Origin of the sequence: Streptococcus sp. V728 (genome assembly GCF_052077995.1) — a bacterium.
Taxonomy (GTDB): Bacteria; Bacillota; Bacilli; order Lactobacillales; family Streptococcaceae; genus Streptococcus; species Streptococcus infantis_B.
Genome location: NZ_JBQJJH010000001.1, coordinates 1 through 115343 on the forward strand (window position 1 = coordinate 1; position 115343 = coordinate 115343).

At 41.4% G+C, this 115343-nt stretch carries 103 protein-coding genes, 17 tRNA genes, 1 rRNA gene, 3 pseudogenes and 2 other annotated features (1 of these 126 running past the window's edge); of the genes and pseudogenes, 111 read left to right on the top strand and 13 right to left on the bottom strand.

Annotated features, from left to right (window positions below):
• The first annotated feature begins 10 nt into the window (after positions 1–10).
• The 27 genes and pseudogenes from rrf (at position 11) to ACTO1Y_RS00135 (ending at position 10293) form a co-directional block, all read left to right on the top strand.
• Positions 11–126, top strand: a 5S ribosomal RNA gene (gene rrf, locus ACTO1Y_RS00005).
• Between the two features lie 4 nt (positions 127–130).
• A tRNA-Val gene (locus ACTO1Y_RS00010) sits at positions 131–203 on the top strand.
• 2 nt (positions 204–205) lie between these two features.
• A tRNA-Asp gene (locus tag ACTO1Y_RS00015) sits at positions 206–278 on the top strand.
• 18 nt (positions 279–296) lie between these two features.
• Positions 297–369 (top strand) — tRNA-Lys (locus ACTO1Y_RS00020).
• Positions 370–374: 5 nt separating this feature from the next.
• Positions 375–456 (top strand) — tRNA-Leu (locus tag ACTO1Y_RS00025).
• A gap of 12 nt (positions 457–468) precedes the next feature.
• Positions 469–541, top strand: a tRNA-Thr gene (locus ACTO1Y_RS00030).
• 27 nt (positions 542–568) lie between these two features.
• Positions 569–640 (top strand) — tRNA-Gly (locus tag ACTO1Y_RS00035).
• Positions 641–647: 7 nt separating this feature from the next.
• Positions 648–733 (top strand) — tRNA-Leu (locus ACTO1Y_RS00040).
• Between the two features lie 11 nt (positions 734–744).
• Positions 745–818, top strand: a tRNA-Arg gene (locus ACTO1Y_RS00045).
• Between the two features lie 14 nt (positions 819–832).
• Positions 833–906, top strand: a tRNA-Pro gene (locus ACTO1Y_RS00050).
• A gap of 5 nt (positions 907–911) precedes the next feature.
• A tRNA-Met gene (locus tag ACTO1Y_RS00055) sits at positions 912–985 on the top strand.
• A 13-nt stretch (positions 986–998) separates the two neighbouring features.
• Positions 999–1072: transfer RNA gene (locus ACTO1Y_RS00060), tRNA-Ile, on the top strand.
• Positions 1073–1082: 10 nt separating this feature from the next.
• A tRNA-Ser gene (locus ACTO1Y_RS00065) sits at positions 1083–1172 on the top strand.
• Between the two features lie 10 nt (positions 1173–1182).
• A tRNA-Met gene (locus tag ACTO1Y_RS00070) sits at positions 1183–1256 on the top strand.
• Between the two features lie 4 nt (positions 1257–1260).
• A tRNA-Phe gene (locus tag ACTO1Y_RS00075) sits at positions 1261–1333 on the top strand.
• An 18-nt stretch (positions 1334–1351) separates the two neighbouring features.
• Positions 1352–1422, top strand: a tRNA-Gly gene (locus tag ACTO1Y_RS00080).
• Between the two features lie 32 nt (positions 1423–1454).
• A tRNA-Ile gene (locus tag ACTO1Y_RS00085) sits at positions 1455–1528 on the top strand.
• 6 nt (positions 1529–1534) lie between these two features.
• Positions 1535–1622: transfer RNA gene (locus ACTO1Y_RS00090), tRNA-Ser, on the top strand.
• 535 nt (positions 1623–2157) lie between these two features.
• Positions 2158–3291: a DUF4767 domain-containing protein gene (locus ACTO1Y_RS00095; protein ID WP_441347901.1), complete on the top strand. Its 1134-nt coding sequence runs from the start codon at positions 2158–2160 to the stop codon at positions 3289–3291.
• Between the two features lie 134 nt (positions 3292–3425).
• Positions 3426–3875 (top strand): MarR family winged helix-turn-helix transcriptional regulator, encoded by a 450-nt coding sequence (locus ACTO1Y_RS00100; RefSeq protein WP_441347902.1) that lies wholly within the window; start codon positions 3426–3428, stop codon positions 3873–3875.
• A gap of 18 nt (positions 3876–3893) precedes the next feature.
• A pseudogene (locus ACTO1Y_RS00105) lies at positions 3894–4748 on the top strand (SDR family oxidoreductase).
• Positions 4741–5469, top strand: coding sequence for an ABC transporter ATP-binding protein (locus ACTO1Y_RS00110; RefSeq protein WP_441347903.1), 729 nt, complete (start codon positions 4741–4743; stop codon positions 5467–5469). The pseudogene ACTO1Y_RS00105 and the gene ACTO1Y_RS00110 overlap by 8 nt, the downstream one beginning before the upstream one ends.
• Positions 5462–6982, top strand: a complete 1521-nt coding sequence (locus ACTO1Y_RS00115; protein ID WP_441347904.1) for an ABC transporter permease/substrate-binding protein — start codon at positions 5462–5464, stop codon at positions 6980–6982. Before ACTO1Y_RS00110 ends, ACTO1Y_RS00115 begins: the two co-directional genes overlap by 8 nt.
• 318 nt (positions 6983–7300) lie before the next feature.
• Positions 7301–7903 (top strand): ECF transporter S component, encoded by a 603-nt coding sequence (locus ACTO1Y_RS00120; RefSeq protein WP_441347905.1) that lies wholly within the window; start codon positions 7301–7303, stop codon positions 7901–7903.
• Entirely contained in the window at positions 7903–8694 is a 792-nt protein-coding gene (locus tag ACTO1Y_RS00125; RefSeq protein WP_441348053.1) for an energy-coupling factor transporter transmembrane component T, read from the top strand. The genes ACTO1Y_RS00120 and ACTO1Y_RS00125 overlap by 1 nt, the downstream gene beginning before the upstream one ends.
• Complete coding sequence (locus tag ACTO1Y_RS00130) at positions 8670–9506, top strand: ABC transporter ATP-binding protein (protein ID WP_441347906.1); 837 nt, start codon at positions 8670–8672, stop codon at positions 9504–9506. The genes ACTO1Y_RS00125 and ACTO1Y_RS00130 overlap by 25 nt, the downstream gene beginning before the upstream one ends.
• Complete coding sequence (locus ACTO1Y_RS00135) at positions 9493–10293, top strand: energy-coupling factor ABC transporter ATP-binding protein (RefSeq protein ID WP_049527185.1); 801 nt, start codon at positions 9493–9495, stop codon at positions 10291–10293. Before ACTO1Y_RS00130 ends, ACTO1Y_RS00135 begins: the two co-directional genes overlap by 14 nt.
• A gap of 130 nt (positions 10294–10423) precedes the next feature.
• On the opposite strand, the pseudogene ACTO1Y_RS00140 reads toward ACTO1Y_RS00135, so the two are convergent.
• The 3 genes and pseudogenes from ACTO1Y_RS00140 to ACTO1Y_RS00150 form a co-directional block, all read right to left on the bottom strand.
• Positions 10424–11527: pseudogene (locus tag ACTO1Y_RS00140) on the bottom strand (transposase); the annotation flags it as partial.
• Between the two features lie 307 nt (positions 11528–11834).
• A pseudogene (locus ACTO1Y_RS00145) lies at positions 11835–12308 on the bottom strand (HXXEE domain-containing protein).
• A gap of 31 nt (positions 12309–12339) precedes the next feature.
• Positions 12340–12879, bottom strand: a complete 540-nt coding sequence (locus ACTO1Y_RS00150) for a TetR/AcrR family transcriptional regulator (RefSeq protein WP_235083366.1) — start codon at positions 12877–12879, stop codon at positions 12340–12342.
• A gap of 133 nt (positions 12880–13012) precedes the next feature.
• Between ACTO1Y_RS00150 and ACTO1Y_RS00155 the strand changes: the two genes are divergently transcribed.
• The 3 genes from ACTO1Y_RS00155 (at position 13013) to ACTO1Y_RS00165 (ending at position 16064) form a co-directional block, all read left to right on the top strand.
• The gene (locus ACTO1Y_RS00155) at positions 13013–13903 is read left to right on the top strand and encodes a cation diffusion facilitator family transporter (protein WP_441347907.1); all 891 of its coding nucleotides are present in this window, start codon (positions 13013–13015) and stop codon (positions 13901–13903) included.
• A gap of 151 nt (positions 13904–14054) precedes the next feature.
• On the top strand, positions 14055–14897 hold the full coding sequence (locus ACTO1Y_RS00160; RefSeq protein WP_441347908.1) for an aldo/keto reductase: 843 nt from the start codon (positions 14055–14057) through the stop codon (positions 14895–14897).
• A 126-nt stretch (positions 14898–15023) separates the two neighbouring features.
• The gene (locus tag ACTO1Y_RS00165) at positions 15024–16064 is read left to right on the top strand and encodes a zinc-binding dehydrogenase (protein ID WP_441347909.1); all 1041 of its coding nucleotides are present in this window, start codon (positions 15024–15026) and stop codon (positions 16062–16064) included.
• A gap of 63 nt (positions 16065–16127) precedes the next feature.
• Here the strand turns inward: ACTO1Y_RS00165 and ACTO1Y_RS00170 are convergent, their stop codons facing one another.
• On the bottom strand, positions 16128–17129 hold the full coding sequence (locus ACTO1Y_RS00170; RefSeq protein WP_441347910.1) for a LacI family DNA-binding transcriptional regulator: 1002 nt from the start codon (positions 17127–17129) through the stop codon (positions 16128–16130).
• 168 nt (positions 17130–17297) lie between these two features.
• Here ACTO1Y_RS00170 and ACTO1Y_RS00175 point away from each other — a divergent pair, with 168 nt between their 5' ends.
• The 3 genes from ACTO1Y_RS00175 (at position 17298) to ACTO1Y_RS00185 (ending at position 20449) form a co-directional block, all read left to right on the top strand.
• Positions 17298–18476 carry a galactokinase gene (locus tag ACTO1Y_RS00175; RefSeq protein ID WP_441347911.1) on the top strand — a complete coding sequence of 393 codons (1179 nt, stop codon included), beginning with the start codon at positions 17298–17300 and terminating at the stop codon, positions 18474–18476.
• A gap of 18 nt (positions 18477–18494) precedes the next feature.
• Positions 18495–19973, top strand: a complete 1479-nt coding sequence (locus tag ACTO1Y_RS00180; protein WP_441347912.1) for a UDP-glucose--hexose-1-phosphate uridylyltransferase — start codon at positions 18495–18497, stop codon at positions 19971–19973.
• 71 nt (positions 19974–20044) lie between these two features.
• Positions 20045–20449: a PaaI family thioesterase gene (locus tag ACTO1Y_RS00185; RefSeq protein WP_006149914.1), complete on the top strand. Its 405-nt coding sequence runs from the start codon at positions 20045–20047 to the stop codon at positions 20447–20449.
• A 65-nt stretch (positions 20450–20514) separates the two neighbouring features.
• Here the strand turns inward: ACTO1Y_RS00185 and ACTO1Y_RS00190 are convergent, their stop codons facing one another.
• Both ACTO1Y_RS00190 and ACTO1Y_RS00195 read right to left on the bottom strand, forming a co-directional pair.
• A complete protein-coding gene (locus ACTO1Y_RS00190) occupies positions 20515–20901 on the bottom strand; it encodes a bleomycin resistance protein (RefSeq protein WP_441347913.1) in 387 nt (128 codons plus the stop codon).
• Between the two features lie 11 nt (positions 20902–20912).
• Positions 20913–21740, bottom strand: a complete 828-nt coding sequence (locus ACTO1Y_RS00195) for an exodeoxyribonuclease III (RefSeq protein WP_441347914.1) — start codon at positions 21738–21740, stop codon at positions 20913–20915.
• Between the two features lie 262 nt (positions 21741–22002).
• On the opposite strand from ACTO1Y_RS00195, the gene ACTO1Y_RS00200 reads away from it, so the two are divergent.
• From ACTO1Y_RS00200 to trpA, 12 genes are all read left to right on the top strand, one after another.
• Positions 22003–23748: an ABC transporter ATP-binding protein gene (locus tag ACTO1Y_RS00200; RefSeq protein ID WP_441347915.1), complete on the top strand. Its 1746-nt coding sequence runs from the start codon at positions 22003–22005 to the stop codon at positions 23746–23748.
• A complete protein-coding gene (locus ACTO1Y_RS00205) occupies positions 23738–25480 on the top strand; it encodes an ABC transporter ATP-binding protein (protein ID WP_441347916.1) in 1743 nt (580 codons plus the stop codon). Before ACTO1Y_RS00200 ends, ACTO1Y_RS00205 begins: the two co-directional genes overlap by 11 nt.
• 105 nt (positions 25481–25585) lie before the next feature.
• Positions 25586–26278 (top strand): sugar transferase, encoded by a 693-nt coding sequence (locus tag ACTO1Y_RS00210; RefSeq protein WP_441347917.1) that lies wholly within the window; start codon positions 25586–25588, stop codon positions 26276–26278.
• A 40-nt stretch (positions 26279–26318) separates the two neighbouring features.
• Positions 26319–27545, top strand: coding sequence for a DegT/DnrJ/EryC1/StrS family aminotransferase (locus ACTO1Y_RS00215; protein WP_441347918.1), 1227 nt, complete (start codon positions 26319–26321; stop codon positions 27543–27545).
• Positions 27546–27611: 66 nt separating this feature from the next.
• Positions 27612–27836, top strand: a binding site (T-box leader).
• A 63-nt stretch (positions 27837–27899) separates the two neighbouring features.
• Positions 27900–29078, top strand: coding sequence for a tryptophan synthase subunit beta (trpB, locus tag ACTO1Y_RS00220; protein WP_016465474.1), 1179 nt, complete (start codon positions 27900–27902; stop codon positions 29076–29078).
• Positions 29075–29300: a binding site (T-box leader), on the top strand. It overlaps the preceding gene by 4 nt.
• Before the next feature lie 314 nt (positions 29301–29614).
• A complete protein-coding gene (gene trpE, locus ACTO1Y_RS00225) occupies positions 29615–30976 on the top strand; it encodes an anthranilate synthase component I (RefSeq protein ID WP_441347919.1) in 1362 nt (453 codons plus the stop codon).
• Positions 30973–31539, top strand: a complete 567-nt coding sequence (locus ACTO1Y_RS00230; protein WP_000601917.1) for an aminodeoxychorismate/anthranilate synthase component II — start codon at positions 30973–30975, stop codon at positions 31537–31539. The genes trpE and ACTO1Y_RS00230 overlap by 4 nt, the downstream gene beginning before the upstream one ends.
• Before the next feature lie 10 nt (positions 31540–31549).
• Positions 31550–32554 carry an anthranilate phosphoribosyltransferase gene (gene trpD / locus ACTO1Y_RS00235; protein ID WP_441347920.1) on the top strand — a complete coding sequence of 335 codons (1005 nt, stop codon included), beginning with the start codon at positions 31550–31552 and terminating at the stop codon, positions 32552–32554.
• Positions 32551–33318, top strand: coding sequence for an indole-3-glycerol phosphate synthase TrpC (trpC, locus tag ACTO1Y_RS00240; RefSeq protein WP_441347921.1), 768 nt, complete (start codon positions 32551–32553; stop codon positions 33316–33318). Before trpD ends, trpC begins: the two co-directional genes overlap by 4 nt.
• A complete protein-coding gene (locus tag ACTO1Y_RS00245; protein ID WP_441347922.1) occupies positions 33305–33904 on the top strand; it encodes a phosphoribosylanthranilate isomerase in 600 nt (199 codons plus the stop codon). Before trpC ends, ACTO1Y_RS00245 begins: the two co-directional genes overlap by 14 nt.
• A complete protein-coding gene (gene trpB, locus ACTO1Y_RS00250; RefSeq protein WP_441347923.1) occupies positions 33882–35105 on the top strand; it encodes a tryptophan synthase subunit beta in 1224 nt (407 codons plus the stop codon). Before ACTO1Y_RS00245 ends, trpB (ACTO1Y_RS00250) begins: the two co-directional genes overlap by 23 nt.
• Complete coding sequence (gene trpA, locus ACTO1Y_RS00255) at positions 35098–35880, top strand: tryptophan synthase subunit alpha (RefSeq protein WP_441347924.1); 783 nt, start codon at positions 35098–35100, stop codon at positions 35878–35880. Before trpB (ACTO1Y_RS00250) ends, trpA begins: the two co-directional genes overlap by 8 nt.
• Here the strand turns inward: trpA and ACTO1Y_RS00260 are convergent.
• The gene (locus tag ACTO1Y_RS00260) at positions 35849–36511 is read right to left on the bottom strand and encodes a prepilin peptidase (RefSeq protein ID WP_441347925.1); all 663 of its coding nucleotides are present in this window, start codon (positions 36509–36511) and stop codon (positions 35849–35851) included. The two genes, trpA and ACTO1Y_RS00260, sit on opposite strands and share 32 nt — an antisense overlap.
• Positions 36512–36581: 70 nt before the next feature.
• Here ACTO1Y_RS00260 and ACTO1Y_RS00265 point away from each other — a divergent pair, with 70 nt between their 5' ends.
• The 7 genes from ACTO1Y_RS00265 (at position 36582) to ACTO1Y_RS00295 (ending at position 40089) form a co-directional block, all read left to right on the top strand.
• The gene (locus ACTO1Y_RS00265; RefSeq protein ID WP_441348054.1) at positions 36582–37037 is read left to right on the top strand and encodes a GNAT family N-acetyltransferase; all 456 of its coding nucleotides are present in this window, start codon (positions 36582–36584) and stop codon (positions 37035–37037) included.
• Positions 37038–37122: 85 nt separating this feature from the next.
• Entirely contained in the window at positions 37123–37872 is a 750-nt protein-coding gene (truA, locus tag ACTO1Y_RS00270; RefSeq protein WP_441347926.1) for a tRNA pseudouridine(38-40) synthase TruA, read from the top strand.
• Positions 37862–38635 (top strand): bifunctional hydroxymethylpyrimidine kinase/phosphomethylpyrimidine kinase, encoded by a 774-nt coding sequence (locus ACTO1Y_RS00275; RefSeq protein WP_441347927.1) that lies wholly within the window; start codon positions 37862–37864, stop codon positions 38633–38635. The genes truA and ACTO1Y_RS00275 overlap by 11 nt, the downstream gene beginning before the upstream one ends.
• Complete coding sequence (locus ACTO1Y_RS00280) at positions 38613–39074, top strand: ECF transporter S component (protein WP_441347928.1); 462 nt, start codon at positions 38613–38615, stop codon at positions 39072–39074. The genes ACTO1Y_RS00275 and ACTO1Y_RS00280 overlap by 23 nt, the downstream gene beginning before the upstream one ends.
• A 68-nt stretch (positions 39075–39142) precedes the next feature.
• On the top strand, positions 39143–39367 hold the full coding sequence (locus ACTO1Y_RS00285) for a YqgQ family protein (RefSeq protein ID WP_441347929.1): 225 nt from the start codon (positions 39143–39145) through the stop codon (positions 39365–39367).
• A gap of 5 nt (positions 39368–39372) precedes the next feature.
• The gene (locus ACTO1Y_RS00290; RefSeq protein ID WP_006149793.1) at positions 39373–39753 is read left to right on the top strand and encodes a rhodanese-like domain-containing protein; all 381 of its coding nucleotides are present in this window, start codon (positions 39373–39375) and stop codon (positions 39751–39753) included.
• A gap of 90 nt (positions 39754–39843) precedes the next feature.
• Entirely contained in the window at positions 39844–40089 is a 246-nt protein-coding gene (locus ACTO1Y_RS00295; RefSeq protein WP_441347930.1) for a hypothetical protein, read from the top strand.
• A gap of 34 nt (positions 40090–40123) precedes the next feature.
• On the opposite strand, the gene ACTO1Y_RS00300 is transcribed toward ACTO1Y_RS00295, so the two are convergent.
• Positions 40124–40849 carry a 16S rRNA pseudouridine(516) synthase gene (locus ACTO1Y_RS00300; protein WP_441347931.1) on the bottom strand — a complete coding sequence of 242 codons (726 nt, stop codon included), beginning with the start codon at positions 40847–40849 and terminating at the stop codon, positions 40124–40126.
• 159 nt (positions 40850–41008) lie between these two features.
• Between ACTO1Y_RS00300 and typA the strand changes: the two genes are divergently transcribed.
• Both typA and ACTO1Y_RS00310 read left to right on the top strand, forming a co-directional pair.
• The gene (gene typA / locus ACTO1Y_RS00305; RefSeq protein WP_441347932.1) at positions 41009–42850 is read left to right on the top strand and encodes a translational GTPase TypA; all 1842 of its coding nucleotides are present in this window, start codon (positions 41009–41011) and stop codon (positions 42848–42850) included.
• A 19-nt stretch (positions 42851–42869) separates the two neighbouring features.
• Positions 42870–43124, top strand: coding sequence for a DUF3165 family protein (locus ACTO1Y_RS00310; protein ID WP_006149866.1), 255 nt, complete (start codon positions 42870–42872; stop codon positions 43122–43124).
• A 54-nt stretch (positions 43125–43178) separates the two neighbouring features.
• On the opposite strand, the gene ACTO1Y_RS00315 is transcribed toward ACTO1Y_RS00310, so the two are convergent.
• Complete coding sequence (locus ACTO1Y_RS00315; RefSeq protein WP_441347933.1) at positions 43179–44147, bottom strand: aromatic acid exporter family protein; 969 nt, start codon at positions 44145–44147, stop codon at positions 43179–43181.
• 229 nt (positions 44148–44376) lie between these two features.
• Between ACTO1Y_RS00315 and ACTO1Y_RS00320 the strand changes: the two genes are divergently transcribed.
• The 22 genes from ACTO1Y_RS00320 (at position 44377) to ACTO1Y_RS00425 (ending at position 65972) form a co-directional block, all read left to right on the top strand.
• Positions 44377–44943, top strand: a complete 567-nt coding sequence (locus ACTO1Y_RS00320; protein ID WP_441347934.1) for a mechanosensitive ion channel family protein — start codon at positions 44377–44379, stop codon at positions 44941–44943.
• Positions 44944–44994: 51 nt separating this feature from the next.
• Entirely contained in the window at positions 44995–45900 is a 906-nt protein-coding gene (locus tag ACTO1Y_RS00325; protein ID WP_441347935.1) for a magnesium transporter CorA family protein, read from the top strand.
• 16 nt (positions 45901–45916) lie between these two features.
• Positions 45917–46444: a YqeG family HAD IIIA-type phosphatase gene (locus ACTO1Y_RS00330; protein ID WP_074324806.1), complete on the top strand. Its 528-nt coding sequence runs from the start codon at positions 45917–45919 to the stop codon at positions 46442–46444.
• A 2-nt stretch (positions 46445–46446) separates the two neighbouring features.
• Positions 46447–47553 carry a ribosome biogenesis GTPase YqeH gene (yqeH, locus tag ACTO1Y_RS00335; protein WP_441347936.1) on the top strand — a complete coding sequence of 369 codons (1107 nt, stop codon included), beginning with the start codon at positions 46447–46449 and terminating at the stop codon, positions 47551–47553.
• A gap of 213 nt (positions 47554–47766) precedes the next feature.
• A complete protein-coding gene (gene yhbY / locus ACTO1Y_RS00340) occupies positions 47767–48078 on the top strand; it encodes a ribosome assembly RNA-binding protein YhbY (RefSeq protein WP_000060171.1) in 312 nt (103 codons plus the stop codon).
• 50 nt (positions 48079–48128) lie between these two features.
• Complete coding sequence (locus tag ACTO1Y_RS00345; RefSeq protein ID WP_441347937.1) at positions 48129–48758, top strand: nicotinate-nucleotide adenylyltransferase; 630 nt, start codon at positions 48129–48131, stop codon at positions 48756–48758.
• Positions 48758–49351 (top strand): bis(5'-nucleosyl)-tetraphosphatase (symmetrical) YqeK, encoded by a 594-nt coding sequence (gene yqeK / locus ACTO1Y_RS00350; RefSeq protein ID WP_441347938.1) that lies wholly within the window; start codon positions 48758–48760, stop codon positions 49349–49351. The genes ACTO1Y_RS00345 and yqeK overlap by 1 nt, the downstream gene beginning before the upstream one ends.
• Positions 49352–49705, top strand: a complete 354-nt coding sequence (gene rsfS, locus ACTO1Y_RS00355) for a ribosome silencing factor (protein WP_441347939.1) — start codon at positions 49352–49354, stop codon at positions 49703–49705.
• A gap of 207 nt (positions 49706–49912) precedes the next feature.
• The gene (locus ACTO1Y_RS00360; protein ID WP_025173248.1) at positions 49913–50653 is read left to right on the top strand and encodes a class I SAM-dependent DNA methyltransferase; all 741 of its coding nucleotides are present in this window, start codon (positions 49913–49915) and stop codon (positions 50651–50653) included.
• 9 nt (positions 50654–50662) lie between these two features.
• Positions 50663–51760, top strand: coding sequence for a nucleotidyltransferase (locus ACTO1Y_RS00365; RefSeq protein WP_441347940.1), 1098 nt, complete (start codon positions 50663–50665; stop codon positions 51758–51760).
• Positions 51761–51977: 217 nt separating this feature from the next.
• Positions 51978–53591, top strand: coding sequence for a ribonuclease Y (locus tag ACTO1Y_RS00370; protein WP_441347941.1), 1614 nt, complete (start codon positions 51978–51980; stop codon positions 53589–53591).
• 135 nt (positions 53592–53726) lie between these two features.
• Entirely contained in the window at positions 53727–54353 is a 627-nt protein-coding gene (gene gmk / locus ACTO1Y_RS00375; RefSeq protein WP_441347942.1) for a guanylate kinase, read from the top strand.
• Between the two features lie 26 nt (positions 54354–54379).
• Positions 54380–54694 carry a DNA-directed RNA polymerase subunit omega gene (gene rpoZ / locus ACTO1Y_RS00380; RefSeq protein ID WP_441347943.1) on the top strand — a complete coding sequence of 105 codons (315 nt, stop codon included), beginning with the start codon at positions 54380–54382 and terminating at the stop codon, positions 54692–54694.
• 84 nt (positions 54695–54778) lie between these two features.
• Positions 54779–57175: a primosomal protein N' gene (locus ACTO1Y_RS00385; protein ID WP_441347944.1), complete on the top strand. Its 2397-nt coding sequence runs from the start codon at positions 54779–54781 to the stop codon at positions 57173–57175.
• A 12-nt stretch (positions 57176–57187) separates the two neighbouring features.
• Complete coding sequence (fmt, locus tag ACTO1Y_RS00390) at positions 57188–58123, top strand: methionyl-tRNA formyltransferase (RefSeq protein ID WP_441347945.1); 936 nt, start codon at positions 57188–57190, stop codon at positions 58121–58123.
• Positions 58116–59429 (top strand): 16S rRNA (cytosine(967)-C(5))-methyltransferase RsmB, encoded by a 1314-nt coding sequence (gene rsmB, locus ACTO1Y_RS00395; RefSeq protein ID WP_441347946.1) that lies wholly within the window; start codon positions 58116–58118, stop codon positions 59427–59429. The genes fmt and rsmB overlap by 8 nt, the downstream gene beginning before the upstream one ends.
• 15 nt (positions 59430–59444) lie before the next feature.
• Complete coding sequence (locus ACTO1Y_RS00400; RefSeq protein WP_441347947.1) at positions 59445–60182, top strand: Stp1/IreP family PP2C-type Ser/Thr phosphatase; 738 nt, start codon at positions 59445–59447, stop codon at positions 60180–60182.
• Positions 60179–62053, top strand: coding sequence for a Stk1 family PASTA domain-containing Ser/Thr kinase (pknB, locus tag ACTO1Y_RS00405; RefSeq protein WP_441347948.1), 1875 nt, complete (start codon positions 60179–60181; stop codon positions 62051–62053). Before ACTO1Y_RS00400 ends, pknB begins: the two co-directional genes overlap by 4 nt.
• Positions 62054–62140: 87 nt before the next feature.
• Positions 62141–62899 (top strand): threonine/serine exporter family protein, encoded by a 759-nt coding sequence (locus ACTO1Y_RS00410; RefSeq protein WP_441347949.1) that lies wholly within the window; start codon positions 62141–62143, stop codon positions 62897–62899.
• Between the two features lies 1 nt (position 62900).
• Entirely contained in the window at positions 62901–63350 is a 450-nt protein-coding gene (locus tag ACTO1Y_RS00415) for a threonine/serine exporter family protein (RefSeq protein WP_441347950.1), read from the top strand.
• A 175-nt stretch (positions 63351–63525) separates the two neighbouring features.
• Positions 63526–64698, top strand: a complete 1173-nt coding sequence (locus ACTO1Y_RS00420; RefSeq protein ID WP_441347951.1) for a hydroxymethylglutaryl-CoA synthase — start codon at positions 63526–63528, stop codon at positions 64696–64698.
• A complete protein-coding gene (locus ACTO1Y_RS00425; protein ID WP_441347952.1) occupies positions 64698–65972 on the top strand; it encodes a hydroxymethylglutaryl-CoA reductase, degradative in 1275 nt (424 codons plus the stop codon). Before ACTO1Y_RS00420 ends, ACTO1Y_RS00425 begins: the two co-directional genes overlap by 1 nt.
• A gap of 150 nt (positions 65973–66122) precedes the next feature.
• Here ACTO1Y_RS00425 and ACTO1Y_RS00430 read toward each other — a convergent pair whose 3' ends face one another.
• Together ACTO1Y_RS00430 and ACTO1Y_RS00435 are read right to left on the bottom strand one after the other, a co-directional pair.
• Positions 66123–67088: a LacI family DNA-binding transcriptional regulator gene (locus ACTO1Y_RS00430; protein WP_441347953.1), complete on the bottom strand. Its 966-nt coding sequence runs from the start codon at positions 67086–67088 to the stop codon at positions 66123–66125.
• Positions 67069–68523 carry a sucrose-6-phosphate hydrolase gene (locus ACTO1Y_RS00435; RefSeq protein ID WP_441347954.1) on the bottom strand — a complete coding sequence of 485 codons (1455 nt, stop codon included), beginning with the start codon at positions 68521–68523 and terminating at the stop codon, positions 67069–67071. The genes ACTO1Y_RS00430 and ACTO1Y_RS00435 overlap by 20 nt, the downstream gene beginning before the upstream one ends.
• Before the next feature lie 364 nt (positions 68524–68887).
• Here ACTO1Y_RS00435 and ACTO1Y_RS00440 point away from each other — a divergent pair, with 364 nt between their 5' ends.
• Both ACTO1Y_RS00440 and scrK read left to right on the top strand, forming a co-directional pair.
• Positions 68888–70783: a sucrose-specific PTS transporter subunit IIBC gene (locus ACTO1Y_RS00440; protein ID WP_441347955.1), complete on the top strand. Its 1896-nt coding sequence runs from the start codon at positions 68888–68890 to the stop codon at positions 70781–70783.
• Between the two features lie 140 nt (positions 70784–70923).
• Positions 70924–71811 carry a fructokinase ScrK gene (scrK, locus tag ACTO1Y_RS00445; protein WP_006153462.1) on the top strand — a complete coding sequence of 296 codons (888 nt, stop codon included), beginning with the start codon at positions 70924–70926 and terminating at the stop codon, positions 71809–71811.
• A gap of 41 nt (positions 71812–71852) precedes the next feature.
• On the opposite strand, the gene ACTO1Y_RS00450 is transcribed toward scrK, so the two are convergent.
• Positions 71853–73043, bottom strand: coding sequence for a cation diffusion facilitator family transporter (locus tag ACTO1Y_RS00450; RefSeq protein ID WP_441347956.1), 1191 nt, complete (start codon positions 73041–73043; stop codon positions 71853–71855).
• 270 nt (positions 73044–73313) lie between these two features.
• Here ACTO1Y_RS00450 and ACTO1Y_RS00455 point away from each other — a divergent pair, with 270 nt between their 5' ends.
• The 13 genes from ACTO1Y_RS00455 to ACTO1Y_RS00515 all read left to right on the top strand — a co-directional run bounded on the left by ACTO1Y_RS00455 (position 73314) and on the right by ACTO1Y_RS00515 (position 89784).
• Entirely contained in the window at positions 73314–75998 is a 2685-nt protein-coding gene (locus ACTO1Y_RS00455) for a cation-translocating P-type ATPase (RefSeq protein WP_441347957.1), read from the top strand.
• Positions 75999–76104: 106 nt separating this feature from the next.
• Positions 76105–76515, top strand: coding sequence for a peptide deformylase (locus ACTO1Y_RS00460; protein WP_441347958.1), 411 nt, complete (start codon positions 76105–76107; stop codon positions 76513–76515).
• A gap of 45 nt (positions 76516–76560) precedes the next feature.
• Positions 76561–77283, top strand: a complete 723-nt coding sequence (yaaA, locus tag ACTO1Y_RS00465) for a peroxide stress protein YaaA (protein ID WP_441347959.1) — start codon at positions 76561–76563, stop codon at positions 77281–77283.
• A gap of 139 nt (positions 77284–77422) precedes the next feature.
• Positions 77423–78709, top strand: coding sequence for a homoserine dehydrogenase (locus ACTO1Y_RS00470; RefSeq protein ID WP_254726873.1), 1287 nt, complete (start codon positions 77423–77425; stop codon positions 78707–78709).
• A gap of 1 nt (position 78710) precedes the next feature.
• Positions 78711–79580: a homoserine kinase gene (gene thrB, locus ACTO1Y_RS00475; RefSeq protein ID WP_441347960.1), complete on the top strand. Its 870-nt coding sequence runs from the start codon at positions 78711–78713 to the stop codon at positions 79578–79580.
• Positions 79581–79704: 124 nt separating this feature from the next.
• The gene (gene msrB, locus ACTO1Y_RS00480; RefSeq protein WP_441347961.1) at positions 79705–80643 is read left to right on the top strand and encodes a peptide-methionine (R)-S-oxide reductase MsrB; all 939 of its coding nucleotides are present in this window, start codon (positions 79705–79707) and stop codon (positions 80641–80643) included.
• 50 nt (positions 80644–80693) lie between these two features.
• Positions 80694–82418, top strand: a complete 1725-nt coding sequence (locus ACTO1Y_RS00485) for an ABC transporter ATP-binding protein (protein ID WP_441347962.1) — start codon at positions 80694–80696, stop codon at positions 82416–82418.
• 1 nt (position 82419) lies between these two features.
• The gene (locus ACTO1Y_RS00490) at positions 82420–84168 is read left to right on the top strand and encodes an ABC transporter ATP-binding protein (protein ID WP_441347963.1); all 1749 of its coding nucleotides are present in this window, start codon (positions 82420–82422) and stop codon (positions 84166–84168) included.
• Between the two features lie 119 nt (positions 84169–84287).
• The gene (locus ACTO1Y_RS00495; protein WP_441347964.1) at positions 84288–85547 is read left to right on the top strand and encodes a TRZ/ATZ family protein; all 1260 of its coding nucleotides are present in this window, start codon (positions 84288–84290) and stop codon (positions 85545–85547) included.
• A 180-nt stretch (positions 85548–85727) separates the two neighbouring features.
• Positions 85728–86823 (top strand): peptide chain release factor 2 gene (gene prfB / locus ACTO1Y_RS00500; protein ID WP_100249482.1). Its coding sequence is split into 2 segments (ribosomal slippage): positions 85728–85799 and positions 85801–86823, totalling 1095 coding nucleotides; the frame shifts between segments, so codons are not numbered across the junction.
• 15 nt (positions 86824–86838) lie between these two features.
• Positions 86839–87531: a cell division ATP-binding protein FtsE gene (gene ftsE, locus ACTO1Y_RS00505; protein ID WP_004251332.1), complete on the top strand. Its 693-nt coding sequence runs from the start codon at positions 86839–86841 to the stop codon at positions 87529–87531.
• Positions 87524–88450 carry a permease-like cell division protein FtsX gene (ftsX, locus tag ACTO1Y_RS00510; protein WP_223332616.1) on the top strand — a complete coding sequence of 309 codons (927 nt, stop codon included), beginning with the start codon at positions 87524–87526 and terminating at the stop codon, positions 88448–88450. The genes ftsE and ftsX overlap by 8 nt, the downstream gene beginning before the upstream one ends.
• Before the next feature lie 179 nt (positions 88451–88629).
• Entirely contained in the window at positions 88630–89784 is a 1155-nt protein-coding gene (locus tag ACTO1Y_RS00515) for an MFS transporter (RefSeq protein WP_441347965.1), read from the top strand.
• A gap of 41 nt (positions 89785–89825) precedes the next feature.
• Here ACTO1Y_RS00515 and ACTO1Y_RS00520 read toward each other — a convergent pair whose 3' ends face one another.
• On the bottom strand, positions 89826–90446 hold the full coding sequence (locus tag ACTO1Y_RS00520) for a TVP38/TMEM64 family protein (RefSeq protein WP_441347966.1): 621 nt from the start codon (positions 90444–90446) through the stop codon (positions 89826–89828).
• Positions 90447–90601: 155 nt separating this feature from the next.
• On the opposite strand from ACTO1Y_RS00520, the gene ACTO1Y_RS00525 reads away from it, so the two are divergent.
• The 20 genes from ACTO1Y_RS00525 to ACTO1Y_RS00620 all read left to right on the top strand — a co-directional run.
• Positions 90602–93592, top strand: coding sequence for a type I restriction endonuclease subunit R (locus tag ACTO1Y_RS00525; RefSeq protein WP_441347967.1), 2991 nt, complete (start codon positions 90602–90604; stop codon positions 93590–93592).
• A 33-nt stretch (positions 93593–93625) separates the two neighbouring features.
• Positions 93626–94630, top strand: a complete 1005-nt coding sequence (locus ACTO1Y_RS00530) for an SIR2 family protein (RefSeq protein WP_441347968.1) — start codon at positions 93626–93628, stop codon at positions 94628–94630.
• On the top strand, positions 94627–96483 hold the full coding sequence (locus ACTO1Y_RS00535) for an ATP-binding protein (RefSeq protein ID WP_441347969.1): 1857 nt from the start codon (positions 94627–94629) through the stop codon (positions 96481–96483). The genes ACTO1Y_RS00530 and ACTO1Y_RS00535 overlap by 4 nt, the downstream gene beginning before the upstream one ends.
• A gap of 109 nt (positions 96484–96592) precedes the next feature.
• Positions 96593–97810 carry a restriction endonuclease subunit S gene (locus ACTO1Y_RS00540; protein WP_441347970.1) on the top strand — a complete coding sequence of 406 codons (1218 nt, stop codon included), beginning with the start codon at positions 96593–96595 and terminating at the stop codon, positions 97808–97810.
• Positions 97811–97819: 9 nt separating this feature from the next.
• Positions 97820–99685 carry a DUF4435 domain-containing protein gene (locus ACTO1Y_RS00545; RefSeq protein WP_441347971.1) on the top strand — a complete coding sequence of 622 codons (1866 nt, stop codon included), beginning with the start codon at positions 97820–97822 and terminating at the stop codon, positions 99683–99685.
• Positions 99686–99720: 35 nt separating this feature from the next.
• The gene (locus tag ACTO1Y_RS00550) at positions 99721–101322 is read left to right on the top strand and encodes a type I restriction-modification system subunit M (protein ID WP_441347972.1); all 1602 of its coding nucleotides are present in this window, start codon (positions 99721–99723) and stop codon (positions 101320–101322) included.
• Positions 101323–101403: 81 nt separating this feature from the next.
• Positions 101404–101808, top strand: coding sequence for a YbgA family protein (locus ACTO1Y_RS00555; RefSeq protein WP_441347973.1), 405 nt, complete (start codon positions 101404–101406; stop codon positions 101806–101808).
• Positions 101792–102157, top strand: coding sequence for a TIGR02328 family protein (locus tag ACTO1Y_RS00560; RefSeq protein ID WP_441347974.1), 366 nt, complete (start codon positions 101792–101794; stop codon positions 102155–102157). The genes ACTO1Y_RS00555 and ACTO1Y_RS00560 overlap by 17 nt, the downstream gene beginning before the upstream one ends.
• Positions 102158–102312: 155 nt before the next feature.
• Positions 102313–102678, top strand: a complete 366-nt coding sequence (locus tag ACTO1Y_RS00565; protein WP_000556946.1) for a type II toxin-antitoxin system RelE/ParE family toxin — start codon at positions 102313–102315, stop codon at positions 102676–102678.
• Positions 102668–102961, top strand: coding sequence for a helix-turn-helix domain-containing protein (locus tag ACTO1Y_RS00570; protein WP_316107546.1), 294 nt, complete (start codon positions 102668–102670; stop codon positions 102959–102961). Before ACTO1Y_RS00565 ends, ACTO1Y_RS00570 begins: the two co-directional genes overlap by 11 nt.
• A 352-nt stretch (positions 102962–103313) precedes the next feature.
• Complete coding sequence (metE, locus tag ACTO1Y_RS00575; protein ID WP_441347975.1) at positions 103314–105563, top strand: 5-methyltetrahydropteroyltriglutamate--homocysteine S-methyltransferase; 2250 nt, start codon at positions 103314–103316, stop codon at positions 105561–105563.
• 62 nt (positions 105564–105625) lie between these two features.
• The gene (gene metF / locus ACTO1Y_RS00580) at positions 105626–106486 is read left to right on the top strand and encodes a methylenetetrahydrofolate reductase [NAD(P)H] (RefSeq protein WP_441347976.1); all 861 of its coding nucleotides are present in this window, start codon (positions 105626–105628) and stop codon (positions 106484–106486) included.
• A gap of 341 nt (positions 106487–106827) precedes the next feature.
• A complete protein-coding gene (pnp, locus tag ACTO1Y_RS00585) occupies positions 106828–109050 on the top strand; it encodes a polyribonucleotide nucleotidyltransferase (protein ID WP_441347977.1) in 2223 nt (740 codons plus the stop codon).
• A 14-nt stretch (positions 109051–109064) separates the two neighbouring features.
• The gene (gene cysE, locus ACTO1Y_RS00590; RefSeq protein ID WP_441347978.1) at positions 109065–109682 is read left to right on the top strand and encodes a serine O-acetyltransferase; all 618 of its coding nucleotides are present in this window, start codon (positions 109065–109067) and stop codon (positions 109680–109682) included.
• Positions 109683–109716: 34 nt separating this feature from the next.
• The gene (locus ACTO1Y_RS00595; RefSeq protein ID WP_441347979.1) at positions 109717–110478 is read left to right on the top strand and encodes a nucleoside phosphorylase; all 762 of its coding nucleotides are present in this window, start codon (positions 109717–109719) and stop codon (positions 110476–110478) included.
• Positions 110479–110521: 43 nt separating this feature from the next.
• A complete protein-coding gene (gene cysS, locus ACTO1Y_RS00600; protein ID WP_441347980.1) occupies positions 110522–111865 on the top strand; it encodes a cysteine--tRNA ligase in 1344 nt (447 codons plus the stop codon).
• Positions 111858–112244: a Mini-ribonuclease 3 gene (locus ACTO1Y_RS00605; RefSeq protein WP_178894720.1), complete on the top strand. Its 387-nt coding sequence runs from the start codon at positions 111858–111860 to the stop codon at positions 112242–112244. The genes cysS and ACTO1Y_RS00605 overlap by 8 nt, the downstream gene beginning before the upstream one ends.
• A gap of 2 nt (positions 112245–112246) precedes the next feature.
• Positions 112247–113116 (top strand): helix-turn-helix domain-containing protein, encoded by an 870-nt coding sequence (locus ACTO1Y_RS00610; protein ID WP_441347981.1) that lies wholly within the window; start codon positions 112247–112249, stop codon positions 113114–113116.
• Positions 113117–113228: 112 nt separating this feature from the next.
• On the top strand, positions 113229–114359 hold the full coding sequence (locus tag ACTO1Y_RS00615) for an ABC transporter ATP-binding protein (protein WP_178894722.1): 1131 nt from the start codon (positions 113229–113231) through the stop codon (positions 114357–114359).
• A gap of 127 nt (positions 114360–114486) precedes the next feature.
• Positions 114487–115343, top strand: partial view of a RelA/SpoT family protein gene (locus tag ACTO1Y_RS00620; protein WP_254726909.1) — the start only. The gene runs 1360 nt beyond the window's last position; the window shows 857 of its 2217 coding nt (coding positions 1–857); its start codon is at positions 114487–114489; its stop codon lies off the right edge, out of view.

The following is a 115343-nucleotide window of genomic DNA, read 5'->3' on the forward strand; positions in this document are numbered from 1 at the left end:
TTACTCAGAGTTAAGTGACGATAGCCTAGGAGATACACCTGTACCCATGCCGAACACAGAAGTTAAGCCCTAGAACGCCGGAAGTAGTTGGGGGTTGCCCCCTGTGAGATATGGAAGTCGCTTAGCTCGAGGGAGTTTAGCTCAGCTGGGAGAGCATCTGCCTTACAAGCAGAGGGTCAGCGGTTCGATCCCGTTAACTCCCATAGGTCCCGTAGTGTAGCGGTTATCACGTCGCCCTGTCACGGCGAAGATCGCGGGTTCGATTCCCGTCGGGACCGTAATAACGAAAGTTATTTGACTCGTTAGCTCAGTTGGTAGAGCAATTGACTTTTAATCAATGGGTCACTGGTTCGAGCCCAGTACGGGTCATATTTGCGGGTTTGGCGGAATTGGCAGACGCACCAGATTTAGGATCTGGCGCTTAACGGCGTGGGGGTTCAAGTCCCTTAACCCGCATAATAGAAATCAGCCGGCTTAGCTCAGTTGGTAGAGCATCTGATTTGTAATCAGAGGGTCGCGTGTTCAAGTCATGTAGCCGGCATTTTTTTTAGGTTAAAGCAGAGTCGATGCGAACGTAGTTCAGTGGTAGAACACCACCTTGCCAAGGTGGGGGTCGCGGGTTCGAATCCCGTCGTTCGCTTAGAGAGGCCGGGGTGGCGGAACTGGCAGACGCACAGGACTTAAAATCCTGCGATTGGTAACGATCGTACCGGTTCGATTCCGGTCCTCGGCATATAATGATGAGCACCCTTAGCTCAACTGGATAGAGTACCTGACTACGAATCAGGCGGTTAGAGGTTCGACTCCTCTAGGGTGCATTAAACATTTAATTCGGGAAGTAGCTCAGCTTGGTAGAGTACTTGGTTTGGGACCAAGGTGTCGCAGGTTCGAATCCTGTCTTCCCGATTGATGGCGGTGTAGCTCAGCTGGCTAGAGCGTCCGGTTCATACCCGGGAGGTCGGGGGTTCGATCCCCTTCGCCGCTATAATGATCTTGTTGGACCTTTAGCTCAGCTGGTTAGAGCTCTCGGCTCATAACCGAGTGGTCGTAGGTTCAAGTCCTACAAGGTCCATTGAAATGATGGAGGATTACCCAAGTCCGGCTGAAGGGAACGGTCTTGAAAACCGTCAGGCGTGTAAAAGCGTGCGTGGGTTCGAATCCCACATCCTCCTTTATTATTAACGCGGGATGGAGCAGCTCGGTAGCTCGTCGGGCTCATAACCCGAAGGTCGTAGGTTCAAATCCTGCTCCCGCAATATTGGCTCGGTAGCTCAGTTGGTAGAGCAATGGATTGAAGCTCCATGTGTCGGCGGTTCGATTCCGTCTCGCGCCATTTTTTATTAAGTATCATGCGGGTGTAGTTTAGTGGTAAAACTACAGCCTTCCAAGCTGTTGTCGCGAGTTCGATTCTCGTCACCCGCTTTGAACTTTGTTCAAGTACCAAGTTTTTACTTGGGCGCGTAGCTCAGGTGGTTAGAGCGCACGCCTGATAAGCGTGAGGTCGGTGGTTCGAGTCCACTCGTGCCCATTAATAGGAGAATTACTCAAGAGGCTGAAGAGGACGGTTTGCTAAATCGTTAGGTCGGGTAACCGGCGCAAGGGTTCGAATCCCTTATTCTCCGTAATTAGAGCTTGTTGGCTCTTTTTTTGTGTCTTTAATTATCAAATTTTCCTTCTTTGACGACTGTGGTTGAGTGATGAATTCTTACTATCTGGAGCGAAACAAAATGGTTTGCTCTTTTTGTTTTCAAATTTAGGGAGATTCTAGGTTTAATTTTATTAAAGTCACGGAGTATAAAAGTATCTTTTAATGATTTCGTGGCTTTTTCCTAGCTTTTATCTTTCATTTATATTTTATTCTTTCAATGCGTTAATGGTCTTTTCTTTAATTTTCTGTAAGCTTTTATAATAATTTAACTCTATTATTGGTTAGCTTTAAATAATGGTTTAATCTTTTTTGTTATACGTCCTATAGGATTTCTCTACAATATATTTAGCTATATAATATTTATTGAAGGTGTATCGAATATAAGAATTATTGAACATATTTACTTAGTATTTGTATATATAAGATTTCGTTATCTTACCGCAACTCTCAAATATTTGATATAATGTAAGCAAAGCTATGGTCACCATTAATTTTATGAGGAGATTTTTATGGGTAATAGAAGTATAGTAGGAAGTCTGTTTATTCTTATATTTTGTTTTTTTACAGTTGGTTGTAGTAATCAAAATTCTGAGCTTTCTAGTAAAGATATTAGTTTATCTACTTCAATTACTAGTAACGAGATAAAGTCTGGGGAGTCTAAGAAAGATTATAAAGGTTTGTACAAGTCAGTTTTTGATGATTACCAAAAGATATTTTCTACTTCTCAAGATCCAACTGCAATTTCAAATCTTTATCAAAGTTTAAAAGCTACTGAACGTCCTATCAATAGTTGGTCTCTTGAAAATGCCATGAATCGTTCAGATGATATGAGTTATTCCTTTGTTGATTTAAATGATGATGGCGTCGAGGAGTTACTTATAGCAGATCTTAATTTAAGTGGAAAATACTTTTTGACTGGGGTGTATTCTTTACAAGAAGGTAAACCTGTTCTCTTAGCAGAAGGTTTTGCTGCAGGACATGGTGGATCTAGGAATGCGGCAATTATTTATCAAGGTGGGGAGATTCTTGAATTAAGTTGGTCGTCAGGAACTGGTAAAGGTTATGGAACTCTTTATAAGTTAAATGAAAAGCAAAAGGGGGCTAGTAAACTTCAGGAAAAAGAATTTCAAATAGAATCTAATTATATTGGATCTAATTTTGGAAAAATTGAATCTGATCAAATTGATCTAAGAGGTTTTGATTGGCAGAAATTTGAAAACTCTACTAGTACGACCATTTCGGGAGAAAAGCAAAAAGCTCCTTGGAATGCCAATAAATCTGCTAAATTAGAAGCTTTTATTAAAGGCTGGGGAGAAAGACTTGGTCAACCTAATTACAAAAAAGGAATTGCTGGTGGAGATGTCGGTGCTGATAATCTCTATACCTTTGGTGATGGGCCGAGTGAAAAAATAAATGCGGAATACTCGGATAATGGTTTAGGAACTGCTAAGTATCGCATCGTAGAGCGCTATAGTAACTGGGATAAATTTCCAGATGTTCATAGCTATTACTTTGCGATTACTAACACAGGAGAAGCGATTGTTTTTCATTCTCCAACAACAAATGGTGGAATCATGTACTTAAAACCGACAGAAAATACAGAGATCCAAGGAGAGTTTAAACGTTTGGTGGAAGAAGAGTAAAAGAAAAAGAGTTTAGCTTGGCTAAACTCTTTTTTTTTTAAAAGTTAATATTTCGATATCGAAATAGTTGACAGATGTAATTCAGGGTGTTACAATAATTCAAAAGGTTCGATATAGAACAAAAAGGAGACAAAATGGACAAGATGTTAGGAGGCTATCAAGCTCTACAGATTCGATTGTTAAATGGGCGTATCTTTCAAAAACTCTTGAGCAAGGAACCAGATGCTCAATACAGAAGTGAGCAAGGGAAAATTCTAACGATTTTGTGGAAGCAAGAGTTGGGATGCGCTACTGCGACAGATATCGCTCTTGCGACGGGTCTAGCTAATAATACATTGACCAGTATGGTTAAGAAATTGGAAGAACAAGGCTTGGTCACTATTCAACCTTGCACGCAGGATAAAAGGAAAAAATATATCTCTTTGACAGACCTCGGTTGGGCGCAAAAAGAAATTGGAGACCGTGTCAGTAAAGAACTGGGAGAGATTTTCTACCAAGGCTTTTCAGATCAAGAAATCCGAGAATTTGAAGCTTATCAAGCGCGTATAATCGCAAATCTAAAAGCTAAAGAAAATGAAATCTAGGGAAAGGAAGTAACAGTTATGATCGGAATTACAGGTGTAACAGGAAAATTAGGCTCATATGTAGCGGATCTTGTCGATCAGCAAGGAATTGCTTCTATCCATCTGGCAAGAAGCCCAGAGCGTGCAAAAGTCTAAGCGTCAGCGGAAATTCGTAAGATGGTGTATGCCAATACTCCAAAAGTAGTTGAGGCCTTAAAGGGTATCGATACCTTGTTGATGGTCTCTGCTAGGGAAAATCCAGAGCGTGTAAAGGAGCACAAGGAGTTTTTAGATGCTGCAAAACTAGCAGGGGTGCAGCATATTGTTTATACCTCCTTTTATGGGGCAGATGAGAAGGCAACTTTTACCTTGTCTCGAGATCATGCACAGACGGAAGCCTATATCAAGGAGTTAGGGTTCACCTACACTTTTTTGAGAGATAATTTTTACTTGGACTTTCTGATTGATATGGCGCTTTAAAATGGAGAGATTCGTGGTCCGGCTGGCAGTGGCCTTGTGTCAGCTGTTGTTCGTAAGGATACATCTAAGGTTGCAGCAGAAATTCTTTTAAATCCTAAGGAGTGGGAAAATCAAAGCTTGAATCTGACAGGGCCAGAGGATCTTTCCATGGAAAAAATCGTAGTGCTTCTCTCAAAGGAGACCAGTAAGACCATCGCGTATGTGGATGAATCAGTAGAAGAAGCCTATGAGTCACGGAAAAAATGGCCAGCACAAACATGGGAGTACGATTCCTGGGTCAGCACCTATACAGCGATTAAAGCTGGTGAACAAGCTGGGGTTTCTACAGATGTCGAAAAAGTTCTAAGGCATCCAGCAAGCAGCCTTTTGGATATTCTTAGAGATAGAAAACTTATTGAGGAAAAACATGATTGAATATAAACACGTAGCCTTGCGCTACACGGATAAAAACATTTTAAAAGATGTCAATCTCCGAATTAAAAATGGAGAATTTATGGTGCTAGTGGGTCCTTCAGGATCTGGAAAGACCACTATGATTAAGATGATTAACCGTCTTTTAGAGCCGACAGATGGCAATATCTATATGGATGGGAAACGCATCAAAGACTATGACGAACGGGAATTACGTCTCAGTACCGGCTATGTCCTTCAAGCCATTGCCCTCTTTCCTAACTTGACCGTTGCGGAAAATATTGCTCTCATTCCTGAAATGAAGGGATGGAGCAAAGAGCAAATTGCTTCTAAAACAGAAGAACTCTTGGATAAGGTGGGGCTCCCTGCTGCAGAGTATGCAAAGCGCATGCCTAGCGAGTTATCTGGTGGGGAGCAACAGCGGATTGGCATTGTACGGGCCATCATTGGGGAACCAAAAATTCTATTGATGGACGAACCTTTTTCAGCCTTGGATGCCATCTCTCGCAAGCAGTTGCAGGCTCTTACAAAAGATTTACATAAAGAATTAGGCATGACGACCATTTTCGTAACACATGATACGGATGAGGCCTTAAAATTAGGGGATCGAATTGCAGTTTTACAAGATGGAGAAATTAGTCAGGTCGCAGAACCTGAAACAATTTTACAAGCGCCTGCGACAGACTTTGTAGCAAATTTGTTTGGAGGTAGCCTTCATGTCTAATTTGATTTCAACATTTCAAGAACGTTTTGGAGAATGGTTAACCGCTCTTGGGCAACACTTACAATTGTCTCTTTTGACCTTATTGGTTGCTATTTTTCTGACGATTCCACTGGCGGTTTATCTAAATAGCCACAAAAAAGCGGCGAACTGGGTGCTACAAGTTGCGGGTATCTTCCAGACCATACCCTCAATGGCTTTATTGGGTCTCTTTATTCCTTTCATGGGAATTGGAACCTTACCAGCTCTTACAGCCCTTGTTATTTACGCTATTTTCCCGATTTTAGAAAATACGATTACAGCCTTGAACGGCATTGATCCTAGTCTTGAGGAGGCAGGGATTGCTTTTGGAATGACCAAGTGGGAGCGACTCAAGAAGTTTGAAATTCCACTTGCCATGCCTGTCATTGTATCGGGGGTTCGTACAGCAACCGTTATGATTATTGGGACAGCAACTCTAGCCGCTCTTGTTGGAGCTGGAGGATTGGGCTCCTTTATCCTTTTGGGAATTGATCGTCGGAATGCTAGTCTCATTTTAATCGGTGCAATCTCATCAGCTATTTTGGCCATTCTCTTTAATGTTGTTCTCAAATGGTTGGAAAAGGCAAAGTTGCGTACAATTGTTGCAGTCTTTGCTGTTATGGTGCTTGGTTTGGGAGCTAGTTATGCTCCAAGCATGATTCCAAATAAAGAGAAAGAAAATCTGGTTATAGCTGGGAAGTTGGGACCTGAACCTGAGATTCTCATGAATATGTACAAGCTTCTCATTGAGGAAAATACGGATATGACGGTGACGGTCAAGCCTAACTTTGGGAAGACAGATTTCCTTTATCAAGCGCTGAAAAAGGGTGATATCGATATCTATCCAGAATTTTCTGGAACAGTGACAGAGAGTCTCCTCCAACCATCTCCACAAATAGGGCATGACCCGGAAAAGGTTTACGAGGTGGCTCGTGATGGCATTGCCAAACAGGATCAACTAGCCTTTCTTAAACCCATGGCTTATCAAAATACTTATGCTATAGCAGTTCCCAAAAAAATTGCGCAAGAATATGGGCTTAAGACGATTTCAGACTTGAAAAAAGTAGAAGGACAGCTCAAGGCAGGATTCACTCTGGAGTTTAACGACCGTGAGGATGGAAACAAGGGCTTGCAGTCTGTTTATGGATTGAAACTCAATGTAGCCACTATGGAACCAGCTCTTCGCTACCAAGCCATCCAGTCAGGTGACATCCAAATTACAGATGCTTACTCAACAGATGCTGAAATTGCTCGTTATGATTTAGTGGTTTTGGAGGATGATAAACAACTCTTCCCTCCTTATCAAGGTGCTCCACTCATGAAAGCTGAATTACTCGAAAAACATCCTGAGTTGGAAGATGTTCTTAATAAACTAGCTGGAAAAATCACCGAGAGCCAGATGAGTCAGATGAACTATCAAGTCGGAGTAGAAGGCAAGTCTGCAGAACAAGTAGCCAAGGAATTTCTGCAAGAACAAGGTTTGTTGAAGAAATAACTTGAAAATGCTGAACTCAACTCCATTAAACGACTATATAGAAGAATGCTCAGATAATTTTATCTGGGCTTTTTTGATGTTAGAGTTACTGAATGTCATTAAAAATGGAAAGGAAGAGAAAATTTTACTGTAAATACACTTGACTATTCACAAAATAGGTGTATAATGTGTTGTGAACTACTTAATAAATAAGGATTTCTAGCTCATGTCGACTAAGGATGGAAATCTTGTGTATAGACAGTTCAGTAGATATATAATAGAGCGTTGCGTCCGAAAGTCATTCCTGACACGGCTCTTTAAAAACAAAAGGAGAAGATTATGAAAACAAAACCGATTCATCGTACCAGTATGTGGAAATTTAAGTTAAATGCTGCCACCATGACTTTGATTCCCGCTGCCGTAGGGATTAACTATGTTGCCAAAGCCTTGGCGGAGGGGTTAAAGTTGCCCGTTTGGCTGGGGTCTTTGGGAACCTTTCTTGCCAGCATGTTGGCTGGGCCGGTTGCCGGTGCCATCAGTGGTTTCATCAATAACGTGATCTATGGGCTGACCTTATCGCCAATTTCAACCGTGTATGCGATTACCAGCATCGGAATTGGGATTGCTGTCGGAGTTTTGCACGCCAATGGGTGGTTCTCGTCAGCGCGACGAGTATTTGTTTCTGCTATTATTATTGCCATCGTTTCAGCTGTCATTTCAACGCCATTCAACGTCATCTTTTGGGGTGGTCAGACCGGTATCGCTTGGGGTGACTCATTGTTTGCGGTAATGGTCGCCAATCATGTACCAGTGTGGCTGGCCTCATTTATCGATGAGTTTGTCTTGGATATTTTGGATAAAGTCTGCGTGGCCTACCTGGCATTCTTCATCTATCGTCAGCTGCCGAAGCGGATGGTGCACTTCTTTAGCGATGATAAATGATGACTGATCAAACATTGATTTCTGGAGCGCCACGGGTCAAGCTCAAGTGGTACCAGGTGATCGATCCGATTACTAAGCTCTTGTTCATCTTGGACATGACGTTGTTGAGCTTTGCCAGTATGAATTTATTGCTTCAGGCCGGATTAATTCTTGTCGCAACACTGCTATTGTTATTTTCCAAATTGAGTTCTACCATCTTTAAGGCGCTGGGATTCAGCCTGTTTCTGATTTGCACCATGCTGATCATCCAGGGGTTATTTTACAGTCGGAATCAAAATGTGCTGTTTTCTGTGCTTGGGGTGTCGTTCTACAAAGAAGGCCTGATTTACGCCACCACTCTGGGTTGTCGAGTATTGGTGATTATTTTGACCAGTGGCTTTTTTATGGTGACCACGAGTATTTCAGAAAACGCGGCCTATTTGGAACTGTCCGGATTGTCTTATAAAACCGTCTACGTTCTGATGTCGGTGTGTTATATTTTACCGGAAATGATGCGCAATATGCGGAAAATCCAGCAGGCACAAAAAGTTCGCGGAACCAATCCGCAAAAAACGTTGATTCAGAAATTAAAGTCAGTCCTGCCGGTTCTAATTCCATTGGTGATTAAGACCTTGGATCAATCGATGACGCGGTCGATTTCTCTCCAACTGAGAGGTTTTGATAATCTCAACCGGACTGTCAGAACCACCCAGCGCGTGTATCGCCTGTCGCGGACGCTGCACATTGGTCTGACTGGATTGGCAATTTTATTGATCGGGTGGAAGATATGGACGAAGATAAACGGATTGTAATTGAAAATTTGACCACCCGTTATCCGGGTACTGAGCAACCACAACTGCGTCAGATTAACGCGGAGGTTCATACCGGCCAGGTGGTTGGGATTATCGGGAATAGCCACTCCGGCAAATCGACTTTGTGCCATGTGCTAGCAGGGGTCATTCCCAAAATTGTGTCTGCTGAGATTGAGGGCGACTGGCACATGTTTGGCCAGCGAGTGTCCGACAATTGGCCAGTTTATAATGCCATGAATGGAGTTGTACTGCAAAATCCAGCTGGTCAACTAAGCGGGTTGGCAGACACGGTTGCCGATGAAATCGCCTTTGACTTGATTAATCAGGGAATGGCTGAAGGACTGATTCAAAAACGGGTTGAAGAAGTTGCCACGCAAATGGGGCTGATTGAACAGCTGAATTTGCGTCCCGAGAGCCTTTCCGGTGGTCAGATCCAGCGGTTGGCAATTGCCACGGCGATTGTGGCTAATCCGGCTGTTTTGATTATGGATGATCCGACCAGTCAGATGGATCCCCTTGGCCGTCGACAATTTTTCCAATGGCTGGCCCAAGTCAAAGAGACGACTGTCTTCATTGTCACCAGTGAAATTGACGATTTGTGCGAAGTCGCCGACGTTGTGTGGGTGCTGCACGAGGGTCAAATGGTAGCCCAGGGTAGGCCGGGTGAGGTGTTTAATCATTTGGCAGCTGACTGGCAGATTCCAGCCCCGACAATCCAGCAACTTGCTCAAAAAATGGATTGGCACTTGGCTGATGGCCGGTATCCGGTGAATGACGCTGATCTGAAGGAGGTTCGTTATGCCCACAATTGAACTGAACCACCTGACGTTCACTTATCCGGAACGGTCCTTTAGCTTGGATGTTGAAGACAAACACTTCGCCGATCCGATGGTGGCGATTGTCGGCCAAAATGGTGCCGGCAAATCAACGCTCTTCAAATTGTTGACGGGCTTGCTGACACCACAAACCGGTGTGATTAAGATCGATGGAGAAAATTTTAATGATCTTAAACCAGTCGAAAAGTTACTGAAGGTTGGGATTACTTTTCAGAATCCTGACGATCAGCTTTTCAACCCGACCGTTCAACGAGAGGTGGAGTGGAGTGTCGCGCAGGTCATGGATGACCACGACACGATTACGAGGCGGGCTTTAGCGGCTCTAAAAAGAGTTGGCTTGGATGATAAAACAGCTGAAAGTCCATATGACCTGTCATTGTCGGAACGCAAGCTGTTGAGCGTTGCCACAGTTTTGGCAGTGGATCCGGCGATTTATTTATTTGATGAGCCGATGATGTCGCTTGATTGGGAAAGCCGGCGCAAGTTGACCGCAATTTTCCATCAGTTGGCTGATTCGGGTCACCAAGTTGTGACCATCACCCATGACATGGATTGGGTCGCCGCCGAGTTTGAGTCGGTGTATGTTATGGAACACGGGAAGTTTGGCTTCGCCGGAAGTCCACGGGAATTGTTCAGCGATCACGAACTTGTCCAGCGAGTGGGATTACTACCACCGCGGATTATGGACATAGCGGAGTCGCTGGGTGATTCACAGACATATTTATCGGTTAATGATTATTGCCAGAAAAATCGAGATGTATAGAAAAAGTCACCTCTGCGGGTTTTCCAGGTTGAAGGATTAACTTCAGCTTCTGGCAAAAACTCACATGGGTGACTTTTGTGTTTAATAGGTTCTTTGTCAACTGTAGTGGGTGACGAAAAGCTAACATCTTGAGAGGACCGGATAGGTCCTCTTTTTATGTATGTTCAGAGTGATGAAAACACGCTTCCTAAAGTTAATAAAGTTTCTAAAACCGAACCCCAACCGTTTGACGTCTTTGATCAACTTGTTAGTCGCTTCAAGTTTTGCGTTTGAATAGTCCGTTTCTAGGGCTTTTTTGATGTATTTGCTTGTGTCTAAGAAAAGTCCTAAAGACAGTTTGAAAGTAGTGATTGACCTTGCTCCTATTTTCCTCTATCAGCTCAAAGAACTCATCTACTCTCTTCTCCTGAAAGTGAAAAAGCAAGAGCTGATAAAGTGTATAGTAGTCGGTAAGCTCTTCTGAAAAGTCTAGTGTCTTCTCAATGATTTCATGTGGACTTAATGTTTGACGGAAAGTCTTTGAATAAAAAGAGTTGAGAGATAGTTTACGGCTGTCCTTTTGGAAGAGTCTGCGTGCTAGTGGGATATAAGCTCCAGACATATCCATTGTGATAAACTGCACCTTTTGGCGAGCTTTTAATGGATACTTCAAAAAGTAGTTTCGTATAGTAGTTTGGCGGCGATTATCAGGGATGGTAATGAGTTGGTTGGTCTCATAGTTTTGAGCAACAAAAGCCAATTCCCCTTTCTTGAACCCAAACTCATCCCAGGACATAACAGCAGGGAGTTTGTCATAATGTTCCTTGAAAGTAAACTGATCAAGCTTACGATAGACAGTGGACGTCGACACGCGAAGTCTTCTGGCAATATCCGTTAATGACACCTTATCAGTTAGGAGTTGTGCAACCTTTTGTCGGACTAGATTGGAGATTTGGCAGTTTTTCTCAACGATTGATGTCTCAGCTACCGTGACTCGTTTACAACTTTTACACTGAAACCGACGTTTCTTCAGACGTAGTAGTGTAGGCGTTCCAGCTTGTTCGAGAAGAGGGATCTTAGAGGTTTTTTGAAAGTCATATTTGATCATCTTTCCATGGCAATGAGGACATAATGGTGCAGGGGAATCGAGTTTTGCTTGAATCTCGATATGGGTGTCAGTTTCAAAAATAAGTGAAATCTTGATATTTTGGTCTTTAATTCCGATTAATTCTGTGGTATTCTTAATAGGTCTCATAAGTTCTTCTTAATGGTAGTTTCGTCGCTTTTCATTATAGTTCTTATGGGACTTTTTGTCTGCATTCAAAAAGCTCTATAATCTCTACAGTGGTTTTACCCACTACAGAAATTATAGAGCCAATAAATCCAGTTCCTAAGTTTTTTTTTGCCTTTTATCATAGCTGATAACGCTGCAACAAGATGAATAAGGACAAAAGCAAGCGCTAAAAAGACTGTGATGATGCTAAAGATGGGATAAAGTGACATAGATGTTTCCTTTCTAGGATAAATAAAGTAAATGCCCGTGATAGTGTAAAGACCTTTACTTACCTTAGTTTGAGATTCTTCTTATGAAGAATCATAAATGAAACTATAAGATTTACAAGGAAAAGTGATAAGGTAATGAAAGAGTATCAATAAAGATTGATGGGTACGTTATTTTTGAGACAGAATAGAGAAAATAAACTCGTAAAAATGCCAGTTAACAATCCAGGCACATATTTTCGAATGACAATTGTCTGAATAAGATGTCCGAACACATGATAGATATAAGCGATTACAATGGTTGTGTAAATGGTATAGTTGTTAAATTGGTAACTAAGATAAAGTGTTATCAGTAGAAGTAGAAGTTGCTCCATGACAATGACATTGAAAGCAAAAGGGGTGTATAAATTGAAAATTTGTTTATATGGAATTTGTAATGATATTTTTTTGACAAAAGATGGCATCCATATGATTTCTTCCAGTTCATGAAGCATGAATAAACTCGGAAATAGGAAATAAAATTGTAGGGTAGTCATTAAAGCTGGTCCTTTCTAAATAACATGATATTTATTTAGAGCTAGCATTCAGTATCTCCAAATAAAACTGGACCACTTTCTGCTCGTTATAAGATTTCCCATTTTTCAACCACCAGCTGATTGTTTCAATGAAGTGGCTGACGACCAGGTGCTTGAGATAGGAGTGAGGAATGTTGGGGTGTGCTTGAATCAGTTCGTCTGCTAACATGGGATAGACGTCATGTTCTAGTTCTTTTCGCAGTTGCCGGATAAAATAATCGTTTTTGGAGAGCAAGAGGCTGCTTACATGGTCTTGATTTTTCTTGAAGTGCTGAAAGATATGAGCCAAGTAGTCTTGTGGAGAGAGGTGTTCATCACGCTCAAAGAGATGGTGAAAGAGCTTTTGGCAGAGCTCATCCAGTAGTAACTCCTTGCTCTCATAATGGCTGTAAAAGGTGGAACGCCCTACATCAGCAAGGTCAATAATCTCCTGAACCGTGATGGCCTCATAATCTTTTTGGTTAAGTAACTGTAAAAAAGCAGCATAGATAGCTTTTCGAGTCTTGGTAATGCGACGATCTTGAGTACTCATATGGATAATTTGAACAAATTGTTCAGTAACTTATAAACTGAACAGAGTGCTTCTATCCTTTCTTTTTGGTGTGAGAGATAATACTAGTAAAGAGAATAATCATACTACTATTATACCAAAGGAGAATAAAAAAATGAGTTCAAAACGTGCTGTTTGGCTGTCTTTTTTCTTAAATTTGAGTTATGCTATTGTCGAGTTTATCGCTGGTGGAGTATTTGGCTCTAGTGCTGTGCTGGCTGACTCTGTCCATGACTTAGGAGATGCGGTTGCAATTGGGGTATCAGCCGTTCTAGAAACAATCTCCAATCGTGAAGAGGATAGTCAGTATACCTTGGGTTACAAACGATTTAGTCTTCTAGGAGCTTTGATAACGGCTGTGATTTTGATGACAGGATCAGTTTTCGTCATTTTGGAAAATACAACAAAACTATTTAATCCCCAACCTGTCAATGATGAGGGTATCCTCTGGCTAGGAATCATTGCAGTTACTATAAATGTGCTAGCGAGCTTAGTGGTTCGTAAAGGAAAAACAAAGAACGAGTCTATTCTTAGCCTGCATTTTCTGGAAGACACCCTTGGTTGGGTCGCAGTCATTCTGATGGCCATTATTCTCCGATTTACGGATTGGTATATCTTAGATCCTCTCTTGTCGCTGGTCATTTCCTTCTTTATCTTGTCAAAAGCCATTCCACGTTTTTGGTCTACGCTGAAAATTTTCTTAGATGCTGTACCAGAAGGAGTAGATATCGAGCAAGTCAGGAGTGATTTGGAGCAATTGGAGTATGTGGCCAGTGTGAATCAGCTTAATCTTTGGACTATGGATGGTTTGGAAAAAAATGCTATTGTCCATGTTTGTCTGGAGCAGGTCAAGCATATGGAGGTCTGTAAAGAATCTATCCGAGACTTGCTCAAAGAGAGGGGCTTTCAAAATGTCACTATTGAGGTGGATAGTAGTCCGATTAGTCATGCTCATCATAAACGACATGTTGATGAGTTGAAATCTTTAGATAGACATAGGCATTAAAGGAAGTGGAGAAAAATTTGATGTTCCTTTTCTTCATTAAGTACGAAGAATTGCTGTCGTTTTTCCTTCTGTAAAAGCTATTTTCATTTGCTAGTATACAAATCTTTTAAATGAGTGTAAACTAAAAGTAATAAAAGAAGTAGGGGAAAATATGTATTACAAAACCTTAAACAACAATGTTAAAATGCCACAATTAGGATTTGGAGTATTTCAGACACCAGTAGATGAAACAAAGCGAGTAGTTCTTGATGCTATCGAGGTTGGATATCGTTCTTTTGATACCGCTCAAATCTATGGCAATGAAGCAGGTGTGGGGGAAGCTATCTTGGAATCGGGTCTTTCACGTGAAGAATTCTTCATTACGACAAAGATTTGGATTTCGAATGCTGGCTATGAAAAGGCCAAGGCTTCGATCGAAGAATCCTTGAAAAAACTTCAAACAGATTATATTGATCTTTTGTTGGTTCACCAACCTTTCGGTGATTACTATGGCACATACAGAGCTATGGAAGAAGCCTATAAGGCAGGGCAGGTCCGTGCCATTGGCGTTTCCAATTTTTCACCAAATCGCTTTATTGATCTTCAGTATTTTGTGGAGATCAAGCCAGCTATCAATCAGATAGAAACCCATGTATTCTATCAACAAAAAGAAGCCAAAAAGTATTTGGAGAAGTATAATTGTCAAATTGAATCTTGGGGGCCCTTTGCTGAAGGGAAAAATGATTTCTTCAATACTCCCCTCTTGAAGGAGATTGGAGAAAAACATGGCAAATCCGTAGCTCAAGTAGCCCTACGTTTCTTACTCCAAAGTAACGTGGTTGTCATTCCTAAGTCTGTTCGTAAAGAACGGATGCAAGAGAATTTTGATATTTTTGACTTTGAGTTAACAGAAGATGAAATGAAGAGCATAGAAGAATTGGACCAAGGAAGTACACTCTTTCATAATCATCAAGAACCAGAAACAGCAGAAAGATTTTTATCTTTTTTAAGCTAGTCTAATTCTATAATAATTAGATAGTGGGGTACTCGATAAAAAGCCTCCTTAGAAAGATTTTCCTCTTACAAAATGGGCTATAAAAGTGTATACTAGAATTAGTAAGAAACAGAGAGGATTGTTTTTATGAAATCAGCAGTTTATAGTAAAGCAGGAGAGATTGGTCTTGTTGAAGTGGAGCGTCCACAAATTAAGGAAGCAGATGATGTTATTATCCGTATCGTGAGAACTTGTGTCTGTGGTACGGACTTATGGACATATCGTAATCCTAATATAAAAGAAGGCCGTTTGAACAGTGGTCATGAAGCTATCGGAATTGTCGAAGAAATTGGAGAGGCTATTACGACAGTGAAACCAGGGGATTTTGTCATTGCTCCATTTACACATGGTTGTGGGGAATGTGATGCCTGTCATGATGGCTTTGATGGAACTTGTGATCGTCATTTGGGTAATAGCAACTGGTCTACTGGTGTTCAAGCAGAGTACATTCGTTTCCATTATGCGAATTGGTCCCTAGTCAAAATTCCTGGGCAACCTTCTGACTATACAGAGGCTATGCTCAAATCTTTCTTAAGTCTAGCAGATGTTATGCCAACAGGTTACCATGCAGCGCGTGTGGCTAATGTGCAAAAAGGTGACAAGGTGGTCGTTATCGGGGATGGTGCTGTGGGTCAATGTGCGGTTATCGCAGCCAAAATGCGTGGTGCATCGCAAATCGTCCTCATGAGTCGCCACCAAGACCGTCAACAGATGGCCTTGGAGTCAGGTGCGACAGCTGTTGTAGCTGAGCGTGGTGAAGAAGGGATTGCCAAGGTCCGTGAAATCCTTGGCGGCGGAGCAGATGCTGCTCTTGAATGTGTGGGTACAGAAGCAGCTGTTGAGCAGGCCCTTGGAGTCCTCCATAATGGCGGGCGCATGGGATTTGTCGGTGTGCCTCACTACAATAACCGTGCCCTTGGTTCAACCTTTGCCCAAAATATCTCAGTGGCAGGTGGAGCAGCCTCAGTTACTACTTATGACAAACAAGTTTTGTTAAAAGCAGTTCTTGACGGTGATATCAATCCAGGACGTGTCTTTACTAATAGTTACAGCTTGGATGAGATTAATCAGGCTTACAAAGATATGGATGAACGCAAGTCTATTAAGTCTATAATTGTGATGGAATAAAAAAGAAAATCCTAATAGAGTATGGAAATCTCTATTAGGATTTTTTATGTTCAGCTATTGTGCTTAATGCAAGGTACTTTCTCTTAAAGTTAGTTTGGTTCCTAGCATGGTCAGACTTGGGATTTTACGGCCGTGAAGGACTTCTCTGTTCAGGATATCCATTCCTGTGCGTCCCATTTCTTCGGTGTAAACTGTGATACTAGAAAGTGGTGGGAACACTTGCTTGGTTAGAATGGTATCATTAAAGGAAATAATACTGACGCGCTCTGGTATGCTGATGCTGGCTTCTTGAAGGGCGCGAAGGGCACCAATGGCCAAGCTATCACTGGCTGCAAAAAAGGCTTGTGGAAGTTTATCTCCTAATTTCTCGATAGCCTCTTTCATTAAGTCGTATCCAGATTGGGCAGTAAATAGACCTTGAAAAATGAATTTCTCTTTATAGATTCCTTTTTCTTGCGTATAAGATTTGAAGTAATCTAAACGTTTATCTGCGATGACTTCTTCTTGGTCAGTAGTAGTTTCAAGACCGGATAAGATACCAATCTTTTTAAGTCCGTGGTCTGTAAAGTAATCAACCACCTGTCTAACAGCATTATTAAAATCTGTAATGACACAGGTATGACCAAGGGCAATTGTATCACTATCTAAAAATACTAGGGGTTTGTGATATTCTTCAAATGATGCAATCTGTGCTTGGCTGAATTTCCCAATACAGAGAATCCCAATGACTTCTTCACTGAGCGTAAAAGGCTGGTCATTAAAATAGCGCAGAATGTCATAATCTAATTCTTGGGCTCTATTTTCAATTCCTAGTCGAATCTGGTAGTAGTAGAGATCTTCCAACTCTCCTTGTTCACTGACCCACTGAATGATAGCAATCTTCTGTTTGAGTTTATGACTTTCGCCAGTTTTGAGATGTTTGGTATAGCCTAGTTCTTCGGCGACAGTTAAAATACGATGTCGGGTTTCTTCTGTGACAGATAGACTCTGATCGCGATTGAGGACACGGGATACAGTTGCGATCGAGACAGAGGCTAACTGAGCAATATCTTTGAGTGTAGCCATAATTCCCCTCCTTTTTAGGTTATTATAGCATATTTTTCTTCCTTTTTACTCATAGTTTAGTAAAATATCGGTAAAAATATTGACCTAAGCAAAACCCTTGGGTACAATAGAAGAAAACGATTACAGGATAAACTTTTTTACCTAATATTTCGTAAAAGGAGAATTCATATGACACAACATCTTACTGCTGAAGCACTTCGCAAGGATTTCCTTGCTGTTTTTGGTCAAGAAGCAGACCAAACCTTTTTCTCACCAGGCCGCATCAACTTGATTGGGGAACATACTGACTATAACGGTGGTCATGTTTTTCCAGCAGCTATCTCACTAGGAACTTATGGAGCTGCTCGTAAGCGTGATGACCAAGTCTTGCGTTTCTACTCAGCAAACTTTGAGGACAAAGGCATCATCGAAGTGCCTCTAGCTAACCTTAAGTTTGAGAAAGAGCACAACTGGACCAACTATCCAAAAGGTGTCCTTCATTTCTTGCAAGAAGCAGGTCATGTGATTGATAAAGGGTTTGATTTCTATGTCTTTGGGAATATCCCAAATGGAGCTGGTTTGTCATCTTCAGCATCTTTGGAGCTTTTGACAGGTGTCGTAGCAGAATACCTCTTTGACCTAAAATTGGATCGTCTAGACTTAGTTAAAATCGGAAAACTAACTGAGAATAACTTTATCGGTGTTAACTCTGGTATCATGGACCAATTTGCCATCGGTATGGGGGCTGACCAACGTGCTATTTACCTAGATACTAATACTCTAGAATATGACTTGGTTCCTCTTGATTTGAAGGACAATGTTGTTGTTGTCATGAATACCAATAAGCGCCGTGAACTAGCAGATTCTAAATATAATGAACGCCGTGCTGAATGTGAAAAGGCTGTGGAAGAGCTTCAAGTGGCCTTGGATATCCAAACCTTGGGTGAATTAGATGAATGGGCTTTTGACGAGTACAGCTACCTGATCAAAGAGGAAAATCGTTTGAAACGTGCTCGCCATGCCGTTCTTGAAAATCAACGGACCCTTAAAGCGCAAGCAGCACTTCAAGCGGGAGATTTGGACAAGTTTGGTCGTTTGATGAATTCGTCTCACGTTTCTTTGGAACATGACTACGAAGTGACTGGTTTGGAATTGGATACCCTTGTTCATACAGCTTGGGCTCAAGAAGGTGTACTCGGTGCTCGTATGACAGGAGCAGGTTTTGGTGGTTGTGCCATTGCCCTGGTTCAAAAAGATGCGGTTGAGGCCTTTAAAGAAGCTGTTGGCAAACACTATGAAGAAATCATTGGCTATGCTCCAAGCTTCTATATCGCTGAAGTGGCAGGTGGAACTCGCGTTCTTGAATAGTCAGAAGGAGGTTATCTAGTGACCTTAGTAGAAAAATTTGTGACCAAAGTCATTACAGAAAGTAGCTTTGAAGAGTTGGATCGTATCTATCTGACCAATCGTGTTTTAGCATTGGTGGGAGATGGGGTTCTTGAAGTCAAGACTGACCAAGATAACTTGATTGACCTTAAAGATCAGCTTGTTGAGGAATCCGTTCGATTAGGGACGATTGAAGATAGTCTGGCTGCGCGTGAAATTTTCGGTGCTGAACTTATGGACTTGGTAACGCCTTGTCCAAGTCAGGTTAATCGAGACTTTTGGACGACTTATGCCCAGTCACCAGAGCAGGCGATTGCGGACTTCTACCAACTCAGTCAGAAGAATGACTACATCAAACTAAAGGCCATCGCAAAGAATATTGCTTATCGTGTTCCGTCTGACTACGGTGAACTCGAGATTACTATCAATCTATCTAAACCTGAAAAGGATCCAAAGGAGATTGCGGCAGCCAAGTTGGTCAAGTCGAGCAACTATCCTCAATGTCAGCTTTGTATGGAAAACGAAGGCTATCATGGTCGTGTCAATCATCCAGCTAGAAGCAATCATCGCATCATTCGTTTTGATATTTCTGGGCAGGAGTGGGGCTTCCAATATTCTCCCTATGCGTACTTTAATGAGCACTGTATTTTCCTAGACAGTCAACACCGTCCTATGGCTATCAGTCGCCAAAGTTTGGAGCGTTTGTTAGCAATCGTAGAGCAGTTCCCAGGCTATTTTGCAGGCTCGAATGCGGACCTACCAATTGTTGGTGGTTCAATCTTGACCCATGATCATTACCAAGGTGGGCGACATGTCTTCCCAATGGAAGTGGCTCCTTTACAGAAAAGCTTTACCTTTGAAGGTTTTGAATCTGTCAAAGCAGGAATTGTTCAGTGGCCTATGTCTGTGATTCGATTGACCTCAGATTCTAAAGACGATTTGACCAATCTTGCTGAGAAAATCTTACTTTCTTGGCGTCAATACTCAGATCCAAGTGTTCAGGTCTTGGCGGAAAGTAATGGAACACCGCATCACACTATCACACCGATTGCGCGTAAAAGAGATGGGCAGTTTGAATTAGATTTGGTCTTGCGAGACAACCAGACATCTCCAGAGCATCCAGATGGTATCTATCATCCCCACAAGTATGTCCAACATATCAAGAAGGAAAATATCGGCTTGATAGAGGTCATGGGCTTGGCAATCTTGCCACCACGCTTGAAGGAAGAAGTGGAGCAAGTAGCAGCTTACCTGGTTGGAGAGGATGTTTTAGTAGCAGATTATCACCAAGAATGGGCAGATGAGTTGAAAGAATCCAATCCTAGATTGACTGATAAAGACCACGCTCTTGAAATCGTCCAAGAATCTGTTGGTAAAATCTTCGCTCGGGTATTGGAAGATGCAGGGGTTTACAAGCAAACAGAAGAAGGACAGGCAGCCTTTATGCGCTTTGTAAATCATGTTGGACTTATGCCATAGTGTCAGGACCTTCCTCTTGCATACTAGTATAAAAAGTAGTATGATAGCGTTTGAAAGACTAGGAGGAATGTATGAAGGATTTTCACTTTGATGCCATATCAGCATTTGAAAATTATGAAATCAAGGAGATGAGAGATGGTCGTGTCACCGTAACTACCAAGGTCGTGAACTCTTCTCTTAACTATTATGGCAATGCCCACGGAGGTTATCTTTATACTCTGTGTGACCAAATCAGTGGCTTAGTCGTTATTTCTCTTGATTTAGATGTTGTAACCTTACAGTCTTCCATCAATTACTTAAAAGCAGGATATCTCGGAGATGAATTGACCATCAAGGGAGAGTGTGTCCATAAAGGACGTACCACCTGTGTCGTCGACGTAGACCTTATCAACCAAGATGGGAAAAATGTCTGCAAAGCAACCTTTACCATGTTTATAACAGGTGAGCGCTCAGAAGAAAAAAGAATTAGAATTTAGAAATATAAAAAAGAGGCTTATGCCTCTTTTTTATATTTACTTTTTCCGTCTAGTGTTCTATTATCTTATTCACTAAATCTTAAAAAATAGCCATCTGGGTCTAAAACTGCAAATTCATGTGGATAGATATATTGTTCGCCAACTCGAAATTCTCTTTTAGTCAAAGGACGATGAATAGGATAGTTAGACTCGATTACTTTCTGATAGAGTCGAGGAACATCCTTTATGCCAAAGGAGATATTGACTCCACGACCAAAGGGGTAGGCCAGTTCAGCTAGCTCCTCCTTTGTCCCCTCTTCTAGCATTAGCTGACAATCTTCAAGAGATAGGAAGAGGAAGTTTTCTTCTAGTCGCTCGTATTCGATAGTAAAACCTAGTATATCGCAGTAGAAGGAACGAGACTGTTCTATATTTGAGACCATAAACTCGGGAATAACTGCATTGTAGTCCATAAATAAAATCCTTACAATTCAATCTCCAAGACAATCGGTGTATGGTCTTGGCGAGCGCCTGAATCTATCATATCTGACTTGGTAACTTTATCTGCTACACGGTTACTTGTGAGCCAGTAGTCGATTCTCCAGCCTGTGTTGTTGATTTTTGAAGTTTTGCTACGTTGTGCCCACCAAGTATAGCGTTCTGGAACATCTCCGTGAACATGGCGGAAAGTGTCTGTAAATCCTTTGGCTAAAAGGTTTGTAAATCCTTCACGTTCTTCGTCTGTGAAACCTGGTGAACGACGGTTGCTTGCTGGATTAGCAAGGTCAATTTCCTTGTGGGCAACGTTGTAGTCACCTGTAGCAAGAACTGGTTTTTTCTTGTCTAACTCAGCCAAGTATTCCGCATATTTGACGTCCCAGACTTGACGTTCTTCCAAACGTTTGAGTCCATCCCCAGCGTTTGGTGTGTAGACCTGAGTTACGAAAAATGTATCAAATTCCAAAGTAATGATGCGGCCTTCAGAGTCCATGGTAGAAGGTGCACCGATTTCTGGGAAGCTGATAGTTGGAGTGAGTTCTTTCTTATAGAGGAACATGGTTCCAGCATAGCCTTTGCGGGCAGGTTCTTGAGAGGAACGCCAAGTATTCTCGTAACCTGGGAAGAGTTCTTCCAGTACCTCAAGGTGTTTTTTAGTAGGACCTTTAGCTGAAAGCTTGGTTTCTTGGATAGCGATGATATCAGCGTCTTCGGCTACCAAGGTTTGGAGGACGTCTTGAGACAATTTCGCACGCGCAGAGTCACTCGTCAACGCTGCATTGAGGGAATCAATGTTCCATGAGATTAGTTTCATAGTGTGTACCTTTTCATTCAGATTATAGACAATATTATACCAGAAAAAGAAGTAATTCCCCAGCGTATAGTTTGAAAAATCAAGGTCATTCCTATATAATAAAGAATGATTTATGTAAAAGATTGAAAATAAATGAAATGTTACTCCTATGAATATTTTTATCGCTGAGTATGGCAAGGGTCTACTAAACCTTGTTACCTATGAATAAGAAAAACCTGAGGTTCATGCCTCAGGTTTCCATTTGTTATTAGAAAGGAATACTATGTCCATCATCCAAAAACTTTGGTGGTTTTTTAAGTTAGAAAAACGCCGTTATCTCGTTGGAATCGTAGCTTTGGTTTTGGTTTCTGTACTAAACCTCATCCCACCTATGGTTATGGGGCGCGTGATTGATGCCATCACTTCGGGACGATTAACACAGGATGAGCTCCTGCTTCATCTCTTTTATCTCCTGCTTGCTGCTTTCGGGATGTACTACCTGCGCTATGTTTGGCGTATGTATATCCTAGGGACCTCCTACCGACTTGGGCAAATCATGCGTTCAAGACTATTTGAGCACTTTACAAAAATGTCGCCAGCTTTTTATCAGAATTATCGAACAGGGGATTTGATGGCTCATGCAACCAATGATATCAATGCCCTGACTCGTCTAGCCGGTGGGGGAGTTATGTCGGCAGTAGATGCCTCTATCACAGCCTTAGTAACTTTGTTGACCATGCTCTTTAGCATTTCCTGGCAGATGACCTTGGTTGCCATTCTTCCCTTGCCATTTATGGCCTATGCGACTAGTCGTCTGGGGAGAAAGACCCATAAAGCTTTTGGTGAATCGCAAGCAGCCTTTTCTGAACTCAACAATAAGGTTCAAGAGTCTGTAGCAGGTATCAAGGTAACAAAATCCTTTGGCTATCAGTCTGATGAATTGGCATCTTTCCAGGAAGTCAATGATTTGACCTTCCAAAAGAATCTGCAAACCATGAAATATGATAGTCTCTTTGATCCGATGGTTCTGCTTTTTGTTGGTTCTTCCTATGCTTTAACTCTCTTGGTCGGTGCCTTTATGGTACAAGCGGGGCAGGTAACCGTCGGAAATCTGGTCACCTTTATCTCTTACTTGGATATGCTGGTCTGGCCTTTGATGGCGATTGGTTTCCTCTTTAATATTACTCAGAGAGGAAAAGTTTCCTACCAACGTATTGAGAGCCTCTTGTCTCAAGAATCACCTGTGAACGATCCGGAATCTCCACTTGACGGGATTGAAAATGGGCGATTGGACTATGCTATTGATCGTTTTGCCTTTGAAGACGAAGAGACACTGAAAGATATTCATTTTAGTCTCGAAAAAGGGCAAACTCTTGGCTTGGTTGGGCAAACTGGTTCAGGAAAAACAGCTCTGATTAAGTTGCTCCTACGTGAGTATGACGTTGATCAAGGAGCCATTTATCTAAATGGGCATGACATTCGTGACTATCGACTAGCTGACTTACGAAGTTTGATGGGATACGTCCCACAGGACCAATTTCTCTTTGCCAGCTCTATCCTAGACAATATTCGTTTTGGGAATCCTGACCTGCCTTTCTCAAAAGTAGAAGAAGCAACCAAGTTGGCTCAAGTCTATCAAGATATTCAAGCCATGCCCCAGGGATTTGATACGGTTATCGGCGAAAAAGGTGTCAGTCTATCTGGTGGACAAAAGCAACGTCTGGCTATGAGTCGGGCTATGATTTTAAATCCTGATATCCTGATTTTAGATGATTCCTTGTCAGCTGTAGATGCCAAGACAGAGTTCGCTATCATTGATAATCTCAAGGAAACTCGCAAAGATAAAACGACCATCATTACTGCCCATCGTCTCAGTGCAGTTGTCCATGCAGATTTGATTTTGGTTATGCAAAATGGTCGCATCATTGAGCGAGGGACACACGAAGACTTACTCGCCTTGGATGGTTGGTATGCACAAACCTATCAGTCTCAGCAGTTAGAAATGAAAGGAGAAGAAGATGCGCAATAAACAAGAACAATGGGCTGTATTGAAACGCTTGTTGTCCTATCTCAAGCCCTATGGTCTCCTAACATTTTTAGCCCTTGCTTTTCTCCTCGCGACGACTGTTATTAAGAGCGTTATTCCATTGGTGGCTTCACACTTTATCGACCAGTATCTAAACAATCTCAATCAGCTTGCTGTTACAGTTTTGCTAGTTTACTATGGTCTCTACATTCTTCAAACCACTGTCCAATATGTGGGGAATCTCCTTTTTGCGCGCGTGTCCTACAGTATCGTTAGAGATATCCGACGTGATGCCTTTGCCAATATGGAGAAGCTAGGCATGTCTTACTTTGATAAAACGCCTGCAGGTTCCATCGTTTCTCGTTTGACCAATGATACAGAGACTATTAGCAATATGTTTTCAGGGATCTTATCTAGCTTTATCTCGGCAGTTTTTATCTTTGTGACAACCCTTTATACCATGCTCGTTTTAGACTATCGTCTGACAGCTTTAGTATTGCTCTTTCTACCCTTGATTTTCCTTTTGGTTAATCTCTACCGAAAAAAATCGGTCAAGGTCATTGAAAAAAACAGAAGTCTCTTGTCAGATATTAACAGTAAGCTGGCAGAAAATATCGAAGGGATTCGCATCATTCAAGCCTTTAACCAAGAAAAGCGCCTGCAAGAAGAGTTTGATGAGATAAATCAGGAACATCTAGTTTACGCTAACCGTTCAGTAGCCTTGGACTCCCTCTTTTTACGTCCGGCCATGAGCTTACTGAAGCTATTGGGGTATGCAGTTTTGATGGCTTATTTTGGCTATCGTGGTCTTTATCTAGGAATAACGACAGGAACTATGTATGCCTTTATCCAGTACATCAACCGTCTCTTTGATCCGCTCATCGAGGTGACACAGAACTTTTCTACTCTTCAGACATCCATGGTGTCAGCAGGTCGTGTCTTTGCACTTATCGATGAGACCAACTATGAACCGGTCCAAGAAAATGGACAAGCGGAGATTCAAGAAGGAAATATCCGTTTTGAACATGTGTCCTTCTCTTATGACGGGAAACACCAGATTCTTGATGATATTTCCTTTACAGTCAATAAAGGTGAAACCATCGCCTTTGTCGGACATACTGGCTCTGGGAAATCTTCTATCATCAATGTTCTCATGCGCTTTTATGAATTTCAGTCTGGTCGAGTTCTCCTAGATGGTGTGGATATTCGTAAGTATAGCCAAGAGGAATTGAGAAAAAATATCGGTCTGGTCCTACAGGAACCTTTCCTCTATCATGGGACCATCAAGTCCAATATCGCTATGTACCAAGATATCAGTGATGACCAGGTTAAGGCAGCAGCAGAGTTTGTCGATGCAGATTCTTTCATTCAGGATCTTCCATTAGGTTATGATGCCCCTGTGTCTGAGCGTGGTTCGAGTTTTTCAACTGGTCAACGTCAGCTTCTTGCCTTTGCTAGAACCGTTGCCAGTCAACCTAAAATTCTGATTTTGGATGAAGCGACAGCCAATATCGACTCTGAAACAGAAGCCTTGGTCCAAAATTCTCTAGCCAAGATGAGACAGGGTCGAACGACCATTGCCATTGCCCATCGTCTTTCTACCATTCAGGATGCAAATTGTATTTATGTCCTAGATAAGGGACGAATCATCGAGAGCGGCACACACGAGGAACTTTTAGCCCTGGGAGGTACCTATCACAAGATGTATAGTTTACAAGCAGGAGCTCTGTCCTAAGGAAGAATTCCTTTAAAATACAGATTTCTTGCACCGCCTCTTTCATTTTGTGGTATAATGTAGAATGTTTAAAGATTACATATTAAAAAACAGAGGAGAATGTGCATGCTGAAATGGGATGAACTACCTCAGGAGATGCAATTGAGCGAGGTGAAACCATACTACCAGCTCATCTCTGGAAGAAAAGGTTCACTGATTCTCAAGCGTTGTCTAGATTTGTTTCTAGCCTTGGTCTTGTTAATCTTGACTTCACCCGTATTTCTGATTCTAAGCATTTGGATCAAACTAGATAGTAAGGGTCCAGTCATTTACAAGCAGGTGCGGGTAACCCAGTACAACCGACATTTCAAGATTTGGAAATTCAGGACCATGGTGACAGATGCGGACAAGATAGGAAGTCTAGTAACTTCTGCAAATGATAGCCGCATCACCAAGGTTGGAAATTTCATTCGCCGTGTTCGTTTGGATGAACTTCCACAATTGGTCAATGTTCTCAAAGGGGAGATGTCCTTTGTGGGAACTCGTCCAGAAGTACCACGCTACACAGAGCAGTATAGCCCTGAAATGATGGCTACCTTGCTCTTGCCAGCAGGGATTACATCGCTTGCCAGCATTAACTATAAGGACGAGGATGCCATTATCAGTCAAATGACTGCAAAAGGTATGACGGTTGACCAGGCCTATGTTGAGAGAGTCCTACCAGAAAAAATGCACTATAATCTAGCCTACCTACGTGATTTTAATTTCTTCGGGGATATCAAGATCATGTTCCAGACTGTATTTGAAGTTTTAAAATAAAGTAGTCGTAAGATTGAAAATCGATCAAAGGAGTAAAACAATGACAAAGTATAATATTCCATTTTCACCACCTGATATTACCGAAGCTGAAATTGCTGAAGTAGCAGATACCCTTCGTTCTGGTTGGATTACAACAGGACCTAAGACAAAAGAATTGGAGCGTCGTCTGTCCGTCTATACTCAGACACCTAAGACAGTCTGCCTCAACTCTGCAACAGCAGCTCTTGAATTGATTTTGCGCGTGCTTGAAGTGGGTCCTGGCGATGAAGTTATCGTTCCAGCTATGACTTATACAGCATCATGTAGCGTTATCACTCACGTAGGTGCTACACCAGTTATGGTTGATATCCAAGGTGATACCTTTGAAATGGACTATGACAAGCTTGAACAAGCGATTACTGAGAAGACTAAGGTTATCATCCCAGTAGAACTTGCAGGGATTGTCTGTGACTATGACCGTTTGTTCCAAGTTGTTGAGAAGAAACGTGACTTATTTACAGCTACTAGCAAGTGGCAAAAAGTCTTTAACCGTATTGTTGTAGTATCTGATAGCGCCCATGCTTTGGGTTCAACCTACAAAGGGCAACCAGCTGGTTCCATTGCAGACTTTACGTCATTCTCTTTCCACGCTGTCAAGAACTTCACAACTGCTGAAGGGGGAAGTGCAACTTGGAAAGCTAATCTAGCTATTGATGATGAAGAAATGTACAAGGAATTCCAAATCCTATCTCTTCATGGTCAAACAAAAGATGCGCTTGCCAAGATGCAATTAGGTTCATGGGAATACGATATCGTAACTCCTGCCTACAAGTGCAACATGACGGATATCATGGCTTCAATTGGTTTGGTACAATTGGATCGTTATCCTGGCTTGCTTCAACGTCGTAAAGAAATCGTAACTCGCTATGACCGTGGATTTGCAGGAACTCGTATTTACCCATTGGCGCATGAGACAGATACTGTTGAATCTTGTCGTCACCTTTACGTTACCCATGTAGAAGGTGCTAGTCTTGAACAACGCAATCAAATTATCCAAGAATTGGCCAAAGCTGGAATCGCAAGTAACGTTCACTACAAACCGCTTCCGCTTTTGACAGCCTATAAGAATCTTGGCTTTGAAATGGCAAACTATCCTAAGGCCTATGCCTACTTTGTAAACGAGATTACATTACCGCTTCATACCAAATTAACGGATGAAGAAGTAGATTATATCATTGAAACTTTTGTCAGAGTTTCTGAAGAAGTTCTAGGCGCTTCAGAAAAATAATTAAAAAAATTAGTAAAAAATTAGTGAAAACGGTTGACAAAGAAAAAACAATAACATATAATTAACTCAACAAATCAGAAAAGTAATTATTTTTAATCTTCAGGGAGCCTGTGGTTACTGTGAACAGGTGGTTGGAACTAGTGAAATTGGGCTGATTTTAAAAGTGAATTTGAAACAATGAAAATTCGGTAGGCACACCTTACAGTGCAACTTGTTGTTAGACAAGGTAGAGATGTAAAGGGGATATTCTCTTTACAAATGAGGTGGTACCGCGTTACAAACGCCCTCACATGGAAGTAAATTCCGTGTGTGGGCTTTTTCATATTTTGGAACAATGGAAAAGAGGAAAAATTTATGACAACTAAAGGTTATTTTGGACAATTTGGTGGTAGTTTTGTACCAGAACCAATTCAGGCTTTATTAGATGAGTTGGAAGTGACTTTTGATAAATACAAGGATGATCCAGAATTTTTGGCAGAATATCGTCATTACTTGAAGGATTATTCAGGTCGTGAGACTCCGCTCTATTTTGCAGAAAGTTTGACGGATTATCTAGGTGGGGCTAAGATTTATCTCAAACGTGAAGATCTTAACCACCTTGGGTCACACAAACTTAACAATGTCCTTGGACAGATTCTTCTTGCTAAACGCATGGGTAAAAAACGTGTGATTGCAGAGACAGGAGCTGGTCAGCACGGTGTTGCGACAGCTGCAGCGGCGGCCAAATTTGGTATGGCATGTGATGTCTACATGGGGGCAGAAGATGTGGAACGTCAACGTCTCAACGTCTTCCGTATGGAGATGATGGGAGCGACTGTTCACTCAGTTGAAACGGGAACTCGTACACTGAAGGATGCGGTTGATGCAGCCTTTGGAGCATGGATGAACGACCTTGATGCTTTCTACGTTTTAGGTTCGGCTGTAGGTCCGCACCCTTACCCAACGATTGTTCATGAATTCCAAAAAGTAATCAGTGAAGAGTCTCGACGTCAGATCTTGGAAAAAGAAGGACGTTTGCCAGACTACGTCATTGCCTGTGTGGGTGGTGGTTCTAATGCCATCGGTGCCTTTTCACAGTATGTAGCTGATGAAGAAGTTAAATTGGTTGGGGTAGAAGCTGCTGGTCACGGTTTAGATACCGACAAACACGCGGCAACAATGACCAAGGGTAGTGTCGGAATTGTCGATGGAATGAAGACCTATGCAGTCTTTGGTGAAGATGGAAATGTTGCACCTGTTTACTCTATCTCTGCTGGTTTAGACTATCCAGGGGTTGGACCAGAACACGCCTTCTTTAAAGACTCTGGTCGTGTAGAATATGTTGCAGCGACTGATGAAGAAGCTGTCCAAGCCTTGCTTTTACTTAGCAAGACTGAAGGAATTATCCCAGCTATTGAAAGCTCCCATGCTATCGCAGAAGCAGTCAAACGAGCACCAAAACTTAGTAAAGATGAGATTATCATCATCAATGTCTCTGGTCGTGGAGACAAGGACGTAGCTGCTATTGCAGACTACCTTGAAGCTAAAAAATAAAAGATGGAAAAGATACAGAGATTTCTCTCACAGAGAGCTTGTGGTTGCTGAAAACAAGCAGAGAAAGCTGTAAGATTGGGTCCATCTCAAACGAGAGAAGAATTCATGATTCTCAAGGGAGTGCCTTTTATCGCACAGCCTGTTACAGGAGCTATCTGAGACAGGAATGAGAGATAGGAGAAATCCTATAATTGAGGTGGCACCGCGAATTTCGTCCTCACGCAAGTTATTTTGCGTGGGGATTTTTATATATTTACCTCAGATATTGCGATTAATTTTTTAAATATTTTCAATAAATAGGTCGTTATACAATATTTACGAACGAAGTGAGTTTCTAAAAGATGTTTCCCACCATGGTGGTATCCTAGAGAAGCAAAGATGCTTCTCTAGGACGGAATTTTTGAGACATATGGCTCAAAAATTAGGGATGAAATTTCGGAGAAAGTTGCTCCCGTCCGCACTATTTAAGGGAAATAGAAAAAGGTAAGAAATTAAGACTAAAAGTCTATAAATTATTGACTGAAAGGGAAATTACAATGGAACGAATCATTCATGGAGATGTTTTATCACCAATCTTGGCGTATATGCGCTTAAATGGACAACACAAGGTCATACTTGAAAGTATTCCAAGAGAAAAAGAAAATGCTCGATTTTCTATCTTGGCCTATAATCCAGTTTTTGAGATTCAGTTTGAGAATGGAGTTCTTTATCAAAATGGTCAGGTGATTGATCGTGACCCCTTGGATTTCCTTTATGAGGTGACTCATAAGAGCCATCACCATTCAGACCTACCTTTTGGAGGTGGAGCCATCGGATTTGTTGGCTATGATATGATTTCTCTCTATGAAGAAATTGGCCAGCTTCCTGAGGATACGATTGGGACACCAGATATGCATTTCTTTGTTTACGAGAGTTATATGGTATTTGACCACAAGAAAGAAAAAATTCATATCATCGAGGATACTCTTTACAGTGATCGAAGCAATGAAAAACTAGAAGCGGCTTTGGATCAAGTTTTAGAGGAGTTAAAAATCCCTGCTCCAAATGAATTTGAAGACTTGGACGTTTCTCCACTTCAGTTTAGACCACATATTGCACCTCAGAAATTTGAAGAAATGGTAGAAACAGCTCGCGACTTGATTCGCAATGGAGATATGTTCCAATGCGTGCTCAGTCAGCGTTTCTCAGCAGAAGTAACTGGAAATCCTTTTGACTTTTACAGAAATCTCCGAGTAACAAATCCATCAAATTACCTATACTTTTATGACTTTGGAGATTATCAAATCATCGGTGCCAGTCCTGAGAGTTTGGTTTCCGTAAAAAACGGCATTGTAACAACAAATCCGATTGCAGGTACGCGACCTAGAGGTTCCAATGACGAGGAAGATGCAACACTTGCAAGTGATCTACTTTCTGATGAAAAGGAAACGGCAGAACATCGAATGTTGGTAGACTTGGGACGAAATGATATCGGTCGAATTGCTGAAACAGCAAGTGTCCAAGTAACCAAGTATATGGAAGTGGAACTTTTCCGCTATGTCATGCATTTGACTAGCGTAGTAAAAGGACGTTTATTACCAGAATTAACTGCCATGGATGCCTTGAAGGCGACACTTCCGGCAGGAACAGTTTCTGGGGCCCCTAAGATTCGTGCTATGAAACGCATATATGAGTTGGAAACAGAGAAGCGAGGCGTTTATGCCGGAGCTATCGGTTACCTTTCAGCAACTGGAGATATGGACTTTGCCATTGCAATTCGAACCATGATTCTAAAAAATAAAACAGCCTATGTGCAGGCTGGAGCAGGAATTGTTTATGACTCTATCGCTCAAAACGAATACCAAGAAACGATTAATAAAGCTAAATCTATGACTAGAATGGGAGAACTAAGACCATGATTTTATTGATTGATAATTATGATTCATTTACTTATAACCTGGCTCAATACATTGGGAATTTCGCAGAAGTTCAGGTTTTGAGAAATGATGATCCAACCCTTTATGAAGAAGCTACAAAGGCAGATGGACTGGTCTTTTCTCCTGGTCCAGGTTGGCCAGCTGATGCTGGGAAGATGGAAGAAATGATTCGTGATTTTGCAGGTAAGAAACCGATTCTAGGGATTTGTTTGGGGCACCAGGCCATCGCAGAAGTCTTTGGTGGCAAGTTGGGCTTGGCTCCTAAAGTTATGCACGGTAAACAAAGCCAGATTCGATTTGAGACTCCGTCAGTTCTCTATCAAGGAATCGAGGACAATCGCCCAGTCATGCGTTACCACAGTATTTTAATTGAAGAGATGCCAGAAGAGTTTGAAGTGACAGCTCGTTCGACAGATGACCAAGCCATTATGGGAATTCAACACAAAACTCTTCCGATTTATGGCTTGCAGTATCATCCAGAAAGCATTGGAACGCCAGATGGCCTATCTTCTATTCAGAATTTTATCGAGAAAGTTGTAAAGTGAGGAAGACAAAATGAAAGAAATTATTGAAAAATTAGCGAACTTTGAAGACCTATCAAGTGTTGAAATGACGGATGTGATCGAACGCATCGTAACAGGGCGAGTGACAGAAGCACAAATCGCTTCACTTCTTTTAGCCCTCAAGATGAAGGGAGAAACACCTGAGGAAAGAACAGCCCTCGCTCAAGTTATGAGAGGACATGCTCAACACATCCCAACCAACATTCAAGATGCTATGGATAACTGCGGTACAGGTGGAGATAAGTCATTTAGCTTTAACATCTCAACAACTGCAGCCTTTGTCTTAGCAGGTGGTGGCATCCACATGGCTAAACATGGAAATCGTTCAATTTCTTCTAAATCTGGTTCAGCAGATGTCTTGCAAGCTTTGGGAATCAATATTGATCTCAAGCCAGCACAATTGGGTAAGATATTTGACCAAACAGGAATCGTCTTTCTCTTTGCTAAAAACATGCACCCAGCTATGAAATATATTATGCCAGCACGCTTGGAATTGGGAATTCCAACCATCATGAATTTGACAGGTCCACTCATTCACCCAATGGTCTTAGAAACACAGCTTCTAGGAATTAGTCGTTCAGAACTTCTAGAAAGTACTGCTCAGGTTTTGAAAAACATGGGTCGCAAACGTGCTATCGTAGTAGCTGGTCCAGAAGGATTGGATGAAGCTGGTTTGAATGGTACTACCAGCATTGCCCTTCTTGAAAATGGTGAAATCACTTTGTCAACCTTTACTCCAGAAGATTTGGGAATGGAACGCATTGCCATTGAGGACATTCGTGGCGGAAATGCTCATGAGAATGCAGCCATCCTTATCAGTGTTCTTAATAACGAACCAAGTCCATTCTTGGAAACAACAGTCTTAAATGCAGGTCTAGGATTCTACGCCAATGGTAAAGCAGACAGTATCAAGGACGGAGTTGAAATGGCACGCCAAGTGATTGCTAGTGGTAAGGCCCTGGAAAAACTCAGACTATTACAGGAGTACCAAAAATGAGTCAGGAATTTTTGTCACGTATCTTAGAGCAGAAGGCGCGTGAAGTTGAAAAGATGGAGCTAGAGGAGCTTCAGCCCTTGCGTGAAAGTTATCGCTTAGCTGAATATTTGAAAAACCATCAGGACCGCTTGCAAATTATTGCAGAGGTCAAGAAGGCGAGTCCAAGTATGGGTGATATCAATCTGGATGTAGATATCGTTCAACAGGCCCAGACTTACGAGGCTAACGGCGCTGTTATGATTTCTGTATTGACAGATGAAGTTTTCTTCAAAGGTCATTTGGATTACCTTCGTGAGATTTCCAGTCAGGTACAGATTCCGACTTTAAACAAGGATTTTATTATCGATGAAAAGCAAATCATCCGTGCTCGCAATGCGGGTGCGACAGTTATCTTGCTCATCGTAGCGGCTTTATCAGAAGAGCGCCTCAAGGAACTGTATGACTATGCGACAGAGCTTGATCTAGAAGTATTAGTAGAAACTCATAATCTAGTAGAGCTAGAAGCAGCTCACCGTCTTGGAGCTCAAATTATTGGTGTCAATAATCGCAATTTGACTACCTTTGAAGTTGACTTGCAGACCAGTGTAGACTTGGCCCAACACTTCAAGGACGATTGCTTCTACATTTCTGAATCTGCTATTTTTACAGAAGCAGATGCGAAACGTGTTGCACCCTACTTTAACGGAATTTTGGTAGGAACAGCGCTCATGCAGGAAGAAGATGTCGCCCAGAGAATCAAGGAGTTGCAGATTGACAAAGGTTAAGATTTGTGGACTATCGACCAAAGAAGCAGTAGAGGTAGCAGTGTCGGCTGGAGCAGACTACATTGGTTTTGTCTTTGCTCCTAGCAAAAGACAGGTGACCTTGGAACAGGCTGCGGAGCTGGCAACACTCATTCCTGTTAATGTGAAAAAGGTTGGTGTATTTGTTTCACCAAGTCGGTCAGAATTACTTGAAGCGATTGAAAAGGTTGGCTTGGATTTGGGACAAATTCATGGCCAGGTGGCAGATGATCTATTTGAGAGTCTGCCTTGTGCCAGCATTCAGGCAGTGCAGGTGGGTGGGAATGGCCATGTGCCAAGTTCTCGGGCAGACTATCTCCTCTTTGATGCACCTGTGGCAGGAAGTGGCCAGACTTTTGATTGGGGGCAACTGGATACGACAGAACTATCTCAGCCTTTCTTCATCGCAGGTGGGCTCAATGAGGATAATGTAGAAGAAGCTATTCAACACTTTACTCCCTTTGCAGTAGATGTATCAAGTGGGGTAGAAACAGACGGACAAAAAGATCATGAAAAGATTAGAAGATTTATAGAGAGGGTTAAGCATGGCATATCAAGAACCAAATAAAGAAGGATTTTACGGAAAATTCGGTGGACGTTTTGTCCCAGAAACATTGATGACAGCAGTATTGGAATTAGAAGAGGCGTATCGTGAAAGTCAGGCAGATCCAAGTTTCCAAGAAGAGTTAAACCAACTTTTGCGCCAATATGTAGGACGTGAAACACCTCTTTACTACGCAAAAAACTTGACCCAGCGTATCGGCGGAGCCAAGATTTACCTCAAACGTGAAGACCTCAACCATACAGGTGCACACAAGATTAACAATGCCTTGGGACAAGTTTTACTGGCTAAACGTATGGGCAAAAAGAAAATTATTGCTGAAACAGGTGCCGGTCAGCACGGTGTAGCAACTGCAACAGCTGCAGCTCTCTTTAACATGGAATGTACCATCTACATGGGTGAGGAAGATGTCAAGCGCCAAGCCCTCAATGTCTTCCGTATGGAACTTTTAGGAGCTAAGGTAGAGGCAGTGACAGATGGTTCGCGCGTGCTCAAGGATGCAGTCAATGCAGCCCTTCGTTCTTGGGTGGCCAACATCGATGATACCCACTATATCCTTGGTTCTGCCTTGGGGCCTCATCCTTTTCCAGAAATTGTGCGTGATTTCCAAAGTGTTATCGGTCGAGAAGCCAAACAACAGTACCGTGACTTGACAGGGCAAGATTTGCCAGATGCCCTAGTAGCCTGTGTTGGTGGAGGTTCTAATGCTATCGGGCTTTTCCATCCATTTGTGGAAGATGAGTCAGTGGCTATGTACGGAGCTGAAGCAGCAGGACTAGGTGTGGATACAGAGCATCATGCAGCAACTTTGACCAAGGGTCGTCCGGGTGTTCTTCATGGTTCTCTCATGGATGTTCTCCAAGATGCCCATGGACAAATCTTAGAAGCCTTCTCTATCTCAGCAGGTTTGGACTACCCAGGTATCGGTCCAGAACATTCTCATTACCACGATATCAAGCGTGCGACCTATGTTCCTGTGACAGATGAGGAAGCCTTGGAAGGATTCCAACTCTTGTCTCGTGTGGAAGGGATTATCCCAGCTTTGGAGTCTAGTCACGCTATCTCCTTTGCGGTGAAATTAGCCAAAGAACTTGGTCCAGACAAGTCTATGATTGTCTGTCTATCAGGTCGCGGGGACAAGGATGTAGTTCAAGTCAAAGACCGTTTGGAAGCAGACGCAGCAAAGAAGGGAGAAGCTCATGCCTAAGACACTAACAGAAAAACTGAACGCTATCAAAGCAACTGGAAAGGGAATTTTTGTTCCCTATATCATGGCTGGAGACCACGAGAAAGGTTTGGCTGGTCTCGGCGAAACAATTCACTTTTTAGAAGACTTGGGTGTTTCTGCTATTGAAGTGGGAGTTCCTTTCTCGGATCCGGTTGCAGATGGTCCTGTTATCGAAGAAGCAGGCTTGCGCAGTCTAGCTCGCGGAACCTCAACCCAGGCTCTAGTTGAAACCTTGAAAACCATTGAAACAGAAATCCCGCTTGTTATCATGACCTACTTTAACCCTCTCTTTCAGTACGGTGTGGAAAAATTGGTTAAAGACCTTGCTGATACAGCAGTCAAGGGCTTGATTATTCCAGACCTTCCTCATGAACATGCCAACTTTGTAGAGCCATATTTGGCGGATACAGACATTGCCTTGATTCCACTTGTTAGCTTGACGACAGGAATTGAGCGTCAAAAGGAACTCATTGAAGGGGCAGAAGGATTTGTTTATGCAGTTGCTATCAATGGGGTAACAGGGAAGTCAGGAAATTACCGAGATGATTTGGACAAGCACTTGTTTCAACTCCATCAAGTGGCTGATATTCCAGTCTTGACAGGATTTGGTGTATCCACACAGGCTGATGTAGAACGCTTCAATGCTGTATCAGATGGTGTTATCGTCGGTTCCAAGATTGTTAAGGCTCTACATGAAGGACAGGTAGCAGAAATCGCTGACTTTATCCGAGAAGCAATAGCTTACCAAAAATAATCACACAGGCAGCCAGCAAGAGGAAAGGCACAAAAGGTAGTCTTTCCTTTTTCTTTAGCAGGAGAAAAGCTAGTATGCCGGTTGTAGAAGCAAATTGAATTAAAATCAGTATTTCAGTAAGACTAAAAACAAGAGCACAGGAAGCCAGAAAGAGAAAATCCCCTGCACCTATGCGGATATCGATAAAGTGAGCCAAAATTCCCAAGATAAGAAAGAAAATCATAACTAGATTCCAACCACAGCAAACCATGAGAATTAAGTGAAATATTAGCCAGACGATTAAGGGGTATTCTTGATGTCGAAGGTCATAAATTCCTAAAGTTAAGCCAGCAGTGATTAGGATGACTTGACTCAAAGTTAGAAATTCCCAAGAAAAAGCTAGAAAGAGCAATCCAAAGCACAACTCAAAGAAAGCATACCAGAAAGGATAGTGAACCTTGCAGTAGCGACAGCGAAAGCGATTGAATATCTGGGACACAATTGGAATCAAATCCAAGGGACGTAAGCGAGTCTGACAAGAATCACAGTGACTTGCAGGAAAGACGATGGATTGTTCAGGGAAGCGATCGATGACTAAGCCTAGAAAGGAAGCAAGAATCGTTCCAACAAGAAAAAAATAAAGATGAATCATACTTATTTATTCGGAAAAAATAAGAGAAAGAGTATAATAGTTGGATATAGGAGAAGTTATGGGAGCAAATATGAAAATTCACTTTGAAAAAGGACTTCAGGTAGAAAATGCCCAACTCATTTGTCAGTGGTCTAATGCTTTGGGAGAAAGTTTTCAGAAGCAATGGATGGGACCAAAGATTTCTTATCCCTTGATTGCCCAATCCTTACAAAAGCTGGAAGGAATTTTTTCCATTTTTGTTGGAGAAGAGTTTGTAGGCATCATCCAGAAAATCAAACTAGAAGATAAAAATCTTCATATTGGAAGATTTCTCATAGCTCCACAGAAGCAGGGAAAAGGATTAGGTCGAAAAGCTTTCCAAGATTTCGTTAAAAAAATGTTTGAAAATGAAGAAATAGAAAGTATTTCCCTAACGGTTTTTGAGTCAAATCAAAGAGCCAAAAATCTCTACCACAAAGAGGGATTTAAAATTGTTCAAACCATTGAAATTCCAGAACGAAAATACATAATGAGAAAATCTAGGTAAGAACTAGATGACACCCAAAACTGTCCCCTTACAATTTTTAATTCTCAAACTTGTTGCAGAGAAATTTTCTTGATAAAATAGATACATGACTAGATATAAAGCTGTAATTTCCTATGATGGCTATGCTTTTGCTGGTTTTCAGCGGCAACCTCATGCGCGTAGTGTCCAAGAGGAAATTGAAAAAACTTTAACAAAATTAAATAAGGGACAAGCTATTACCATTCATGGCGCTGGGCGAACGGATAGTGGCGTTCATGCTTTAGGTCAGGTCATCCATTTTGACCTTCCCTATCAGATGGATGAGGAAAAACTTCGTTTTGCTCTCGATACCCAAAGTCCTGAAGATATCGATGTGATTTCGATTGAGATAGTGGCTGACGATTTTCATTGCCGTTATGCCAAGCATAGCAAGACCTACGAGTTTATCGTGGATAGAGGACGTCCTAAAAATCCTATGCGCCGCCATTATGCGACTCATTATCCTTATCCACTAGATGTGGAGCGGATGCAACTTGCTGTAAAAAAACTAGAGGGAACACATGATTTTACTGGTTTTACAGCATCAGGGACTAATGTAGAGGACAAGGTTCGAACGATCACAGAAGCTAGCCTCAGGGTTGACAAAACAGGTCAGTTTTTGACCTTTACATTCTCTGGCTATGGCTTTCTCTATAAGCAGATTCGAAATATGGTCGGAACCCTGCTGAAAATTGGTAACAACCGTATGCCGATTGAACAGATTGACCTCATCTTGGAGAAAAAAGACAGACAGTTGGCAGGTCCAACTGCAGCGCCTAATGGTTTGTATTTGAAGGAGATTCGTTATGAAGAATAATCGTATTTTAGCACTTTCAGGAAATGATATTTTTAGTGGTGGTGGATTGGCTGCTGACCTTGCCACCTATACTTTGAATGGTCTGCATGGTTTTGTAGCCATGACCTGCTTGACTGCTTTGACAGAAAATGGTTTTGAAGTCTTTCCAACTGATGAGACTATTTTCCAACAACAGTTGGATAGTCTGAAAAGTGTAGACTTTGGAGGGATTAAGATTGGTCTCTTGCCGACAGTCGGTGTTGCTGAGAAAGCCTTGAATTTTATCAAGGAACGTGAAGGAGTTCCAGTAGTCTTGGACCCTGTATTGGTTTGTAAGGAAACGCACGACGTTGCAGTCAGTGAGCTCTGTCAAGAGTTGATTCGCTTTTTCCCTTATGTATCTGTGATTACTCCGAATCTTCCTGAGGCAGAATTGCTTGCAGACCAAAAGATTGAAAGTCTGGAAGATATGAAGGCTGCAGCGCAGAAATTACATGACTTGGGTGCACCAGCAGTGATTATCAAGGGTGGAAATCGCCTCAGTCAGGATAAGGCTGTGGATGTCTTTTATGATGGAGAGAATTTTACCATTCTTGAAAATCCAGTCATCCAAGGACAAAATGCTGGTGCAGGATGTACCTTCGCGTCAAGCATTGCTAGCCAGTTAGTCAAGGGAGAGGAGCTATTACCAGCGATTGAAAGTTCCAAAGCCTTTGTTTACCGTGCCATTGCACAAGCAGATCAATATGGAGTGAGACAGTATGAAGCAAACCAAAACAACTAAAATTGCTCTAGTATCCATCTTGGCAGCTAGTTCTGTCGTATTGGGGTATTTTATAAAAATCCCGACACCAACTGGATTTCTAACACTTTTGGACGTTGGAGTCTTCTTCACAGCCTTTTACTTTGGCAGTCGTGAAGGGGCCGTTGTTGGAGGTTTAGCAGGATTTCTTATTGACCTCATTTCAGGCTACCCTCAGTGGATGATTTTTAGCTTAATTAACCATGGTTTCCAAGGTTATTTCGCAGGCTTTAAAGGGAAATGGCAATGGCTAGGCTTAGTCTTAGCGACTTTATTCATGGTAGCTGGTTATGCCATGGCATCAGCTTGGATGAATGGTTGGGGGGCAGCCATACCAGAAATCATTCCAAATCTCATGCAAAATATCGTTGGAATGACTCTAGGATTTCTTCTTTGTCATAGTGTGAAGAAATTCAGATAATAGTGAAAAAAGGAAACTTACCCCGAACTATTAGGGAACTATTGAAAAAACTCTGATTATTTGCTAAAATGAAAGCTATGAAAACACTCTACGATGTGCAACAATTTCTCAAACAGTTCGGTATCATTGTCTATATGGGAAAACGTCTCTATGACATTGAATTGATGAAGATCGAGCTATCTCGAATCTATGATGCAGGCTTGATGGACAAGCTAGATTATTTAGAAGCGGAAGCTGTTCTGCGCAGAGAGCACAAACTAGAATTAGGTTATTTAGAAAAAAATGGAGATTAGGTATTATGGTAACTTGGGTATTATGGGGACTTGTCGTAGCAATGTTAGCTTGGATGGGATACAACTATCTTCGCATTCGTCGAGCAGCGAAAATCGTAGACAATGCAGAGTTTGAGTCTTTGATTCGTACAGGTCAGTTGATTGATTTGCGTGATCCAGCTGACTTCCACAGAAAACATATCCTCGGAGCTCGTAATATCCCTTCAAATCAATTGAAGACAAGTCTCGCAGCGCTTCGCAAGGATAAGCCTGTCCTTCTTTATGAGAACCAACGTGCGCAACGTGTCACAAATGCAGCGCTTTTCTTGAAAAAACAAGGTTTCTCAGAAATATATATCCTTTCTTATGGATTGGATTCTTGGACTGGGAAGGTGAAATCTAATTAACAATGTGAAAAAAACTTGTCACATATGTTTAATATAGAAATATGACTTTTTATAGTATAATAGTAATATAAATTTTAAGGAGTTTTTATTATGCAAGAAAAGAAAAAAGCCCCAATTGTTTTGAGTATCATATCTATCATAGTTGCCTTTGGATTCCCAGTGTTCAGTATTATTTTTGGTATTTTTGGTTTAGCCTTGGCTAATTCACATCAAAAAGAGTCTGGACTAGACTATAAGACAGAAAAAATTCTCTCTATTTTAGGGATTGTGTTAGGGATTGTGATTTCTGCACTTATCTGTATCGTACTTATCTCACAACTTTCGAGAATTAATTAAAACAAAAGAGCTTTAGTTTTAAAGCTTTTTTGTTTTACCTACTCTTTTCTAAATATTTTTTAATGATTTTCAATTCCTCTTGATTCAAGTGCCTGTATTGACCTTCTGCTAGGTCAGGGTCTAATAGGAAATCCCCGAACTGAACTCGTTTGAGGGCAGTGACCTTGACACCGACTGAGAGGAACATTTTCTTGACCTGGTGAAATTTTCCTTCCGATATGGTGATGGTGGCTCTACTGTGGCTAGGACTTGAGGCTAGAATTTCAAGCTGAGCTGGTTTACAGACAGTTCCATCAAGAAAGACTATTCCATCCTTGAACTCTTGGATATGGTTAGGAGTCAGTGGTCCATTGACCTCAACTTGATAATTTTTATCCACATGATACTGAGGGTGGAGGAGTTGAAAACCTAAAGGTCCATTATCCGTCAAGATGAGAAGTCCTGTCGTATCTCGATCTAGCCGACCAATAGCATAGAGCTGATTTGACTGAAGATGTTGAGGAAGTAAGTCCATGACTGTTGGGAGCTTCTTGTCTTTGTTTGCTGTCACGACACCATTTGGTTTGTGAAGCATGAGGTAAGTATGTTCATATCCTTGGATTTTTCTATCTTTGAAAATCAACTCTTGCAACCCTGTATCAACATTGTGTGCAAGGGAAGTAGCAGGGAGTCCATCAACTAAGATTTCTTTTTTGAGAAGAGCTTGTTTCATGGTTTTTCGACTGATTTTTTCCTGGGCCAATAAATTATTTAAACGCATACCAGCCTATCTTATCACAAGTCAGGATTTTTGAAAAGAAAAGAGAAGGAATGAATTTTCTTTTGAAAACATTTACACTTACTTGAGTTATGCCATTTGCTTAAAATTGTGGTATAATCGTTCAGTTAGAAAATAAATTTGAAATAAATAGAGGAAATCATGACAAAATTAAGAGAAGATATCCGTAATATCGCGATTATCGCCCACGTCGACCACGGGAAAACAACCCTCGTTGACGAATTATTAAAACAATCTGAAACTCTTGACGCACGTACAGAATTGGCTGAGCGTGCAATGGACTCAAACGATATCGAGAAAGAGCGTGGAATCACCATCCTTGCTAAAAATACAGCCGTTGCTTACAACGGAACTCGTATTAACATCATGGATACACCAGGACACGCGGACTTCGGTGGAGAAGTAGAACGTATCATGAAAATGGTTGACGGTGTTGTTTTGGTCGTAGATGCTTACGAAGGAACCATGCCACAGACTCGTTTCGTATTGAAAAAAGCCTTGGAACAAGACCTTGTACCGATCGTTGTAGTTAACAAAATCGATAAGCCATCAGCTCGTCCAGCAGAAGTAGTGGATGAAGTTTTGGAGCTTTTCATCGAACTTGGTGCAGATGATGATCAGCTTGACTTCCCAGTAGTCTATGCTTCAGCGATCAACGGAACATCTTCCTTGTCAGATGATCCAGCAGATCAAGAAAAGACCATGGCGCCAATCTTTGACACCATTATCGATCACATCCCAGCTCCAGTTGATAACTCAGATGAGCCGCTTCAATTCCAAGTGTCTCTTCTTGACTACAATGACTTCGTAGGACGTATCGGTATCGGACGTATCTTCCGTGGTACAGTAAAAGTTGGGGACCAAGTAACCCTTTCTAAACTAGATGGTACAACTAAAAACTTCCGTGTTACAAAACTCTTTGGTTTCTTTGGTTTGGAACGTCGTGAAATCCAAGAAGCTAAGGCTGGTGACTTGATTGCCGTATCAGGTATGGAAGACATTTTCGTTGGGGAAACAATCACTCCAACAGATGCAGTTGAAGCTCTTCCAGTTCTTCACATCGATGAACCAACTCTTCAAATGACTTTCTTGGTTAATAACTCACCATTTGCTGGTCGTGAAGGAAAATGGGTGACTTCTCGTAAGGTTGAAGAACGTCTTCAAGCTGAGTTGCAAACAGACGTATCTCTTCGTGTAGATCCAACAGACTCACCAGATAAATGGACGGTTTCAGGGCGTGGGGAATTGCACTTGTCAATCCTCATCGAGACTATGCGTCGTGAAGGTTACGAGCTTCAAGTATCTCGTCCAGAAGTTATCGTAAAAGAAATTGATGGTGTGAAGTGTGAGCCATTTGAGCGCGTGCAAATTGATACTCCAGAAGAATACCAAGGATCTGTTATCCAAAGCCTTTCTGAGCGTAAGGGTGAAATGTTGGATATGATTGCAACAGGTAATGGTCAAACTCGTTTGGTTTTCCTAGTTCCTGCGCGTGGTTTGATTGGATACTCAACTGAGTTCTTGTCAATGACTCGTGGTTATGGTATCATGAACCATACCTTCGACCAATACTTGCCATTGATTCCAGGTGAAATCGGTGGACGTCACCGTGGTGCCCTTGTTTCTATCGATACTGGTAAGGCAACAACATACTCAATCATGTCTATCGAAGAACGTGGAACCATCTTTGTTAACCCAGGTACTGAGGTTTACGAAGGAATGATCATCGGTGAAAACTCTCGTGAAAATGACTTGACTGTTAACATCACGAAAGCTAAACAAATGACCAACGTTCGTTCAGCTACTAAAGACCAAACAGCGGTTATCAAAACTCCTCGTATCTTGACGCTTGAAGAATCACTTGAGTTCTTGAACGATGATGAATACATGGAAGTAACACCTGAATCAATCCGTTTGCGTAAACAAATCTTGAATAAGGCAGAGCGCGAAAAAGCAAACAAAAAGAAAAAATCAGCTGAATAAGAGCTAGAAAGAGATAAAAATGGTCTATCTAATCATAGGGATTTTATTACTCTTACTTTATATCTTTGCGACTCCTCAAAGTATTAAGGGAACGGTCAACGTTGTTATTCTGGTTTTCGGATTGGTTGCTCTCTTGATTTTATTGATGCTGTCTACTCTACAAATCTTCCAACTTCCAGCAGAAATCTTTATTACATTGGGGATGCTAGCTCTTACCTACTTTAGTTTGAGAGATATCAGTCTCATGTCTATTCGAAAGAAGCGAGAAAACTAAATCTATTAATAACAAAAAAACTTCTATTAGCAACTGAGTTGCCGATAGAAGTTTTTATTTGTTACTGTTATTGTCAGAATAACGGTTGTAGAAATCGACTTTTATCTGGATAAAGTGTTCTAATTCACGGAAGAGTTGCAAGAGAGTCGCCCGTGTCTCAAACTCTTCTCTAGTTTTCGGAAGGCTACGATTGCGAAATACCTGTAGGTAGCTCTCGATATCATTCAATAAATCGTAGGCTGGATTAGTTTGACTCAGCTGACTAGCTGTCTTTGAAAAGAGCTGTGCGACAATAAGGCTCTCACTTGCGGCTAGTTGGCAAGTATTAATCTGTTGAGCCATATTTCTCAAGATACGAGTTTGCCTTTGTCGCATCTCAAAGTAATGAATATGATAATCTGTCTGATGAAAGAGATGATCAGAGTGGTCGAGGTAAACCAGTTTAAGCGCCTCCTCGAGCAGCTGGTCAAGTTCATTTACGAGTTGTGCTTGATTACGACCGTCTCCTCTTTTTAGATAGTAAGCTAGGCGTAGAAGGACATTTCTGAGTTTATCTTCAACAAGAATATGATAGCGTTGGATTTCTTTTTCACGCGAAGGCATATAGAGATTGACCAGCAGTGCAAAGCCAGTACCGATTAGAAATAGTAGTAGTTCGTTCACTAAAAGTTCTGGTGAGGTTGATTGCTGGATTAAGAGATGGCTGACCAAGACGCTACTAGGGGTAATCCCAATTTCCCAACCTAGTTTATAGGCCAGGGGAACATAGATTGCTAAGTACAGTCCAAAACTCCAGATGTGATATCCAGTCAGTTGGAATGCTATGACACCAACCAGTAGTGCAAGGAGAGTTGAAAAAAGGCGATCTCGAGCTAGTTTGATGGTGCTTCTTCGAGTGTCTGAAAGGCTCAAAATAGCAATGATACCAGCTGATACAGCAGATGATAAATCAAAAAAGTAGGCTAGTAAACAAGCAAAACAGGTTGCTAGGACTAGTTTCAAAGTACGTTGTGTGATAGACATAGAATACTTCCTTGAGATAAATGATTTAATATTTTAATGGTCGGTATGGTAAAAAAGTCTATTCCAATAGAATCATTAAGAAAATAATTAGTTCTTCTTGTAGTGGTTTGATTATAGTATAAATATGTTTTGAAATCAAGTCAATCTATTGATAATATTGGCAGAATGAATATTTGCCAAACTGGTTCAGATATCGTTTTGTGGTATAATAATTAGAAAGGAGTTTTACATGCAAGAATTTTTTAAAAGTTATTTTGATAAGCTAGATTTAACCTCAGTATTTGAGAATCTCTTGACAAAAGTGATTTCTCTTTTAATTTTATTTGTACTATTTTATATTGCTAAAAAGCTACTTCATACGACTGTTAAGAGAATTGTAAAACCATCGCTTAAATTTTCAAATCGGGACGCGGGAAGACAGAAGACAATTTCGCGTTTGCTTGAAAATGTCTTTAATTACATTCTCTATTTCTTCTTAGTCTACTGCATTTTATCTATCCTAGGCTTACCTGTATCAAGTCTTCTGGCAGGTGCTGGGATTGCTGGGGTTGCGATTGGTATGGGGGCACAAGGCTTCCTTTCAGATGTCATCAATGGTTTCTTTATTCTCTTTGAACGTCAGTTGGATGTGGGAGATGAGGTCGTTTTGACAAATGGTCCCATTACTGTATCGGGGAAAGTAGTTAGTGTTGGAATTCGAACTACTCAACTAAGAGGCGAAGACCAAGCTCTCCATTTTGTTCCTAACCGTAATATCACTGTAGTCAGCAATTTTTCAAGGAAAGAAGAGAACTGAAATTTTACCTCTTTTATGGTACAATAGAAAGAGTTTGATAAAGGAGAAACGATGTTTTTAGATGAGCAATTAGGAAATGGTTGTGTTTGGATCAATCTAGATGTAGAAAAAATTAAAAATCTTGAAGATTTATCTGAAATCTACGGATTGGATAAGGAAACCATCGAATATGCGCTGGATAAAAATGAACGTGCCCATATGGATTACAACCGTGAGAATGGGACTGTGACCTTTATCTACAATGTTCTGGACTTAGAAAAGGACAAGGATTACTATGAAGCCATTCCTATGACCTTTATCGTTGAAAAACAACGAATGATTACGATTAGTAACCATAAGAACGCTTATGTCATTGATCAAATGTTATCTTATCTGAATAGTCATGAGTCCCTTTCTATTTACAAATTTCTCTTTGCCGGTTTAGAGATTATTAGTAACGCTTATTATCCCGTCATTGAAGAAATGGATAAAAGTAAGGACGAAATTAGTGCCTTGCTACGTCAAACCACAACAAAGAAAAATCTTTTCGCCCTCTCTGACTTGGAGACTGGTATGGTTTACTTGACAGCAGCGGCAAAACAAAATCGACTTTTATTGGAACATATCCAAGGTCATGCTCTTTATCGGAGATTTAACGATGTCGAACGAGAGCAGTTTGATGATGCGATGATTGAAGCCCATCAGTTGGTGTCTATGACAGATTTGATTTCTCAAGTCTTGCAACAACTCTCCGCTTCTTACAACAACATCCTAAACAATAACCTGAATGATAGTTTGACAATTTTGACCATTATCTCCGTCTTACTAGCAGTACTTGCGGTTATTACAGGTTTCTTCGGAATGAATGTTCCTCTACCATTTACAGAAGAGCCAAATGCTTGGATTTATATCTTAATGGCTAGCTTGATTTTATGGGCAGCCTTATCTCAATGGCTGAAGAAAATTACTAGGAAATAAAAGAGAAGGAGCCAGAATGGCGATTGAACATTACATGCCAGATTTTGCTGTGGAAGCAGTATATGATTTGACAGTAGAAAGCCTGCAAAAACAGGGAATAAAAGCTGTTTTGGTAGATTTAGATAACACTCTCATTGCTTGGAATAACCCTGACGGGACTCCAGAGATGAAACGATGGTTGCATGATCTTCGTGATGCAGGGATTCGCATTATCGTAGTCTCAAACAATTCTAAGAAACGTGTTCAACGAGCAGTTGAAAAATTTGGAATTGATTATGTTTACTGGGCTTTGAAGCCTTTTACTTTCGGGATTGATCGAGCGATGAAAGAATTCCACTATGAGAAAAACGAAGTGGTCATGGTTGGGGATCAGCTCATGACAGATATTCGTGCAGCTCACCGTGCAGGAATTCGTTCGATTTTGGTCAAACCCTTGGTCCGGCACGATTCCATCAAAACGCAAATCAACCGAGCTCGTGAACGTCGTGTTATGAAGCAAATCACTGAGAAGTACGGACCTATTACTTATAAAAAAGGAATTTAACTATGGAAGAAATTCTCTGTATTGGTTGTGGAGCAACCATTCAGACGGAAGATAAGACTGGTTTGGGTTTTACCCCTCAGTCAGCATTGGAAAAAGGTTTGGAAACTGGAGAAGTTTATTGCCAGCGTTGTTTCCGTCTCCGTCACTATAATGAAATTACAGATGTGCAGTTGACAGATGATGATTTCCTCAAACTCTTGCACGAGGTAGGAGATAGTGATGCCTTGGTGGTCAATGTCATTGATATTTTTGACTTTAATGGCTCTGTTATCCCAGGTTTGCCACGCTTTGTCTCAGGTAATGATGTGCTCTTGGTTGGAAATAAAAAAGACATCTTGCCTAAGTCTGTTAAGGACAGCAAGGTAACCCACTGGCTGATGGAGCGCGCTCACGAAGAAGGTCTTCGTCCTGTGGATGTTGTCCTGACTTCAGCACAAAACAAGCACGCTATTAGAGAAGTAATCGACAAGATTGAGCAATACCGTAAGGGACGTGACGTCTATGTAGTTGGGGTGACTAATGTCGGTAAATCAACTCTTATCAATGCCATTATCCAGGAAATTACGGGTGACCAGAACGTCATCACAACTTCACGCTTCCCAGGGACAACTCTAGATAAGATCGAGATTCCGCTTGATGACGGTTCTTATATCTACGATACACCTGGAATTATCCACCGCCACCAGATGGCTCACTACTTGACGGCTAAAAATCTCAAGTATGTCAGTCCTAAAAAGGAAATCAAACCAAAAACCTATCAGCTAAACCCTGAACAAACTCTGTTTTTAGGTGGATTGGGACGCTTTGACTTTATTGCAGGAGAAAAGCAAGGTTTCACAGCTTTCTTTGACAATGAACTCAAACTTCACCGCACCAAGCTAGAAGGAGCCAGTGCCTTTTACGAAAAGCACCTGGGAACCCTTCTCACACCGCCAAATAGCAAGGAAAAAGAAGATTTTCCAAAACTGCTCCAACATGTCTTTACTATCAAGGACAAGACAGACCTAGTTATCTCAGGACTAGGCTGGATTCGTATAACAGGAACTGCTAAAGTCGCCGTCTGGGCACCAGAAGGCGTCGTAGTCGTCACACGAAAAGCAATTATTTAAACACAGAAAGGAAAGAGTTATCTTTATAAATGCGAGCATTGCGAGCCCATAACGAATACTTTTCGCCGTGGTGGCAGTTGGTACAAGAAATTGTACCAACAACGGAAAATCTGAGACCTTAGGCTCAAATTTTAGTCATGAAAGTCCGAAGGACTTTGCTGACGTCCGTCACCACTTCAGAAAAGTATAAAAAGAAACTCTTTTAAATGAAATATGTCATTAACATCAAAACAACGTGCCTTCCTCAACAGCCAGGCACATACCCTCAAACCCATCATCCAAATCGGGAAAAATGGTCTCAACGACCAAATCAAAACAAGTGTTCGTCAGGCACTCGATGCCCGTGAATTGATCAAGGTTACTCTCTTGCAAAACACAGATGAGAATATCCACGAAGTAGCTGAAATCTTGGAAGAAGAAATCGGTGTGGATACAGTTCAAAAAATCGGACGCATCTTGATTTTGTATAAACAATCAAGCAAGAAAGAAAATCGCAAGATTTCTAAAAAAGTCAAAGAAATCTAAGAACGATACTCCCAAGACTGTTTTTACAGAAGAGTAAAGGAGATTAACCTATGGCAATCGAATTATTAACTCCCTTTACAAAAGTGGAGTTAGAGCCAGAAATCAAGGATAAAAAACGGAAACAAGTCGGTATTTTGGGTGGAAATTTTAACCCTGTTCACAATGCCCATCTGATTGTTGCAGATCAAGTGCGCCAACAGTTGGGATTGGATCAGGTTCTGCTCATGCCCGAATACCAACCACCTCACGTAGATAAAAAGGAAACCATTCCTGAACACCATCGCCTCAAGATGTTAGAATTGGCGATTGATGGGGTTGAGGGTCTAGCTATTGAGACCATCGAGCTAGAGCGTAAGGGGATTTCTTACACCTACGACACCATGAAGCTTCTAACAGAGAAGAATCCAGATACAGATTACTATTTCATTATCGGTGCAGATATGGTGGACTATCTGCCTAAATGGTACCGAATTGATGAGTTGGTGGAACTAGTTCAGTTTGTAGGGGTTCAACGTCCACGTTACAAGGCAGGGACTTCTTATCCAGTTATCTGGGTGGATGTACCTCTCATGGATATTTCATCCAGCATGGTGCGTGATTTCATTGCCCAAGGACGCACACCTAACTTTCTCCTACCTAAGCTAGTGCTAGACTATATCGAGAAAGAAGGACTTTATTGATGGCATACCAGGACTATATCAACTGTTCCCGTGAGGAATTATTGAAAAAAATGGCAGAGCTTCTACCTGAGAAGCGTTTGACCCATTGTTTGGGTGTAGAGCGCGCAGCCATTGAACTTGCAGAACGATTCGGAGTGGATGCCGAGAAAGCAGGTCTAGCAGGTCTCCTTCATGACTATGCTAAAAAGTTGTCAGACCAGGAATTTCTAGACTTGATTGACCGTTATCAGCTAGATTCTGACCTCAAAAACTGGGGCAATAATGTCTGGCATGGTATGGTCGGTATTTACAAAATTCAGGAAGATTTGGATTTACAAGATCCTGAAATCCTACGAGCTATTGAAATTCATACAGTAGGAGCGATTCAGATGACGGACCTTGACAAGGTTATCTACGTCGCAGACTATATCGAGCACAATCGTGCCTTTCCAGGAGTGGATGAGGCGCGTGAAATTGCTGAACTATCGCTAAATAAGGCGGTGGCCTACGAGACAGCTCACACAGTAGAGCATTTAGCTCACCAGGGATTTCCCATCTATCCCCAAACCCTTGAAACCTATAACGCCTATGTGCACTATTTGAAAGAGGACTAAATGAACGAAAAAGAATTATTAGAACTAGTCGTGAAAGCGGCTGATGAGAAACGCGCGGAGGATATCCTCGCGCTTGACGTACAAGAATTGACCAGTGTGACAGACTATTTTGTTATCACTAGCTCAATGAATAGCCGTCAGTTGGATGCTATCGCTGACAATATTCGTGAAAAAGTAGCGGAAGCAGGCTTTAAAGGCAGTCATGTCGAAGGTGATGCAGCTGGAGGCTGGGTCTTGCTAGACCTTGGCAGTGTCGTTGTGCATATCTTCTCAGAAGAAATGCGTGCCCACTATAACCTAGAAAAACTATGGCATGAGGCAAGTGCTGTCGATCTTTCAACAGCCCTAGCTTAAGCAGGTAAACTCAGTTGGCAGCAACTGAGTTTTGTTGATTAAATTGAAATTCTATGGAAAGAAAGGATAGGGCCTTGTGTTTAGTTGGTCTCTTAATTGAACACGAGCTAAAAGCTGCGAGAAAAAGATAAACTTCCTTTGTATCTGACGATACAGCAGAAAGTTTCCTATTTTCTCCTTGCTTTTAACGCTCTTTGTATCTTAATTATGGCTACTTATGAAACTTTTGCGGCTGTTTACGATGCAGTCATGGATGATAGTTTATATGACAAATGGACGGACTTTTCCCTCCGTCATCTGCCTAAGACTAAGGAGAGAAAGAGACTCTTGGAATTGGCTTGTGGGACAGGGATTCAGTCTGTGCGCTTTTCTCAAGCTGGCTTTGATGTGACTGGGCTTGATTTGAGTGCGGATATGTTGAAGATTGCCGAAAAGAGAGCAGCTTCAGCCAAGCAAAAGATTGATTTTATTGAAGGCAATATGCTGGATTTATCCAAGGCTGGTAAATACGACTTTGTGACTTGTTATTCGGACTCTATCTGCTATATGCAGGACGAGGTGGAAGTAGGGGATGTCTTTAAAGAAGTTTATGATGCTCTTAATGAGGACGGAGTCTTTATCTTTGATGTGCATTCGACCTACCAGACTGATGAGGTTTTCCCAGGTTATTCTTATCATGAAAATGCGGAAGATTTTGCCATGCTCTGGGATACCTATGAGGATGCAGCACCACATTCTATCGTCCATGAGTTGACTTTCTTTGTCAAGGAAGCAGACGGTTCCTTTAGTCGTCATGATGAAGTGCATGAGGAGCGCACTTACGAGGTCTTAACCTATGATATTCTGCTGGAGCAGGCTGGTTTCAAGTCTTTTAAACTCTTTGCGGACTTTGAAGACAAGGAGCCAACAGAGACTAGTACCCGTTGGTTTTTCGTCGCACAGAAGTAGGAGATTACCATGACCATTACAGGTATTATCGCAGAGTTCAATCCTTTTCATAATGGCCACAAATACCTGCTGGATCAGGTGGAAGGACTGAAAATCGTTGCTATGTCTGGGAATTTTGTTCAACGTGGCGAACCTGCTATTGTGGACAAGTGGACGCGGGCTCAAATGGCACTAGAGAATGGGGCGGATTTAGTTGTAGAATTGCCCTTTTTAGTCAGTGTCCAAGCGGCGGACTTTTTTGGTCAAGGTGCAGTGGCTATCTTGGCTCGTTTGGGGATTGATACCCTAGCCTTTGGGACAGAAGAAGTTCTGGATTACCAGCAAATTGCTAACCTATATGCAGAACGTGGTCGAGAGATGGAATTCTTCATGGAAAACTTATCGGATTCTCTTTCTTACCCTCAGAAAACCCAAGCCATGTGGAAGGAATTTGCAGACCTTGATTTTTCAGGTGATACGCCCAATCATGTCCTTGCTCTTGCCTATGCCAAAGCGGTAGCAGGGCGAAACATCAGTCTTCATCCAAATCAACGTCAGGGAGCAGGTTACCATTCTGTGGACAAGGATGTGGACTTTGCCTCAGCGACAGCTCTTCGTCAGCACCAAAATGACCAAGATTTTTTAGAACGCTTTATGCCATCTGCTAAACTTTTTGAAAATGCTAGTAAGGTAAACTGGGAAGATTATTATCCTTTGCTTCGCTACCAAATCTTATCAAATCCTGACCTAACTACTATTTATCAGGTTAATCAAGAAATGGCCGTGCGTATCAAGGGTGCCATAAAGACAGCCCAGTCTGTGGAAGAATTAGTCGAGGCAGTTTCCACTAAACGGTACACAAAAGCGCGTGTGCGACGCCTCTTGACTTATATCTTGGTACAAGCCAGAGAAAGTGCCTTGCCAGAAGCCATTCATATCCTTGGATTTACCGAAAAAGGCAGGCAACATCTCAAGTATTTGAAAGAGCAGGTCCATCTAGTTAGCCGAATAGGCAAAGAGCCCTGGGATGCCATGACTCAAAAGGCAGACCAGATTTACCAACTAGGACATCCAAGTATTGCAGAACAAAATTTTGGCAGAGTGCCAATCAGAATCGAAACAAACTAAGTCTACTGAACAGTAGGCTTTTTACTTATTTTTTTGTAAAAAATTCTATAAAAAATTTAGTTCGCTAAAGAAGCCTATTTTACTAGGGAAAACAACAATTTCAACTCAAAAAATGACCAAATCATCTTCCATTTAAGGTTTGTTAAAAATAGTTTTTTGTGGTAAAATGTATAGGAATGCATGTCATTCGGATAAACAAATAAATTGAGGTAAAAACATGGAAATTATGACAATTGTTATAGTTGTTTTTGCCGTCATCATTGGTTTAGTCATTGGATATGTCAGCATCTCAGTCAAGATGAAATCATCACAAGAGGCTGCAGAGTTGATGCTTTTAAATGCTGAACAAGAAGCAACTAATTTACGAGGACAAGCTGAACGCGAAGCGGATTTATTACTCAATGAAGCTAAAAGCGAAAGCAAATCCCTTAAAAAAGAAGCACTATTGGAGGCTAAAGAGGAAGCCAGAAAATACCGCGAAGAAGTGGACGCTGAATTTAAGTCAGAGCGTCAAGAACTCAAGCAAATCGAAAGTCGTTTGACGGAGAGAGCTACGAGCCTTGACCGTAAAGACGATAATTTGACGAACAAAGAAAAAACACTTGAACAAAAAGAACAAAGTATTTCTGATAGAGCAAAAAACCTTGATGCACGTGAAGAGCAACTAGAGGAAATTGAAAAGCAAAAGCAAGCTGAACTTGAGCGTGTCGGAAGTCTGACTCAGTCAGAGGCAAAAGACATTATCTTAGCTCAAACAGAGGAAGACTTGAGCAAGGAAATTGCTAGCCGTATTCGTGAGGCTGAGCAAGAAGTTAAGGAACGTTCTGATAAACTTGCTAAGGATATTTTGTCCCAAGCCATGCAGAGAATTGCTGGTGAGTATGTAGCTGAGTCTACCAACTCAACAGTTCATCTGCCTGATGATACCATGAAAGGTCGTATCATTGGTCGTGAAGGGCGTAACATCCGTACCTTTGAAAGTTTGACAGGGGTTGATGTCATCATTGATGATACGCCAGAAGTGGTAACCTTGTCAGGTTTTGATCCTATCCGCCGTGAGATTGCCCGTATGACGATGGAAACCTTGCTCAAGGATGGACGTATTCACCCAGCTCGCATCGAAGAGTTGGTTGAGAAAAACCGTCAAGAAATTGATAATCGTATTCGTGAATATGGTGAAGCAGCAGCCTATGAAATCGGTGCACCTAACCTTCACCCAGACTTGATGAAGATCATGGGTCGCTTACAGTTCCGTACTTCGTACGGACAAAATGTCTTGCGACACTCAATCGAAGTGGCTAAGTTGGCTGGTATCATGGCTAGCGAACTTGGTGAAAATGCAGCCCTTGCCCGTCGTGCAGGATTCCTCCACGATATCGGGAAAGCTATTGACCGTGAGGTAGAAGGCAGCCACGTTGAGATTGGTACAGAATTGGCTCGCAAGTACAAGGAGCATCCAGTTGTGATTAACACGATTGCTAGTCACCACGGAGATGTAGAACCGGAAAGTGTAATCGCAGTTATCGTTGCTGCGGCGGATGCTTTAAGTGCAGCCCGTCCAGGAGCTCGTAGCGAATCACTTGAAAGCTACATCAAACGTCTCCATGATTTAGAGGAAATCGCAAATAGCTTTGAAGGTGTTCAAAATAGCTTTGCCCTTCAAGCCGGTCGTGAAATCCGTATCATGGTGAACCCAGGTCAAATCAAGGACGACAAGGTAACAATCTTGGCTCATAAAGTTCGTGAGAAAATTGAAAGTAATCTCGATTACCCAGGAAATATCAAGGTGACCGTGATTCGTGAACTTCGTGCAGTTGATTATGCAAAATAAATAAGAAAGAGCAGTTGAAAAATTACTGCTTTTTTGTTACACTAGATAGAAAGATTGTAGTAAGCAGAAATGGCTTTATATAGTGAATTCTGATGAATTTTCAAGTCATTTCACAAACTATCCAAAGGAGACATCATGGCAGACCGTGGCTTACTAATCGTTTTTTCAGGCCCTTCGGGAGTTGGAAAAGGAACGGTTAGACGAGAAATTTTTGAGAGTTCTGAAAATCAATTCCAATATTCTGTATCTATGACAACACGGGCTCAACGTCCAGGTGAAGTAGACGGAGTTGACTATTTCTTCCGTACACGCGAAGAATTTGAAGAGTTGATTCGTCAAGGACAAATGTTAGAGTATGCAGAGTATGTAGGCAACTACTACGGTACTCCTCTGACCTATGTCAATGAAACCCTTGATAAGGGCATTGATGTTTTCCTTGAAATCGAAGTTCAGGGAGCTCTCCAGGTCAAGAAAAAAGTTCCAGATGCTGTCTTTATCTTTTTGACACCACCAGATTTGGAAGAATTGCAAGACCGTCTCGTTGGTCGTGGTACAGATAGCGCAGAAGTGATTGCACAGCGTATTGAAAAAGCCAAAGAAGAAATTGCTTTGATGCGTGAGTATGACTATGCTATTGTCAATGACCATATTCCTCTTGCTGCAGAACGTGTCAAACGTGTGATTGAAGCTGAACATTTCCGTGTGGATCGTGTTATCGGTCACTATCAGGATATGCTACCAAAGTCTCCGACTATTCGATAAACTATATAGAAAACAGGTACAAACAAATGATGCTTAAACCCTCTATTGATACCTTACTTGACAAGGTACCATCAAAATATTCACTCGTAATCTTGTTAGCAAAACGTGCTCACGAATTAGAAGCTGGAGCAACTCCAACACAAGAATTCAAATCTGTAAAATCTACGCTTCGTGCCTTGGAAGAGATTGAATCTGGGAATGTCATTATCCACCCAGATCCAGAAGGGAAGCGCGAAGCTGTTCGTCGTCGTATCGAAGAAGAAAGACGCTTGAAAGAAGAAGAAGAAAAGAAAATCAAAGAGCAAATCGCGAAAGAAAAAGAAGAAGGTGAAAAAATTTAAGGTTGGGGGGACTCAATCTTATTTTTTCTATTGCAAGAATACTCAATCAATTGAAACGATTTAAGAAGAGAAGGAGGTGAGGATATGGCTATTGCAAAAATCATTGTAGATGTTCCTTTGATGCAGACGGACCAACCCTATAGTTACAAGATTCCTGAAGAATTTAAAGATATGTTGGAAGTCGGCATGCGAGTCCACGTTCCATTTGGAAAGGCCAATCGCTTGATTCAAGGGATAGTACTTGAAATTGAACAAGAAAATGATGCGGAAGTGGCAGACGATGACTTGAAAGAGATTGCCGAAGTGCTGGACTTTTCTCCTGTCTTAACGGAGGAACAGCTCTGGTTAGCTGAAGAACTACGTAAGTCAGTATTCTCTTATAAAATTTCCATTCTTAAAGCTATGCTTCCTGGGTTTTTGAACTCTAGCTATGATAAGATCCTCTATCCTCTGGAAGGCTTGAGTCAGAAAGACAGAGACCGTTTGTTTGGATCGCAAGAGTCCTTAGCATTTTCATCTCTAGACTTAGAAAAGCAGGCTGAGATGATGCGATTGACTCGCAAAGGACTTTTGAAGTTAGAGTATCAGGCTATAGACCAGAAGAAGGTTAAAACACAGTCTTGGATTCAAGTGAATCTTGACACATTAGAAAAGCTAGAAATCTCAAATCGTGCCAAGAAGAAATTGGAACTGCGAGAATATTTATTAGCACATCCTGAAACAGTTCCTTTGGCTGATTTGTTAGAACATTACTCACGCGACCAAGTTAACTTCTTTGTAGAACAGGGTGCTTTAACGATCCTTCAAAAAGAAGTCCAACGTTCAGCTGCCTACTTTGAAGGAATTGAATCGAATCAAGCCCTAGAGTTAAATCCAGAACAAAAAGAAGCCTGTGAGGCAGTTGTTAGAGCGATTGGGAAAGAACATCCTCCATTTCTTCTACAAGGAATCACAGGAAGTGGGAAAACGGAGGTGTACTTGCAGATTATCCAAGGAGCCTTGGATATGGGGAAAACAGCTATCGTTTTAGTCCCAGAAATCTCTTTGACACCTCAAATGACAGAGCGTTTCATTGCTCGTTTTGGTGATAAAGTAGCCATTCTCCATTCAGGTTTGTCCAATGGTGAAAAGTACGACGAATGGCGCAAGGTGGAGCGAGGAGAAGCCCAGGTAGTTGTTGGTGCTAGGTCTGCCATTTTTGCACCTTTGAAAAATCTAGGGGTAATCATTATCGATGAGGAGCACGAGGCCAGCTACAAGCAAGACAGCAATCCTCGTTATCATGCTAGAGATGTGGCCATTTTAAGAGCTCAGTACAATCAAGCTGCTCTAGTCCTTGGTTCTGCAACACCGAGTCTAGAAAGCCGTGCGCGTGCTGGCAAGGGTGTTTATCAACATCTCCGCCTGACGCAAAGGGCCAATCCTTTAGCCAGTATTCCTGAAGTTCAAGTGATTGACTTTCGGGACTATATCGGGCAAAATGAAACATCTAACTTTACACCACCACTGATTGAGGCCATTCAAGATCGACTGGATAAAAAAGAGCAGGTTGTTCTCATGCTCAATCGCCGTGGTTATTCAAGTTTTGTCATGTGTCGAGAATGTGGAACCGTGGATACCTGTCCGAATTGTGATATTTCCTTGACTCTCCACATGGATACCAAAACTATGAACTGCCATTACTGTGGCTTTTCGAAAGAAATTCCTCATGTCTGTCCAAACTGTCAGAGTCGTAGCATTCGTTATTACGGGACAGGGACTCAAAAGGCCTATGATGAGCTAGCAGAACTCTTTCCAGAGGCACGCATTCTACGCATGGATGTAGATACAACTCGCAAAAAAGGTAGCCACCAAGCTTTACTTGAGCAGTTTGGCAATGGTGAAGCGGACATATTGCTAGGAACCCAGATGATTGCCAAGGGCTTGGATTTTCCAAATGTAACCTTGGTTGGTGTTCTCAATGCGGATACAGCCTTGAATCTGCCTGACTTTCGTTCTTCTGAGAGGACTTTCCAACTCTTGACCCAGGTAGCCGGTCGTGCAGGTCGCGCTGAAAAAGCAGGTCAGGTCTTGATTCAGTCCTATAATCCTAATCATTATGCCATTCGTTTTGCCAAGGATCAGGATTATGAAGGTTTCTATGCCTATGAAATGGGCATCAGACGTCAACTTGGCTATCCACCTTATTATTTCACTATTGGGATTACCTTGTCTCATAAGAAAGAAGAAGAGGTTCTTAGAAGAGCTTATGAGGTCATGGAAATTTTGCGGTCAGGTTTGTCGGATGCTAGTATCATCCTTGGTCCAACGCCTAAACCTATCGCTCGTACTCATAATCTTTATCACTACCAAATACTGATTAAATACCGTTTAGAAGATGAGTTGGCCTCGACTCTTAATCAGGTCTTGGCCCTAACTCAAGAACGTGAAAATAGTGAGCTTCGTCTCAGTATTGATCACGAACCGCAGCAATTTTTGTAAAAAGGAGAAAAGATGACAAAACTAATCTTTATGGGAACGCCCGATTTTTCAGCGACCGTTTTGAAGGGGCTTTTGTCAGATGATCGCTATGAAATCGTGGCCGTCGTGACTCAGCCAGATCGCGCGGTCGGTCGTAAAAAAGTCATCCAAGAAACCCCAGTAAAACAAGCAGCTAAAGAAGCAGGGCTTCCTATCTACCAACCAGAAAAATTATCAGGTAGTCCAGAAATGGAAGCTATCATGAATTTGGGTGCTGATGGAATTGTGACTGCAGCTTTTGGACAATTCCTCCCAAGTAAACTTCTTGATAGCATGGATTTTGCAGTCAATGTGCATGCTTCGCTCCTTCCTAAACACCGTGGTGGTGCTCCCATTCATTATGCCTTGATTCAAGGTGATAAGGAAGCAGGAGTGACCATTATGGAAATGGTCAAGGAAATGGATGCAGGAGATATGATTTCTCGTCGAAGCATTCCGATTACAGATGAGGACAATGTCGGAACCTTGTTTGAAAAATTGGCGATTGTTGGTCGTGATCTACTTTTGGATACTCTACCTGCTTATATTGCTGGTGAAATTCAGCCAGAACCACAAGATCCAAACCAGGTTACATTTTCTCCAAATATCAAACCTGAGGAAGAAAAGTTGGATTGGAACAAGACCAACCGTCAACTCTTTAACCAAATCCGTGGGATGAATCCATGGCCTGTTGCTCATACTTTCCTCAAGGGAGATCGTTTTAAGATTTATGAATCCCTGCCAGTAGAAGGGAAGGGAAATCCGGGTGAGATTCTTTCCATCGGAAAGAAAGAACTGATTGTCGCAACAGCAGAAGGAGCTTTATCACTCAAACAAGTTCAACCAGCAGGAAAACCTAAGATGGACATTGCTTCCTTCCTCAACGGTGTGGGACGAACTTTAGCAGTAGGAGAACGATTTGGTGACTAAAGTAGAAACGGCTAGAAGTTTAGCCTTAGAGGTGCTAGAAGACGTCTTTGTCAATCAAGCATACTCCAATATCGCCTTAAATAAACACCTCAAGGGAAGTCAACTGTCAGCAGCAGATAAGGGCTTGGTGACAGAGATTGTTTATGGGACTGTAACGCGAAAACTTACACTAGAGTGGTACGTTTCTCACTTTATCGAGGATAGAGACAAGCTAGACAGCTGGCTCTATGTTTTGCTTCTCATGAGCGTCTATCAACTTCAATACTTGGATAAGCTTCCTGATCATGCAGTGGTCCATGAAGCGGTAGAAATTGCAAAATCTCGTAAGAAAGGCAGTGAAAAACTAGTCAATGCTGTTCTGCGCCGTATCTTGCGTGAGGGTTTGCCAGATATTGCAAGTATCAAACGTAAAAATAAGCGTGATTCCATTGCTTACTCTCTTCCAGTTTGGTTGGTTTCTAAGCTCAAGGAAGAGTATGGAGAAGCGCGAGCTCAAGCGATTTTTGAAAGTCTATTAAAACGCAACAAAGCCAGTATTCGTGTGACTGATTTGAGTCGAAAAGAGGAAATTAAAACTTTACTTGATGCAAGTGATTCGATTCTGTCAGATGCTGGTCTGGTCAAGGAGCAGGGGCATTTTGCTAGTCATGACTTATTTGCTGAAGGGGCTATTACCATCCAGGATGAGTCTAGTCAGTTGGTTGCGCCTACACTAGATTTACAAGGAGATGAGCAGGTTTTAGATGCTTGTGCAGCTCCTGGTGGCAAGACAGCTCATATGGCTTCCTATCTAACTACGGGACAGGTGACGGCCCTGGATCTCTACGACCACAAACTCAATTTAATTCAAGAGAATGCAGAGCGCCTAGGTGTAGCAGATCGTGTGCAAACGCAAAAACTGGATGCTCGAAAAGTGCATGAGTTTTTTGGCAAGGATCAATTTGATAAGATTCTAGTCGATGCCCCTTGTTCAGGGATTGGACTCTTACGTCGAAAACCAGATATCAAATACAATAAAGACACTGCTGATTTCGCGTCATTACAGGAAATTCAGTTGGAAATATTAGGTAGTGTTTGTCAAACACTACGTAAAGGTGGTATAATAACTTATAGTACCTGCACTATTGTCTCTGAGGAGAACTTTCAAGTTGTTCAAGCATTTTTAGGAAGTCATCCAGAGTTCGAGCAGGTTAAACTAGAACACGAATGTAAGGATATCCTGAAAGATGGCTGCATCCTCATTACTCCAGAATTGTATGGAAGTGATGGATTCTTTATCAGCCAATTTCGTAAGATATCCGATTAGGGAGGAACTGACACAATGGAAATTTCATTATTAACAGATGTTGGTCAGAAACGTACAAATAATCAAGACTATGTTAATCTTTTTGTCAACCGTGCCGGTCGTACATTGATTATCTTAGCAGACGGGATGGGAGGACACCGAGCAGGGAATATTGCCAGTGAAATGGCAGTAACAGATTTAGGTGTAGCCTGGGTGGATACTCATATCGATACCGTAAATGAAGTTCGTGAATGGTTTGCAGAACATCTAGAAATCGAAAATCAAAAAATTTATCAAATGGGGCGTGATGATGCTTACAAGGGAATGGGAACAACTCTAGAAGCCCTTGCAATTATTGATAATCAAGCTATTTATGCCCACATTGGAGATTCTCGTATCGGTTTGATTCGTGGTGAAGAATACCATCAATTAACGAGTGATCATTCTTTGGTGAATGAATTGCTCAAGGCGGGTCAATTAACACCCGAAGAAGCTGAAGCACATCCACAAAAGAATATTATCACACAGTCAATCGGACAAAAAGATGAAATTCAACCTGATTTAGGAATTGTAAGCTTGGAACCGGGCGACTATATCGTTATGAACAGTGATGGTCTAACTAACATGATTTCAGGTAGCGAAATCTATGACATCATGACAAGTGATATCTCACTTGACGGCAAGGCGGCAACTTTAGTGCGTTTTGCAAACAATGCCGGAGGGCTTGATAACATTACTGTTGCTTTGATTGCGATTGAGGAGGAATCAGAATGATCCAGATCGGCAAGATATTTGCCGGACGATATCGGATTATCAAACAAATTGGCCGCGGAGGGATGGCAGATGTCTACCTGGCCAAAGATTTGATTCTGGATGGGGAAGAAGTTGCTGTAAAGGTTTTAAGAACCAACTACCAGACTGACCCAATCGCTGTTGCGCGTTTTCAGCGTGAAGCGCGTGCGATGGCAGATCTAGATCATCCTCATATCGTTCGAATTACAGATATCGGTGAAGAAGATGGTCAACAGTACTTAGCTATGGAATATGTAGCTGGTCTTGACCTCAAACGCTATATCAAAGAACACTATCCTCTATCAAACGAGGAAGCAGTTCGTATCATGGGACAGATTCTCTTGGCTATGCGTTTGGCGCATGCAAAGGGGATTGTTCACCGTGATTTGAAACCTCAAAATATTCTCTTGACTCCTGATGGTACTGCGAAAGTTACAGACTTTGGGATTGCAGTAGCCTTCGCAGAAACCAGTTTGACACAGACCAACTCTATGTTGGGTTCTGTCCACTATCTATCACCTGAGCAGGCGCGTGGTTCTAAGGCAACTATTCAGAGTGATATTTATGCGATGGGAATTATTTTCTTTGAAATGTTGACCGGTCATATTCCATATGATGGAGATAGTGCTGTTACGATTGCACTTCAGCATTTCCAAAAACCACTTCCTTCAGTCATCGCAGAAAATCCATCGGTGCCACAATCATTGGAAAATGTGGTCATTAAAGCGACAGCTAAAAAATTAACAGACCGTTATCAAACAGTTTCTGAGATGTATGTTGACTTGTTGAGTAGTCTTTCATACAATCGTCGCAATGAACCAAAGCTAGTATTTGACGATACAAGTAAGGTTGATACTAAAACCTTACCAAAGATGTCCCAATCTACTCTGACTGCGATTCCTAAAGTTCAACCGAAGGAAGAAAATCCTCAGACTAAAAAGCCAAATAAAAAGGTAGCAAGTAAAGAAACTGCTCCAAAACCAGTCAAGAAACGCCGTTTCAAAGCAAGATATTTGGTGCTTTTAGCTAGCTTTATACTTGTTTTGGCTTCCCTTTTCTGGATTGTATCGAAAACACCAGCTACTGTTGAAATTCCAAAAGTTGCAGGTCAAACTGTAGCTGAAGCTAAGGAAAACCTGAAAAAAGCGAATTTTGAGATTGGTGAGGAGAAGAGCGAAGCTAGTGATACTGTAGAAGAAGGTCGAGTTATCCGAACAGATCCAGATGCTGGCTCAGCACGAAAAGAAGGAACAAAAGTTAATCTTATTATCTCTTCAGGTCAACAATCCTTCAAGATTGGAAATTATGTTGGTCGTAAATCAACAGATGTTATAGCAGAATTGAAAGGGAAAAAGGTTCCTGAAAATCTCATCAAGGTTGTTGAAGAAGAATCAAATGAAACAGAGGCAGGTCTCGTTATGAAACAAAGCTTGCCAGAAGGAACTACATATGATCTTAGTAAGGCAACAGAAATAGTCTTGACTGTAGCTAAAAAGGTAACTAGTGTTTCAATGCCAAGTTATATTGGTTCTAGTCTTGAATTCACCAAGAATAACTTGATTCAGATAGTCGGTGTCAAAGAAGCCAATATTGAAGTGGTAGAGGTTTCTACAGCTCTAGAAGGAACTGCCGAGGGTACAGTTGTTAACCAAAGTCCAAAACCAGGTGAAAGTGTAGATTTGAATACAACTCGTATCAAGATTTCTATCTATAAACCGAAAACAACTACAACAACAAATCCTACAATAAGCAATCCTAGTCGTGCAGAAACATCTCCACAGATTAGAGAACCACAAACAAATCAAACAACTACGTCTCCAAATCTGTCCGATGGGCATCGAGGAGATAACTGATCAATCTTTGTCACAGTTTTTGTGACAAAGATTTTTTTTCCTTCAAATTTATGATAAAATAGAAAGGAGTTTTAAAAGGAGGGGAACATGGACGAAGTCAAACAACTGAATGCAGTGATCGATGTCATTATGTTAGCAGGTACGATACTGCTTCGAAATGGATCTGAGATTTATCGTGTTGAAGATACCATGATTCGGATTGCTCATTCACAGGGCATTATGGATTGTAATGTTTTAGCCATGCCTGCAGCCATTTTTTTCTCCATTGAAAATACAAATATCTCTCGCATGAAGCGAGTAACATCTTCAGCTTATAATATTGAGAAGGTTTGTGATGTCAACCAGATTTCGCGCCAGATCGTATCGGGACAGCTTGATTTGGAAACGGCTTTTATGCAACTAAAGGAATTAAATACTAAGGCCTCTCCCTACACCAATGTTCAACTGACTGCTGCAGCTACCCTCAGTGCTCCCTTCTTCTCTATTATGTTTGGTGGGAATGTCTACGATGCCATCGGAGCAGGAGTGGCAACTTTATTTGCCTTTACTTTCTCTCTCTATGTAGAGAAGTTTATTCGTATTCCTTTTATGACAGCTTTTGCAGGTGCTCTTGTTTTTGGCTTGATTGCACAATTTTGGGCGCGCTATTCTGGATTGCCTTCTACAGCTGATTTGGTCATTGCAGGTGCGGTCATGCCATTTGTACCAGGAATTGCCCTGACTAATGCTGTTAGAGATATTATGACCAATCACATTAACTCTGGTATGAGCAAGATGTTTGAATCCTTGCTTGTTACCCTTGCCTTAGGGGCAGGCACCTCTGTCGCCCTCGTACTCATGAACTAATATGACTGTAACAACATTTTTATTGCAGGCTCTAGCTAGTCTGCTAGCAATTATCACTTTTTTAATCGTTTTAAACGTCCAACGTTCCATGCTGATTCCTGGTGGAGTTTTGGGAATGTCAATCTGGCTCCTCTATCTAATACTCAAGGAGCCAACTAATGTCATTTTAGCAACCTTTATTGCTGCGGTAATTGGTTCTTGTATCAGCCAGATTATGAGCATTATCTACAAAACACCAGCCGTTGTTTTTGCTTTAGCCATCTTAGCTCCACTAGTTCCAGGTTACCTGTCCTATCGAACAACTTCCTTCTTTGTGACAGGTGACTACGGTCATGCCATTTCTAGTGCCATGTTAGTCATGATGTTGGCTCTCGTTATTTCCATTGGAATGGCCAGTGGAACAGTTTTGTTGAAATTGTATCATTATCTCAAAAAGAATCGAGCTAGCTAAGACTCGATTTTTTATGGCTCTTCAGTTCAGTTTGTTAGAGTATCCTAAAATGAGATAAACTTTTAAAAAAGAACTTGATTTGGGGAATCAAGTCTTTTTTCGCTCATTTGATCTCAATTATGATAAAATAGAGATGAACGAATTTTTATAATGAATGATAAAAATAGAGGTAAATATGAAAATCGGTATTGATAAGATTGGTTTTGCAACCAGTCAATACGTTTTGAAATTACAAGATTTAGCAGAAACTCGAGGGATTGATTCTGAAAAATTGAGTAAAGGACTCCTTTTAAAAGAATTGAGTATCGCTCCTTTAACAGAGGATATTGTTACCTTGGCTGCTAGTGCAGGAAATTCTATCCTGACTGAAGAAGATAAGCAAGAGATTGATATGGTTATCGTAGCGACAGAGTCTGGGATTGACCAGAGTAAAGCTGCAGCAGTCTTTGTACACGGTTTGTTAGGAATCCAACCTTTTGCTCGTAGTTTTGAAATCAAGGAAGCTTGCTATGGTGCAACAGCGGCCCTTCACTATGCTAAGTTACATGTAGAAAATTCTCCTAAATCCAAGGTTTTAGTGCTGGCTAGCGATATTGCAAGATATGGTGTCGAAACTCCTGGAGAACCAACTCAAGGTGCAGGATGTGTTGCTATGTTGATTAGCCAAAATCCACGTGTGATGATTTTCAACAATGATAACGTTGCACAAACTCGTGACATCATGGACTTTTGGCGTCCAAACTATTCGACAACACCATTTGTAAATGGGGTTTACTCAACGCAACAATATCTTGATAGTTTAAAAACGACTTGGGAAGAGTATCAAAAGCGTTATGACTGTAACTTGGACGATTTTAAGGCTGTATGTTTCCATTTGCCTTATCCGAAGCTAGCTCTCAAGGGTTTGAAGAAAATTCTCGACAAATCCTTGCCTCAAGAGAAGAAGGACTTGCTTCAAAAGCACTTTGATGAATCTATTATTTATAGCCAAAAAGTTGGGAACATTTATACAGGTTCACTCTTCTTAGGTCTCTTGTCTCTTCTTGAAAATTCTGATAGCCTGAAAGCTGGAGATAAGATTGCCCTCTACAGCTATGGTAGTGGTGCTGTATCTGAGTTCTTTAGTGTAGAATTGGTTGAAGGCTATGAAAAACAATTGCAGCATAATCGCTTAGAGTTGCTAGACCAACGTCAAGCTTTGAGTGTTGCTGACTATGAACGAATGTTCTTTGAAGAAGCGAAATTGGATGAGTCTGGATCTGCAACGATGTCAGGTTATGAAGGGCAAGACTATGCCCTTGTTGAGATTGTAGACCACCAACGTCGCTACAGCAAGGTTGAAAAATAATGAAAAAAAATTGGAATGGATTTGCTAAAAAATCAATTCAAGAGCGTCTAGAGTTCGTTAAGTCTCAGGCGCTTACTTCTATCGAAGCCCAAGAAAGTCTTGAACAGAATGAAAATCTCAGTCTAGCAGTAGCTAACCAATTGAGTGAAAATGTGGTAGGAACCTTCTCACTTCCATACTCAATCGTTCCAGAAGTTCTGGTAAATGGTCAAGAATACACAGTTCCCTATGTGACCGAAGAGCCATCTGTTGTTGCTGCAGCTAGTTTTGCTAGTAAGATTATCAAACGTGCGGGTGGTTTTACTGCTCAGGTTCATCAACGCCAAATGATTGGTCAGGTAGCTCTTTATCAGGTTCCAGATAGGGATAAAGCTTGTCGGGCTATTCTGAGTCAAAAAGCAGAGCTACTCGAACAAGCAAACCAAGCCTATCCCTCCATTGTCAAACGGGGTGGTGGTGCTCGTGATTTAAAGGTTGAGAAAATTTCTGGTGAGACGGACTTTTTAGTAGTTTATCTCCATGTAGATACTCAGGAAGCCATGGGCGCCAATATGCTCAATACCATGCTTGAAGCTTTAAAACCTAGTCTAGAGGCTATTAGTCAAGGACAAAGCTTAATGGGGATCCTATCCAACTATGCCACAGATTCGTTAGTAACAGCAACTTGTCGGATTGCCTTTCGTTATTTGAGTCGCCAGAAGGATGAAGCGCGTGAACTGTCAGAAAAAATGGTATTAGCCAGTCAGTTTGCCCAAGCAGATCCTTATCGAGCAGCCACTCATAACAAGGGTATCTTTAATGGGATTGATGCTCTCTTGATTGCTACTGGAAATGATTGGCGTGCTATTGAAGCGGGAGCGCATGCCTATGCGAGCCATGATGGCGCCTATCGAGGTCTCAGTCGTTGGACTATGGATTTGAAAACAGAAGAGCTTATTGGAGAGATGACCATGCCGATGCCGGTTGCTACCAAGGGTGGATCAATTGGTCTCAATCCTCGAGTCGTGCTCAGCCATGAGTTGCTAGGTCATCCATCTGCCAAAGAATTGGCTCAAATTATCGTTTCGATTGGTCTTGCACAAAATTTTGCAGCCCTTAAGGCTTTGGTCAGTACAGGTATTCAGCATGGACACATGAAACTTCAGGCAAAATCGTTAGCGCTTTTAGCAGGTGCGACTGAGGCAGAAGTACCCAAGTTAGTAGAAAACTTGATTGCTGAAAAAACTTTTAATCTAGAAAAAGCACAGACTCTTTTGAAAAAATTAAGATCATAAGAAAAACTCAGACGAAACTAGTCTGAGTTTTTTGTTTATACTCAATGAAAATCAATGAACAAACTAGGAAGCTAGCCGCAGGTTGCTCAAAACACTGTTTTGAGGTTGTAGATGGAAGCTGACGTGGTTTGAAGAGATTTTCGAAGAGTATTAAATACTTTTACCTGGTAAGAGACTAACTGGTAAGAAATAACCAGTCGTGGCAACTTCTTTCCCCTCGATTTTTTGGAGTAGTAAATCAACTGTCAGGCGAGCAATTTCTTCCAAGGGTTGTTTAATGGTAGTAAGGTGAGGATAGAAATTCTCGATAAAATAAGTTCCGTCGTATCCAATAACCTTAAGTTGTTCTGGAACAGAAATACCAAGTTCCTGAGCAATCTTCATCACCAAGATGGCTGTCAAATCATCCGATGCGAAAATAGCATCTGGTTTTTGTTTGGTTAGGATAGTTTTGATTTCCATTTCCTTGCGGAGGGGTGAAAAGTCACTGGAAATATTGATGATGGGAGCTTTTGGGAAGATAGAAGCAAAGCCTGCATGACGAAGTCCAGTTGGTGAGTTGGAGTTGTCATTACCTGTAATCATAATGACCGACTTGGCTCCAGTTTTCGCTAAAGTTTGAGCTGCAAGGACTCCACCAGCATAGTTATCAGAGGAAACGACAGGAATGTCCGGTGATAGGTTACGGTCAAAAGAGATGATTGGAGCCGTTACGCGATTGTAGTCTTCAATTCCCAAGTTATGACTACCAGAGATGATTCCATCCACTTGGTTGGCTTCTAGCATTTCAAGATACTCACGTTCTTTTTCCGAATCGTGCTCACTGTTGCAGATGATCGTCTTGTAGCCTTTTTTGAAGAGTTCGTGTTCCAATTTGTCAATTAACTCTGCATAGAAAACATGGCTGATTTTTGGGAAAATCAAACCGATTAACTTTGCTGATTTCCCTTGAAGACTTCGAGCTAAGTTATTGGGTTTATAGCCCAGCTCACGCATAGCATCATTAACCTTTTGAATGGTTTTTTCTGACAGATAGCCTTTTTTATTGATGACACGTGAAACAGTAGTAGGGCTGACGCCAGCTAATTTTGCGACATCAGTTAGTTTTGCGACCATATTCTAATTCGTAGTATGTTCCAGTTGGGTTTCCAGATTTAATCACGATTCCATTTTGGTTCTCATGTGGGAAGACACGACCAGAAAATACTTTTTCTCCTTTATTAATGAAAATTTCAAAGACTGAATTATCGATGAAGATATTTACGGTAGTAGTTTGGTTATCAATTGGACATGAGCGAGTAGTTCCAAATTCTTGAGCGTATTGCTCACCTGCCTGACTGCGGTCAACGGTTACTTGGCCATTGACAAGATCAAAGTTGATCGAGAGTCCTTTGCCGTCTTTATCAGCAAGAAGGATGATTTCACTTTGACTATTAGCCTCTAAGTTCAGTTCAAGTTCGTAGGTGTTCTTAGTTTCAGAACGATTTGAAAATTCCTTTTTTGAAGCACGGAGTTCCTTGATGGCTGCTACAGGATACTGATAGAGTTTGCCATCTTTAATGGTTAATTCTTTGACCAATGAGAAAGTTCCTTGGTGATCAAAGCGATCAGATGGATAAGACACATCTGGTAAACCAAGCCAACTTACTGCTAAGGCACGTCCATCAGGAGCGTTGAAGGCCTGAGTAGCATAGGCTTCGAAACCATAGTCTAGATTGTGTAGTTCAGACACATCTACCATACGTGCATTTTCAGGATCGAAGGAAGCACCAATTTTATACATATTTGGATAGATATTGTCATAGTCAAGAACCTTTTTATCCAAACCTTGTGGGCAGTAGAGAAGGACAGGTTGTTCTCCGACAAAGACAAGATTTGGGCACTCCATCATATAGGCAGTGCGGTCATTGTTGAAGTCCAAATCACCAACTTCTTGCCAGTTTGTATAATCATTATCGATAGCTTTGTAGAGACGGACGAATCCTTTTTTCTTTAAGTCTTGTCCACCAACGATTGCGTAGTATTGTCCTTTAAAGTTAAAAATCTGTGGATCGCGGAAGTGGTCAGTAGCATCAGCAGGCTGATCAATCAAGATTTTATCAATCTTTTTAATATTTCCATCCTTATCCATCAAGGCACCAATCTGATAAGGGTGGCGAACCCAGTTTTCATCACGGACATTTCCTGTATAGAATAGAAACAATTGATCACCAAACTGCATAGCAGATCCAGAGTAAGCACCGTGGCTATCAAGTGGAGTATCAGGTAAGATTTTTACACCTGTTTCAGTAAAGTGAACCAAGTCGTCACTTTCAAGCTGAACCCAAGATTTCAATCCATGAGCTGCACCAAAGGGGAAGTTTTGGTAAAAGACAACCCACTTGCCATCAAAGTAAGAAAAACCATTTGGGTCGTTAAGGAGCCCTTCCTTTGGTTCTATATGATAGCTGACATGCCATGGGGATTGTGCCATCTTTTCTTGGATTTCTTTTCTTTCTTCTTGAGTCCAATCTTCATAACGTCTGTAACGACGTTCAGTAGTCCATTCCATTTATATTCCCTCCATAAATTCTACTATCTTTATAGTAAACGTTTCCTTTTAAAAAAGCAAGTCTTTTATCATAAAATTAAGAAAAAAATGTCAAACGATTGACAGAAACAGATTGAAGGATTTTATGAAAATAAATGAAAAAATGAAAGAATTTGCAAAAAAATCTTTAAAAACATCACAATAATAGATAAAATATTGCTTGTTTTATTTCAAAAACATCAAAAACAATCAAAAAATTCAAAATGCTAAAATTTTTTCTGCAAAACGCTTGACATATTTTAAAAACATGATAGAATTATATGCGTAGGGCGGATAAAATCGCTTTCAAACATTTTACAAATTTTTTATAAGGAGATTTTTACAAATGACGAATACAGAAATTGCAAAAAAAGTCATCGAAGCCTTAGGTGGAAGTGAGAACGTTAACAGTGTTGCGCACTGTGCGACTCGCCTTCGCGTTATGGTTAAAGATGAAGCGAAAATTAACAAAGATGCTATCGAGAGCTTGGAAAAAGTTCAAGGTGCTTTCTTTAACTCAGGTCAATACCAAATCATCTTTGGTACTGGTACAGTAAACAAGATGTACGATGAAGTCGTAGCCCTTGGTTTGCCAACTTCAACAAAAGCTGAAATGAAAGCAGAAGCTGCTAAACAAGGAAATTGGTTCCAACGTGCCATCCGTACTTTCGGTGACGTCTTCGTTCCAATCATTCCAGTTATCGTAGCAACTGGTCTCTTCATGGGTGTTCGTGGTCTCTTGACTGCTCTTGGAATGACACTTCCAGAAGATGTGACAACTTATACTCAGATCTTGACAGACACTGCCTTTATTATCTTGCCAGGTTTGGTTGTTTGGTCAACTTTCCGTGTATTCGGTGGTAACCCAGCTGTTGGTATCGTTCTTGGTATGATGCTCGTTTCTGGTTCACTTCCAAATGCCTGGGCTGTTGCGTCTGGTGGTGAAGTAACTGCAATGCAGTTCTTCGGATTTATCCCAGTTGTAGGTTTGCAAGGTTCAGTTCTTCCAGCCTTCATCATCGGGGTTGTCGGAGCTAAGTTTGAAAAAGCAGTTCGTAAGGTTGTTCCAGATGTACTTGACCTCTTGGTAACACCGTTTGTAACACTCCTTGTAATGTCAATCCTTGGATTGTTTGTTATCGGACCAGTCTTCCACGTTGTTGAAAACTACATTCTCATTGGAACAAAAGCTATTCTTAACTTGCCATTCGGACTTGGTGGTTTCTTGATTGGTGGAGTTCACCAATTAATCGTCGTATCAGGTGTTCACCACATCTTCAACTTGCTTGAAGTTCAATTGCTTGCTGCTGACCATGTTAACCCATTCAACGCTATCATTACTGCAGCTATGACTGCTCAAGGTGCTGCGACAGTAGCCGTTGGTGTGAAAACTAAAAATCCTAAACTTAAAACACTTGCTTTCCCAGCTGCTCTTTCTGCCTTCCTAGGTATTACTGAGCCTGCTATCTTCGGGGTTAACTTGCGTTTCCGTAAGCCATTCTTCCTTTCATTGATTGCTGGTGCAATCGGTGGTGGATTGGCATCTATCCTTGGACTTGCTGGTACTGGTAATGGTATCACAATCATCCCTGGTACAATGCTTTACATTGGTAACGGACAACTTCTACAATACCTTCTTATGGTAGCTGTATCATTTGCACTTGGTTTCGCTCTTACTTACATGTTTGGTTATGAAGATGAAGTGGAAGAAGCTGCAGGTGCTATTACTGAAGCTGAAACTGACCGTTTAACAGAAGAAGCAGTAACTGGTAATCTTGTTGCACCTAGCGAAGGTGTCATCCAAACTCCAATCGTTGGTGATGTTGTTCCTCTTTCAAATGTGAATGACCCAGTATTCTCAAGTGGAGCTATGGGACAAGGTATCGCCGTGAAACCTAGCCAAGATGTTGTTTATGCACCAGCTGATGCTGAAGTAACAATCGTCTTCCCAACTGGCCATGCTTATGGATTGAGAACAGCTAACGGTGCTGAAATCTTAATTCACGTTGGTATCGACACTGTTTCAATGAACGGTGAAGGCTTCAACCATAAAGTTGCCCAAGGTGACAAGGTTAAAGCTGGAGATGTTCTTGGAACATTTGACTCAGCTAAGATTGCTGCTGCAGGTCTTGATAACACAACTATGGTTATCGTAACAAACACTGCAGACTTTGCTTCAGTAAATCCAGTTGCTTCTGGATCAGTTGCTAAGGGTGACGCAATCATCGAAGTTAAAGCTTAATAAATCAAAAAAACGAACAAATGTCATGTTTGTTCGTTTTTGCTTGAATGATTAAATTTACAGAGAAAAAACTAAAATATAGAGTAATTTTCCTTATGGGAATATGCTATAATAGAGAAAATAAATACAAGAGGTTTATCATGACAAAACTATACGGAAGTTTGGAAGCAGGCGGTACAAAATTTGTCTGTGCTGTCGGAGATGAAAACTATAATGTTGTAGAAAAGGTACAATTTCCTACAACAACACCTATTGAAACAATCGATAAAACCATTGAGTTCTTCTCAAAATTCGACAATCTTGCAGGACTTGCCATTGGTTCATTTGGTCCAATCGATATCGATAAAAATTCAAAAACTTACGGATTTATCACAACAACTCCAAAACCTAACTGGGCAAATGTAGACTTACTTGGTGCCCTTCGTCGCGCTCTAAACGTGCCTATGTATTTCACGACAGACGTAAACAGTTCTGCATACGGTGAAGTGGTTGCTCGTAATAATGCCGGCGGTCGTATCGAAAACTTGGTTTATTACACAATCGGTACAGGTATCGGTGCAGGTGTTATCCAACGTGGCGAGTTTATTGGCGGTGTTGGTCACCCTGAGATGGGTCATTATTATGTGGCTAGACACCCAATGGATATTGAAAAAGAATTTAAAGGTGTTTGTCCTTTCCATAATGGATGTTTGGAAGGTTATGCAGCTGGTCCAAGTTTGGAAGCTCGTACAGGTGTTCGTGGGGAAAACATTGAACTCAACAACTCTGTCTGGGATGTTCAAGCCTACTACATTGCTCAAGCTGCAGTGAATGCGACTGTAACTTTCCGTCCAGATGTCATCGTCTTTGGTGGTGGGGTTATGGCTCAACAACATATGCTTGACCGTGTGCGTGAGAAATTCACATCCTTGCTCAATGGTTACCTACCAGTTCCGGATGTGCGTGACTATATCGTGACTCCAGCTGTTGCTGGTAATGGTTCAGCTACACTTGGAAACTTCGTTCTTGCTAAGAGCGTAGCAAAATAAGTATAAAAAAATGAGGTCGGGATTTGTCCCGGCCTCTTTCTTTAGTCTTTTTCAATCTTCGTTTCCTGATGGAATATATTTTGCCAAGTTTCATGTCTGCGCCAGATACTGGTATGAATGGTATCGCCGACTTGGTAGCGGATGAGTTTAGTCTTTTGACTGATGGACGTTAGATGAAGTTCCTTGATAGCAGAGGTCAATTCTTTTTCCGCCTTATAGGCTCCCTTGTCTAGTTCTTGTCCGTCTTGGCGGATATAAATGAAGTCTTCAGCCAGTAACTCTTCCAGTTGATTTCCTTGGTCGATTAGTTGCTCTCTCATGAGCAATTTTTTATAGACATTATCAAGAATTTCATCTTCAGGGATTGGGGCTGGTTCGATATGAATGTCAGTATCAAAGACACCAAATCGTTCTGATAACATGGATTCGACCTGGTCCGCAATTTCATGACTCTCATAAACAGAGAGATCTGGGTTCATCTCGAGAGTGATGTCCAGATAAATATTGCTTCCGTAGGTACGACCGCGTTGTGATTTAACCTTGCTAATCTTAGGAATTTCCATGATAGCTTTTTGGTAATCTTCCAGCAAGTGCTCATCAAAGCCGTCAGAAAGACTGAAGGATGACTCAATAAAAATGTCATAAGCAGTTTTAAGGATAAAGAAGGTGATGATAATCGCGACCAACTTATCCACGATTGGATAGTTGAAGCTACTAGCCAGGATAGCAATAGAAGTTCCAAGAGATGTTACGGCATCTGATAGATTGTCCTTTGCTGCAGCCTTGAGGGCCTTGGATTTAGACTGTTTGCTCAGATGGGTATTGTAGAGATAAACAGCAAACATGATGATGGCAGAGATGACTCCCAGAGTCGCCCCAAGTGGGTCAATCACAGTTTCTTCACGACTGATAATCTTTTGAATCGTATCGCGTAGAACGTCAAAACCAACGTAAAACATGATGATGGAAGTGATAAGACTTGCCAAGTCCTCGATTTTCCAGTGACCGAAGCGATGGTCCCTGTCTGCCGGTTGGCGAGCCAAACGAATCCCGATTAGAAGGGCAACATTTCCAACGATATCTGAAACGTTGTTAAAACCATCAGCCACCAAACTGGATGAATGGAGGAGGTGTCCGGTCGCTAGCTTGGCTGCAGACAAGAAAAGATAAGTCAAAATGCTGATAATGGCACCACGCTCAGCTAATTTTAAGTTTGAAACCGATTGATTCATCTAACTCCCCTTCTAGCATTTTAGTATTCTTTCATTATACTGGTTTTCCAAGGAAATTTCAAATGGAGGAGAACGAGTAACCCCACCTCAAGACTTGAAAAGTTTTGAAATTCTGATATAATAGAACTACTCAAGGGAGTAGCTGGCGGTTAACCGCGATAGTGTCGTCATTACGAATTATTTCCGGCACTATATTAAACAGCGAGACTTGTTTTTTTAAAAAACAGGTCTCTTTTTTTGTAAAAAGAGGCCAAAAAGGAGGAGACTGTTTTGTCAAAAGAACAAAATAAAGATTTGTTTTACACGCAATCTTCTGAGGAAGTCCTAAAGAACTTGGACTCATCTGTCGAAGGTTTGTCAACTGCCCAGGCTCAAGAACGCTTAGCGACTTATGGTCGTAATGAGTTGGAAGAGGGAGAGAAACGTAGCCTACTAGCTAAATTCCTTGATCAATTTAAGGATTTGATGATTATCATCTTGCTTGCGGCAGCGGCACTTTCTGTGATTACAGAAGGAATGGACGGTCTAACGGATGCCATTATCATCTTGGCCGTAGTTGTCTTGAATGCTGCCTTTGGTGTTTACCAAGAAGGGCAAGCAGAAGCAGCCATTGAAGCTCTGAAAAATATGTCTAGCCCGATGGCTCGTGTTCGTCGTGATGGTCATGTTATTGAGATTGACTCGAAAGAATTGGTACCTGGAGATATCGTCTTGCTTGAAGCAGGAGATGTAGTTCCTGCAGATATGCGCTTGCTTGAAGCGGCGTCTCTTAAAATCGAAGAAGCAGCTCTTACAGGGGAGTCTGTGCCAGTAGAAAAAGATGTGACAGGACTTGTTGAAGCAGATGCTGGTATTGGGGACCGCGTTAATATGGGTTACCAAAACTCAAACGTAACATACGGTCGTGGGATTGGTGTCGTAACAAACACTGGTATGTATACAGAAGTTGGTAAGATTGCGGATATGTTGGCTAATGCCGATGAGACAGAAACACCATTGAAGCAAAGCTTGGAACAATTATCTAAAGCCTTGACTTACTTAATCGTTGTGATTGCGATTATCACTTTCTTAGTTGGTGTATTCGTTCGTGGTGAACATCCGTTGGAAGGCTTGATGGTTGCGGTTGCTCTTGCGGTTGCTGCGATTCCAGAAGGACTCCCTGCCATTGTTACTATCGTTCTCTCTTTGGGAACTACAACTCTTGCTAAACGTAATTCAATCGTTCGTAAATTGCCAGCCGTTGAAACACTTGGTTCAACAGAAATCATCGCATCTGATAAAACAGGTACCTTGACTATGAACCAAATGACTGTTGAGAAGGTCTACACCAACGGTCAATTGCAAAGCTCAGCAGCTGAGATTGCTGCAAACAACAATACTCTTCGTATCATGAACTTTGCCAATGATACCAAGGTGGACCCATCTGGCAAGTTGATTGGAGATCCAACGGAGACAGCTCTTGTTCAGTTTGGTTTGGACCACAATTTTGACGTTCGTGAAGTCTTGAAGGATGAGCCTCGTGTGGCTGAATTGCCATTTGACTCTGATCGTAAACTCATGTCTACCATCCACAAGGAAGCAGATGGTTCATACTTTATCGCTGTCAAGGGTGCGCCTGACCAATTGCTCAAACGTGTGACACGTATTGAAGTCAATGGGGAAGTTCGCCCTATCACAGAAGAAGACAAGAAAGCTATTCTTGCTACCAACAAAGACTTGGCTAAACAAGCCCTTCGTGTCTTGATGATGGCTTATAAGACAAGCAAGGAAATCCCAACCTTGGAATCTGAAATTGTTGAGTCTGACCTCATCTTCTCTGGTTTGGTCGGCATGATTGACCCTGAGCGTCCAGAAGCAGCAGAAGCTGTTCGTGTCGCTAAGGAAGCAGGTATCCGTCCGATCATGATCACGGGTGACCACCAAGATACAGCTGAAGCCATTGCCAAACGTCTTGGAATCATCGATCCAAATGATACAGAAGACCACGTCTTTACAGGGGCTGAGTTGAACGAACTCTCTGATGAAGAATTCCAAAAAGTCTTCAAGCAATACTCTGTTTACGCTCGTGTATCACCTGAACACAAGGTTCGTATCGTGAAAGCATGGCAAAAAGAAGGTAAAGTTGTTGCCATGACAGGTGATGGAGTCAATGATGCACCATCACTTAAGACAGCTGATATCGGTATCGGTATGGGGATTACTGGTACGGAGGTTTCTAAGGGAGCTTCTGATATGGTCCTTGCTGATGACAACTTCGCAACCATTATCGTAGCAGTTGAAGAAGGACGTAAGGTCTTCTCAAATATCCAAAAATCAATCCAATACCTCCTGTCTGCCAATATGGCTGAAGTCTTCACTATTTTCTTTGCAACCCTCTTCGGTTGGGATGTGTTACAACCAGTGCATCTTCTTTGGATTAACTTGGTAACAGATACGCTACCAGCCATCGCTCTTGGTGTTGAACCAGCTGAGCCAGGCGTTATGACCCACAAACCTCGTGGTCGTCAGTCAAACTTTTTTGACGGTGGTGTCTTCGGAGCAATCATTTATCAAGGGATCTTCCAAACCATGCTCGTTTTAGGTGTTTATGGTTGGGCTCTTCTCTTCCCAGAGCACCAAAGTCATACTGAAATCCATGCGGATGCCCTTACCATGGCTTTTGCAACTCTCGGTTTGATCCAATTGCTCCATGCCTTTAACGTTAAGTCGGTTTACCAATCTATCTTTAAAGTGGGACTCTTTACGAACAAGACATTTAACTGGTCTATCCCAGTTGCATTCGTACTCTTTGTGGTGACGATTTTAGTTCCTGGATTTAATAATCTCTTCCACGTGTCACATTTGAGTTTGACTCAATGGATGGTGGTTGCTGTAGGAGCGCTTATGATTGTAGTCCTTGTTGAGATTGTCAAAGCAGTTCAACGAGCACTTGGAAAAGATAAAAACGCTATTTAAACATTGAAAAGTCATCTTCGGATGGCTTTTTTGCTTTTATATATGATAAATTGACAAAGATTTTGTGCTATAATCAAGTAGAATGATAAAGGTGGAGGAATAGTAGTTGGAAAAGAAAATTGTAAAAGATATGATGTTTTTATCGCAAGTATCCCAGCCTGCGAGTCAAGAGGATTTGCCTCTAGCAAAGGATTTGCAAGATACCTTGCTGGCAAATCGTGAAACCTGTGTTGGATTAGCAGCTAATATGATTGGGGTGCAAAAACGTGTCATTATTTTTAATATCGGCATGATTCCTATAGTTATGTTTAATCCCGTTCTCAAGTCTTTTGAAGGACCTTACAAGACAGAGGAAGGGTGTTTGTCTTTGACAGGTGTAAGACCGACAACTCGGTATGAAAAGATTACCGTATCCTATAGAGATATTCATTGGCAAGAGCAGACCATTACCCTGACAGGCTTTCCTGCTCAGATTTGTCAGCATGAACTAGATCATTTGGAAGGGATTATCATATAGGCTTAAATCCTTGGTAGTCCTAAAAAAATATGCTACACTAACACTATGAAAATTCTGATCCCAACTGCAAAAGAAATGAACACCGAAATCCCAAGTTTAGAGGCAAAACCATTGCGCCCTGAAAGTCAGGCAGCGCTGGATGAATTGGCAAGATATTCTGCCCAAGAGCTGGAGAATTTTTACAAAATATCCGCCGAAAAAGCGCAAGAGGAATATGACCATATCCAGGCCTTGAAAAATGGGACTGCGACAAATTATCCAGCTTTGCACCTCTTTGATGGACTCATGTATCGCAACATCAAACGGGACAATCTAACCCAAGCGGAGCAGGCTTATCTCGAGGAACACCTCATGATAACGTCAGCTCTCTATGGTGTAATCCCAGCCTTTGAGCCAATTGCACCTCACAGACTGGATTTTTTAATGAAGCTAAAAGTCGCTGGAAAAAGCCTGAAAAGTCACTGGCAGGTAGCTTATGAGGAGTCAATGAAAGACCAGGACTTAATCTTTTCTCTCTTGTCTTCGGAGTTTGAAACTGTCTTTCCTAAAGAAATCCGTGAAAAGATGGTGACCTTCAAGTTCATGGAAGACAAAGATGGAAAACTAAAAATCCACTCAACTATTTCTAAAAAAGCCAGAGGAGCCTTCTTAACAGCCTTGATGGAAGGTCAGGTCACTTCGGTTGAAGAGATTAAAAAACTCAGCTTTGCGGATTTCAATTATCGAGAAGACTTGTCTAGTGACAAGGAATTGGCTTTTGTGAAATAGATAGAAAATAGAGTCTGTCCTAAATTGTATCAGGGCAGGCTTTTTGTGATTTGGTGCTCCTATTTTTAGTTTAGAATGGTAGGAATTTTCGTACAATTTTGGTATAATAGGACTATTAGAAAATTTCGAGGAGACAAACATGTCAGTTAAGATTGCTTTACTTGGATTTGGTACAGTAGCCAGTGGTGTACCATTCTTGCTAAAGGAAAATGGAGAAAAAATCGTTCAAGCAGCACATTCAGAAATTGAAGTAGCCAAGGTTTTGGTTAAAGACGATGAAGAAAAAGCACGCTTGCTTGAAGCAGGAAATGATTTTAATTTTGTAACAAATATCGATGAAATCTTGTCAGACAAAGACATCACCATCGTTGTTGAGTTGATGGGACGTATCGAGCCTGCTAAAACTTTTATTACTCGTGCCTTAGAAGCAGGGAAGCATGTCGTGACAGCCAACAAGGACCTTTTGGCTGTTCATGGTGCAGAATTGCTTGAGATTGCTAAAGCTCATAATGTTGCTCTTTACTATGAAGCAGCTGTTGCGGGAGGAATTCCAATCCTTCGTACCTTGGTTAACTCACTAGCATCAGACAAAATCACACGTGTTCTTGGTGTTGTCAATGGAACATCTAACTTCATGATGACCAAAATGGTAGAAGAAGGCTGGTCCTATGCAGATGCCCTTGCTGAAGCCCAACGACTTGGCTTTGCTGAAAGTGATCCAACTAATGACGTTGACGGGATTGATGCAGCCTACAAAATGGTCATCCTTAGCCAGTTTGCTTTTGGGATGAATGTTAAGTTTGAAGATGTTGCCCATCAAGGAATCCGCAATATCACTCCAGAGGATGTGGCAGTTGCCCAAGATCTTGGGTATGTGGTTAAATTAGTAGGTTCTATCGAAGAAACAGCTTCTGGAATCGCTGCTGAGGTTACTCCAACCTTCCTTCCTAAAGCTCATCCACTTGCAAGTGTCAATGGTGTTATGAATGCAGTCTTTGTAGAGTCTATCGGGATCGGCGAATCTATGTACTACGGACCAGGGGCTGGACAAAAACCAACAGCAACGAGTGTCGTAGCTGATATTGTTCGTATCGTTCGTCGTTTGAATGACGGTACCATTGGAAAAGCCTTTAACGAATACCATCGTGACCTTGTTTTGGCTCAACCAGAAGATGTCAAAGCCAACTACTATTTCTCAATCTTGGCACCAGATTCAAAAGGTCAAGTCTTGAAATTGGCTGAACTCTTTAACGCAGAAGATATTTCCTTCAAGCAAATCCTTCAAGATGGCAAGCAAGAAGGCAAGGCTCGTGTCGTTATCATCACTCATAAAATCAACAAGGCACAGCTTGAAAATATTACAGCATCTTTGAAGGGTGTATCTGAGTTTGAACTTCTCAATACCTTCAAGGTTTTAGGAGACTAAGATGAAGATTATTGTACCTGCTACAAGTGCCAATGTGGGTCCAGGTTTTGACTCTGTTGGTGTAGCTGTAACCAAATATCTAGAGATTCAGGTTTGTGAAGAACGTGAAGAATGGATGATTGAGCACCAACTAGGTAAATGGATTCCACGTGACGAACGTAATCTTTTGCTGAAGATTGCTCTACAAATTGTTCCAGACCTACAACCAAGACGTCTGAAGATGATCAGTGATATTCCACTTGCGCGTGGACTAGGTTCATCGAGCTCTGTCATCGTTGCAGGAATCGAACTAGCAAATCAACTCGGAAACTTGAAGCTAAGCAAACATGAAAAATTACAGTTGGCGACTAAGATTGAGGGACACCCTGATAATGTTGCACCTGCTATCTATGGAAATCTCGTCATTGCAAGCTCAGTCGAAGGCCAGGTTTCAGCAGTTGTGGCGCCCTTCCCAGAGTGTGCTTTCTTAGCTTATATTCCAAACTATGAATTGCGTACTCGCGATAGTCGCGGTGTCTTGCCTAAGAAACTTTCTTACAAGGAAGCTGTTGCAGCAAGTTCTATCGCTAACGTAGCAATCGCAGCTTTGTTGACTGGTGACATAGTCAAAGCAGGTCAAGCTATTGAAAGTGACCTCTTCCACGAGCGTTACCGTCAAGACTTGGTGCGAGAATTTGCGACCATCAAGAAAGTTGCCAAGAAAAATGGTGCTTATGCGACCTACCTCTCTGGAGCTGGTCCGACTGTCATGGTCTTGGCTGACCCTGACAAGATGCCAAAGATTAAGGCAGAGCTTGAAAAGCAACCTTTCAAAGGCAAGCTTCATGATTTACAAGTAGACACAGAAGGCGTTTGCGTCGAAGCAAAATAAATTTAGCAATAGGATGGGGAAACTCTCTATTAGAGGGCTTCCTGTCCTTTTTTTGAAAATGAAAGATGGGATATAAAATGTTTCCCGTGTTTAGCGACCGACAGACGGTCAAGGAGGATTTGAAATGGCAGAAATATATCTAGCAGGCGGTTGTTTTTGGGGCTTGGAAGAGTACTTTTCACGTATTTCTGGAGTGTTGCAAACCAGTGTTGGTTATGCCAATGGTCAGGTAGAAACCACCAATTATCAACTGATCAAAGAAACAGATCATGCAGAGACTGTTCAAGTTATTTATGATGAAAAGGTAGTTTCGCTCCGTGAGATTTTACTCTATTATTTCCGAGTTATCGATCCCCTTTCTGTCAACCAACAAGGCAATGACCGTGGTCGTCAATACCGCACAGGGATTTATTACCAAGACGAAGAGGATTTGCCAACCATCCATACGGTCGTTCGAGAACAAGAGCTTCTCATCGATCGTAAAATAGCGGTAGAAGTGGAGAAGCTTCGTCACTATATCCTGGCTGAAGACTATCACCAAGACTACCTCAAGAAAAATCCTGGTGGTTATTGCCACATTGATGTGAGGGATGCGGAGAAACCACTGATAGATGCTGCCAACTATGAAAAACCTAGTCAGGCAGTTTTACGAGAAAGTTTGTCAGAAGAGTCTTATAGAGTTACGCAAGAAGCAGCAACGGAAGCTCCATTTAGAAATGCCTATGACCAAACTTTTGAGGAAGGAATTTATGTCGATATCACTACTGGTGAGCCTCTCTTCTTTGCCAAGGATAAGTTTGCCTCAGGCTGTGGTTGGCCAAGTTTTAGCCGTCCTATTTCCAAGGAACTCATCCATTACTACCAGGATTTGAGTCACGGTATGGAGCGTATAGAAGTTCGTTCACGTTCAGGAAATGCTCACTTGGGACATGTCTTTACCGATGGACCTCAGGAACTAGGTGGTTTACGCTATTGTATCAATTCTGCCTCTTTACGATTCATTGCGAAGGATGAGATGGAAGAGGCTGGTTATGGCTATCTACTTCCATATTTGAACAAGTAAAAAAGATGGTGGTTTTTCCACCTTCTTCATTTTGGAAATAGAAGGGACATATGAAACAATTACTTTCTTACTTTAAACCCTACATCAAGGAGTCTTTCCTAGCACCCTTGTTTAAGCTGCTAGAAGCTGTTTTTGAACTTTTGGTTCCCATGGTGATAGCAGGTATTGTTGACCAATCTATCCCTCAAAAAGATCAGGGCCATCTGTGGATGCAAATGGGACTCCTCTTTGTGTTTGCAGTTATTGGCGTCCTAGTTGCCCTAGTTGCCCAGTTTTACTCAGCCAAGGCAGCAGTCGGCTTCACCAAGGAGTTGACCAATGACCTCTATCGTCATATTCTCTCCTTGCCCAAGGATAGTAGAGACCGTTTGACGACTTCGAGTTTGGTGACGCGTTTGACTTCAGATACCTATCAGATTCAGACAGGGATTAATCAATTCTTACGCCTCTTTTTAAGGGCGCCTATTATTGTTTTCGGTGCCATTTTCATGGCTTATCGCCTCTCGCCTGAATTGACCTTCTGGTTCTTGGTCATGGTTGCCATTTTGACCCTTGTCATTGTCGTTTTATCACGCTTGGTCAATCCTCTCTACAGTAGTTTGAGAAAGAAAACAGACCAGCTGGTTCAGGAAACGCGCCAACAGATACAAGGTATGCGCGTGATTCGTGCCTTTGGCCAAGAAAAACGAGAGATTGAACATTTCCAAGTACTCAACCAAATCTATACGGCTATCCAAATGAAAACAGGATACTGGTCTAGTCTCTTGACCCCATTGACCTATTTGATCGTCAACGGAACTTTGCTGGTGATTATCTGGAATGGTTATATTTCTATTCAGGGAGGCTGGCTCAGTCAGGGAGCCTTAATTGCCCTGATCAACTATCTCCTGCAAATCTTGGTCGAATTGATCAAGCTGGCCATGCTCATCAATTCACTCAACCAGTCTTATATATCAGCTAAGCGTATTGAGGAAGTCTTCGCTGAAAAACCTGAAGATATTCATTCTGAGATTCAGGCAGGAAAAGTGTCTGGTGCCCAAGTTTTACAAGTTAGTCACTTGACATTTACCTATCCAGATGCAGCTCAACCTTCGCTAAGTGATATTTCTTTTGATATGCAGCAGGGGGAGATTCTTGGGATCATCGGAGGAACGGGTTCTGGTAAGTCAACCTTAGTGCAGGTCCTACTTGGTCTCTATCCGGCATATAAGGGAAGCATTTCCCTTTATCGAGATGGATGTAGTCCTCGCGATCTTTCTGAATGGCGTTCTTGGATGGCTTATGTTCCTCAAAAGGTTGAACTCTTTAAGGGAACCATCCGTTCTAACTTGACCTTGGGTATGGAAAATCCTGTCTCGGACCAAGAACTCTGGCAGGCCTTGGAAATTGCCCAGGCCAAGGACTTTGTCAGTGAAAAGGAAGGTCAACTGGACGCAGAGGTTGAAGCGGGTGGCCGTAATTTCTCAGGTGGGCAAAAACAACGTTTATCGATTGCCCGAGCAGTTTTACGTCAAGCTCCTTTTCTCATCCTCGATGATGCGACGTCAGCCCTTGATACCATTACTGAGTCCAATCTTCTTAAGGCTGTTCAGGAAAACTTGCCTGATACTAGCTTAATCTTGATTTCCCAACGAACTTCAACCTTGAAGATTGCTAATCAAATTCTCCTTTTAGAGAAAGGTCAGCAATTAGCACTTGGAAATCATGAGAAATTGATGAAGACTAGTCAAGTCTATCGTGAAATCAATGCATCTCAACATGGAAAGGAGGACTAGAATGAAAGGCAAACACGCAAGTCAAACCCTCAAGCGTTTGGCAAAAGATTTAGCAAGTCATCCCGTCCTTCTTTTCCTGGCTTTCTTGGGTACCATTGCTCAGGTAGCCCTATCAATCTATCTTCCAATCTTGATTGGACAGGTAATTGACCAAGTCCTGGTGACTGGCTCTTCTCAGGTATTTTGGCAGATTTTTCTCCAGATGATATTGGTTGTCATAGGAAATACACTGGTTCAATGGGCCAATCCCCTCCTATACAATCGCCTCATTTTCTCCTATACCAGGGATTTGCGCGAAAAAATCATTGAAAAGCTCCATCGTCTTCCGATTGCCTTGGTAGACAGACAGGGGAGTGGAGAGATGGTCAGCCGTGTGACGACAGATATCGAGCAGTTAGCAGCAGGACTGAACATGATTTTCAACCAATTTTTCATCGGAGTTCTGATGATTTTGGTCAGCATCCTTGCCATGCTCCAAATCCATCTCTTGATGACTCTCTTGGTCTTGCTCTTAACACCTCTGTCTATGGTCATTTCACGCTATATCGCTAAGAGATCCTACCATCTCTTTCAAGAGCAGACAGAGACTAGGGGGATTCAAACTCAGTTGATAGAAGAATCGCTCACCCAACAGACCATTATCCAGTCCTTCAATGCCCAAGAAGAATTTATCCAAAAACTCCATGAGGCAAATGATACTTATGCAGGTTATTCTCAGTCTGCTATCTTTTATTCTTCGACAGTCAATCCTTCAACCCGTTTTGTCAATGCCCTCATTTATGCCCTACTAGCTGGTGTTGGAGCCTTGCGCATCATGGCGGGTTCTACTTTGACGGTTGGGCGTTTAGTGACCTTTTTGAACTATGTGCAGCAGTACACTAAGCCTTTTAACGATATTTCATCTGTCTTAGCTGAGTTGCAAAGTGCTCTAGCTTGTGCTGAACGTGTTTATGCAGTTTTAGAAAGCCCTGAGGTTACAGAAACTGGTCAGGAAGTCTTGACTAGCGACCAAGTCAAGGGGGCTATTTCCTTTAGGCATGTCTCCTTTGGCTACACTCCAGAAAAAATCTTAATCAAGGACTTGTCTATTGATATTCCAGCTGGTAGTAAGGTTGCCATCGTTGGGCCAACGGGTGCTGGGAAGTCGACCCTTATCAATCTCCTCATGCGTTTTTACCCGATTAACTCCGGAGATATTTTATTGGATGATCATTCGATTTATGACTATACTCGAGCTTCTTTTCGACAGCAGTTTGGGATGGTGCTCCAAGAAACCTGGCTCAAGCAAGGAACCATTCATGACAATATTGCTTTTGGAAATCCTGGAGCAAGTCGAGAGCAGGTCATTGTAGCAGCCAAGGCAGCAAATGCGGATTTCTTTATCCAACAATTGCCACAGGGATATGATACCAAGCTTGAAAATGCAGGGGAATCCTTGTCTGTTGGTCAAGCTCAGCTTTTGACCATTGCCCGCGTCTTTCTAGCCATTCCTAAGATTCTAATCTTAGACGAGGCGACTTCATCCATCGATACCCGGACAGAGGTATTGGTTCAGGATGCCTTTGCCAAACTCATGAAGGGACGGACAAGCTTTATCATTGCCCACCGTTTGTCAACCATTCAGGATGCTGATTTGATTCTTGTCTTGGTGGATGGAGATATTGTCGAACATGGTAGCCATCAGGAACTCATGGCGAGAAAAGGCAAATACTATCAAATGCAAAAAGCAGCAGCCTTTAGTCTAGAGTAAATCGTAAAACGTTTTTAATCCAATAAACAAAAAGAAAAGTTGCCTTCGGGTGACTTTTTTGTTACAATAACTAGAAAAATTATCCAGTATGAATTCCCATTTAGAAAAGGGGCCTATTGATGAAAGTCTTTCAGCATGTAAATATCGTGACTTGTGACCAAGATTTCCACGTTTATCTGGATGGGATTTTAGCTGTTAAAGAATCCCAAATCGTCTATGTCGGTCAGGAAAATCAAGAGATTCTCAAACAAGCAGATCAAATCATAGACTATCAGGGTGCTTGGATTATGCCTGGCTTGGTTAACTGCCATACCCACTCTGCCATGACAGGCTTGAGAGGGATTCGTGATGATAGCAATCTCCACGAATGGCTAGAGGACTATATCTGGCCAGCAGAAGCAGAGTTTACACCAGAGATGACTACAAAGGTCGTCAAAGAGGCACTGACAGAAATGCTCCAGTCAGGAACGACAACTTTCAATGATATGTACAATCCCAATGGAGTGGAGATAGAGAAGATTTATGAAGCGGTCAAGGCTTCCAAGATGCGTTGCTATTTTTCTCCAACCCTCTTTTCTTCAGACGTGGAGACGACAGATGAGACAGTTGCCAGAACACGATCTGTTATCGAGACAATCAAAAGCTATCAGGATCCCAATTTCAAGGTGATGGTGGCTCCGCATTCGCCCTACAGTTGTAGTCGAGAATTGTTAGAGGCTAGTTTGAACCTAGCAAAAGAAGAAGATATTCCACTTCATATTCATGTTGCAGAAACGCAGGAAGAGTCAGGGATTATCCTGAAACGTTATGGCAAAAGACCAATAGCCTTTCTAGATGAACTTGGCTATTTAGACCATAAAGCTGTCTTTGCCCATGGTGTAGAGTTAAATGAAGCAGAAATTACCCGCTTGGCAGATTCACAAGTTGCTATCGCCCACAATCCTATCAGCAACCTCAAATTAGCATCAGGGATTGCACCAGTCGTTCAACTTCAAAAGGCAGGAGTACCGGTCGGTATTGCGACGGACTCAGTTGCTTCTAATAATAACCTTGATATGTTTGAGGAAGGACGCACCGCAGCCCTTTTACAGAAAATGAAGAGTGGAGATGCCAGTCAATTTCCAATCGAGACTGCCCTCAAGGCACTGACGATTGAAGGAGCTAAGGTGTTGGGAATGGAAGATGAGATTGGTAGCCTAGAAGTTGGCAAGCAAGCAGATTTTCTCGTTATCCAACCCCAAGGGAAAATCCATCTCCAACCTCAAGAAAACATGCTGTCTCACCTAGTTTACGCTGTCAAATCCAGTGATGTTGATCATGTCTATATTGCTGGTCAACAAGTCGTGAAAGACGGACATGTACTAACTGTTAACTTGTAAAAATAAGCATAAAATCTCTAAATCTCATGGGAAAATTCTTGTGAGATTTTCTATTTTTGCTTAAGGAATTGTAGGTTTAACTTCTTACAGAAATATATTGATACTAAATTTTAAAAAACACCGATTAGATAAATAAGAAAAATTGTGGTATAATAATAAGATGCAAAAAAAGGAGTATGTATGGACATTTCAGAAATTCGTCAAAAAATTGACGCAAATCGTGAAAAATTAGCTTCTTTCAGGGGGTCTCTTTGACCTCGAAGGTTTAGAGGAAGAAATTGCCATTTTGGAAAACAAAATGACAGAACCTGATTTTTGGAACGATAATATTGCGGCCCAAAAAACGTCGCAAGAATTAAACGAACTTAAAAATACCTATAATACCTTCCACAAGATGGATGAGTTGCAGGATGAAGTTGAGATTTTACTGGACTTTTTGGCAGAGGATGAATCCGTTAAGGATGAGTTGGTTGAAAAACTCGATGAGTTAGATCAGATGATGACCAGCTATGAAATGACCCTTCTTTTGTCAGAGCCGTATGATCACAACAATGCTATCCTAGAAATCCATCCGGGATCAGGGGGAACAGAGGCTCAAGACTGGGGCGATATGCTCCTTCGTATGTATACTCGCTATGGAAATGCTAAAGGCTTCAAGGTTGAGGTCTTAGACTACCAAGCAGGTGATGAGGCAGGAATCAAGTCAGTAACCTTGTCTTTTGAAGGACCAAATGCCTATGGTCTTCTCAAGTCAGAGATGGGAGTTCACCGTTTGGTCCGTATCTCACCATTTGATTCTGCTAAACGTCGCCACACCTCATTTACTTCTGTAGAAGTCATGCCAGAGTTGGATGATACCATCGAAGTTGACATCCGTGAGGATGATATCAAGATGGATACCTTCCGTTCAGGAGGAGCAGGTGGACAAAACGTCAACAAGGTTTCAACAGGTGTCCGCTTGACTCACATTCCAACAGGGATCGTCGTAGCATCAACCGTTGACCGTACCCAGTACGGAAACCGTGATCGTGCTATGAAGATGCTTCAGGCAAAACTCTACCAGATGGAGCAGGAAAAGAAAGCTGCTGAGGTAGACTCGCTCAAGGGTGAGAAAAAGGAAATTACATGGGGAAGCCAAATCCGCTCCTATGTATTTACGCCTTATACAATGGTAAAAGACCATCGTACAAACTTTGAAGTAGCGCAAGTAGATAAGGTGATGGATGGAGACCTAGATGGTTTCATCGATGCTTATCTGAAATGGCGTATTAGTTAAAAGAAAGGAAGTCACATGTCAATCATTGAAATGAGAGATGTTGTCAAAAAATACGACAACGGGACAACAGCCCTACGTGGCATCACTGTAAATATCGATGCAGGAGAATTCGCCTACATCGTAGGACCTTCAGGTGCTGGTAAATCAACCTTTATCCGTGCCTTGTATCGTGAGGTCAAAATCGACAAAGGAAGCTTGCAAGTTGCAGGTTATAACCTGGTTAAGATCAAAAAGAAAGATATTCCGTTCTTGCGTAGAAATGTCGGAGTAGTCTTTCAGGATTACAAACTTTTGCCAAAGAAAACCGTTTATGAGAACATTGCATACGCAATGGAGGTTGTCGGTGAAAGCCGTCGTAACATCAAAAAACGTGTTATGGAAGTCTTGGACCTTGTCGGTTTGAAGCACAAGGTTCGTTCATTCCCAAATGAGCTTTCAGGTGGTGAGCAACAACGTATCGCCATCGCGCGTGCGATCGTAAACAATCCTAAAGTATTGATTGCCGACGAACCAACAGGTAACTTGGACCCAGATAACTCATGGGAAATCATGAACCTCTTGGAACGTATCAATCTTCAAGGGACAACTGTTTTGATGGCGACCCACAACAGCCAAATCGTAAATACCTTGCGCCACCGCGTTATTGCCATCGAAAATGGTCGCGTGGTACGTGATGAAGCGAAAGGAGAGTACGGATACGATGATTAGTAGATTTTTCCGCCATCTGTTTGAAGCTTTAAAGAGTTTAAAGCGTAATGGATGGATGACCATTGCTGCCATCAGTTCAGTAATGATTACCTTGACCTTGGTTGCTATCTTTGCTTCAGTTATTTTTAACACTGCGAAATTAGCAACTGATATCGAAAACAACGTCCGTGTCATGGTTTATGTTCGTAAAGACGTTGAAGACAACAGTGAAACCATTGTAAAAGAAGGCCAAACAGTCACGAACAATGACTACCACAAGGTCTACAATGCCCTAAAAGCCCTGCCAGCTGTTAAAAATGTAACCTTCTCAAGTAAAGAAGAGCAGTACCAAAAACTGACTGAAACCATGGGTGACGAGTGGAAGGTGTTTGAAGGAGATGCAAACCCTCTTCATGATGCCTACATCGTAGATACCAATTCACCAAGTGATGTAAAACCAGTAGCTGAAGAAGCTAAGAAAATCGAAGGTGTCTCTGAAGTTCAAGACGGTGGTGCCAATACGGAACGTCTCTTCAAGTTGGCTTCCTTCATCCGTGTATGGGGATTGGTCATCGCAGGACTCTTGATCTTCATCGCAGTCTTCTTGATTTCAAATACCATCCGTATTACTATCATTTCACGTAGCCGTGAAATCCAAATCATGCGTTTGGTTGGTGCTAAGAACGGTTATATCCGTGGCCCATTCTTGCTAGAAGGTGCCTTTATCGGATTGTTGGGAGCAGCTCTTCCATCAGCATTGGTTTACTTTATCTATAACCGAGTGTTCCAATCTGTCAACCCATCCTTGGTTGGTCAAAACCTATCTTTGATTACACCGAATACCTTTATTCCATTGATGATCGGTCTCTTGTTCCTCATCGGAATCTGTATCGGTTCACTTGGTTCTGGAATCTCAATGCGTCGATTCTTGAAAATCTAAGTCACATAACTGGATAAAACACATAAAAAAGTGGGATGTCATCAAGACTTCACAGCTCTTGATGCCCCGCTTTTTCTTTTGGTCTTGGTGCTCAGTCGCTTGCCAATTTTGGCTAAAGAGTGTATGATAGGAAAGGACCTTTTTACTAATATGAAAAATGAACAATGAATGAGGAAAAGATGAAACAATTTTTGGAAAAAGTGAGCATACTCTCCCTATCGTTAGTATTGATCACATCGTTTTCTATTTCGAGCGCCCTACCTGCCATGTTTGACTATTATCAGGGCTATTCGACTGGTCAGGTCGAACTCTTGGTCAGCCTCCCATCCTTTGGAATTATGGCCATGCTTTTATTGAATGGAGTTTTAGAGCGTATTTTTCCTGAACGCTTCCAGTTGACCTTGGGACTTTTAATCTTGTCAATCAGTGGAACAGCACCTTTCTGGTATCAGGGTTATTACTTTGTCTTTGCAACCCGCTTGCTATTTGGGCTTGGAGTTGGGATGCTCAATGCTAAGGCCATCTCAATCATCAGTGAACGTTACCACGGCAAGACCCGTATTCAGATGCTTGGTTTTCGTGGATCGGCTGAGGTCGTAGGAGCCTCTATCTTGACGCTGGCAGTTGGTCAGCTCTTGGCATTTGGCTGGACAGCAACCTTCCTAGCCTATGCAGCTGGTCTAGTAGTTCTCGTACTCTTCCTTCTCTTTGTCCCTTATGGAAACGCAGAAGTTCACGAGTCCAAGCATCAGACAGAAGAAGCAACGAAACTGACTCGTTCCATGCTCCAATTGATTTTCTTCCTTGCTATTGCAGCCGCAGTGATTGTATGTACCAATACTGCTATCACCTTCCGCATCCCTAGTCTTATGATTGAGGCAGGGTTTGGAGATGCTCAGTTGTCCAGTTTGGTACTTAGTGCCATGCAGTTGATTGGGATTCTAGCTGGAATCAGCTTTTCTTTCTTGATTTCGACCTTCAAGGAAAGACTTCTATTGGTCGCTGGTGTCACTTTTGGTATCGGGCAAATCATCATTGCTCTTTCCCCATCACTCTGGGTGGTGGTTGCAGGTTCTATCCTGGGAGGATTTGCCTACAGTATCGCTCTGACGACAGTCTTTCAGTTGATATCTGAGCGAATTCCTGCAAAACTACTCAACAAAGCAACTTCCTATGCTGTTTTGGGATGTTCTTTTGGAGCATCATTAACACCCTTCGTTCTTTCAGGGATTGGCTTGGTGACTACAGATGGTCGAATGACCTTCATCATTCTAGGAGCATGGATGATTGCTACATCAGTGCTTGTTTCCCTCTTATTGAAAAAAGAAGCCTAACAAAGAAAAACTCAAGGATGAATCCTTGAGTTTTTTGTGTATTAGCTAAACATCTGCCAAAAATAATCAATGATATAAGTCAAACCATAAGTGTAAACAACCAGGGTAAAGGGCTTGGTCAGGATGATAATGGTCATATAACGCTTGAAGCTCATCTTGGTCAGAGCAGCCAACATACAGAGAAAATCAGCTGGACTAACTGGCCAAATCATCATAAAGATAAAGAAACGATCAAAGCGATTGCCCTCATCCAGCCAACCAATATACTTGTCATAGGTGCGCTTGCTGACCATGGACTGGACAAAGGGTGCTCCATAGAGACGTACTAGGTAAAAGATAATGGCACAACCAATGACAATGCCAATATAGTTATAAATCGTTCCAATGATGTGACCGTAGATAAAGATACCTGCAACGGATGTCAGGGCACCTGGAATGATAGGAACTACCGTCTGCAAAATCTGTAAAAAGATAAAGAGTGGAGGTCCCCAGACACCCGCCTGTTGGATAAAGGCAGATAGGGTTTCCTTAGAGTGCAAAACTCCAGCCTGATAGGCCCAGATACAGAATATTAAGGTACCAACTCCACCGACGATGGAGGAAATATGAATGGCTTGCTGTAGAAGGGGAGAAACAGCTTTCATTTCTTTATCGTGTGACATGGAAACTCCTCTTGTATAGTATGATTCTACTATATCATATTTTAGGGAGAAAGACTACAAGGTTTTTCTGAGGGTAGTAGGATCAGCAAGGCGCTTTCTGCCTGTAATATGATATAATGATAGGAAGAATGCGGTTTCCAAAAGGAGAAATATAGATGCAGGTAAAACCAGAACTGGAAATAGAAAAACAACTGATAAACCAGCTGGTAACTGGTGAAAGCCAATGGACTTATAGAGAAGACCTAAAAACAGAAGAACAACTATGGGACAATTTCTTTGAGAAACTAGCCCAAAACAACGTTGCTCTGCTAGCAGACCATCCCTTGACTGAACAGGAAAAACGCCAGATTCAGAATCAACTAAACTTTGTTAGTTACTATGATGCTGCCAAATGGTTGGTCGGAGAAAATGGCATTGCCAAAGTCGAGGTTCAAAGAGAAGATGCAAGCCTAGGTACCATCCGTTTGTCAGTCATTTGGCGTGACAATATCGCAGCAGGAAAGTCTAGCTACGAAGTTGTTAATCAAGTCCAACGAGAAAAAGTAAATCCTCTGGACCAAGACCGTAGACTGGATGTTACTCTTCTCATCAATGGCTTGCCCATGATTCAAATCGAGCTCAAGAGTTCCCAAGCAGCCTTTATCGATGCCTTTCATCAGATAAAAAAATATGACCGTGAAGGGAAATTCCGTGGTATCTACTCTAGCTTGCAGATGTTTGTCGTGACCAACAAGGTCGATACTCGCTATATCGCTGCAGCTCGCGAAAATAAACTTAACAAGCAATTTCTAACCAAGTGGGTGGATAAGGACAATCATCCTGTGACAAACTTGACCAGCTTTGCCCATGAAGTCCTTTCTATCCCTCGTGCCCACCAGATGGTCATGCAGTATTCTGTCATTGACGATAGCAAGAAATCTCTCATCCTTTTGCGTCCCTATCAGATCCATGCTATCGAAGCAGTGCAGGAAGCCTCTCGCCAGCAAGCATCAGGCTATGTGTGGCATACGACAGGTTCAGGGAAGACCTTGACCTCTTATAAGGTAGCTCGTAATCTCCTTCAGATTCCTTCTATCCAAAAGACGATTTTTGTCGTTGACCGCAGGGACTTGGACCAACAGACCACTTCATCCTTTCTCTCTTATGCGACCAATGACGTCATCGATATCGATGAGACGGACAATACCCATGATTTAGTCAAACGCTTAGGAAGTAATGATAAGCGTGTTGTAGTGACCACTATCCAGAAAATCACCACCATGATGCGCAAGTTTGACCAAGGTCTTTACCAACGAGATGCGGACAAAATCAAGGGACTCCGAGTGGCCTTTGTCGTGGATGAATGCCACCGTGCCGTGACACCACAAACACAAAAGGACATTAAAGCCTTTTTCCCACAGTCTCTCTGGTATGGATTTACAGGCACGCCTATCTTTAAGGAAAATAAACGCCAGCAGGTCGGCGACCTCGCCCAAACCACCCAGCAACAGTATGGAGACCGTCTCCATGAGTATACGGTCAAGGAAGCCATCCATGACGGAGCTGTCCTAGGCTTTAAGGTGGACTATCGCAATACCCTCATCACAGACCAGTCTGAAAATGACATACCAGATACCGTCTATGAGAATGAGGAACACATGCTGGAAGTCTTGGACGCTATTATCAATAAATCGCGCCAACAACTAGGCTTCCAAAAAGGAGTCGGCAATACCTACAATGCCATCCTGACTGTCAAGTCTATCCCTCAAGCCCAAGCCTACTATGACCTTCTCAAAAGAGTCAAGGCTGGTCAGACACGAGTCAAGGTATCTGAGAGAGTCAAGATGGTCCTTCCAGACTTTCCAAAGGCGACCATCACCTACTCCGTTACAGAGAATGAAGAAGACTCAAGAGCCAACCAAGACCACATGAAACAGGTCTTAGAGGACTATAACCAAGAGTTTGATACTCACTTTACCATGGCGGATCTTCGTGGCTTCAATACAGATGTCAATAACCGCCTTGCTCGAAAACAGGATAAATATCTCTATCGCAATGAGCAGTTGGACTTGGTTATCGTGGTCAATCGTCTCCTAACGGGATTTGATGCGCCTTGTCTATCGACTCTCTTTATCGACAGAAAGCCCATGCAACCGCAGGACTTGATTCAGGCCTTTAGCCGAACCAACCGTATCTTTGATTCTAGTAAGACCTATGGTCATATCATCACCTTCCAAAAGCCTCTAGCCTTTAAGGAAGCAGTCGATAATGCCCTCAAGCTTTACTCAAATGGTGGAGAAAATGATGTTCTAGCACCTAGCTGGGAAGAGGAAAAGAGAAACTTTTTGAAAAGTTGTAGCGACTTTCAAAATCTCATCACAGATGATCCCGTCGAAGGACTCCAACTTGAACAAATCTCTACACCTCAGTTGAGAAAAATCGCCAAAGCCTATCAATCCTTTGATAAATACTTGGCTTCTATCCGAGTTTATAAAGAGTATGACGAGGAAGAAATCTATGCAGAGACTGGACTAAGCGCAGAAGAATTGGAAACCTATCTAGGCTTCTATCAAAATATCCTTGCCGAACTTAAAAGTCGTTCAGAAGATGGTGATGAGGATGGGGAGCCACTGGATATTCACTATGAACTAGAGTCTATCCAAGTAGATGAGATCAACTACGCCTATATCTTGACCTTGATCCAAAGTCTGATCGAGCAAGAGCAAAGTCAGGAAAAGAGTCTCAGTGCACAGGATAGAGAAGCAGTGGATACCTATATCCAAAGTCTGAAGAAGACCAATCCAAACCTTGCCCAGATCATCTCAGAACTTTGGCAAGAAGTACAGGCAAATCCAGACCGCTACAGAGGTCAATCCATCGCCAATATCCTTGACCAGATGATTGAAGCAGTCATCCAGCAACATATCCAAGACTTTAGTAAGACCTGGTATGTGGGTGAAGACGAGCTTCGCTACTATGTCAATCACTACCGCAAGGGTGCAAAAAAACAACTAGGAGAAAGTCAACTGACCAAGAGTCAGCGCTACAAGGACTATAAAGTTGAGGTGTCAGATGCCCTCAACCCACTCCTATATAAAAAACAAATCAAAGAAGCCTATACCCAACTGATTGAAGAGGTGATTGAACCACTGAGAGTGGGGAGCTAGGGGAAAGTATTTTACTTTTATTCGAGGAACAATATGGTTGAAAAATTTGATATAAAACAGTTACGTTATTTTGCAATGACCAAGAGGCTTAATTTTCTAATTGGATCAGGAACTTCAGTTCCAGCAATACCTTTAATGTCTTTTTTCAAAAGTGAAGATATTTCAGATGAGGAAGCTAATAATTTACTATCCGATAAAGTTAAAGAAGTTTCTAAGAAAGTTCTAGAAGATATTAGCAATGCTAATGATGAAGAAAAAATTAAAGCAGTTTTAAAAAGATATTCTGAATTTATTAAAGTTATACTTCAACTACTTTATCATGCAAATTCTAGACAAGTGACAAAAAATATTAATATTTTTACTACTAACTACGATCTCTTCATTGAGAAGGCACTAGATGAATTGATGAAATATGAATCATTTGTTTTTAATGATGGAAGTAACGGATATTTTAATAGAATTTTAGATAGTGCTAACTATAATAAGTCTGTTGCATATAGGGGATTAAATGATAATTACCTTAATGAACTTCCTACATTATCTTTGATTAAACCACATGGTTCGATGAACTGGGAAAGAGGGCAGGAGGACAATATTTTAATAAGGCAAAGTGTAGTTGAAAATCCAGTAGTAGTTAAACCAACTGGCTTAGAGGGTCAAGAAACGTTTCTAAACAATCATTTTCATGACATGCTAAGAGTATTTCAACTTGAGTTAGATAAACCACAATCTATTCTTATTGTTATTGGATTCTCATTTCAAGATAAACATATTGCTAAAATGTTGAACAGATCTTTGAAAAATCCTGAATTAAATGTCTTTATATTTTGTTATTCTGAATCTGATAAACAAAAAATATTAACAAATTTGGGCCTCAGTGATTGTCCAAGAAATTTGAATATCATTGCACCTAATGAATTAGAGGAAAAGTATAAATCAAAGGAAAAAAAAGACGACGGAAGTGAACGGTTTAGTTTCAATATTAGCAATCTAACTGAGTTGCTTAGAGATGTATCTTTTGAGGAGCAGTTAGAATGAAGACGAGTATCAAAAAATTAGGTGTAATCGTAGGCGTTGACGGTGATATTTCTCAAGTTGGAATGTATCATTTATCTAATGATGCTGAATATCTATGGTATGGTGATGTGTTACAAGGTGCAAAAATTGGAGCATATCTAACAATTTTACAGAACAATGTAAAAATTATCGCTTCTGTTGTTACTGAAAAAGTTGCTGATCAAAAAAATACAATTAGAAGCACAGAATTTGATAATCGTTTTTCAAAGAATTCTATAAATCGAATCGTTCATTTAAAAACTAAAGGTGTTATTGAAAACGATGAATTCCAAGTAACAAGTCAATATGTACCTATGATTGGAAATGAAGTATGTATTACTTCAAAAAAAGACTTAGAATTAATATATGGGATTAATAAGTCTGAGCCAACTATTTCCATTGGACAGTCAATCTTAGAAGGTCAAGTTGTTCCTTTATCGATTAATAAAATATTTGCTTCTCATATTGGTGTGTTTGGGAATACTGGTAGTGGTAAGTCAAATACTTTGCATAAGTTATTCTTAGAACTCTTTCGGTCAGAATATCGAGAAAATATTTTAAAGTATTCAAAATTTTATATTATTGATTTTAATGGTGAATATACGAAAGATGATAGTTTTGGTGTGGCCGGTACTCATAAAAAAGTATTTAATGTTAAAACTAGGAGTAAAACATCAAAGAAAATCCCTATTACTGAGAAATATCTTTTTGATCCAGATATCCTTTCAATTTTATTTGGCGCTACTTCAGCAACTCAAGTTCCATTTCTTAGGAAAGCAATGAAAGAGTGGAATGAAAAAGAACATACTGGAGAAGTTATTGCAAAATTTGTGGTTGGAACGTTGAAAAAGATTCTTACAACGGGAGATGCAGCATTATCTGATTCAAGAGATAATTGGATCAAAGTAGCAAAATCATACATAGCAAAAGATAACTGGAAAATATTTAATCAAGTTTCCTCATTATCTTACTATGCTGCATCAAAAGCTTATTTCACTCAGGGAGAAGAACGAATTTATTTAAATGATAAGTCTGATTTAACTGAACAGATAGAAAAAAAGTTACAGATAGATGAAATTAGGCAAAAACTTGCAGAAAGTTTTGATTCTTTGGACTTGATAGATAGATTAAAGTTCTTTTTAGATTTTCAAAAAGTTCACTATAGTACTTGGAAGTCAACAAACATTGAGCATATCAATCCTTTATTTCATAGAATTGATACAGCTTTGAATAGCTTGAAGAAAGTTGTTAAAGTTAAGAAAAATATAACTACCGATTTTTCTAGTCTAAATATTATTAATCTTGTACATGCTAATCAGGAAATCACTAGATTAATTCCTATGCTTATCTCTAAGATGATATATGATCAACAGAAAACGAAAATAGCTGGAAAAGATGTCACCTGTACTAGTCATTTGATTATTGATGAAGCACATAATATTTTAAATGCTCAGAATCATTCAGTAGGAGATACCTGGCAGGACTACAGGTTAAATATTTTTGAAGAAATCATTAAAGAAGGACGAAAATTTGGTTTCTATTTAACTTTATCTAGTCAACGACCAGCAGATATTTCACCTACTATTCTTTCACAGGTTCATAATTATTTCATCCATAGATTGGTTAATGATAATGATTTACGAATGTTGATAAATACTATGCCTACGCTGGATAAAGCTTCCTTTAACAAAATTCCTAGTTTAGGTAAAGGAGAGGTTATAATTACGGGTAATGCAATTCAAGTTCCAGTATTTGTGAAAGTAGATAAAGAAGAAGTAATTAGACCTAATAGTGATGATGTAGTATTAACTAGATTATGGTCGAAAAGTGAGTAAACTAATTTCAAAGGTAATAATTATTACGGGAAAATTACTTGGTGAGTAATCACTAAAATCTAATATAAATTAGAAAAAAACTATATAATTCAATTAAGAAGAAAGGGAAATGATGAAAAGCCAGAGAAAAAATATACCTTTGGCAAGAGTTAAAGGGTTTGAGGGAACATGGGAACTATGTACTCTAGGAGAACATATTGAAGATTATGTTGAAAAAACTACAGTTCAAAACCAATACCCAGTTTTAACTTCTTCTCAAAATAAGGGTATTGTGAGACAGGAAGATTATTTTGCAAATAGGCAAGTTACTACAGATAGTAACATTGGTTATTTCGTGCTACCGAAGGGTTTTTTCACATATCGTTCTAGAAGTGATAATGGTGTGTTTAAATTCAATAGAAATGATCTTTTGGATAAAGGTATAATCAGTTATTTTTATCCGGTTTTTAGTATTGTAGAAGGTGATAGTGACTTTTATCTGAGACTTCTAAATACATCTATAACAAAGCAAGTTATGTTACAAGCTGAGGGTACTGGGCAAAAAGTACTATCATTAAGTAAATTTAAATCAATAAAGACATTAGTTCCATCTCTTCCTGAACAATCCGCTATCGGCTCCCTTTTCCGCACCCTCGATGACCTTCTGGCTAGCTACAAGGAAAATCATGCTAACTATCAATCCCTAAAGGCAACCATGCTCTCCAAGATATTTCCCAAAGCTGGACAGACCGTTCCTGAGATTCGTTTGGCTGGATTTGAAGGTGATTGGGAACTAATCAAGTTAGGCGAGGTTTGTGATTTGATTACGAAGGGAACTACGGCAAAATCTCAATCAGAAAAAGGGAAGGTAAATTTTGTAAAAGTTGAAAACTTGAAAGAAAACGAAATATATCCTGTTGTTAAAATTTCAGAGGAGGAACATTTGGGAAGTTTGAAGAGATCTATTTTGTTTGAAGGAGATATATTGTTTTCGATTGCTGGTACTCTTGGTAGAACTGCAATTGTTAGAAATAATATTCTTCCGGCTAATACAAATCAAGCTCTTGCAATTATTAGAGGGTATAAATTAGATACATATTTTTTATTAGTAGTATTATCTGGGGAAGTTGTGAAAGATTATATCCGAAAAAATCCTACAGTAGGTGCACAACCAAATTTATCTTTAGAACAAGTTTCATCTTTAAAAATACAAGTTCCTTCCATAGAAGAACAACAAGCCATCGGCTCCTATTTCTCAAACCTCAATAACCTCATCAGCTCTCACCAAGAAAAAATTTCGCAGCTAGAAACACTGAAAAAGAAACTCTTACAGGATATGTTTGTCTAAGGAGAAATTATGTATAGTTCTAAAAAAGATTTGATTGAAAAGTTAGAATTTGAAAAGAAAAGGTTTCGAGATAATTTAAGTCAAATAGCTGATTATGAAAAAGATTTATATAATCGAGTGGATGATTATCTATTTAAGCTTATTTCTTTTATAAATGAAGAGCTAGATGAAGAAGTTTTGTCTAATAATGTAACGGTAAGGTACAAAACATTACGTGATAATTTGTTAGAAAGCATCTACAATTGTTTTGGTGGAGAAATTTATCTGTATGATTCTATATTTCCTCAAATTATATATAATTTTGAAGTAATTAAACTTTTCTCTTTCATTTCCAAAATAGATTCTACTACTGTTATTATAGGGGCAAATGGGGCAGGAAAATCAAGTCTTATTAATGAATTAAGAAAGAATAATAGTAAGATTAATAGTAATGAAATGTATGTTTTGCCAGCACAGAAATTATTATATTTTGTTTCAAATATCCATGATCGAAATGAAATTACTAGAGATAGATATATTCAAGATTTAAAAGAAGTCGTTCTTAAATATAACACAATTGCTTTACAACCATTCCAAATTGAAAAGGATTTTTCAAATACGTTTACCAAACTAATAACATTTTTGATAAAGGATTATGCTAAGATAGCGACTGATGCATCTAGAGGGGTGGAAGGATTACCTCTGGCTTTATGGGATAGAGTAGAGCGGATATGGAATAAAATTTTTCCAGAAATAACGTTTGTTCTTGAATCGAATGAAAGGGTAGTTGAAGTTGAAAAAAATGGGTCTAAATATAGTATAAATGGACTTAGTGATGGAGAACGTTGCATATTGTTTTATATTGGTAATGTCCTTCTAGCTCCAGAAAATAGTTATATTATCGTTGATGAACCAGAAACATTTCTAAACGCAGCTGTCTATAATGAATTATGGGATTTGCTCATATCAGAGCGACCTGATTGTCAATTTATTTTTGCTTCACATAACATGGACTTTGTTCAATCTAGAACAAATGCAACCTATATCTGGTGTAAGAATTTCGAAGCACCTTATGATTTTGATTATGAACTATTGGAAGACTCACAAGAAATGCCTTTATCCTTATTGACTGAAGTATCTGGGACAAGAAAGCCAATATTATTTTGTGAGGGAACTAAAACGAGTATAGACTATCAGATTTATTCCAAATTATTTAGTGATTTTTGTTTTGTCAAACCAGTTCAAGGGCATAAACAAGTTATTCAATACACAAAAGCTTACAATAAATTAGAGAAAACATATGGTAATAAAGCATACGGCATTATTGATTATGACTGGATGGATGAGGCAAGAATTGAAAGCTATAAAAAGAAAAATATTTTTGTGCTCCCTTTTAATGAGATAGAGATGCTTTTGGTAGATGAAGAAACAGTGAATTCTGTTCTATCTGATGATGAGGAAGATAAAAAACAAAAAATTAATAAACTTCGAGACACTGTTATTGGTTTATGTACAACAAATAAAGATAAGATAATACGAATTGCCTTGAAAAAGAAACTTGATGAATTTATGGAAGGGCATTTGATAGAAACAAGAGAACCAACCGAGGATGAAGCACGGACATTTTTAGAAAATTTATCAGAAAAATTTGATATAACTGTAACATTAGAAAATATAACTAAAATTGTTGAAGATAGCATAGATTCTTCGGATTTTTCGAAAATTTTAAAGATTTGTAATTTGAAAAATGAAATAATTGCATCCAAAGAAATTAAAGAATTAGTTTCTAACTTTAAAGAAAAAGCTTTAAGCAGTATTGCAATGAATAATGATTTACAGATTACATTACGTCATAAATATTTTGAAGAATTAGAAATGAAACTATTGGATAGATAGTTAGATTTTTGAGTTAATAAAAAGAAAGAAACACTATGGAAACAACACAAACGTCCCAGTCGCTCTACCAAGCCCTGTGGAACTCAGCGGATGTTCTCCGCTCCAAGATGGATGCAAATGACTATAAGTCCTATCTTTTGGGCATGGTCTTCTATAAGTATCTGTCAGACAAGATGCTCTTTTTCGTGGCGGAGACTATGGAAGAGGGGACAGATAGTCTTGAGGATGCTCTTGAGGTCTATCGTAACTACTACGAGGATGCGGAGACCCATGAGGATCTGGTCTCTGTCATGAACGATGAGCTCAACTATATCATCAAACCAGACCTGACCTTTACAGCTCTGGTAGCACGTGTTAATGAGGGAACTTTCCAGCTGGAAGATCTAGCTCAAGGTTTTCGTGATATCGAGCAGAGTGACGACCTCTATGAAAATCTCTTTGAAGATATCGACCTCTACTCTAAAAAGCTAGGAGCAACTCCGCAAAAGCAAAACCAAACGGTAGCAGCAGTTATGAAAGAGTTGGCCGTGCTAGATGTGGCTGGTCATGCTGGTGATATGCTGGGGGATGCCTATGAGTATCTGATCGGTCAGTTTGCGACTGACTCGGGTAAGAAGGCTGGTGAGTTCTATACGCCTCAGCCTGTTGCCAAGCTCATGACTCAGATTGCCTTTTTGGGTCGTGAGGACCAGGAAGGTTTTACCATCTATGATGCGACTATGGGGTCTGGCTCTCTCTTGCTCAATGCCAAGAAGTACTCTCACAAACCGCAGACAGTTGTCTACTTTGGTCAGGAGCTCAATACCTCGACTTATAACCTAGCTCGGATGAACATGATTCTACATGGTGTTCCAGTTGAGAATCAATTTCTCCACAATGCCGATACACTGGATGAAGACTGGCCGACTCAAGAGCCGACCAACTTTGACGGTGTTCTCATGAACCCACCATACTCTGCCAAGTGGTCAGCAAGCTCTGGTTTTATGGCTGATCCTCGTTTCTCTCCTTTTGGAAAACTGGCGCCCCAGTCCAAGGCTGACTTTGCCTTTCTCTTGCATGGATATTACCACCTCAAGCAGGATAATGGGGTCATGGCTATCGTCCTTCCTCACGGTGTTCTTTTCCGTGGAAATGCGGAGGGAACCATTCGCAAGGCCTTACTAGAAGAAGGGGCCATTGATACGGTTATCGGTCTACCTGCTAATATCTTCTTTAACACTAGCATTCCGACTACGGTTATCATTCTCAAAAAGAATCGTACCAATCGCGATGTCTACTTTATCGATGCTTCTAAGGAGTTTGATAAGGGGAAAAATCAAAATATCATGACGGATGCCCATATCGAGAAGATTCTAGAAGCCTACAAGTCTCGTGAGGAGATGGATAAGTTTGCCCATCTAGCAAGCTATGAAGAAATCGTCGAAAATGACTACAACCTCAACATCCCTCGCTATGTAGATACCTTTGAGGAAGAAGAAGTAGAGCCACTGACAGACATCGTCAGCAAGATTAACGAGACAAATAAAGCTATCGAAAGCCAAACAGCTTCATTACTTGAAATGCTGAACCAGCTCCACGGAACCACACCAGAAGCTGATGCTGAGCTCAAAGAGTTTTTGAAAAACTTTAAAGGGTGATGGGCTTAATTGATTCGCTCATTTTTAAAATACAACTTTGTTTCCGTATTTCCTGGGAACTAGTAGAAAGTTAGGAGAAATATGGGAAATAACAACCAACTTGCCCTTTGTCAGCAACTCTGGGCGGAAAATAAATACCTTGTTTTGAGTCATTCTAGTAATATTTACAAGGACATTCGCCAGTATCTCAAGCAAGAAGTGGTGGAGCTGAGTCAGGTTCAAGAGATGATTGACCGTGCCTGCCAGATTCCAGAACACAGGGGTCAGGTTTGCAATGCCTTTCAGCATATTTGGGGCTATTTTAAAAAGCAAGCCAGCCTCGATGAGCGCAAAGACTATATGCTCTTGTTGGATCGCTATCGCTTTGGTCAGGCTTCAAAGGAAGACTTGATTGCTAGGACTCGAGGCTTGCTTGAACGCTACCCAAATGCTTATCTGCAACATTCTACCTTGTTGAAAGGAGACTCCCATGAGACTTTGGCATGAGGCTTTGATCCCACAGCTTCCCCGTCCGCAGCTCTTGGGGCAACATCGAGAGTGCTGCGCCCTTCGTGGTAATGGCTGGGGCAGAAAGCATGCGACGGTTGACTATGTTTTTACCCACTCGCCCTATCGTCTCTATGCCTATCATCGTTTGATCATGGAGGAGATGGCTGACCGTGGCTACAATGTCAGTCCAGAGTGGCTGGACAAGAACTACCGTGGCAAGACCTGCCCTCCTTATCAAGACTTAGCAGAGGAGAAGCTGAAAAGTCCTATCTATAGCGAACATGATGCTAGCTACTATGAGGAGTGTCTGGCTAATCTCCGTGAGAAGGGGATAGAGCTGGAGTAATAGTAAGGATTTTCTTAAATTTATAACTCTTTTCGTAATTTTTTCGAATCATAAAAATGAGACCTTTAAAATTTTCTAAGGTCTTCTTTTTATAAGTATTTGAATTTACTTTTAATAACTTTTAAGTTATAATTAAATTGAAAAGAGGTTGCTTGGTGCACACAATTTACTTCTATAAGGACAAAAATGGAAATGAGCCAGTCTTGGATTATATGAGAGAATTGGCTAGTCGTAAAAGTAAAGATAGTCGCATTAAACTGAATAAACTAAACGACTATATTGAGTTGCTTAGTCAGCATGGGACTAGAGCTGGTGAACCCTATATGAAACATTTGGAAGATGAGATATGGGAATTAAGACCTCTTAGGGATAGGATTTTATTTGTAGCTTGGCTTGATGGGAGTTTTGTTCTTTTACATCATTTTGTTAAAAAGACTCAGAAAACTCCTAGGAGAGAGATTGAAAAGGCCAAGCGTGAACTGAAGGACTTAAAAGAAAGAGGAGTAAGTGATGAAAAATAGTGCCATTGGGAGTAACTGGAAGGATGTTCGGTCTCAACTCTTTACCAAGGAGGAAATCCTTGAAAGTGATATGCGAGTAGCTATCATGAGTGAGTTAATTGAAGCTAGACATGATCAAGGTATCAGTCAGAAAAAACTAGAAGAACTCAGTGGAGTGAGCCAGCCTGTCATAGCTAGGATGGAAACAGGAAAGACCAGTCCTCAGTTAGATACCGTCTTAAAAGTTCTAGCCAGTTTAGGCAAGACACTCGCAGTAGTCCCGCTTGAACAGGAAAAAGGTTGATAGGGATGGAATGACTTGGTTTGCTAAAATCATCCACTGGATAATATTACCTCCCGTCCGCACTTTCTAAGGGAAATATCAGAATGACTAAAAGAAAACCGACCTATAGTCTTTTATAATAACAAGCCATAGTCGGATCTCAGTTTACTCAAGTTTGACTATAAACAGGACTATCTTGAAAATCTGTTAATCATTGTCTACCAAAGGATTTGGGGAATCTTCTCCAAATCTTTTTTTGTACTTCAAATTACGATATAGTTTCAAACTATATCAAAGCCTAATTTTTTACAATTATACAGACGCTTTCTTTTCTGTTAAGATAGTTTCAACAACAATTTTTGGAGGACAAAACATGTCAACTACAATTATCGGTTTCCCTCGTTTGGGTGAATTCCGCGAATTAAAATTTACAACTGAAAAATACTTTAGAAAAGAAATCTCAGAAGAAGAACTCTTGGCTGCTGCGAAAGAATTGCGTGCAAAACACTGGAACATCGTTAAAGAAAAAGGCATCACTGAAATCCCATCAAATGACTTTTCTCACTATGACAACTTCCTTGATGCTGCTTTCCTTTTCAACGTAGTTCCTGCATCTGTTCAAAACTTGGACTTATCAGATCTTGAACGCTACTTTGCTTTGGGGCGTGGTTACCAAGGAGAAAAAGGGGATGTCCGTGCCCTTCCAATGAAGAAATGGTTCAACACCAACTACCACTACATCGTTCCAAAATTTGAAAAAGACACTCAAGTAAAATTGGCTGGTCACAAGATCTTTGATGAGTTCCAAGAAGCTAAAGAACTTGGCCTTAACACTCGTCCTGTGCTTGTAGGTCCATTCACGTTCCTTCAATTGTCAGACTTTGAAGAAGGTGTTAAAGCAGAAGACTTCGTAGATAGCTTTGTAGCTGCTTACCAAGAAGTTTTTGCAAAATTGGCTGAACTTGGTGCGACTCGTATCCAACTCGATGAAGCTGCTCTTGTCAAAGACTTGACAGAAGAAGAAAAAGCCCTCTTCTTGAACATCTACAACAAGCTCTTGGCTGATAAAAAAGGTCTTGAAGTCTTGCTTCAAACTTACTTCGGTGACGTTCGTGACGTCTACGCTGACCTTGTGAAATTGCCAGTAGATGCCATCGGTCTTGACTTTGTTGAAGGTAAGAAAACTCTTGAACTCGTTAAAGGTGGCTTCCCAGCTGACAAGACTCTTTATGCAGGTATTGTCAATGGTAAGAACATCTGGCGCAACAACTACGAAAAGAGCTTGGCTATTCTTGAGCAAATCCCAGCTGAAAACATCGTTTTGACAAGCTCATGCTCACTTCTTCATGTGCCATTTACAACTGCTAATGAAGATTTTGAACCAGCTATTTTGAACCACTTTGCTTTTGCAGTAGAAAAATTGGATGAAATCCGTGACTTGGATGAAATCCGCAACGGTCAAGGTGCAGAAGCTCTTGCAGCTAACAAAGAACTCTTTGCGACTGAACGTGTTGGTGAAAATGCGGAACTTCGTGCGCGTATCGCAGGATTGACTGACGCAGACTACACTCGTTTGCCAGCCTTCGCAGAACGTGAAGCTATCCAAGAAGAAGCATTCAAACTTCCAGCTCTTCCAACAACTACCATCGGTTCATTCCCTCAAACAAAAGAAGTTCGTGCCAAACGTTTGGCCTTCCGTAAGGGTGAATTGTCACAAGAAGAATACGATGCCTTCCTTGCTGAGACTATCGACGAATGGATCAAATGGCAAGAAGAAGTTGGATTTGACGTGCTTGTACACGGTGAATTCGAGCGTAACGACATGGTTGAGTACTTCGGTCAAAACTTGTCAGGTTACCTCTTCTCTAAGAACGGTTGGGTACAATCATACGGTATGCGTGGGGTTAAACCGCCAATCATCTGGGGTGATGTGACTCGTCTCAACCCTATCACTGTGAAATGGTCTAGCTACGCACAAAGCCGTACAGACAAACCTGTTAAAGGTATGTTGACTGGACCTGTTACTATCCTTAACTGGTCATTCCCACGTGAAGACATCTCTATCAAGGATTCTACTCTTCAAATCGCTCTTGCTATCAAGGATGAAGTTCTTGACCTTGAAGCTGCAGGCGTGAAAATCATCCAAATCGACGAGGCTGCCCTTCGTGAGAAATTGCCACTCCGTCGTAGCGACTGGTACGAAGACTACCTTGACTGGGCTATTCCAGCCTTCCGCTTGGTACACTCAACAGTAGCGCCAGACACACAAATCCACACTCACATGTGTTACTCAGAATTTACAGATATCATCCCAGCTATCGACAACATGGATGCAGACGTTATCTCATTTGAAGCTAGCCGTTCAAACCTTGAAATCTTGGACGAACTCAAAGCGAAAAACTTCCAAACAGAAGTTGGACCTGGGGTTTACGATATCCACTCACCTCGTGTGCCTAACGAAGGCGAAATCGACCACACCATCGAAGCTATCCTTGCGAAAGTACCTAGCAAGAAAGTTTGGATCAACCCTGACTGTGGTTTGAAAACACGTGGTATCCCAGAAACGAAAGAAAGCTTGATCCGCCTTGTAGACGCTGCGAAAGCTGCGCGTGAAAAATTGTAAGAAAAGACAATTCTCTCTACACGGTTGATCAGTAAGAAATCAACTAGAAAAGGTTCATACATATGTCACGTCAAACACCGTCCCTCTCATTTGAAGTTTTCCCTCCAAACCCAGAAGTAGGCAATGACAAAATTATCGCAGCCCTGAAAGACATGCAGGGCTTGGCACCACACTTCATCAGTGTGACTGCTAGTAATAATAAATTTAATATCAAAGAGACGACGGTTCGTTTGGCAGACTATATCCAAAATGACTTGGAGATCCCAACCATTGCTCACTTGCCAGCTATCTATTTGACTAAGGATAAGGTGGCTGAGACCATTGCGGATTTGGATAAAGTTGGTGTTCAGAAAATCTTGGCTCTTCGTGGAGATATCATTCCAGGTGTTGAGCCTCAAAAAGATTTCCGTTACGCCACAGACTTGATTGAGTTTATCACTGAACAGGCACCACACTTTGATATTGTTGGGGCTTGTTACCCAGAAGGGCACCCGGATTCGCCAAACCAAATCTCAGATATCCAAAATCTCAAGAAAAAAGTGGATGCAGGATGCTCTAGTCTAGTAACGCAACTTTTCTTTGACAATGAGCGTTTCTACGATTTCCAAGACAAGTGTACCTTGGCAGGGATTGATGTTCCTATTCATGCAGGGATCATGCCAATCCTTAACCGTAACCAAGCTCTTCGTCTCTTGAAGACTTGTGAGAATATCCATCTCCCACGTAAATTTAAGGCTATCTTGGACAAGTATGAGAATGACCCTGAGTCACTCAGAGCAGCAGGACTTGCCTATGCCGTAGACCAAATCGTGGACTTGGTAACGCAAGACGTAGCAGGGGTACATCTCTACACCATGAACAATGCAGACACTGCTCAGTACATCCACCAAGCAACCCATGCCTTGTTCAATCACCAATCTTAAAATATTAAAAAGCAAACCATTCTTCTTTTCATAGAGGAATGGTTCCTTTTTGATAGAAAAGACCGTACTTTTTAAGAAAAATATGATAAAATAGACTCTGTACGTACTTGATACAAAGATGAGGGTATAAAATAATACAATGCATCAAACTGCAAGGTTTAGCGACACGAGCGAGTCAAATCGATAATATTTGACGAGAGAGTTAGTAAAGCATTTAGCTAATCGCCTAATAGCGATTAGCGTGAAAGGCTTAGATGCTTTAGCATCAATCCTTTCTAATGATTTGTATCCTGATTTTTGTAGGCAAGGCGTATAATATTATCAATCCAAAGGGGATTACAATGACAAAACAAGTGTTTCAAACGACTTTTGCGGGTCGTGAGTTGATCGTAGAGACTGGTCAGGTTGCTAAGCAAGCAAATGGCTCTGTTGTCGTGCGTTATGGTGAGTCAACTGTCTTGACGGCAGCCGTTATGTCTAAGAAGATGGCAACTGGGGATTTCTTCCCGCTTCAAGTCAACTACGAAGAAAAAATGTATGCGGCTGGGAAATTTCCTGGTGGCTTTATGAAACGTGAAGGACGTCCTTCAACAGATGCAACCTTGACAGCGCGTTTGATTGACCGTCCAATCCGTCCAATGTTTGCGGAAGGTTTCCGTAACGAAGTGCAAGTCATCAACACAGTTCTTTCTTATGATGAAAATGCATCTGCACCAATGGCAGCTATGTTTGGATCATCATTGGCCTTGTCTATCTCAGACATTCCGTTTGACGGCCCAATCGCTGGGGTACAAGTAGGTTATGTTGATGGCCAAATCATCATCAACCCTACTCAAGAACAAGCAGAGCAATCGCTTCTTGAATTGACAGTAGCTGGTACCAAGTACGCTATCAACATGGTAGAGTCTGGTGCCAAAGAATTGTCAGAAGAAATCATGTTGGAAGCTCTTCTCAAAGGACACGAAGCCGTTAAAGAATTGATTGCCTTCCAAGAAGAAATCGTTGCGGCAGTCGGTAAAGAAAAAGCAGAAGTAGAATTGCTTCATGTAGATGAGGAATTGCAAGCTGAAATCATCGCAGCCTACAACAATGACCTTCAAAAAGCAGTCCAAGTAGAAGAAAAATTGGCTCGTGAAGCTGCAACTCAAGCAGTCAAAGACCAAGTCACAGCAGTTTACGAAGAAAAATATGCAGACCACGAAGAATTTGACCGTATCATGCGGGATGTGGCTGAAATCTTGGAACAAATGGAACACGCAGAAGTGCGCCGTTTGATCACAGAAGACAAGGTTCGTCCTGACGGTCGTAAGGTTGATGAAATCCGTCCTTTGGATGCACAAGTCGACTACCTTCCTCGTGTACACGGTTCAGGTCTCTTTACTCGTGGACAAACTCAGGCTCTTTCAGTCTTGACCTTGGCGCCAATGGGTGAAACGCAAATCATCGATGGTTTGGATCCAGAATACAAGAAACGCTTTATGCACCACTATAACTTCCCTCAATACTCTGTTGGTGAAACAGGTCGTTATGGTGCTCCTGGTCGTCGTGAAATTGGTCACGGTGCTCTTGGTGAACGTGCCCTTGCGCAAGTCTTGCCAAGCTTGGAAGAATTCCCATATGCTATCCGCTTGGTAGCAGAAGTATTGGAATCAAACGGTTCTTCATCTCAAGCCTCTATCTGTGCGGGAACTCTTGCCCTTATGGCTGGTGGTGTGCCAATCAAGGCGCCAGTAGCGGGTATTGCAATGGGTCTCATTTCTGATGGAAATAACTATACAGTATTGACCGATATCCAAGGTTTGGAAGACCACTTTGGAGATATGGACTTCAAGGTTGCAGGTACTCGTGACGGCATTACAGCCCTTCAAATGGATATCAAGATCCAAGGGATTACTGCAGAAATCTTGACGGAAGCTCTTGCTCAAGCCAAGAAAGCCCGTTTTGAAATCCTTGATGTGATTGAAGCAACCATTCCAGAAGTTCGTCCAGAATTGGCTCCAACTGCTCCGAAAATTGATACCATCAAGATTGATGTGGACAAGATCAAGATTGTCATCGGTAAGGGTGGAGAAACCATCGACAAGATCATCGCTGAAACAGGCGTTAAGATCGATATCGACGAAGAAGGTAACGTATCTATCTACTCTAGCGACCAAGATGCTATCAACCGTGCTAAAGAAATCATTGCTGGTTTGGTTCGTGAAGCTAAAGTGGACGAAGTCTACCATGCCAAAGTTGTGCGTATCGAGAAATTCGGTGCCTTTGTCAACCTCTTTGACAAGACGGATGCCCTCGTTCACATCTCTGAAATGGCTTGGACTCGTACTAATAATGTAGAAGATTTAGTTCAAATTGGTGATTTTGTCGATGTGAAGGTTATTAAGATCGATGAAAAAGGTCGTGTAGATGCTTCTATGAAGGCACTCTTGCCACGTCCACCAAAACCTGAACGTTCAGAAGAAAAAGGGGATAAAGGTCATCGTCATGGCGATCGTCCTCGTCACCACCACAAGGACCACAAACCTAAGAAAGAAACTACAGAAACACCAAAAGACTCAGAATAAGAAAGGAGAAATGTATGGGATGGTGGCGTGAAACCATTGATATCGTAAAAGAAAATGATCCAGCGGCTCGCACCACTTTGGAGGTTCTTTTGACCTATCCTGGTGTGAAAGCCTTGGCTGCCCACCGTCTCTCTCATTTTCTCTGGAAACATGGCTTTAAGCTTTTAGCTCGTATGCATAGCCAGTTTTGGCGTTTTTGGACACAGATAGAGATTCACCCAGGCGCTCAGATCGAATCAGGTGTCTTTATCGACCATGGAGCAGGACTTGTAATTGGGGAAACAGCTATCGTTGAAACAGGCGTTCTTCTCTATCATGGTGTCACTCTCGGTGGTACAGGGAAGGATAGTGGCAAACGCCATCCGACTGTTCGTAAAGGAGCGCTCATATCTGCTCATGCCCAGGTTATCGGGCCTGTAGAAATCGGTGAAAATGCCAAAGTCGGTGCTGCAGCAGTTGTTGTAGCAGATGTTCCTAGCGATGTAACGGTTGTCGGTATTCCAGCCAAGATTGTCAGAGTGCATGGGCAAAAGGATGAACCAACCATTCACGAAGTCGAAGAAAAACGTGAATATTACGTCAATAAACTCGAGCAAGCGAGAGAAGCCAGCCACAGGTCGTCTGGTTTGTAATGAGAAGTGACTCTTTAATTAGGAGGTTAGGTCGATGCTATTAGAAGAATTTGAAAATGTACCTGCTGTTATCGAGCCAACTGATCGAAGCCTCCTTAGTGGTGGAGAAGTTTGTGATACTATTATCTTGTCTTTTAATGGAGAAATCCTTGAACGAGTAAAGCAGATAGATGGTGTCTACGAAGGTGGCTATCTTACCAATCTAAATGGCAAACTGCCATGGTATATCTATGAAAAAGATGGGAGTAAGGTAGCAGTTGCTATGGCTACTATTGGAGCTCCAATGGTTGTTGGACTCTTAGAAGAACTCAAAGCAAGAGGATTTAAGAACTTTATCGTTTTAGGGTCTTGTGGAGTTCTTGACCAGTCTATTCAAGCAGATAAGATTATCCTACCAAGCTCGGCTTTACGTGATGAAGGTACTAGTTATCACTATGCTCCAGCAAGTGATGAAATAGCCTATGAGCGATCTCTACTCTTAACTATGGAAAACGCCTTGGATAAAGCTGGTGTTGAGCATATTCGAACAAAGTCTTGGACCACAGATGCCTTCTATCGTGAGACAGCTGCTAAGGTCAAACGAAGACTTGAAGCAGGAGCTAGAGTTGTTGATATGGAAGCTTCGGCTATCATGGCCTGGGCCCAATATCGACAAACCCAGGTCTATCAATTTTTCTATACAGCTGACTATGTCGTCCATCACAATCATGAGTGGGATGCCAGACGCGAAGAAAGAAAAGTAGATGCTATGACTTTCTTTGAGATAGCCTTAGTAATTGCCAGAGAGCTGGATTGAAACTACTCTTTACGATAAACAAGAAACAGAAAGGAGTCAGTGAGTGATTAAAATCTATGACACCATGTCTCGTGATTTGCGAGAATTTGTACCAATCGAGGACGGCAAGGTCAAGATGTATGTCTGTGGGCCGACAGTTTATAACTATATCCACGTGGGGAATGCCCGCTCGACAGTAGCCTTTGACACTATTCGTCGCTATTTTGAATATCGTGGCTATGAAGTTGCCTACATTTCCAATTTCACGGATGTGGATGACAAGATTATCAACCGTGCTAAGGAAGAAGGTATCACACCTCAGGAAGTAGCGGACAAGTATATCGCTGCCTTTCGTGAGGATGTGACAGCCTTGGGTGTGAAGCCTGCGACTCGTCATCCACGTGTTGTAGAGTTTATGGCTGACATCATCCGCTTTGTAGAAGACTTGATTGAAAAGGGCTATGCTTATGAGAGTCAAGGAGATGTCTATTTTCGTGTAGAAAAATCTCATAACTATGCTAAGTTGGCCAATAAAACCTTGGAAGACTTGGAGCTAGGAGCTTCAGGTCGTACAGATGAGGAAACAGCTCGTAAGGAAAATCCGGTCGACTTTGCCCTCTGGAAAGCTGCAAAACCAGGTGAGATTTCTTGGGATAGCCCATGGGGATCAGGTCGCCCAGGCTGGCACATTGAGTGTTCAGTCATGTCAACTGAGATTTTAGGAGATACCATCGATATTCACGGTGGTGGTGCTGACCTTGAGTTTCCTCACCACACCAACGAAATTGCCCAGTCAGAAGCTAAGACAGGTAAGACCTTTGCCAACTACTGGATGCACAATGGATTTGTCAACATTGACAATGTCAAGATGTCTAAGTCTTTGGGGAACTTCATTACAGTACACGATGCCCTTGAAACTATCGATGGTCAAGTGCTTCGTTTCTTCTTTGCGACGCAACACTACCGCAAACCTATCAACTTTACAGAAAAAGCAGTGCGTGATGCAGAGACTAATCTCAAGTATTTAAAGAACACTTACGAGCAACCATTTTCTGGGACTGTAGATGCTCAGGAGTTACAGGCATTTAAAGACAAGTTTGTAGCTGCTATGGATGAGGATTTCAATACAGCTAATGGAATCACAGTTGTTTTTGAGATGGCCAAATGGATCAATTCAGGCAACTATGATGCAACTGTGAAGGAAGCTCTTGCGGCCATGTTAGAAGTCTTTGGAGTAGTCTTTGTCGAAGAAGTTTTGGATGAAGAGATTGAAGCCTTAATTCAAAAACGCCAAGAAGCGCGTGCCAATCGTGACTTTGCGACAGCTGACCAAATCCGTGACCAACTAGCTGCTCAAGGGATTAAACTACTTGATACCAAGGATGGAGTGAGGTGGACACGTGATTGATGTCAATCTCATTAACGGGATTGCGCTAGCCTTTGAAGGAGATGCAGTTTATTCAATGTATATTCGCCGTCATCTCATTCTTAAAGGAATGACCAAGCCCAATAAACTCCACCAAGAGGCCACTAAGTATGTATCAGCTAAGGCTCAAGCTCGCTTGATTTCCCTCATGCTGGAGGAGCAAGTCCTAACGGAAAAAGAAGAAGAAATCTATAAACGTGGTCGCAATACCAATAGTCACACCAAGGCAAAGAATGCAGATGTAGTGACCTACCGTATGTCTACAGGTTTTGAAGCGGTCATGGGCTATCTTCATATGACTGAAAACGTAGAGCGCCTAGAAACCTTGATTTCTTGGTGTATCCAAAAAGTGGAGGGCTAGGAATGATTGCAAAAGAATTACTAGATTGGTTTCCACAAGCTCAAATCGTAGACCAGCCAGTCGATAAGGAAGGCTATCTGACGCTTCCGGTATCCTCAAATCAGTGGGTTTTACTGGAAGAAGCTGGACTTAGTGAACGTGAGAAACAGTTGGTGGCTCTCTTAACCCAGCAGGAACAAACCATCTCTCTCAATCCCTGGTATAGCTATTTGATAGAGGGGAAGGGGCAAGCACCGCAGAGCTTTAAAAAGCTACAAGTTGTTTATTGTCACCTTTCCTATTACCAACAGGAAAACCTGACTTCTTGGTTGGATATGATGAAAACCCTCTTTCCTAATTGTGAAACAGTTCTTCAGGTTGGCGCTCAGGATTACCTTTTTGTTCTCCAACAGGATAAATATACCTCGGTTCGCTCAATCCTGACAGATACCTTGGAAGCTGTAGAGTACGACTTTGGAGTTCGTCTGTCTATTATGCTTGGTCAGGTCTGGTCTCAAACAGGAAATCAGAGTTTGACAGATCTCATCATAGCAGAACGTGACTTGTTTAAAAACTGGTGGCGTCAAGGTCATCAAGGATTTCATACGTTTTCTCAACTCTACCTTTGGAGTATGGGTGAAAAAATGGTGGATCTCAGTTTGATCAAAGATTATCTACACCAGATGATTTTGGATCAAGATCAGATTCAGGAAATCATTCTCTCCTTATGGGAAAATAGTGCAGTCCTTACGAAGACAGCTCAGCAACTCTATCTACACCGCAATTCTCTCCAATACAAGATTGATAAATGGGAAGAATTGACAGGGCTACAGTTGAAAGAATTGACAGATTTGACCTTGTGTTATCAGTTGATTTTACCAGATATTATTTAAAGTTTTGTGCAAGTTGCACAGAACTTTTTTATTTTTTTGGTCACCTTGCCATAGAAATGTAAAGCGTTTTCATCTATAATAAAACTATCAAAAATAAAAGGAGTTCACCGAAATGGTAGAATTAAATCTTAAAAATATTTACAAAAAATATCCAAACAGCGAACACTACTCAGTTGAAGACTTCAACTTGGACATCAAAGACAAAGAATTTATCGTTTTCGTAGGACCTTCAGGATGTGGTAAATCAACTACACTCCGTATGATTGCAGGTCTTGAAGACATCACAGAAGGTACTGCATCTATCGATGGTGTGGTTGTCAACGACGTAGCTCCAAAAGACCGTGATATCGCCATGGTATTCCAAAACTACGCTCTTTACCCACACATGACTGTATACGATAACATGGCTTTCGGTTTGAAATTGCGTAAATACAGCAAAGAAGACATCGACAAACGTGTACAAGAAGCAGCTGAAATTCTTGGTTTGAAAGAATTCTTGGATCGTAAACCAGCTGACCTTTCAGGTGGTCAACGTCAACGTGTTGCCATGGGTCGTGCGATCGTCCGTGATGCTAAAGTATTCTTGATGGACGAACCTTTGTCAAACTTGGATGCAAAACTTCGTGTATCCATGCGTGCTGAAATCGCTAAAATCCACCGTCGTATTGGAGCTACAACTATCTACGTAACTCACGACCAAACAGAAGCGATGACACTTGCAGACCGTATCGTTATCATGTCAGCTACTAAAAACCCTGCTGGTACTGGTACTATCGGACGTGTTGAACAAATCGGTACTCCTCAAGAAGTTTACAAAAACCCAGTTAACAAATTTGTAGCAGGATTTATCGGAAGCCCAGCTATGAACTTCATCAACGTTAAATTGAACGGTGATCACATCGTTGGTGACGGCTTCAACTTGAAAGTTCCAGAAGGTGCTTTGAAAGTTCTTCGTGAAAAAGGTTACGAAGGTAAAGAATTGATCTTCGGTATCCGTCCAGAAGACGTGAACGCTGAGCCTGCTTTCCTTGAAACATTCCCAGAATCAGTTGTGAAAGCAACTATCTCTGTATCAGAGTTGCTTGGTTCTGAATCTCACCTATACTGCCAAGTTGGTAAAGATGAATTCGTTGCGAAGGTTGACGCACGTGACTACTTGCAAGCTGGTGCAACTGTGGAACTTGGATTTGACTTGAACAAAGCTCACTTCTTTGACGTAGAAACTGAAAAGACAGTTTACTAAGATATAAGAAATGATCAAACACTGCTAGAAATTTTCTAGCAGTGTTTTTCTTATAAAGCTCTAGATTCTTCTAGTTTTCATATTGACCAAAAAGTGTTAAAATGGTAGGAAGAACTGGAGAGTATGCATGCCAAAAGAAGTAATTTATTCAGGCGATGAAGTCGTCGCTTTAACGCAACAATATTTATCGAAAGAAGATGTGGCTTTTGTACACAAGGCCTTGGTTTACGCTGTAGAATGTCATAGTGGGCAGTATCGTAAATCGGGCGAGCCCTACATTATCCACCCTATTCAGGTAGCAGGTATTTTAGCCAAGCTCAAGCTGGACGCTGTCACTGTTGCCTGTGGTTTTTTGCATGACGTGGTAGAAGACACAGATGCTACTTTGGATGACTTAGAGCGTGAGTTTGGACATGATGTTCGAGTGATTGTAGACGGTGTTACCAAACTTGGTAAGGTCGAGTATAAATCTTTTGAGGAGCAATTGGCCGAGAATCACCGCAAGATGCTCATGGCCATGTCTGAGGATATCCGTGTTATCTTGGTAAAACTCTCTGACCGCCTGCACAATATGCGCACTCTCAAGCATCTTCGTAAGGACAAGCAAGAGCGTATTTCTAGAGAAACAATGGAAATCTATGCACCACTTGCTCATCGTTTGGGGATTTCAAGTGTGAAGTGGGAACTGGAAGATCTCTCTTTCCGCTATCTCAATCCAACTGAATTTTACAAGATTAGTCACATGATGAAGGAAAAACGTCAAGAACGTGAAGCCTTGGTCGATGAAGTTGTGACGAAGCTTGAGGAATATTCATCTGAGCGCCACCTTACAGGAAAAATCTATGGCCGTCCAAAGCATATCTACTCTATCTATCGCAAGATGCAGGACAAGAAAAAACGATTTGAGGAAATCTATGACCTGATTGCCATTCGTTGTATTTTAGATACTCAGAGTGATGTCTATGCTATGTTAGGATATGTCCA

Excerpts from the sequence above, each read along its gene's own strand:
- ACTO1Y_RS00130 (WP_441347906.1), top strand. The coding sequence starts at position 8,670 with ATGGACGAAGATAAACGGATTGTAATTGAAAATTTGACCACCCGTTAT.
- ACTO1Y_RS00485 (WP_441347962.1), top strand. The coding sequence starts at position 80,694 with ATGAAACAATTACTTTCTTACTTTAAACCCTACATCAAGGAGTCTTTC.
- yaaA (WP_441347959.1), top strand. The coding sequence starts at position 76,561 with ATGAAAATTCTGATCCCAACTGCAAAAGAAATGAACACCGAAATCCCA.
- ACTO1Y_RS00260 (WP_441347925.1), bottom strand. The coding sequence starts at position 36,511 with ATGATTCATCTTTATTTTTTTCTTGTTGGAACGATTCTTGCTTCCTTT.
- ACTO1Y_RS00295 (WP_441347930.1), top strand. The coding sequence starts at position 39,844 with ATGCAAGAAAAGAAAAAAGCCCCAATTGTTTTGAGTATCATATCTATC.
- ACTO1Y_RS00320 (WP_441347934.1), top strand. The coding sequence starts at position 44,377 with ATGCAAGAATTTTTTAAAAGTTATTTTGATAAGCTAGATTTAACCTCA.
- ACTO1Y_RS00300 (WP_441347931.1), bottom strand. The coding sequence starts at position 40,849 with ATGCGTTTAAATAATTTATTGGCCCAGGAAAAAATCAGTCGAAAAACC.
- ACTO1Y_RS00495 (WP_441347964.1), top strand. The coding sequence starts at position 84,288 with ATGAAAGTCTTTCAGCATGTAAATATCGTGACTTGTGACCAAGATTTC.
- msrB (WP_441347961.1), top strand. The coding sequence starts at position 79,705 with ATGGCAGAAATATATCTAGCAGGCGGTTGTTTTTGGGGCTTGGAAGAG.
- ACTO1Y_RS00570 (WP_316107546.1), top strand. The coding sequence starts at position 102,668 with ATGAAAAATAGTGCCATTGGGAGTAACTGGAAGGATGTTCGGTCTCAA.
- ACTO1Y_RS00115 (WP_441347904.1), top strand. The coding sequence starts at position 5,462 with ATGTCTAATTTGATTTCAACATTTCAAGAACGTTTTGGAGAATGGTTA.
- ftsX (WP_223332616.1), top strand. The coding sequence starts at position 87,524 with ATGATTAGTAGATTTTTCCGCCATCTGTTTGAAGCTTTAAAGAGTTTA.
- ACTO1Y_RS00420 (WP_441347951.1), top strand. The coding sequence starts at position 63,526 with ATGAAAATCGGTATTGATAAGATTGGTTTTGCAACCAGTCAATACGTT.
- scrK (WP_006153462.1), top strand. The coding sequence starts at position 70,924 with ATGACAAAACTATACGGAAGTTTGGAAGCAGGCGGTACAAAATTTGTC.
- ACTO1Y_RS00095 (WP_441347901.1), top strand. The coding sequence starts at position 2,158 with ATGGGTAATAGAAGTATAGTAGGAAGTCTGTTTATTCTTATATTTTGT.
- ACTO1Y_RS00610 (WP_441347981.1), top strand. The coding sequence starts at position 112,247 with ATGATTGCAAAAGAATTACTAGATTGGTTTCCACAAGCTCAAATCGTA.
- fmt (WP_441347945.1), top strand. The coding sequence starts at position 57,188 with ATGACAAAACTAATCTTTATGGGAACGCCCGATTTTTCAGCGACCGTT.
- ACTO1Y_RS00345 (WP_441347937.1), top strand. The coding sequence starts at position 48,129 with ATGGCAATCGAATTATTAACTCCCTTTACAAAAGTGGAGTTAGAGCCA.
- ACTO1Y_RS00360 (WP_025173248.1), top strand. The coding sequence starts at position 49,913 with ATGGCTACTTATGAAACTTTTGCGGCTGTTTACGATGCAGTCATGGAT.
- trpA (WP_441347924.1), top strand. The coding sequence starts at position 35,098 with ATGCCTAAGACACTAACAGAAAAACTGAACGCTATCAAAGCAACTGGA.
- ACTO1Y_RS00285 (WP_441347929.1), top strand. The coding sequence starts at position 39,143 with ATGAAAGCTATGAAAACACTCTACGATGTGCAACAATTTCTCAAACAG.
- rpoZ (WP_441347943.1), top strand. The coding sequence starts at position 54,380 with ATGATGCTTAAACCCTCTATTGATACCTTACTTGACAAGGTACCATCA.
- typA (WP_441347932.1), top strand. The coding sequence starts at position 41,009 with ATGACAAAATTAAGAGAAGATATCCGTAATATCGCGATTATCGCCCAC.
- ACTO1Y_RS00310 (WP_006149866.1), top strand. The coding sequence starts at position 42,870 with ATGGTCTATCTAATCATAGGGATTTTATTACTCTTACTTTATATCTTT.
- ACTO1Y_RS00150 (WP_235083366.1), bottom strand. The coding sequence starts at position 12,879 with ATGAGTACTCAAGATCGTCGCATTACCAAGACTCGAAAAGCTATCTAT.
- ACTO1Y_RS00315 (WP_441347933.1), bottom strand. The coding sequence starts at position 44,147 with ATGTCTATCACACAACGTACTTTGAAACTAGTCCTAGCAACCTGTTTT.
- yqeH (WP_441347936.1), top strand. The coding sequence starts at position 46,447 with ATGGAAGAAATTCTCTGTATTGGTTGTGGAGCAACCATTCAGACGGAA.
- ACTO1Y_RS00100 (WP_441347902.1), top strand. The coding sequence starts at position 3,426 with ATGGACAAGATGTTAGGAGGCTATCAAGCTCTACAGATTCGATTGTTA.
- ACTO1Y_RS00125 (WP_441348053.1), top strand. The coding sequence starts at position 7,903 with ATGACTGATCAAACATTGATTTCTGGAGCGCCACGGGTCAAGCTCAAG.
- ACTO1Y_RS00325 (WP_441347935.1), top strand. The coding sequence starts at position 44,995 with ATGTTTTTAGATGAGCAATTAGGAAATGGTTGTGTTTGGATCAATCTA.
- trpE (WP_441347919.1), top strand. The coding sequence starts at position 29,615 with ATGGAACGAATCATTCATGGAGATGTTTTATCACCAATCTTGGCGTAT.
- ACTO1Y_RS00195 (WP_441347914.1), bottom strand. The coding sequence starts at position 21,740 with ATGAAACTAATCTCATGGAACATTGATTCCCTCAATGCAGCGTTGACG.
- trpB (WP_016465474.1), top strand. The coding sequence starts at position 27,900 with ATGACAACTAAAGGTTATTTTGGACAATTTGGTGGTAGTTTTGTACCA.
- yqeK (WP_441347938.1), top strand. The coding sequence starts at position 48,758 with ATGGCATACCAGGACTATATCAACTGTTCCCGTGAGGAATTATTGAAA.
- ACTO1Y_RS00615 (WP_178894722.1), top strand. The coding sequence starts at position 113,229 with ATGGTAGAATTAAATCTTAAAAATATTTACAAAAAATATCCAAACAGC.
- ACTO1Y_RS00515 (WP_441347965.1), top strand. The coding sequence starts at position 88,630 with ATGAAACAATTTTTGGAAAAAGTGAGCATACTCTCCCTATCGTTAGTA.
- ACTO1Y_RS00440 (WP_441347955.1), top strand. The coding sequence starts at position 68,888 with ATGACGAATACAGAAATTGCAAAAAAAGTCATCGAAGCCTTAGGTGGA.
- trpB (WP_441347923.1), top strand. The coding sequence starts at position 33,882 with ATGGCATATCAAGAACCAAATAAAGAAGGATTTTACGGAAAATTCGGT.
- ACTO1Y_RS00135 (WP_049527185.1), top strand. The coding sequence starts at position 9,493 with ATGCCCACAATTGAACTGAACCACCTGACGTTCACTTATCCGGAACGG.
- ACTO1Y_RS00290 (WP_006149793.1), top strand. The coding sequence starts at position 39,373 with ATGGTAACTTGGGTATTATGGGGACTTGTCGTAGCAATGTTAGCTTGG.
- ACTO1Y_RS00200 (WP_441347915.1), top strand. The coding sequence starts at position 22,003 with ATGTCCATCATCCAAAAACTTTGGTGGTTTTTTAAGTTAGAAAAACGC.
- trpC (WP_441347921.1), top strand. The coding sequence starts at position 32,551 with ATGAGTCAGGAATTTTTGTCACGTATCTTAGAGCAGAAGGCGCGTGAA.
- ACTO1Y_RS00385 (WP_441347944.1), top strand. The coding sequence starts at position 54,779 with ATGGCTATTGCAAAAATCATTGTAGATGTTCCTTTGATGCAGACGGAC.
- metF (WP_441347976.1), top strand. The coding sequence starts at position 105,626 with ATGTCACGTCAAACACCGTCCCTCTCATTTGAAGTTTTCCCTCCAAAC.
- ACTO1Y_RS00110 (WP_441347903.1), top strand. The coding sequence starts at position 4,741 with ATGATTGAATATAAACACGTAGCCTTGCGCTACACGGATAAAAACATT.
- ACTO1Y_RS00160 (WP_441347908.1), top strand. The coding sequence starts at position 14,055 with ATGTATTACAAAACCTTAAACAACAATGTTAAAATGCCACAATTAGGA.
- yhbY (WP_000060171.1), top strand. The coding sequence starts at position 47,767 with ATGTCATTAACATCAAAACAACGTGCCTTCCTCAACAGCCAGGCACAT.
- cysE (WP_441347978.1), top strand. The coding sequence starts at position 109,065 with ATGGGATGGTGGCGTGAAACCATTGATATCGTAAAAGAAAATGATCCA.
- ACTO1Y_RS00120 (WP_441347905.1), top strand. The coding sequence starts at position 7,301 with ATGAAAACAAAACCGATTCATCGTACCAGTATGTGGAAATTTAAGTTA.
- ACTO1Y_RS00365 (WP_441347940.1), top strand. The coding sequence starts at position 50,663 with ATGACCATTACAGGTATTATCGCAGAGTTCAATCCTTTTCATAATGGC.
- ACTO1Y_RS00560 (WP_441347974.1), top strand. The coding sequence starts at position 101,792 with ATGAGACTTTGGCATGAGGCTTTGATCCCACAGCTTCCCCGTCCGCAG.
- ACTO1Y_RS00370 (WP_441347941.1), top strand. The coding sequence starts at position 51,978 with ATGGAAATTATGACAATTGTTATAGTTGTTTTTGCCGTCATCATTGGT.
- ACTO1Y_RS00410 (WP_441347949.1), top strand. The coding sequence starts at position 62,141 with ATGGACGAAGTCAAACAACTGAATGCAGTGATCGATGTCATTATGTTA.
- metE (WP_441347975.1), top strand. The coding sequence starts at position 103,314 with ATGTCAACTACAATTATCGGTTTCCCTCGTTTGGGTGAATTCCGCGAA.
- gmk (WP_441347942.1), top strand. The coding sequence starts at position 53,727 with ATGGCAGACCGTGGCTTACTAATCGTTTTTTCAGGCCCTTCGGGAGTT.
- ACTO1Y_RS00215 (WP_441347918.1), top strand. The coding sequence starts at position 26,319 with ATGACAAAGTATAATATTCCATTTTCACCACCTGATATTACCGAAGCT.
- ACTO1Y_RS00265 (WP_441348054.1), top strand. The coding sequence starts at position 36,582 with ATGAAAATTCACTTTGAAAAAGGACTTCAGGTAGAAAATGCCCAACTC.
- ACTO1Y_RS00185 (WP_006149914.1), top strand. The coding sequence starts at position 20,045 with ATGAAGGATTTTCACTTTGATGCCATATCAGCATTTGAAAATTATGAA.
- ACTO1Y_RS00490 (WP_441347963.1), top strand. The coding sequence starts at position 82,420 with ATGAAAGGCAAACACGCAAGTCAAACCCTCAAGCGTTTGGCAAAAGAT.
- ACTO1Y_RS00535 (WP_441347969.1), top strand. The coding sequence starts at position 94,627 with ATGAAGACGAGTATCAAAAAATTAGGTGTAATCGTAGGCGTTGACGGT.
- ACTO1Y_RS00210 (WP_441347917.1), top strand. The coding sequence starts at position 25,586 with ATGCTGAAATGGGATGAACTACCTCAGGAGATGCAATTGAGCGAGGTG.
- ACTO1Y_RS00430 (WP_441347953.1), bottom strand. The coding sequence starts at position 67,088 with ATGGTCGCAAAACTAACTGATGTCGCAAAATTAGCTGGCGTCAGCCCT.
- ACTO1Y_RS00545 (WP_441347971.1), top strand. The coding sequence starts at position 97,820 with ATGTATAGTTCTAAAAAAGATTTGATTGAAAAGTTAGAATTTGAAAAG.
- pnp (WP_441347977.1), top strand. The coding sequence starts at position 106,828 with ATGACAAAACAAGTGTTTCAAACGACTTTTGCGGGTCGTGAGTTGATC.
- ACTO1Y_RS00205 (WP_441347916.1), top strand. The coding sequence starts at position 23,738 with ATGCGCAATAAACAAGAACAATGGGCTGTATTGAAACGCTTGTTGTCC.
- ACTO1Y_RS00525 (WP_441347967.1), top strand. The coding sequence starts at position 90,602 with ATGCAGGTAAAACCAGAACTGGAAATAGAAAAACAACTGATAAACCAG.
- ACTO1Y_RS00550 (WP_441347972.1), top strand. The coding sequence starts at position 99,721 with ATGGAAACAACACAAACGTCCCAGTCGCTCTACCAAGCCCTGTGGAAC.
- ACTO1Y_RS00595 (WP_441347979.1), top strand. The coding sequence starts at position 109,717 with ATGCTATTAGAAGAATTTGAAAATGTACCTGCTGTTATCGAGCCAACT.
- ACTO1Y_RS00415 (WP_441347950.1), top strand. The coding sequence starts at position 62,901 with ATGACTGTAACAACATTTTTATTGCAGGCTCTAGCTAGTCTGCTAGCA.
- ACTO1Y_RS00330 (WP_074324806.1), top strand. The coding sequence starts at position 45,917 with ATGGCGATTGAACATTACATGCCAGATTTTGCTGTGGAAGCAGTATAT.
- ACTO1Y_RS00170 (WP_441347910.1), bottom strand. The coding sequence starts at position 17,129 with ATGGCTACACTCAAAGATATTGCTCAGTTAGCCTCTGTCTCGATCGCA.
- ACTO1Y_RS00470 (WP_254726873.1), top strand. The coding sequence starts at position 77,423 with ATGTCAGTTAAGATTGCTTTACTTGGATTTGGTACAGTAGCCAGTGGT.
- thrB (WP_441347960.1), top strand. The coding sequence starts at position 78,711 with ATGAAGATTATTGTACCTGCTACAAGTGCCAATGTGGGTCCAGGTTTT.
- ACTO1Y_RS00190 (WP_441347913.1), bottom strand. The coding sequence starts at position 20,901 with ATGGACTACAATGCAGTTATTCCCGAGTTTATGGTCTCAAATATAGAA.
- ACTO1Y_RS00435 (WP_441347954.1), bottom strand. The coding sequence starts at position 68,523 with ATGGAATGGACTACTGAACGTCGTTACAGACGTTATGAAGATTGGACT.
- ACTO1Y_RS00450 (WP_441347956.1), bottom strand. The coding sequence starts at position 73,043 with ATGAATCAATCGGTTTCAAACTTAAAATTAGCTGAGCGTGGTGCCATT.
- ACTO1Y_RS00165 (WP_441347909.1), top strand. The coding sequence starts at position 15,024 with ATGAAATCAGCAGTTTATAGTAAAGCAGGAGAGATTGGTCTTGTTGAA.
- ACTO1Y_RS00230 (WP_000601917.1), top strand. The coding sequence starts at position 30,973 with ATGATTTTATTGATTGATAATTATGATTCATTTACTTATAACCTGGCT.
- ACTO1Y_RS00540 (WP_441347970.1), top strand. The coding sequence starts at position 96,593 with ATGATGAAAAGCCAGAGAAAAAATATACCTTTGGCAAGAGTTAAAGGG.
- ACTO1Y_RS00275 (WP_441347927.1), top strand. The coding sequence starts at position 37,862 with ATGAAGAATAATCGTATTTTAGCACTTTCAGGAAATGATATTTTTAGT.
- ACTO1Y_RS00520 (WP_441347966.1), bottom strand. The coding sequence starts at position 90,446 with ATGTCACACGATAAAGAAATGAAAGCTGTTTCTCCCCTTCTACAGCAA.
- pknB (WP_441347948.1), top strand. The coding sequence starts at position 60,179 with ATGATCCAGATCGGCAAGATATTTGCCGGACGATATCGGATTATCAAA.
- ACTO1Y_RS00175 (WP_441347911.1), top strand. The coding sequence starts at position 17,298 with ATGACACAACATCTTACTGCTGAAGCACTTCGCAAGGATTTCCTTGCT.
- rsfS (WP_441347939.1), top strand. The coding sequence starts at position 49,352 with ATGAACGAAAAAGAATTATTAGAACTAGTCGTGAAAGCGGCTGATGAG.
- trpD (WP_441347920.1), top strand. The coding sequence starts at position 31,550 with ATGAAAGAAATTATTGAAAAATTAGCGAACTTTGAAGACCTATCAAGT.
- ftsE (WP_004251332.1), top strand. The coding sequence starts at position 86,839 with ATGTCAATCATTGAAATGAGAGATGTTGTCAAAAAATACGACAACGGG.
- ACTO1Y_RS00425 (WP_441347952.1), top strand. The coding sequence starts at position 64,698 with ATGAAAAAAAATTGGAATGGATTTGCTAAAAAATCAATTCAAGAGCGT.
- ACTO1Y_RS00155 (WP_441347907.1), top strand. The coding sequence starts at position 13,013 with ATGAGTTCAAAACGTGCTGTTTGGCTGTCTTTTTTCTTAAATTTGAGT.
- ACTO1Y_RS00400 (WP_441347947.1), top strand. The coding sequence starts at position 59,445 with ATGGAAATTTCATTATTAACAGATGTTGGTCAGAAACGTACAAATAAT.
- ACTO1Y_RS00555 (WP_441347973.1), top strand. The coding sequence starts at position 101,404 with ATGGGAAATAACAACCAACTTGCCCTTTGTCAGCAACTCTGGGCGGAA.
- ACTO1Y_RS00530 (WP_441347968.1), top strand. The coding sequence starts at position 93,626 with ATGGTTGAAAAATTTGATATAAAACAGTTACGTTATTTTGCAATGACC.
- ACTO1Y_RS00280 (WP_441347928.1), top strand. The coding sequence starts at position 38,613 with ATGAAGCAAACCAAAACAACTAAAATTGCTCTAGTATCCATCTTGGCA.
- truA (WP_441347926.1), top strand. The coding sequence starts at position 37,123 with ATGACTAGATATAAAGCTGTAATTTCCTATGATGGCTATGCTTTTGCT.